At 59.3% G+C, this 114177-nt stretch carries 108 protein-coding genes, 13 pseudogenes, 1 riboswitch and 1 other annotated feature (1 of these 123 only partly in view); of the genes and pseudogenes, 96 read left to right on the top strand and 25 right to left on the bottom strand.

The genetic code is table 11. The features are described 5' to 3' along the window. Positions 1–422, bottom strand: partial view of a hypothetical protein gene (locus tag SD70_RS09175; protein ID WP_041047276.1) — the 5' portion only. 322 nt of this gene lie to the left of the window's left edge; 422 of the gene's 744 nt are visible here — the first part of the coding sequence; its start codon is at positions 420–422; the stop codon falls past the left edge of the window. Positions 423–822: 400 nt separating this feature from the next. On the opposite strand from SD70_RS09175, the gene SD70_RS40645 reads away from it, so the two are divergent. From SD70_RS40645 to gndA, 11 genes and pseudogenes are all read left to right on the top strand, one after another. Further along, positions 823–1440 (top strand): dihydroxy-acid dehydratase domain-containing protein, encoded by a 618-nt coding sequence (locus SD70_RS40645; protein ID WP_449267214.1) that lies wholly within the window; start codon positions 823–825, stop codon positions 1438–1440. Next, positions 1419–2507 carry a dihydroxy-acid dehydratase domain-containing protein gene (locus tag SD70_RS40640; protein WP_449267213.1) on the top strand — a complete coding sequence of 363 codons (1089 nt, stop codon included), beginning with the start codon at positions 1419–1421 and terminating at the stop codon, positions 2505–2507. The genes SD70_RS40645 and SD70_RS40640 overlap by 22 nt, the downstream gene beginning before the upstream one ends. A gap of 74 nt (positions 2508–2581) precedes the next feature. Beyond that, a complete protein-coding gene (locus SD70_RS09165) occupies positions 2582–2923 on the top strand; it encodes a DUF2512 family protein (RefSeq protein WP_041047275.1) in 342 nt (113 codons plus the stop codon). Positions 2924–3079: 156 nt separating this feature from the next. Then, a complete protein-coding gene (locus SD70_RS09160) occupies positions 3080–4000 on the top strand; it encodes a stalk domain-containing protein (RefSeq protein ID WP_052487204.1) in 921 nt (306 codons plus the stop codon). Positions 4001–4195: 195 nt separating this feature from the next. Then, positions 4196–4762 carry an FAD-dependent oxidoreductase gene (locus tag SD70_RS09155; RefSeq protein WP_041047274.1) on the top strand — a complete coding sequence of 189 codons (567 nt, stop codon included), beginning with the start codon at positions 4196–4198 and terminating at the stop codon, positions 4760–4762. Between the two features lie 206 nt (positions 4763–4968). After that, complete coding sequence (locus SD70_RS09150) at positions 4969–5565, top strand: hypothetical protein (protein WP_041047273.1); 597 nt, start codon at positions 4969–4971, stop codon at positions 5563–5565. 131 nt (positions 5566–5696) lie between these two features. Beyond that, complete coding sequence (locus SD70_RS09145; RefSeq protein WP_041047272.1) at positions 5697–6716, top strand: LacI family DNA-binding transcriptional regulator; 1020 nt, start codon at positions 5697–5699, stop codon at positions 6714–6716. A 39-nt stretch (positions 6717–6755) separates the two neighbouring features. Continuing rightward, entirely contained in the window at positions 6756–8033 is a 1278-nt protein-coding gene (locus SD70_RS09140) for a lactate racemase domain-containing protein (protein ID WP_041047271.1), read from the top strand. Beyond that, positions 8030–9559, top strand: a pseudogene (locus SD70_RS37820) (gluconokinase); the annotation flags it as partial. The gene SD70_RS09140 and the pseudogene SD70_RS37820, both read left to right, overlap by 4 nt. An 84-nt stretch (positions 9560–9643) precedes the next feature. Beyond that, a complete protein-coding gene (locus SD70_RS37815) occupies positions 9644–10411 on the top strand; it encodes an SDR family oxidoreductase (protein ID WP_269432453.1) in 768 nt (255 codons plus the stop codon). Positions 10412–10437: 26 nt separating this feature from the next. Further along, on the top strand, positions 10438–11850 hold the full coding sequence (gndA, locus tag SD70_RS09130; RefSeq protein ID WP_041047270.1) for an NADP-dependent phosphogluconate dehydrogenase: 1413 nt from the start codon (positions 10438–10440) through the stop codon (positions 11848–11850). 9 nt (positions 11851–11859) lie between these two features. Here the strand turns inward: gndA and SD70_RS09125 are convergent, their stop codons facing one another. Next, positions 11860–12186: a hypothetical protein gene (locus SD70_RS09125; RefSeq protein WP_041047269.1), complete on the bottom strand. Its 327-nt coding sequence runs from the start codon at positions 12184–12186 to the stop codon at positions 11860–11862. A 181-nt stretch (positions 12187–12367) separates the two neighbouring features. Here SD70_RS09125 and SD70_RS09120 point away from each other — a divergent pair, with 181 nt between their 5' ends. After that, a complete protein-coding gene (locus tag SD70_RS09120; RefSeq protein WP_041047268.1) occupies positions 12368–12892 on the top strand; it encodes a shikimate kinase in 525 nt (174 codons plus the stop codon). 10 nt (positions 12893–12902) lie between these two features. Here SD70_RS09120 and SD70_RS09115 read toward each other — a convergent pair whose 3' ends face one another. Continuing rightward, entirely contained in the window at positions 12903–13205 is a 303-nt protein-coding gene (locus SD70_RS09115; RefSeq protein WP_041047267.1) for a rhodanese-like domain-containing protein, read from the bottom strand. A gap of 306 nt (positions 13206–13511) precedes the next feature. On the opposite strand from SD70_RS09115, the gene crcB (SD70_RS09110) reads away from it, so the two are divergent. The 9 genes from crcB (SD70_RS09110) to SD70_RS09070 all read left to right on the top strand — a co-directional run bounded on the left by crcB (SD70_RS09110) (position 13512) and on the right by SD70_RS09070 (position 22156). After that, positions 13512–13922 (top strand): fluoride efflux transporter CrcB, encoded by a 411-nt coding sequence (gene crcB, locus SD70_RS09110; protein WP_231571125.1) that lies wholly within the window; start codon positions 13512–13514, stop codon positions 13920–13922. Then, entirely contained in the window at positions 13919–14278 is a 360-nt protein-coding gene (gene crcB, locus SD70_RS09105; protein ID WP_041047266.1) for a fluoride efflux transporter CrcB, read from the top strand. Before crcB (SD70_RS09110) ends, crcB (SD70_RS09105) begins: the two co-directional genes overlap by 4 nt. Before the next feature lie 15 nt (positions 14279–14293). Then, the gene (gene aroA, locus SD70_RS09100; RefSeq protein ID WP_041047265.1) at positions 14294–15589 is read left to right on the top strand and encodes a 3-phosphoshikimate 1-carboxyvinyltransferase; all 1296 of its coding nucleotides are present in this window, start codon (positions 14294–14296) and stop codon (positions 15587–15589) included. Between the two features lie 40 nt (positions 15590–15629). Then, complete coding sequence (locus SD70_RS09095; protein ID WP_197080967.1) at positions 15630–16448, top strand: C39 family peptidase; 819 nt, start codon at positions 15630–15632, stop codon at positions 16446–16448. 15 nt (positions 16449–16463) lie between these two features. Then, complete coding sequence (locus tag SD70_RS40635) at positions 16464–17009, top strand: CoA-binding protein (protein WP_449267212.1); 546 nt, start codon at positions 16464–16466, stop codon at positions 17007–17009. Between the two features lie 101 nt (positions 17010–17110). Further along, entirely contained in the window at positions 17111–17794 is a 684-nt protein-coding gene (locus tag SD70_RS09085; protein ID WP_052487203.1) for a hypothetical protein, read from the top strand. A 109-nt stretch (positions 17795–17903) separates the two neighbouring features. Next, the gene (locus SD70_RS09080) at positions 17904–19796 is read left to right on the top strand and encodes a glucose PTS transporter subunit IIA (RefSeq protein ID WP_041047264.1); all 1893 of its coding nucleotides are present in this window, start codon (positions 17904–17906) and stop codon (positions 19794–19796) included. Continuing rightward, positions 19789–21531, top strand: a complete 1743-nt coding sequence (gene ptsP, locus SD70_RS09075; protein WP_041047263.1) for a phosphoenolpyruvate--protein phosphotransferase — start codon at positions 19789–19791, stop codon at positions 21529–21531. The genes SD70_RS09080 and ptsP overlap by 8 nt, the downstream gene beginning before the upstream one ends. A gap of 64 nt (positions 21532–21595) precedes the next feature. Beyond that, positions 21596–21696: riboswitch (cyclic di-GMP riboswitch) on the top strand. Positions 21697–21784: 88 nt separating this feature from the next. Further along, positions 21785–22156 carry a hypothetical protein gene (locus SD70_RS09070; RefSeq protein WP_041047262.1) on the top strand — a complete coding sequence of 124 codons (372 nt, stop codon included), beginning with the start codon at positions 21785–21787 and terminating at the stop codon, positions 22154–22156. A gap of 114 nt (positions 22157–22270) precedes the next feature. Here the strand turns inward: SD70_RS09070 and SD70_RS09065 are convergent, their stop codons facing one another. Next, entirely contained in the window at positions 22271–22795 is a 525-nt protein-coding gene (locus SD70_RS09065; protein WP_041047261.1) for a type 1 glutamine amidotransferase domain-containing protein, read from the bottom strand. A gap of 283 nt (positions 22796–23078) precedes the next feature. On the opposite strand from SD70_RS09065, the gene SD70_RS09060 reads away from it, so the two are divergent. The 3 genes from SD70_RS09060 (at position 23079) to SD70_RS09050 (ending at position 25395) form a co-directional block, all read left to right on the top strand. Beyond that, a complete protein-coding gene (locus SD70_RS09060; protein ID WP_041047302.1) occupies positions 23079–23486 on the top strand; it encodes a hypothetical protein in 408 nt (135 codons plus the stop codon). 123 nt (positions 23487–23609) lie between these two features. Further along, on the top strand, positions 23610–24614 hold the full coding sequence (gene ccpA / locus SD70_RS09055) for a catabolite control protein A (RefSeq protein ID WP_041047260.1): 1005 nt from the start codon (positions 23610–23612) through the stop codon (positions 24612–24614). Positions 24615–24693: 79 nt separating this feature from the next. Continuing rightward, a complete protein-coding gene (locus tag SD70_RS09050; protein ID WP_041047259.1) occupies positions 24694–25395 on the top strand; it encodes a 5'-methylthioadenosine/adenosylhomocysteine nucleosidase in 702 nt (233 codons plus the stop codon). A 165-nt stretch (positions 25396–25560) separates the two neighbouring features. On the opposite strand, the gene SD70_RS09045 is transcribed toward SD70_RS09050, so the two are convergent. Together SD70_RS09045 and SD70_RS09040 are read right to left on the bottom strand one after the other, a co-directional pair. Continuing rightward, entirely contained in the window at positions 25561–26751 is a 1191-nt protein-coding gene (locus SD70_RS09045) for an acetoin utilization protein AcuC (protein ID WP_231571124.1), read from the bottom strand. Between the two features lie 45 nt (positions 26752–26796). Then, positions 26797–27435: a GNAT family N-acetyltransferase gene (locus tag SD70_RS09040; protein WP_041047258.1), complete on the bottom strand. Its 639-nt coding sequence runs from the start codon at positions 27433–27435 to the stop codon at positions 26797–26799. 271 nt (positions 27436–27706) lie between these two features. Between SD70_RS09040 and acsA the strand changes: the two genes are divergently transcribed. Continuing rightward, entirely contained in the window at positions 27707–29431 is a 1725-nt protein-coding gene (acsA, locus tag SD70_RS09035) for an acetate--CoA ligase (RefSeq protein ID WP_269432449.1), read from the top strand. A 110-nt stretch (positions 29432–29541) separates the two neighbouring features. Here acsA and SD70_RS40265 read toward each other — a convergent pair whose 3' ends face one another. Then, on the bottom strand, positions 29542–29772 hold the full coding sequence (locus SD70_RS40265; protein ID WP_394297947.1) for a fibronectin type III domain-containing protein: 231 nt from the start codon (positions 29770–29772) through the stop codon (positions 29542–29544). Between the two features lie 401 nt (positions 29773–30173). After that, positions 30174–32663 carry a transglycosylase domain-containing protein gene (locus SD70_RS09030; RefSeq protein ID WP_231571123.1) on the bottom strand — a complete coding sequence of 830 codons (2490 nt, stop codon included), beginning with the start codon at positions 32661–32663 and terminating at the stop codon, positions 30174–30176. A 116-nt stretch (positions 32664–32779) separates the two neighbouring features. Then, positions 32780–33069: a binding site (T-box leader), on the top strand. Between the two features lie 49 nt (positions 33070–33118). Here SD70_RS09030 and tyrS point away from each other — a divergent pair. Further along, entirely contained in the window at positions 33119–34378 is a 1260-nt protein-coding gene (gene tyrS, locus SD70_RS09025) for a tyrosine--tRNA ligase (RefSeq protein WP_041047257.1), read from the top strand. 83 nt (positions 34379–34461) lie between these two features. Here the strand turns inward: tyrS and rpsD are convergent, their stop codons facing one another. Beyond that, the gene (gene rpsD, locus SD70_RS09020) at positions 34462–35061 is read right to left on the bottom strand and encodes a 30S ribosomal protein S4 (protein ID WP_041047256.1); all 600 of its coding nucleotides are present in this window, start codon (positions 35059–35061) and stop codon (positions 34462–34464) included. Between the two features lie 345 nt (positions 35062–35406). Between rpsD and SD70_RS09015 the strand changes: the two genes are divergently transcribed. From SD70_RS09015 to SD70_RS34665, 4 genes are all read left to right on the top strand, one after another. Beyond that, positions 35407–36153, top strand: coding sequence for a hypothetical protein (locus SD70_RS09015; RefSeq protein ID WP_041047255.1), 747 nt, complete (start codon positions 35407–35409; stop codon positions 36151–36153). Positions 36154–36289: 136 nt separating this feature from the next. Beyond that, positions 36290–36976, top strand: a complete 687-nt coding sequence (locus tag SD70_RS09010) for a TVP38/TMEM64 family protein (RefSeq protein WP_041047254.1) — start codon at positions 36290–36292, stop codon at positions 36974–36976. A 76-nt stretch (positions 36977–37052) separates the two neighbouring features. Beyond that, the gene (locus SD70_RS09005) at positions 37053–37301 is read left to right on the top strand and encodes an HPr family phosphocarrier protein (protein WP_041047253.1); all 249 of its coding nucleotides are present in this window, start codon (positions 37053–37055) and stop codon (positions 37299–37301) included. A gap of 141 nt (positions 37302–37442) precedes the next feature. Beyond that, positions 37443–37724 (top strand): YlaN family protein, encoded by a 282-nt coding sequence (locus SD70_RS34665; protein ID WP_082053227.1) that lies wholly within the window; start codon positions 37443–37445, stop codon positions 37722–37724. 148 nt (positions 37725–37872) lie between these two features. Here SD70_RS34665 and SD70_RS37800 read toward each other — a convergent pair. Next, positions 37873–38415 (bottom strand): annotated as a pseudogene (locus SD70_RS37800) (M12 family metallopeptidase); the annotation flags it as partial. A gap of 288 nt (positions 38416–38703) precedes the next feature. After that, complete coding sequence (locus SD70_RS08995; protein ID WP_041047251.1) at positions 38704–39312, bottom strand: hypothetical protein; 609 nt, start codon at positions 39310–39312, stop codon at positions 38704–38706. A gap of 179 nt (positions 39313–39491) precedes the next feature. On the opposite strand from SD70_RS08995, the gene SD70_RS08990 reads away from it, so the two are divergent. Then, the gene (locus SD70_RS08990; protein WP_041047250.1) at positions 39492–40286 is read left to right on the top strand and encodes a M12 family metallopeptidase; all 795 of its coding nucleotides are present in this window, start codon (positions 39492–39494) and stop codon (positions 40284–40286) included. Positions 40287–40299: 13 nt separating this feature from the next. Here the strand turns inward: SD70_RS08990 and cax are convergent, their stop codons facing one another. Beyond that, positions 40300–41346, bottom strand: a complete 1047-nt coding sequence (cax, locus tag SD70_RS08985) for a calcium/proton exchanger (RefSeq protein WP_041047249.1) — start codon at positions 41344–41346, stop codon at positions 40300–40302. 171 nt (positions 41347–41517) lie between these two features. Between cax and SD70_RS08980 the strand changes: the two genes are divergently transcribed. Beyond that, positions 41518–41898 (top strand): Asp23/Gls24 family envelope stress response protein, encoded by a 381-nt coding sequence (locus tag SD70_RS08980; protein ID WP_041047248.1) that lies wholly within the window; start codon positions 41518–41520, stop codon positions 41896–41898. 132 nt (positions 41899–42030) lie between these two features. On the opposite strand, the gene ftsW is transcribed toward SD70_RS08980, so the two are convergent. Both ftsW and SD70_RS08970 read right to left on the bottom strand, forming a co-directional pair. Then, on the bottom strand, positions 42031–43197 hold the full coding sequence (ftsW, locus tag SD70_RS08975) for a putative lipid II flippase FtsW (RefSeq protein ID WP_041047247.1): 1167 nt from the start codon (positions 43195–43197) through the stop codon (positions 42031–42033). Positions 43198–43212: 15 nt separating this feature from the next. Next, a complete protein-coding gene (locus SD70_RS08970; RefSeq protein WP_041047246.1) occupies positions 43213–43560 on the bottom strand; it encodes a YugN family protein in 348 nt (115 codons plus the stop codon). A 189-nt stretch (positions 43561–43749) separates the two neighbouring features. Here SD70_RS08970 and SD70_RS08965 point away from each other — a divergent pair, with 189 nt between their 5' ends. Both SD70_RS08965 and SD70_RS08960 read left to right on the top strand, forming a co-directional pair. Beyond that, the gene (locus SD70_RS08965; protein WP_041047245.1) at positions 43750–44934 is read left to right on the top strand and encodes a M20 family metallopeptidase; all 1185 of its coding nucleotides are present in this window, start codon (positions 43750–43752) and stop codon (positions 44932–44934) included. Positions 44935–45087: 153 nt separating this feature from the next. Beyond that, the gene (locus SD70_RS08960; protein WP_041047299.1) at positions 45088–45522 is read left to right on the top strand and encodes a CBS domain-containing protein; all 435 of its coding nucleotides are present in this window, start codon (positions 45088–45090) and stop codon (positions 45520–45522) included. An 85-nt stretch (positions 45523–45607) separates the two neighbouring features. Here the strand turns inward: SD70_RS08960 and SD70_RS08955 are convergent, their stop codons facing one another. Further along, complete coding sequence (locus SD70_RS08955; protein WP_052487202.1) at positions 45608–46111, bottom strand: thermonuclease family protein; 504 nt, start codon at positions 46109–46111, stop codon at positions 45608–45610. A 370-nt stretch (positions 46112–46481) separates the two neighbouring features. On the opposite strand from SD70_RS08955, the pseudogene SD70_RS08950 reads away from it, so the two are divergent. The 3 genes and pseudogenes from SD70_RS08950 to SD70_RS08940 form a co-directional block, all read left to right on the top strand. Continuing rightward, a pseudogene (locus SD70_RS08950) lies at positions 46482–48084 on the top strand (DNA repair helicase XPB); the annotation flags it as partial. A gap of 176 nt (positions 48085–48260) precedes the next feature. Then, positions 48261–50108 (top strand): helicase-associated domain-containing protein, encoded by a 1848-nt coding sequence (locus SD70_RS08945; RefSeq protein WP_041047244.1) that lies wholly within the window; start codon positions 48261–48263, stop codon positions 50106–50108. A 646-nt stretch (positions 50109–50754) separates the two neighbouring features. Continuing rightward, positions 50755–51201, top strand: coding sequence for a YlbF family regulator (locus SD70_RS08940; RefSeq protein ID WP_041047243.1), 447 nt, complete (start codon positions 50755–50757; stop codon positions 51199–51201). 87 nt (positions 51202–51288) lie between these two features. On the opposite strand, the gene SD70_RS08935 is transcribed toward SD70_RS08940, so the two are convergent. Next, positions 51289–52311, bottom strand: a complete 1023-nt coding sequence (locus SD70_RS08935; RefSeq protein WP_041047242.1) for an asparaginase — start codon at positions 52309–52311, stop codon at positions 51289–51291. A 45-nt stretch (positions 52312–52356) separates the two neighbouring features. On the opposite strand from SD70_RS08935, the gene SD70_RS08930 reads away from it, so the two are divergent. From SD70_RS08930 to SD70_RS08905, 6 genes and pseudogenes are all read left to right on the top strand, one after another. Beyond that, positions 52357–52620, top strand: a complete 264-nt coding sequence (locus SD70_RS08930; RefSeq protein WP_041047241.1) for a YlbG family protein — start codon at positions 52357–52359, stop codon at positions 52618–52620. 287 nt (positions 52621–52907) lie between these two features. After that, the gene (locus SD70_RS08925) at positions 52908–53345 is read left to right on the top strand and encodes a hypothetical protein (RefSeq protein WP_041047240.1); all 438 of its coding nucleotides are present in this window, start codon (positions 52908–52910) and stop codon (positions 53343–53345) included. A gap of 148 nt (positions 53346–53493) precedes the next feature. After that, entirely contained in the window at positions 53494–54405 is a 912-nt protein-coding gene (locus SD70_RS08920) for a selenium metabolism-associated LysR family transcriptional regulator (protein ID WP_041047239.1), read from the top strand. A gap of 79 nt (positions 54406–54484) precedes the next feature. Continuing rightward, positions 54485–55342 (top strand): PHP domain-containing protein, encoded by an 858-nt coding sequence (locus SD70_RS08915; protein ID WP_041047238.1) that lies wholly within the window; start codon positions 54485–54487, stop codon positions 55340–55342. Continuing rightward, on the top strand, positions 55339–56229 hold the full coding sequence (gene galU, locus SD70_RS08910) for a UTP--glucose-1-phosphate uridylyltransferase GalU (RefSeq protein ID WP_041047237.1): 891 nt from the start codon (positions 55339–55341) through the stop codon (positions 56227–56229). The genes SD70_RS08915 and galU overlap by 4 nt, the downstream gene beginning before the upstream one ends. A gap of 16 nt (positions 56230–56245) precedes the next feature. Then, positions 56246–57555: pseudogene (locus SD70_RS08905) on the top strand (UDP-glucose dehydrogenase family protein). Positions 57556–58345: 790 nt separating this feature from the next. On the opposite strand, the gene SD70_RS08900 reads toward SD70_RS08905, so the two are convergent. After that, entirely contained in the window at positions 58346–60094 is a 1749-nt protein-coding gene (locus SD70_RS08900; RefSeq protein WP_041047236.1) for an Rqc2 family fibronectin-binding protein, read from the bottom strand. Between the two features lie 362 nt (positions 60095–60456). On the opposite strand from SD70_RS08900, the gene SD70_RS08895 reads away from it, so the two are divergent. The 20 genes and pseudogenes from SD70_RS08895 to spoVM all read left to right on the top strand — a co-directional run bounded on the left by SD70_RS08895 (position 60457) and on the right by spoVM (position 83195). Further along, entirely contained in the window at positions 60457–61491 is a 1035-nt protein-coding gene (locus SD70_RS08895; RefSeq protein ID WP_041047235.1) for a phosphotransferase, read from the top strand. A gap of 118 nt (positions 61492–61609) precedes the next feature. Beyond that, the gene (locus SD70_RS08890; protein ID WP_041047234.1) at positions 61610–64393 is read left to right on the top strand and encodes a calcium-translocating P-type ATPase, SERCA-type; all 2784 of its coding nucleotides are present in this window, start codon (positions 61610–61612) and stop codon (positions 64391–64393) included. A 282-nt stretch (positions 64394–64675) separates the two neighbouring features. Beyond that, a pseudogene (gene dapF, locus SD70_RS08885) lies at positions 64676–65535 on the top strand (diaminopimelate epimerase). After that, positions 65532–67427: a bifunctional homocysteine S-methyltransferase/methylenetetrahydrofolate reductase gene (locus tag SD70_RS08880; protein WP_041047233.1), complete on the top strand. Its 1896-nt coding sequence runs from the start codon at positions 65532–65534 to the stop codon at positions 67425–67427. Before dapF ends, SD70_RS08880 begins: the two are co-directional and overlap by 4 nt. A 31-nt stretch (positions 67428–67458) precedes the next feature. Then, the gene (locus SD70_RS08875; protein WP_041047232.1) at positions 67459–68340 is read left to right on the top strand and encodes a YicC/YloC family endoribonuclease; all 882 of its coding nucleotides are present in this window, start codon (positions 67459–67461) and stop codon (positions 68338–68340) included. A 31-nt stretch (positions 68341–68371) separates the two neighbouring features. Beyond that, positions 68372–68632, top strand: coding sequence for an extracellular matrix/biofilm regulator RemA (gene remA / locus SD70_RS08870; protein WP_036707683.1), 261 nt, complete (start codon positions 68372–68374; stop codon positions 68630–68632). Continuing rightward, the gene (gene gmk / locus SD70_RS08865) at positions 68622–69263 is read left to right on the top strand and encodes a guanylate kinase (protein ID WP_041047231.1); all 642 of its coding nucleotides are present in this window, start codon (positions 68622–68624) and stop codon (positions 69261–69263) included. The genes remA and gmk overlap by 11 nt, the downstream gene beginning before the upstream one ends. 4 nt (positions 69264–69267) lie before the next feature. Next, complete coding sequence (gene rpoZ / locus SD70_RS08860) at positions 69268–69495, top strand: DNA-directed RNA polymerase subunit omega (protein WP_041047230.1); 228 nt, start codon at positions 69268–69270, stop codon at positions 69493–69495. An 81-nt stretch (positions 69496–69576) separates the two neighbouring features. Then, a pseudogene (gene coaBC, locus SD70_RS08855) lies at positions 69577–70818 on the top strand (bifunctional phosphopantothenoylcysteine decarboxylase/phosphopantothenate--cysteine ligase CoaBC). Then, positions 70818–73325, top strand: coding sequence for a primosomal protein N' (gene priA / locus SD70_RS08850; protein ID WP_041047229.1), 2508 nt, complete (start codon positions 70818–70820; stop codon positions 73323–73325). Before coaBC ends, priA begins: the two are co-directional and overlap by 1 nt. Positions 73326–73370: 45 nt before the next feature. After that, positions 73371–73862 (top strand): peptide deformylase, encoded by a 492-nt coding sequence (def, locus tag SD70_RS08845; protein ID WP_041047228.1) that lies wholly within the window; start codon positions 73371–73373, stop codon positions 73860–73862. Between the two features lie 14 nt (positions 73863–73876). Next, on the top strand, positions 73877–74815 hold the full coding sequence (gene fmt, locus SD70_RS08840) for a methionyl-tRNA formyltransferase (protein ID WP_041047297.1): 939 nt from the start codon (positions 73877–73879) through the stop codon (positions 74813–74815). Positions 74816–75307: 492 nt separating this feature from the next. Beyond that, complete coding sequence (gene rsmB / locus SD70_RS08835; RefSeq protein WP_231571122.1) at positions 75308–76939, top strand: 16S rRNA (cytosine(967)-C(5))-methyltransferase RsmB; 1632 nt, start codon at positions 75308–75310, stop codon at positions 76937–76939. Between the two features lie 253 nt (positions 76940–77192). Then, positions 77193–78261 (top strand): annotated as a pseudogene (gene rlmN / locus SD70_RS08830) (23S rRNA (adenine(2503)-C(2))-methyltransferase RlmN). Positions 78262–78278: 17 nt separating this feature from the next. Then, complete coding sequence (locus tag SD70_RS39735) at positions 78279–78482, top strand: hypothetical protein (RefSeq protein ID WP_331436750.1); 204 nt, start codon at positions 78279–78281, stop codon at positions 78480–78482. Further along, a complete protein-coding gene (locus SD70_RS08825) occupies positions 78425–79030 on the top strand; it encodes a protein phosphatase 2C domain-containing protein (protein WP_331436749.1) in 606 nt (201 codons plus the stop codon). The genes SD70_RS39735 and SD70_RS08825 overlap by 58 nt, the downstream gene beginning before the upstream one ends. A gap of 56 nt (positions 79031–79086) precedes the next feature. Then, positions 79087–80694: pseudogene (gene pknB, locus SD70_RS34660) on the top strand (Stk1 family PASTA domain-containing Ser/Thr kinase); the annotation flags it as partial. A gap of 457 nt (positions 80695–81151) precedes the next feature. Further along, positions 81152–82066 (top strand): ribosome small subunit-dependent GTPase A, encoded by a 915-nt coding sequence (rsgA, locus tag SD70_RS08815; protein ID WP_041047227.1) that lies wholly within the window; start codon positions 81152–81154, stop codon positions 82064–82066. 3 nt (positions 82067–82069) lie between these two features. Next, on the top strand, positions 82070–82723 hold the full coding sequence (gene rpe, locus SD70_RS08810; RefSeq protein ID WP_041047226.1) for a ribulose-phosphate 3-epimerase: 654 nt from the start codon (positions 82070–82072) through the stop codon (positions 82721–82723). Between the two features lie 391 nt (positions 82724–83114). Continuing rightward, entirely contained in the window at positions 83115–83195 is an 81-nt protein-coding gene (spoVM, locus tag SD70_RS08805) for a stage V sporulation protein SpoVM (protein ID WP_014652194.1), read from the top strand. 176 nt (positions 83196–83371) lie between these two features. Here the strand turns inward: spoVM and rpmB are convergent, their stop codons facing one another. Next, positions 83372–83560, bottom strand: a complete 189-nt coding sequence (rpmB, locus tag SD70_RS08800; protein ID WP_041047225.1) for a 50S ribosomal protein L28 — start codon at positions 83558–83560, stop codon at positions 83372–83374. A 216-nt stretch (positions 83561–83776) separates the two neighbouring features. Between rpmB and SD70_RS08795 the strand changes: the two genes are divergently transcribed. From SD70_RS08795 to SD70_RS08765, 7 genes and pseudogenes are all read left to right on the top strand, one after another. Beyond that, the gene (locus tag SD70_RS08795) at positions 83777–84136 is read left to right on the top strand and encodes an Asp23/Gls24 family envelope stress response protein (protein ID WP_041047224.1); all 360 of its coding nucleotides are present in this window, start codon (positions 83777–83779) and stop codon (positions 84134–84136) included. Between the two features lie 35 nt (positions 84137–84171). Further along, positions 84172–85959: a DAK2 domain-containing protein gene (locus tag SD70_RS08790; RefSeq protein ID WP_041047223.1), complete on the top strand. Its 1788-nt coding sequence runs from the start codon at positions 84172–84174 to the stop codon at positions 85957–85959. A 20-nt stretch (positions 85960–85979) separates the two neighbouring features. Continuing rightward, on the top strand, positions 85980–86843 hold the full coding sequence (locus SD70_RS08785) for a DegV family protein (RefSeq protein WP_041047222.1): 864 nt from the start codon (positions 85980–85982) through the stop codon (positions 86841–86843). Positions 86844–86872: 29 nt separating this feature from the next. Beyond that, positions 86873–88925: pseudogene (recG, locus tag SD70_RS08780) on the top strand (ATP-dependent DNA helicase RecG). A gap of 96 nt (positions 88926–89021) precedes the next feature. Beyond that, positions 89022–89732 carry a stalk domain-containing protein gene (locus SD70_RS08775; RefSeq protein ID WP_041047221.1) on the top strand — a complete coding sequence of 237 codons (711 nt, stop codon included), beginning with the start codon at positions 89022–89024 and terminating at the stop codon, positions 89730–89732. A gap of 314 nt (positions 89733–90046) precedes the next feature. Further along, positions 90047–90337: a stage VI sporulation protein F gene (locus SD70_RS08770; RefSeq protein ID WP_041047220.1), complete on the top strand. Its 291-nt coding sequence runs from the start codon at positions 90047–90049 to the stop codon at positions 90335–90337. Between the two features lie 306 nt (positions 90338–90643). After that, the gene (locus SD70_RS08765; RefSeq protein ID WP_041047219.1) at positions 90644–90928 is read left to right on the top strand and encodes a hypothetical protein; all 285 of its coding nucleotides are present in this window, start codon (positions 90644–90646) and stop codon (positions 90926–90928) included. Between the two features lie 121 nt (positions 90929–91049). Here the strand turns inward: SD70_RS08765 and SD70_RS08760 are convergent, their stop codons facing one another. Together SD70_RS08760 and SD70_RS08755 are read right to left on the bottom strand one after the other, a co-directional pair. Further along, a complete protein-coding gene (locus SD70_RS08760; RefSeq protein WP_041047218.1) occupies positions 91050–91304 on the bottom strand; it encodes a hypothetical protein in 255 nt (84 codons plus the stop codon). A gap of 26 nt (positions 91305–91330) precedes the next feature. Further along, positions 91331–92201: pseudogene (locus tag SD70_RS08755) on the bottom strand (DUF1385 domain-containing protein). A gap of 262 nt (positions 92202–92463) precedes the next feature. Between SD70_RS08755 and SD70_RS37795 the strand changes: the two are divergent. The 5 genes from SD70_RS37795 (at position 92464) to efp (ending at position 95213) form a co-directional block, all read left to right on the top strand. Further along, positions 92464–92658, top strand: a complete 195-nt coding sequence (locus SD70_RS37795; protein WP_052487201.1) for a hypothetical protein — start codon at positions 92464–92466, stop codon at positions 92656–92658. Continuing rightward, on the top strand, positions 92625–92993 hold the full coding sequence (locus tag SD70_RS08750; RefSeq protein WP_052487200.1) for a YqhR family membrane protein: 369 nt from the start codon (positions 92625–92627) through the stop codon (positions 92991–92993). Before SD70_RS37795 ends, SD70_RS08750 begins: the two co-directional genes overlap by 34 nt. Positions 92994–93109: 116 nt before the next feature. After that, positions 93110–93556 carry a type II 3-dehydroquinate dehydratase gene (gene aroQ, locus SD70_RS08745; RefSeq protein ID WP_041047217.1) on the top strand — a complete coding sequence of 149 codons (447 nt, stop codon included), beginning with the start codon at positions 93110–93112 and terminating at the stop codon, positions 93554–93556. Positions 93557–93563: 7 nt separating this feature from the next. After that, a complete protein-coding gene (locus SD70_RS08740) occupies positions 93564–94637 on the top strand; it encodes a M24 family metallopeptidase (RefSeq protein WP_041047216.1) in 1074 nt (357 codons plus the stop codon). Positions 94638–94655: 18 nt separating this feature from the next. Next, a complete protein-coding gene (gene efp, locus SD70_RS08735) occupies positions 94656–95213 on the top strand; it encodes an elongation factor P (RefSeq protein WP_041047215.1) in 558 nt (185 codons plus the stop codon). Between the two features lie 396 nt (positions 95214–95609). On the opposite strand, the gene SD70_RS08730 is transcribed toward efp, so the two are convergent. Next, entirely contained in the window at positions 95610–96389 is a 780-nt protein-coding gene (locus SD70_RS08730; RefSeq protein ID WP_041047214.1) for an alpha/beta fold hydrolase, read from the bottom strand. 135 nt (positions 96390–96524) lie between these two features. Between SD70_RS08730 and SD70_RS08725 the strand changes: the two genes are divergently transcribed. Together SD70_RS08725 and SD70_RS33045 are read left to right on the top strand one after the other, a co-directional pair. After that, the gene (locus SD70_RS08725) at positions 96525–97781 is read left to right on the top strand and encodes an aspartate kinase (protein ID WP_041047213.1); all 1257 of its coding nucleotides are present in this window, start codon (positions 96525–96527) and stop codon (positions 97779–97781) included. 119 nt (positions 97782–97900) lie between these two features. Further along, positions 97901–98530 (top strand): copper amine oxidase N-terminal domain-containing protein, encoded by a 630-nt coding sequence (locus tag SD70_RS33045; protein ID WP_052487199.1) that lies wholly within the window; start codon positions 97901–97903, stop codon positions 98528–98530. A gap of 85 nt (positions 98531–98615) precedes the next feature. Here the strand turns inward: SD70_RS33045 and SD70_RS08715 are convergent, their stop codons facing one another. The 3 genes and pseudogenes from SD70_RS08715 to SD70_RS08705 all read right to left on the bottom strand — a co-directional run bounded on the left by SD70_RS08715 (position 98616) and on the right by SD70_RS08705 (position 100830). Continuing rightward, on the bottom strand, positions 98616–99080 hold the full coding sequence (locus SD70_RS08715; protein ID WP_041047212.1) for a DUF441 domain-containing protein: 465 nt from the start codon (positions 99078–99080) through the stop codon (positions 98616–98618). A gap of 109 nt (positions 99081–99189) precedes the next feature. Beyond that, positions 99190–99909 (bottom strand): 2-phosphosulfolactate phosphatase, encoded by a 720-nt coding sequence (locus SD70_RS08710; RefSeq protein WP_041047211.1) that lies wholly within the window; start codon positions 99907–99909, stop codon positions 99190–99192. A 70-nt stretch (positions 99910–99979) separates the two neighbouring features. Continuing rightward, a pseudogene (locus SD70_RS08705) lies at positions 99980–100830 on the bottom strand (phosphosulfolactate synthase). Between the two features lie 148 nt (positions 100831–100978). Between SD70_RS08705 and SD70_RS08700 the strand changes: the two are divergent. The 19 genes and pseudogenes from SD70_RS08700 to SD70_RS40260 form a co-directional block, all read left to right on the top strand. Further along, entirely contained in the window at positions 100979–101245 is a 267-nt protein-coding gene (locus SD70_RS08700; protein ID WP_041047210.1) for a YqhV family protein, read from the top strand. A gap of 139 nt (positions 101246–101384) precedes the next feature. Further along, positions 101385–102467 (top strand): stage III sporulation protein AA, encoded by a 1083-nt coding sequence (gene spoIIIAA, locus SD70_RS08695; protein ID WP_082053224.1) that lies wholly within the window; start codon positions 101385–101387, stop codon positions 102465–102467. Then, positions 102464–102979, top strand: a complete 516-nt coding sequence (spoIIIAB, locus tag SD70_RS08690; protein WP_041047209.1) for a stage III sporulation protein SpoIIIAB — start codon at positions 102464–102466, stop codon at positions 102977–102979. Before spoIIIAA ends, spoIIIAB begins: the two co-directional genes overlap by 4 nt. A gap of 14 nt (positions 102980–102993) precedes the next feature. After that, positions 102994–103197, top strand: a complete 204-nt coding sequence (spoIIIAC, locus tag SD70_RS08685; RefSeq protein WP_041047208.1) for a stage III sporulation protein AC — start codon at positions 102994–102996, stop codon at positions 103195–103197. Positions 103198–103205: 8 nt separating this feature from the next. Beyond that, positions 103206–103595: a stage III sporulation protein AD gene (spoIIIAD, locus tag SD70_RS08680; RefSeq protein WP_041047207.1), complete on the top strand. Its 390-nt coding sequence runs from the start codon at positions 103206–103208 to the stop codon at positions 103593–103595. 19 nt (positions 103596–103614) lie between these two features. After that, on the top strand, positions 103615–104832 hold the full coding sequence (spoIIIAE, locus tag SD70_RS08675) for a stage III sporulation protein AE (RefSeq protein WP_052487198.1): 1218 nt from the start codon (positions 103615–103617) through the stop codon (positions 104830–104832). Positions 104833–104882: 50 nt separating this feature from the next. Continuing rightward, positions 104883–105647: a stage III sporulation protein AF gene (gene spoIIIAF / locus SD70_RS08670; protein ID WP_052487197.1), complete on the top strand. Its 765-nt coding sequence runs from the start codon at positions 104883–104885 to the stop codon at positions 105645–105647. Between the two features lie 84 nt (positions 105648–105731). Continuing rightward, the gene (spoIIIAG, locus tag SD70_RS08665; protein ID WP_041047205.1) at positions 105732–106376 is read left to right on the top strand and encodes a stage III sporulation protein AG; all 645 of its coding nucleotides are present in this window, start codon (positions 105732–105734) and stop codon (positions 106374–106376) included. Positions 106377–106394: 18 nt separating this feature from the next. Further along, entirely contained in the window at positions 106395–107192 is a 798-nt protein-coding gene (locus tag SD70_RS08660) for a SpoIIIAH-like family protein (RefSeq protein WP_041047204.1), read from the top strand. Positions 107193–107367: 175 nt separating this feature from the next. Further along, the gene (gene accB / locus SD70_RS08655) at positions 107368–107865 is read left to right on the top strand and encodes an acetyl-CoA carboxylase biotin carboxyl carrier protein (protein ID WP_041047203.1); all 498 of its coding nucleotides are present in this window, start codon (positions 107368–107370) and stop codon (positions 107863–107865) included. A gap of 24 nt (positions 107866–107889) precedes the next feature. Further along, positions 107890–109248 (top strand): acetyl-CoA carboxylase biotin carboxylase subunit, encoded by a 1359-nt coding sequence (accC, locus tag SD70_RS08650; protein ID WP_041047202.1) that lies wholly within the window; start codon positions 107890–107892, stop codon positions 109246–109248. A gap of 88 nt (positions 109249–109336) precedes the next feature. Then, a complete protein-coding gene (locus SD70_RS08645) occupies positions 109337–109750 on the top strand; it encodes an Asp23/Gls24 family envelope stress response protein (RefSeq protein WP_041047201.1) in 414 nt (137 codons plus the stop codon). A gap of 95 nt (positions 109751–109845) precedes the next feature. Then, entirely contained in the window at positions 109846–110406 is a 561-nt protein-coding gene (amaP, locus tag SD70_RS08640; RefSeq protein WP_041047200.1) for an alkaline shock response membrane anchor protein AmaP, read from the top strand. A 12-nt stretch (positions 110407–110418) separates the two neighbouring features. Further along, a complete protein-coding gene (locus tag SD70_RS08635; protein ID WP_041047199.1) occupies positions 110419–110646 on the top strand; it encodes a DUF2273 domain-containing protein in 228 nt (75 codons plus the stop codon). A gap of 68 nt (positions 110647–110714) precedes the next feature. Further along, a complete protein-coding gene (gene nusB / locus SD70_RS08630) occupies positions 110715–111182 on the top strand; it encodes a transcription antitermination factor NusB (RefSeq protein WP_041047198.1) in 468 nt (155 codons plus the stop codon). Between the two features lie 23 nt (positions 111183–111205). After that, complete coding sequence (folD, locus tag SD70_RS08625; protein ID WP_041047197.1) at positions 111206–112078, top strand: bifunctional methylenetetrahydrofolate dehydrogenase/methenyltetrahydrofolate cyclohydrolase FolD; 873 nt, start codon at positions 111206–111208, stop codon at positions 112076–112078. Continuing rightward, positions 112075–113436 (top strand): exodeoxyribonuclease VII large subunit, encoded by a 1362-nt coding sequence (gene xseA / locus SD70_RS08620; RefSeq protein ID WP_041047196.1) that lies wholly within the window; start codon positions 112075–112077, stop codon positions 113434–113436. The genes folD and xseA overlap by 4 nt, the downstream gene beginning before the upstream one ends. Next, the gene (gene xseB, locus SD70_RS08615) at positions 113429–113689 is read left to right on the top strand and encodes an exodeoxyribonuclease VII small subunit (RefSeq protein WP_041047195.1); all 261 of its coding nucleotides are present in this window, start codon (positions 113429–113431) and stop codon (positions 113687–113689) included. The genes xseA and xseB overlap by 8 nt, the downstream gene beginning before the upstream one ends. A gap of 50 nt (positions 113690–113739) precedes the next feature. Next, positions 113740–113964: pseudogene (locus SD70_RS40260) on the top strand (polyprenyl synthetase family protein); the annotation flags it as partial. 112 nt (positions 113965–114076) lie between these two features. On the opposite strand, the pseudogene SD70_RS37785 reads toward SD70_RS40260, so the two are convergent. After that, positions 114077–114177 (bottom strand): annotated as a pseudogene (locus SD70_RS37785) (polyprenyl synthetase family protein); the annotation flags it as partial.

Genomic DNA, 114177 nt, shown 5'->3' with positions numbered 1-114177 from the left:
CCTACGGCGTTAGCGGTATTCGCAGCAACGTTGCCTACGGCGCCGGCAGTATTCGAAGCGGCATTGCCCGCAGCGTTAGCGGTATTTGCAACCGCGTTGGCGGCGACGCTTTTTACCGCTGTGTTGGCGCGGTTAGCGGGAGAGTCCGGGGAACTGGTAGCGCCCGTAGAAAATTCGCTGGAACCGATAGAGGATGCGTTGGAATAGTTGGAGTAACCCGAAATTCCGATCGTACCCGGCCCGAAGCTCGTGCTGCGCGTGCCGGGCAGCGAATGTCCGACGACGACCGAATGGCTCGTACCGACCGTACCGGCGGCAGTGCCGGCCGGCGCCGCTGTGCTGCCGCCCGTTTCCGCGAAGGCGGGGACGGCCAGCGCGGCGGACATGACCAGCGTGGATAGTCCGGCTGCAACCTTTTTCATTGTCGTATGACTCATCCTCTCCAATTGAATTTGGAAGGCGAAGTTCGCCTTGCCGTTAGCTTTCCCCGTGCGCCAGCCTCTATCAGCGCGTAATGTTGGCATCGGCGGAATGTTATTGGGCTTGCGCGGCCGGCTCTTTTACTTCATCGGTGAGTACAAGCCGCGCCTATGCTTGGGCTGATTCCGCTGCTACGTGTTAAGCGGGAGGGCGTACCCGCGAGCAATGCAGCGGCGTCTCACGGCCGGCTAAACGCCGATACGCGCGAGCGTCTCAAAAAGGACAGTGCAAACCGTTTATTCTTGGTTGTGCAAACGGCAAAGAAGTTGTACACTTTACAGTTAAGAGTGTTTTCGAATTTATTCTTGTTATCGCATCGTCAGACTTAAGGAGGGTATTTCAATGGAAAAATCACGTATGCGCAGCGATATGATCAAGAAAGGCTTCGACCGCGCCCCGCACCGCAGCTTGCTGCGCGCCGCCGGCATTAAGGACGAGGATTTCAATAAGCCGTTTATTGCCGTGTGCAACTCGTACGTCGACATTATCCCCGGCCACGTCCATTTGCAGGAATTCGGCAAGCTCGTGAAAGAAGCGATTCGCGAAGCGGGCGGCGTGCCTTTCGAATTCAATACGATCGGGGTCGACGACGGCATCGCCATGGGCCATATCGGCATGCGCTACTCGCTCCCGAGCCGCGAAATCATCGCCGATTCCGTCGAGACGATGGTAAACGCGCACTGGTTCGACGGCATGGTTTGCATCCCGAACTGCGACAAAATTACGCCGGGAATGATGATGGGCGCACTTCGCGTCAACATCCCGACGATCTTCGTCAGCGGCGGCCCGATGAAGGCGGGGAAAGACAGCCAAGGCGCTCGATCTCGCTGTCGTCCGTATTTGAAGGCGTCGGCGCCTTTCAAGCCGGCAAAATCGACGAAAAAGGCTTGCTTGAGCTTGAACAGTACGGCTGCCCGACATGCGGCTCGTGCTCCGGCATGTTCACAGCCAACTCGATGAACTGTTTGGCCGAGGGACTCGGCCTCGCTCTGCCGGGCAACGGTACCATTCTCGCCATTTGGGAAGAGCGCAAAGAGTTCGTCCGCCAGTCGGCGCGCCAACTCATGGAGCTCATCAAGCGGGACATCAAGCCGCGGGATATCGTCACCATCGAAGCGATCGACAACGCCTTCGCACTGGACATGGCTATGGGCGGCTCCACCAACACGGTGCTGCATACGCTTGCGCTTGCCCATGAAGCAGGCATCGACTACCCGATCGAGCGCATCAACGAAGTGGCGAAGCGCGTTCCGCATTTGGCCAAAATCGCACCGGCTTCGGAATATCACATTGAGGACGTCCATCACGCCGGAGGCGTCAGCGCGATCCTGAACGAGCTGTTCAAGAAGCCAGGCGCCCTGGACGGCGACCGCATTACGGTAACCGGCAAGACGCTGCGCGAAAACGTCGCAGGGCACGAGATCAAAAACACCGAAGTAATCCATCCGCTCTCGAACCCGCACAGCGAGCAGGGCGGCCTGGCGGTGCTGTTCGGCAATTTGGCGCCAAAGGGCAGCATCATCAAAGTGGCCGGCGTCGACAAGTCGGTAGGGAGCCGCTTTACCGGCCAAGCGATTTGTTTCGACTCTCAGGAAGATGCGCTGTCCGGTATCGCCGGCGGCAAGGTTAACGAAGGCCACGTCGTCGTCATCCGCTACGAAGGGCCGAAAGGGGGCCCCGGCATGCCGGAGATGCTCGCGCCGACGTCGCAAATCGTCGGCATGGGGCTTGGCGCCAAGGTGGCGCTCATTACCGACGGCCGTTTCTCGGGAGCGTCCCGCGGCATTTCCATCGGCCACGTCTCGCCGGAGGCGGCGGAAGGCGGCCCGATCGCCTTCATCGAAGACGGGGACACGATCGAGATCGATCTCGTGGAACGCACGATCAACCTGAAAGTCGACGAAAGCGTGCTGGCGGCGCGCAAAGCGAACTGGAAAGGCTTCGAGCCGAAAATTACGTCCGGCTATTTGGCCCGATACTCGAAGCTTGTCACTAACGCCTCTTCCGGCGGCGTGCTGAAAATATAATAGCGTAATAAGGATCCCTTCTGCCGCGCATAATACGATCAATTACGTAGTTGCTGCGGCAGGAGGGATTTACTATGTGGAGGAAGTTGTTTTGGAAAGCGCTGTGGAACGGGATCGTCACCGTTCCTTTGCTTCTCTGGTTCAGTCCGGAGACGTCGGTGACGGGAGCGCTGGTGGCGTCGCTCGCGCTAACGGTAGTCTCTTACATCGTTGGCGACCAGATGATATTGCGCTCGACGAATAACGTCATCGCCACCGTTTGCGACGCCCTGCTTGCCTTTTTCTTCGTTTGGGTGACGGCTTATTATGCGAAGTGGACGCTTTCGTTCACGGAGCTTTGCGTCATCGGCATCGGGGCGGGCGTCGTCGAATATTTCTACCATCGGTATTTGGCGTCGGAGCGAGCTGCGCATTAACTTCGCAAAACGACTTCCACACGAGCCGGGCTTCCTCGCACGCGATGAAGCCCGGCTTTTTGCTCTCAGGCTGATTCCGCTGCGTGAAACGCGCTCGCCCTATCGGACGGTGTAAGCCGTTTCCTCTTGCAGCTGCGGCAGGGAAATTGTTCCTTCATGTCGAATATGAACGAAAACGCCAACATGAAGGAGACGAACGAGAATATGCAACGTAAAAAATGGACGAAGGCGTTCGGGCTCACGGCCGCTTTCGGATTCGTATTCGCGTCGGGCGTTTATGCGCAGGACGCTATCCAGAAAGTGGAAGCGTACTTGCGGCCCGACTATCAAATCGTTCTCAACGGCAAGCCGGTCAATCTCCAGCATTCGACGCTTATTTACGACGGCAGCAGCTACTTGCCGCTGAAGGAGATCGGAACGCTGTTCGGCGCGACGGTCAACTGGAGGGGCGAGACGAATACGATTTACATCAACAGCCGCTTGAGTGACTTGCAGCCGGAGACGAGCGACAACGTGCAATATCCGGAAGTAACGATGATGGGCGCGTACGGCATGGTACTCGACTATTTGGGCGCCAAGACGTGGGTGCTGCAAATGTACGCGGGCAGCAGCGAGAAATATTACCGCCTTGACGATGTGAAACGAATGGGCGTGATGACGGACGGGCTAAGCAAAGTGCGCGACAAATATACGGGATGGCTCTTCGTCAGCGAAAAAGAGCTGAAGAAGACGTGGAAAGCGACCCCCAAAACGTCGTACGACCCGAGCTGGACGCATCCGTACATGTCGACGGAGTCCGATCCGAACAAGCTGGACGCGATGGAGAAGTACGTCAAGCTATGGAGCAATTTTCAAATCGGCAACCAGTATTACAGCGTCAGTCCGATCGTTATCGATCCGCTTCCGGACAAGACGGACGAATACCGCATGCTGGCTTCAGTAAACGGACATTATTATTTCTTTGAATTGAAGCTGACCAAATCTTCGCTGTTTGAAGACGACTACCTCGTGAGTACGGCAAACACCTACAATTTGGAAACCGGCAAGCAGGAGGATCCTTACTCGCCGCCGCGCTAGGGCGAAGCTGACAGGCTGCCCGGCAAAGGCGGAGCGGAGGACGGGAATGTAGGCCTTGAAGCGTAGCGTGCGCTTTTCTCGGACAGCCTGAAGCTTGCTAGCGATAATTTCCATTTGCCTTCAAAAAAGGCTATAATAGAATGCGAGAGCTGCCCATCGGTAAGCGGCTTACATTTCGGAAGGGAGTGCGTCCATATGTACGACGTAGCCATCATCGGCGCCGGCACAGCAGGTGCCAGCGCTGCCTTGTTCGCGGCAAAAGCGGGAAAGAAGACGGTCGTGATCGACAGCGACCAGAGCATGACGAAGCGCGCCTGGATTGAAAATCATTACGGAGTGGAGAAAATTTCCGGTCCCGATCTGATCGACATCGGCAAAAAGCAGGCGGCGAATTTCGGAGCGGAGCTTGTAGCGGGTAAAGTAACGGACGTGGCCAAAGCGGACGGAGGCTTCCGCGTCTCCACCGAGGACGGCCGTACGTTCGAAGCCGCTCACGTCATTTTGGCGACCGGGGCGCTTACCGCCCTTGCCGAGAGCATCGGCGTAGGCGTGAAGCCGGGCACCGAGCCGCGCATCAAAACGGTGGTCGAAGTCGACGCGCAAGGCCGCACAAACGTGCCCGGCATTTGGGCTGCAGGCACGGTGGCCGGTGTGAGCGTACATACGATCGTCACTGCCGGCGACGGCGCGAAAGTCGCGATCAACGTTATCAGCGAGCTGAACGGCGAACGGTACGTTGACCACGACGTGCTGAAGGCGTAACCAAGCTGAACCGAATGCTGCAAAATGCCTCTGCCGCAGCGCTTCGTGCGCGCCGGCAGGGGCATTATTTTCGCTGCCTTTGGTCTCCACGCCGCCGGAAAAAATATGTCAATAATCCAAGTTGCTAAAACATATAAATCATAATAAGATGAAAGTAAAGAGGATAAGTTGTCTGAACATTCGGTCAAATAATGGAGGGGATGGCCGTGGGGAAAAGTTACGAGGTGGAATACTGCAACTTAGAGCTGCGATTCGATCGCCGGCTAATCCGCAATTTGATCAAAGCGCTTATTCAAGAAGGCTATTCGCTCTATTGGAACGAGTCGGGGGAGCAGTTCGTCATCTCGATACGGAGCGGGCGGAAGCTGATCAAGCTGAGATTCGAACGGATCGGCGAGAAGTATAAAATCGTCGGCAACTACTCGTTCCGCGACGAGAAGCTGGCCGAAATGATGGAGAAGCTGATCGGCGACACGCGCGGCCACGCCATCGTGAAGCGGTTCCGCGACCGGCAAATCCTCATTGAAAATATAATGTTCGGTGAAATCATCCGGATGGTGGAAATTTCCGGCATCGAGCATAAGGTGTTGTTTCAGCGCGAGCCTGTTGTCACCGTCGAAGAGATGATCCAGGCGTTCCGTTCGAAGCGGCCTGAAGAGCGCATCCCCGTGCTTAGGCTGGAGCTCGATTACGAGCTGGCGACGCTGCACGAAGCTCTGCAGCGGGGCGATGCGGCAGCGGCGGAGGAAAGCAAGACGAAGCTCCAGGCTTTACGGCAAGAGATGCTGCAATTGGAGGTGTAACGTTGGAAAGATATCGCTGACCGGGACGGCAACGAAGCCGTCCTTTTTGTATGGGACGGATTGTTCACGTGTGCAAAGTGTGGTACGATGAACGTATATTCCACGGCGCTGAGCTATGTCCGAGGTGAGTCATGAGCGTTACAATCAAAGATATTGCGAAACTGGCCGGGGTGTCCCATACGACCGTGTCGCGCGCCATGAACGATAGCCCGCTCATCAACGATGAGACGAAGCTGCGCATCCGCGCGCTCGCCGAACAGCTCGGCTATACGCCGAACCTGTATGCGAAAAGCCTCGTTTCCGACCGTTCCCACCATGTCGGCCTGTTTTTCACAACGCTGTACACCGGGACGTCGGCGGGCTTTTTCCACGATGCGGTACGGGGCGTAAGCGAAGTGCTGCGCAGCGGCTATCAGCTCGTGGTAAAGGGCATCGACGATTGCCGGGCTGGCGGCTTTCACACGATTACGAGCAAAAGCTTCGACGGCATCATCGCCGTCAGCCAGTCCGAGGAAGACGACGATTTTCTCGCTTCCGTGCGGGAGAAAGGCATTCCGCTCGTCGTGCTGAACCGGCAGCTGGAGGAAGGGCAATGCCTCAACATCGTGTCCGACGAGGCGGAAGGCGTGCGCCAGGCGGTGGGCTATTTGCTGAAGCTCGGGCACGAGAACGTGGCTATGATCGCCGGCAAGCCGGGTTTCAAATCGGCTGTCGTGCGCCGCAGCGGCTACGAAGAGGCGCTCGCCGCAGCCGGCATCGACGTGCGCCGCGACTACGTGGCGGCCGGCGAATATACGGTGGAGAGCGGGCTGGCCGCAATGCGGCGGCTGCTAAGGCTGCGCGAGCGGCCGACGGCGGTGTTTTGCGCGAACGACCAAATGGCGCTCGGCGCCATGAAGGCGATCGCCGAGGCGGGGCTTCGCGCCCCTGAGGACATCGCGGTCGCCGGCTTCGACGACGACGTCTTTGCCGCTTACGTGACCCCGGCGCTGACGACCGTACGGCGCCCGATCGCGGAGATGAGCCGCATGGCGGCGCAGCGGCTGCTTCAGGAAATCGAGCAAGGGCGGCCTGCGCCGGAAACGGTATACGTTCGCACCGAGCTCGTCGTCAGGGAGTCGGCGGCACCGCCGCAGAAGCCCGGAATGTGATATGATGGGATACGACCGAGCAATAGGAGGCTAAAGCAGATGAGCGTATTGAGGCAATTGTTGGATCCGATTCCGCTGCCGCAAATGGTGCGCATCCGGCAGTCGTTCGATGCCGCCGAACTGGCTGAGCCGGAGGCGGAGCTGCGCAAGGAGCTGGCGAGGCCGGGCGGCATCGACCGCATCAAAGAGGGCCAGAGGGTGGCAATCGCCGTCGGCAGCAGGGGCATCGCGAACATCGACAAATTCACGAAGGTGACGGTCGAAGCCGTGAAGTCAGCCGGCGCGCACCCGTTCATCGTTCCGTGCATGGGCAGCCACGGCGGCGCGACGGCGGAAGGGCAAGCCGACGTTTTGAAGCATTTGGGGATAACGGAAGCGTCGGCGGGAGCGCCGATCCGCTCCTCGATGGAGGTCGTTCAAATCGACGAGCTGCCGAACGGACTGCCCGTTTATGTGGATAAAATCGCAGCCGAAGAAGCGGACGCCATCATTGTCATTAACCGTGTGAAGCCGCACACGGCGTTCCGCGGCCGGATCGAGAGCGGCATCATGAAGATGATCGCGATCGGTCTCGGCAAGCAGAAGGGTGCGGAGGCGTGCCATCAGCTCGGGTTCAAATACATGGCCGAGAACGTGCCGGAAATGGCCAACCGGATGCTGCGCAAGCTGCCGATCGTGTTCGGCATCGCGCTTGTCGAGAATGCGTACGACCGGACGTGCCGCATCGAGGTGCTGCCGGCGGAACAAATCGAGGCGCGGGAGGAGCAGCTTTTGATCGAAGCGAAGGCGCGGCTGCCGAAGCTGCTGTTCGATCAAATCGACGTACTTGTTATCGATTACATTGGGAAAAATATTAGCGGCGACGGCATGGATCCGAACGTCACGGGCCGTTACCCGACTCCTTACGCCTCCGGGGGGCCGGACGTATCGAAAATGGTCGTGCTGGACTTGACGCCGGAGACGAAGGGCAACGCTAACGGAGTCGGCACCGCCGATTTCACGACGCAGAAGCTTGCGGACAAGACGGACTGGCCGGCGACGTACGCCAACGGCCTTACATCGACGGTTTGCGCCCCGACAAAGCAGGCGACGACGCTGGAGAACGATTTATATGCGATAAAAGCAGCGGTCAAAACATGCAATATTTTGGATTATACCAAATGCCGGCTCGTGCGCATTCGGGATACGCTGCATCTCGGGGAGATCGAAATTTCCGTCAATATGCTTGAAGAAGCGCGCCGCAATCCTGATATTGAAATTTTAAGCGAAACGCCGTACGACTGGACGTTCGACGAGAAAGGGAATTTGCCGAAATGAACGAATCAAAGCTTGTGCTTGCCGTCGATATCGGCACTACCAGCACGAAGACACTTGCCGTAAGCCGAGACGGGCGCATCGTCGCCTCGCATTCGATCGAATACCCGCTTTACGCTCCAACCGCCGACAGGGCCGAACAAGATCCGGAGCAGCTGTTTGCTGCTGTCGTGGACGGCATTCGCTCGGTCCTCGGCAAGGCGGGCATCGGGGCCAGAGACGTACTTTGCGTATCGTTCAGCGCGGCGATGCACAGCCTGATCGCGGTCGACGCCGAGCTGAAGCCGCTGACGCCTTGCATCACGTGGGCCGATAACCGCAGCGCCGCTTACGTGGACGTGCTGAAGCGGGATTACGACGGGCACGGCATCTATTTGCGCACAGGGACGCCGCTCCATCCGATGTCGCCGCTGTTCAAGCTGATGTGGCTGCGCGATAACGAGCCGGACATTTTTGCGCGCACGGACAAGTTTCTCGGCATCAAGGAATACGTATTCGCGCACTGCTTCGGGCGCTGCGTCATCGACCATTCGATTGCGTCTGCGACCGGCATGTTCAATTTGCGCAACCTCGATTGGGACGAAGGCGCCTTGCGCGCGGCCGGCATCGACGCTTCCCGCCTGCCGGAGCCGGTGCCGACGACGTACCGGCTCACGGGGCTGCGGCCCGAGCTGGCTGCGCACATGGGGCTTGATGCCGACACGCCGTTCGTCGTCGGCGCTTCCGACGGCGTGCTCGCCAATCTCGGCGTCGGGGCGCACGAGCCCGGCGTTTACGCCGTCACGATCGGCACGAGCGGAGCCGTGCGCGGCGTCGTCCGTGAGCCGCAAACCGACGCCGCAGGCCGCCTGTTCTGCTATGCGCTGCAAGAAGGCTATTGGGTCGTCGGCGGCCCGATCAACAACGGCGGCATCATGTTCCGCTGGGCACGCGACGAGCTCGCTACGCTGGAAGCGGAGGAGGGACGGCGGCGCGGCATGGATCCGTACGACTATTTGACGGAGCTCGCCGCCGAAGTGCCGCCGGGCTCCGAGGGCCTTTTGTTCCTCGCGCTCATGGCCGGAGAGCGGGCCCCGTACTGGAACCCGAACGCGCGCGGCGTTTTCTTCGGCCTGTCGCTGCAGCACGGCAAAAAGCATATGCTGCGCGCAGTGCTGGAAGGCATTATGTACCGCATCCATTCCGTGGCCGAGGCGCTTGCGGACAACGGCGGTCCGGCGCGCGAAATCCGCGCTTCCGGCGGCTTTGCCCGCTCGCCGTTCCTGCTGCAAATGCTGTCCGACGTGCTTGGCACGCCCGTGACCGTACTGGCCACCGTCGAGGCGTCCGGCCTTGGCGCGGCGATGCTCGGTCTGCTTGCTATGGGTGAAGTCGGCCGTCTGAGCGAGCTGGAAGCGTGGATCACGACCGGGCACCGCTTCGAGCCGAACGCGGCGAAGCATGCCATCTACGAACAATTGACAGCCATTTACGGGAAAGTATATCATCAGTTAGAAGCGTCCTTCGCCGACATCGCCGCGTTCCAGCAAAGCAAGCGAAGCGTTGACCCGGCAAACGCGCCCGCAGCTGATGATAAGCGCCCGACCATCACTTCTACATGGGAGGAACTTATCATGAATTTATTCGATTTGTCCGGCAAAACCGCCGTCGTCATCGGCGGCAACTCGACGCTCGGCGGCACGATGGCGGTAGCGCTCGGCGGCCACGGGGCGAAAGTGGCCGTCGTCGGCCGCAATGAGGAGAAATCGCTCGCCGTGCAGCAGCGCATCGAGGAAGCCGGCGGCGAAGCCAAATGCTTCCAAGCCGACGCGACGAACGAATACGACTTGAAGCGCGTCCTGGTCGATGTGCTGACGTGGACGGGAAGCGTCGACATTTTGATGAACTGCCCTGGCAAAAACAGCACGACGCCCTTCTTCGAGATCACGATGGAAGAATGGGATTCGATCATGGACGTAAACTTGAAAAGCGTCGTATTAGCGTGTCAAATTTTTGGCAAACATATGGTCGAAGCGGGTCGCGGCGGCTCCATCATCAACATTTCGTCGGTATCGTCGGATCCGCCGCTGTCGAAGGTGTTCACCTACTCCGCGTCGAAAGCCGGCGTCAACAACGTCACGCAATTTTTGGCGCGCGAGTTCGCCCCGAGCCGGGTGCGCGTCAACGCCATTATCCCGGGCTTTTTCCCGGCTGAGCAGAACCGCAAAATTTTATCTCCCGAACGGACCGAGTCGATTATGCGCCACACCCCGATGGGGCGTTTCGGCAATGCCGAAGAGCTGCAGGGAGCGGCTGTTTTCCTCGCATCCGAACAGGCTTCCAGCTTTGTTACCGGCGCTATCCTGCGTGTTGACGGAGGATTCGGCGCCATGACCATATAACCTAAGCAGAAAGGAAGTATCCGCACATGTCCAAGCAACAAATCGGCGTCATCGGCCTGGCGGTCATGGGCAAAAACCTTGCCCTCAATATCGAAAGCAGAGGCTTCACCGTTTCGGTGTACAACCGTTCGCCGGAGAAGACGAAGGAGCTGATTGCCGAAGCACCGGGCAAAAAGCTCGTCGGTACATATAGCATCGAAGAATTCGTCGCCTCGCTCGAGACGCCGCGCCGCATTCTCATTATGGTGAAAGCGGGCGGTCCGACCGACGATACGATCAAGCAGCTCGTGCCGCATCTCGACAAGGGCGACATTTTGATCGACGGCGGCAACTCGTACTTCCCCGACACGCAGCGGCGTACGAAGGAGCTGGAGGCGCAAGGCATCCGGTTTATCGGCACAGGCGTGTCCGGCGGCGAAGAAGGCGCGCTGAAAGGCCCGTCCATTATGCCAGGCGGCCAAAAGAGCGCGTACGAGCTGGTGGAGCCGATTTTAACGGCCATTTCCGCCAAGGTGAACGGCGAGCCGTGCTGTACATACATCGGTCCGGACGGCGCCGGCCATTATGTGAAAATGGTGCACAACGGCATCGAGTACGGCGACATGCAGCTCATTTGCGAAGCTTATCAGCTGCTGAAAGACGTGACCCAGGCGGATACGAAGGAGCTGCACGACATTTTTGCGGAATGGAACCGCGGCGAGCTGGACAGCTACCTGATCGAAATTACGACCGACATTTTCACGAAAACGGATCCCGACACCGGCAAGCCGATGGTCGACGTCATTCTCGATGCGGCCGGCCAGAAGGGCACCGGCAAATGGACGAGCCAAAGCGCGCTCGACCTCGGCGTGCCGCTGTCGATCATTACGGAATCGGTATTCTCGCGCTTCCTGTCGGCGATGAAAGAAGAGCGGGTCGCCGCCAGCAAAGTGCTGAAGGGACCCGCTGCCAAACCGTATGACGGAGACCGCAAGGCGTTCATCGAGGCGGTGCGCAAAGCGCTGTACGCCAGCAAAATTTGCTCCTACGCGCAAGGCTTCGCGCAAATGAGAGCGGCGTCCGAAGAATACGGCTGGGATCTTCAGTATGGGGAAATCGCCAAAATTTTCCGCGGCGGCTGCATTATCCGCGCCCGTTTCCTGCAAAACATTACGGATGCCTACAAGCGCAATCCGGAGCTGAAAAACTTGCTGCTGGACGACTATTTCCGCGGCGTCGTGGAATCGTACCAGGATGCTTGGCGCGAAGTCGTAGCCGTAGCCGTTTCGCGCGGCATACCCGCTCCGGCGTTTGCTTCGGCGCTCGCTTACTTCGACAGCTACCGCACGGAACGGCTGCCGGCGAATTTGCTGCAGGCGCAGCGCGATTACTTCGGGGCGCACACGTTCCAGCGCGTCGATAAAGAAGGCACTTTCCACTTTCAGTGGATGGACAGTTAAAAGTAAAGGCTAAAGCCGCGCTTTGCGCACCGCCGACGGCGGCAAGTCGATAACGGCTTCGGCGGCTTCCAGCAGCCAGCTGCGGAGCCGGCCTTCTTCCTGATCAAACACATGCCGGCGGTGCACGAGCATCATCGCCACCTCGGCGAAATAATGATAGCTTCTTAGCAAACGTGGTTGGGGAAGATCCAGCAGAGCCGGATCTTCTTCAGCCACCTTTTTCTTGATTAGGTCGAGCAGCCATACGACGTCTTCCTTGCAAAGCGGATAATCCGGCCTGAACAGTTGCTCCAGCTTGTGCATGGTTTGCTGCGGAACGGGTACGGGGGTAGCCAATTCGTCATCTCTCCTTCGTTAATATCCACCTATCATCCATCCTTGCTGTTCGGTTTGGAAATTATTCACATCATCTTATGTTTTTTATGACGGCGGTATTCATCAAGGACAGGCTTATGCTATGATTTGATTTGACAAGTTACGCCAAGAGGACGGCGGGAGAGCCGTTGGAAAAAGGAGAATGTCCGCTTTGACGAAAAACAATATCGTGCTCGTCGGCTTTATGGGAACGGGCAAATCGACGGTCGGCGCTTTGACGGCCGAACGGCTCGGCTGGACGTTCGCCGATACGGATCGGTGGATTGAGGAGAAGACCGGAAAGACGATTCCGGAAATTTTTGCCGAACAGGGCGAGGCGGCGTTTCGGGAGTACGAAAGCGAAGCGTTGCACGAGCTGCTTGGCGGCAAGCACATGGTGCTGGCCACCGGGGGCGGCGCCGTGCTGGCGGGAGCGAACCGCGCCTGCATGTTGGCGGGCGGGCTCGTCGTTGCGCTGACGGCGCCGATGGCGACGATTATTGAGCGCGTCCGCGGCGACAGCAACCGGCCGTTGCTGCAGGGCGACGCCAGCGAACGGGTGCGGACGCTGCTGGAGAAGCGGCGCGGGGCGTACGATTTCGCGCATATGACGATCGATACGGCCGATCTGGAGCCGGCTGCCGTAGCGGCCCGCATCGTGGCAGCCCTTCAGGCCGGCAGTCTGTAAGCCGCGTCGGTTACAGCTGATCCCAGGCCAGCATGCCGCCTGTCATATTGCGCAACCCCGGAATGTTCAGGGACGAGAGATATTGATAGGCCCGCTGGCTGCGGTTGCCGCTGCGGCAGACGAGGATAATTTCGCCGCTGCGGGCAATTTCGCCGTGGCGCTCCGGCAGCTCCCCGAGCGGAATGTTGACCGCGCCGGGAATGCGGCCCTGGAGGACTTCCTCCGGCTCGCGGACGTCGATAATGTTCAGCTTCTCGCCGGCGCCGAGGCGCCGCTTCACTTCTTCCGGCGAAATCGTTTCAAGATCGTTCATGGTGGGAACCGCCTTTCACAGTATCGTTTTGAGGATGATCGCACTTCTATCGCACATCGTACCCGAGAAGGCGGCAAGAAGCAAGCGGCCTAGAGCCGAAGGGGAAGGAGAGCAAAAGGGTGGAGCACAAACAGGACAAGGACACAGCGGCGAAGGATAGCGTCCTGTACGTACAGGAAGCTGTAACCGGCAGCCGCGGCGCTGCGCAGCGCGAAGTCGCTAAGCCGAACTCTGCCCGGCTGGTGCAGGGCGGCGGCATCGCGGGCTTACTGTTGCAGGCGCCGGGATGGGCAGCGGGGGCGCCGCATGAAAAGATCTGCAATCGATATGCTCATCGTCGGTGCCGGCGGCATTGTCGGCGCTTTAGCCCGGTACGGGCTGTCGCTTGTCTTCAATCCCGCCGATCCGGCCGCTTTTCCGTGGGGAACGCTGGCTTGCAACTTGGCCGGCAGCTTTGCGCTCGGCTCGCTTGCGTCGGCTGCGGAAGGGCGTTTGCCGGATTGGCTGAAGCTGGGCCTGTCGACAGGAGTTATAGGCTCTTTTACGACGTTCTCGACGTTAAGCGTCGAGCTTCTCCATTTACTTCAGCACGGCCGTTTGGCTGCCGCTCTGGGGTATGGGCTCGCCAGCGCCGCAGGCGGTCTGCTGTCGGTCCGCGCGGGAATGGCCTTAACCGAACGGCGGCGGTATTTTGCCGTAAAAGGGGGACGTCCGTGAGCGGCGCGGTTTGTTTGCTGCTGGTAGCTGCTGGCGGGTTCGCCGGAGCGATCGTCCGCTACCGGTTGTCGCAGGCGATTGCCAAGAGGTTTCCATCCCCGCTTCCATATGGTACACTGACGATAAATGCGACCGGTTCGCTGCTGCTCGGCATTATAGCCGGGGGCCATGCGCCGCAGTGGCTCGCGCTGCTGCTCGGCACCGGCTTTATGGGCGCCTATACGACGTTCTCGACGTTCAAGCTGGAGAGCGTGCGGCTGGGACGGCAGCGGACATGGGGTTATTTTGCGCTTTATATGGTTTCCAGCTACGGGCTCGGCCTTATTGCGGCCGCGTTCGGCTTGTACATATTTTAGGAGGTTGCTATCATCGTGCGTGCAATAGTCCGTCCGACACCGAACTTGCAGGGCGACATTCAAGCCCTGTCCTCGAAAAATTATACGACCCGCTATTTGCTTATCGGCGCGCTGGCCGACGGGACAAGCACTGTCTATTATCCGGCTCACAGCGAAGACAGCGATGCGATGAGGCGCTGCATTCGCGATCTCGGCGCCGTAATCGATGAAGACGACGAGAAAATGACGATTCAAGGCTTCGGGCGCCACCCGCGGCATGTCCACGAGCTGAACGTCGGCAACGCCGGGGCGGTGCTGCGCTTTCTGATGTCGGTCGCGGCGTTTTGTCCGGAGCTGACGTTCGTCAATGCGTATCCGGATTCGCTCGGCAAACGTCCGCACGACGACCTGATCGCCGCCCTCGAGCAAATGAACGTCCGGGTCGAGCACCGCGCCGGCAAGCTGCCGATCACGATTTACGGCGGCGCTCCGAAAGGCGGGCGAATCGAAGTGTCCGGCAGCGTCTCTTCCCAATTCTTGAGCTCGCTTCTGTTCATGACGCCGCTGCTCGATGAAGACAGCGAAATCGTAGTGCTGCACGATCTCAAATCGAAAGTGATCGTCGGGCAAACGCTTGAAGTCATCGAACAGGCCGGCGTGAAGATCGAGGCGGCTGCAGATTTGATGCATTTCCGCGTGCCCGGCAAGCAGCGGTACGAAGCGAAAAAATATGTCGTGCAGGGAGATTACCCCGGCTCGGCAGCAATATTGGCCGCCGCAGCCGTCACGAATTCGGACGTCAAAGTGCGCCGCCTCGAGGAAACGAGCCGCCAGGGCGAACGGGCCGTCGTCGATGTGCTGAAAGCGATGGGCGTGGGTTTGACGCATCAGGGCGGCGTCGTGCACGTGCTAGGCAACGGGCGGCTGAAGGCGGGCGAATTCGACGGCGACCATTTCACCGATGCGGTGCTGGCGATGGTGGCAGCGGCCGTGTTCGCCGAAGGCACATCCCGGTTTTACAACGTCGAGAACTTGCGCTACAAAGAGTGCGACCGCATCACCGATTTTTTGCACGAACTGCGCAAAGCCGGCGCCGATGTCGAGGAGCGGCAAAGCGAAATTATCGTCCACGGTCGTCCGGAAGGCGTCGAAGGCGGGGTCGAGATCGATTCCCACATCGATCATCGCGTCATTATGGCGCTCGCCGTTGTCGGGCTGCGTTCGAAGCAAGGGCTCACGATTCGCGACGCGCACCATGTGGCCAAGTCGTATCCGAACTACTTCGATCATCTCCGCGCGCTCGGAGCTCATGTGGAGCTCGAGCGCGACTAAACGACGGCGCAACGTACATAGTTTAAGCGGGTGAGCGGGCATGCTGATTTTATGGAAAGGGATGAAGGTGACGTTCGCGTTCCTCTCGTTGGCGGCTTTGACGCTGACGAGCGGACTTTTCACCGTGCTGCTTTACGACCGTTTTACGGGCAGCGGCCGCACCGAGTCTGTCGTGGCGACAGCCCTGGCCGCTTCGCCGCCAGCCGCCGCCACGCGGCCGATACCGGCGCAAGCGGCCGCGCCGCCGCCGGAGCAGCCGAAACCGTCCGCGAAGCTCGACGCCCCCGTCATCAAGCAGTACCCGGAGCTTCCTTCCGGCTGCGAGGTGACGAGTCTGGCGATGCTGCTCCAATATGCCGGCATTAGCAAGACGAAGCTGGAGCTGGCGGACGAGATGAAGAAGGACGAGACGCCGATCCGCTTTGACGGCAAAGGCGGCATCGCTTATTGGGGCAATCCGCATACCGGATTTGTCGGCGACGTCACAGGCAAATCGCGCGGCTTCGGCATTTATCACGAGGCGCTGCTGCCGCTCTTGCAGACGTATATTCCCGGCGCCGTCGACCTTACCGGCAAGCCGTTCGAGCTATTGCAAAAGCAAGTGGAGCAAGGCTTCCCGGTAATCGTATGGAACACGATCGACTATGCGATGCCGGCGAAATGGGTGGAATGGGATTCCCCCGCCGGGCGGGTGAAGACGACGTTCGCGGAGCACGCCGTCCTGCTTGTCGGCTACGACGAGCAGAACGTGTACGTCAACGATCCGATTTTGGGCGAGAAAGGCACCGCCATTGACAAAGCCCAATTTCTTGCAACATGGGAAGCGATGGGCAAGCAGGCGCTCTCGTATCACAAATAAAGGAGGCAGTCGAAGATGGCTTTCGAGAATCCTAGCCGCGAACGCATCAAACAAATATTGGAAGGGGCGGGCAATATCGCCGTCGTCGGCTTGTCCGACAATCCGGAGCGGACGTCGCACATGGTCGCGCAAGCGATGCAGCAGCGCGGCTACCGGATCATTCCGGTCAACCCGAACGCGGACACGATCCTCGGCGAGAAAAGCTACGCTTCTATATCCGACATTCCGGAGCCGGTCGACATCGTCAACGTGTTTCGCCGCAGCGAGCATACGCCCGAAGTGGCGGAAGAAGCGGTGCGCATCGGTGCAAGGTGCTGTGGCTGCAGCTCGGCATTGCGAACGACGATGCTGCGGAAATTGCTCGCTCCGGCGGGCTGGAGGTCATTATGGACCGCTGCATCAAAGTTGAGGACGCCGTTACCCGTCCGAATCGAGGCTGACCGTATCTGCAAGCTCTCGCAATACGGTAGCATCGGCACCCAAAATCGCCCATCATCTTGCTTTTTCGGCATGATGATGGGCGATTTTTTTTCTTATTTTTCATATGATTCAGGCTCATAAAAATCGAAAAGCGGTTCACAATAATAAAGGCTTCAGGAAGATACGGAAAAGGTTACCTTCGTGAAGACCCAATCTACCCATGATCAGAAGGGAGCTTATCCATGTACAGTCAGCAATTCCAAAGCAACGTTGGTTCCCAGTATCAAGGAATCCAGCGGCAGTACCAACCGGTCGGTGCCGTGCAATCGTTCTATGGGGCAAACCAAAGCCAGCAGCAGCAGTACGGCAATTACCCTTCCGCGGAGACGTACCACACCGCAAACTACCGCGGCAATCAAATGGGCCATGACGCTTCTCTGCGCGGCGACTCGTTTTCTCCGGCGCAACATCAAGGATTCGGCGCTCAAGGCCTGAGCCAAGCGAACTACGGCAGCCCCTCTTTCGGCATTCGCGGCAACCAGCAAGCTTGGTCCGGCCACAACAACGTTTCCAGCCAATTCGGCTTCGGCAATCCGTACGGAAGCTTCCAGGCGCAAGGCGCTACAGCTTCGTACGGCGGCCAAACTTCCTTCGGCCAAGGCGGCTATGCCCAAAACGCCAATCCGTCGGCGGAATCTTACCACACCGCGAACTACCGCGGCAATCAAATGGGCCATGACGCCAGCCTGCGCGGCGATTCCTTCTCTCCGGCGCAGCATCAGCAAGGCAGCTTTGGCATGCAGCAATCCGGCTTCGGCCAAGGAGCGCACTACGGCAGCGCCTCTTACGGCATTCGCGGCAACGAGCAAGCTTGGTCCGGCCACAACAACGTTAGCCAGCAGTTTGGCTACAACAATCCGTTCTAACATCGGTCCTAACCGAGGGCTGCCGCACAGGCAGCCTTTTTCCTTTTTCTTTTTGACAAAATGCTCCTCAGCTTATACCATCGTAAGTAACGGAGGAGGCCTGTTTATTTTGAACTGGATGGGGAATCTACAGCAGCTCGGGCGCTCTTTGATGATCCCGACGATTGCGCTGCCGGTGGCCGCCATCTTGCTAAGTCTCGGCGATTTGCCGTGGCAGGCGATACACGCCGGTCCGTTCGGCGATGTGCTGCAGCTGGCGGGCATGAGCATTTTCAATTACTTGCCCGTCATCTTTGCCGTCGGCGTCGCGCTCGGCATGTCGGACAACGCCGGCATCTCCGCCATGTCGGCGCTGATCGGCTATGTGCTGTTTACCGGCATCACTCAGCACCATCTCGGCACATCGTTTCAGCTCGGCGTATCCGGGGGCATTTTGATCGGACTCATTGCTGCATTTTTATATTCGCGGCTGAAAGAAGTGCAGCTTCCCGAATATATTCAATTTTTCGGCGGACCGCGCATCGTTCCGCTTTGCATGGGCGTCGCCGCGATCGGCGTTTCGTATATGTTTGTGCTGCTCGGACCGGCGCTGCAGTCGGCGATGTATGCCATCAGCACATTTTTGCTCGGACTTGGCGGCTTCGGCGCGATCATTTACGGGATTTTGTACCGCTTGCTCGTCCCGACAGGCCTGCATCATATTTTAAACAATTTTTTCTGGTTCCAGCTCGGCGCATACCGGGCGCCGGACGGGCGCATGGCGTTCGGCGATTTGCCGCGCTTCTTCGCGGGCGACCCTACGGCCGGCATCTATATGGCCGGCTTATATCCGATCATGATGTTCGCGCTGCCGGCCATCGCGTTTGCGATTATCCAGGAGGCGCGGGAAGATTTGAAGCCCAGCATCAGGGCTACGTTTTTGACGGCAGCGCTCGCTTCGTTTTTGACGGGCGTGTCGGAGCCGATCGAGTTCGCGTTTTTGTTCGTTGCGCCTTATTTGTTCGTTATACACGCGCTGCTGTCGGGACTCGCGATGGGGATTGCGTATTGGCTCGACATCCATCACGGCTTTTCCTATTCGGCCGGCTTTATCGACTATGTCATCAACGAGCATTTGGCCCATAACGGCTTGCTCTTGCTGCCGATCGGCCTTATGTTCGGATTGTTGTACTACGGGCTGTTCCGCTGGGCGATCCGCCGTTTCCGCATACCGACGCCGGGCCGCGAGGAAGGATCGCCGCTGGAAGAATGGGCCGGCGACATTCCGTACCGGGCTCCGCTCATTTTACAGGCGCTCGGCGGCAAAAATAACGTGAAAAAAGTCGAGGCCTGCATTACAAGGCTGCGCCTGACGCTGCTGAACGATCGCCTTATGGACATTACGGCTTTGCGCCACCTTGGCGCAGCCGGCGTCATCCGGCTCGGCGGCGGCAACGTGCAGGTCGTGTTCGGCACGTATTCGGAGCTGATCCGCGAGGAAATGATGAAGGCGCTCGTCAAGGACGTGACGCATGTCGCTTTCAGCTCGCCGGTGCAAGGCCGCATGATTCCGATCGAGGAAGTGCCGGACCAGATTTTCGCCAAAAAGATCGTCGGCGGAGGCGTCGCGTTTTACCCGGAACGCGGCGAAATCGTGGCCCCGGTGGCGGGACGGATTATGCACGTCTATCCGACGCACCATGCGCTCGGCATCGAAACCGAGCAAGGCCTCGAGGTGCTGCTGCATGTCGGCATCGACACGTCGCAGCTGCCGGGCAAGCCGTTCACCGCCGTCGTGAAGGAGGGCGACTGGGTCGAACCCGGCCAGCTGCTGATCCGTTTCAACTATGCGAAAGTGAAAAAGCATGCCGCTTCGCTGGCGACGCCGATGGTTATTACGAACTCGGCCAAAGTGCGATCCTGGAGCTATGCGCCGTTCAAAGCGGTGAAACGGGGCCAGGCGTCCGTCATGTCGGTAGTGCTCAAACCAGAAGAAGCGGCGAGGGGGAAAACGCGTGATTAGAGGAATAGGGGCGTCTCCCGGAATTGCGATCGGCAAAGCGTTCGTCGTCCCGGCGTGGGAATGGGATTTCCCCGACAAGGCGATTGACGTCACCGATCTCGCTTACGAGTTCGAACGGTTATACGAGGGAATCCGCTACTCCAAAAGCGAGCTGGAAAGCATCAAGCAGGAATTCAAGGAAGCGGTCGGGCAGGAAGAGTCGGCGATTTTCGACGCGCATTTGGCGATTCTCGAAGACCCCGTTTTCATGAATGAAATTCAAGGCATTATCGAGCATCAATACAAAGCGGCGGAAGTGGCGGTCAAGGAAGTGATCGATAAATTCGTCGGGATGTTCGATCTGATCGACGACGATTACATGAAAGACCGCGCGGCGGACATCCGCGACGTCGGCAACCGGCTGCTGAAGCATTTGCTGGGCGATATGGAGGAGGAGGCGACGCCGCCGGCGGACCATCCGTACATTCTCGTGGCCAAGGAGCTTTCGCCGTCGCAGCTGGCGCAGCTTGATCCGTCGCGCGTGCTGGGCATGGCTACAATGGTCGGCGGCAAAACGTCGCATACCGCCATAATGGCCCGGGCGATGTCGCTGCCGCTCGTGCTCGGACTTGAAGGCAAGCTGCTGAAGCCTATACAGACGGGCGACCTGCTTATTGTGGACGGCATGGAAGGGACGGTATACGTTAATCCGAACGAGCAGACAGTCGCCGTGTACCGCGAGCGGGCGGCGCAGTGGCAAAAGCAGAAAGAGCGCCTGCAGGAAATCGCCGACGTCGCGCCGATGACGGTCGACCGCAAATTCATTCGTCTTTTGGCCAACATCAACGTCGAGAAGGAGCTGGATCAGGCGCTGCGCAACGGAGCCGGCGGCGTCGGGCTGTTCAGAACCGAGTACTTGTACATGGATCGGGATACGCCGCCTAGCGAAGACGAACAATTCGAGGTGTACCGCAAAGCGGCCGAGAAGCTGGCCGGAAAGCCGCTCGTCATTCGCACGCTCGATATCGGGGGCGACAAGAGGCTTGATTTTATGACGCTGGCCAAAGAGGACAACCCGTTCCTCGGTTACCGGGCTATACGCATCAGCCTTGACCGGCCGGACTTTTTCAAGGAGCAGCTGCGCGCCGTGCTGCGGGCGAGCCATTATGGCAACGTGAAGCTCATGTATCCTATGATTTCGTCCGTAGAGGAAGTGCGGGCAGCCAACGAGCTGCTGGAGCAAGCGAAGCGGGAGCTGGCGGCGCAGGGCACGCCGTATAACGCGCAGCTGGAAGTCGGCGTTACGATCGAAGTGCCTGCCGCTGCGCTCATTGCCGACGCCCTGGCCAAGGAAGTGTCGTTCTTCTCGATCGGCACGAACGATCTGATTCAGTATACGCTCGCCGTCGATCGGATGAACGAAACGATAGCTGGCTTGTACGAGCCGTATCATCCGGCGGTTCTGCGCCTCCTCAGCATGACGGTCGAGGCTGCGAAGCGCGCCGATATTCCGGTTGCGGTGTGCGGCGAGATGGCGGGAGACGTCAAGGCGCTGCCGATATGGCTCGGGCTCGGCATCGAGGAGCTGAGCATTTCCGCGCATTCGATGCTGCAGGTGAAAGACCGGCTGCTGCACAGCGACCAAGCGGAGAGCCATAAGCTGCTGCACGAATTGCTGTCGCTGCCGTCGGCGCAGCAAATTCATGAGCGGCTTGCGTTCGAGGAGCGGCGTTACGCGCTGCAAGCAAATAATTGACGCAAATCACCTTGTCAAAAAGGGTTTTTGTGGTAAACTAGACTTAGTTCGTAAGATATACCTAAATCGATAAGGGCATACCCGTGCGAAAGCCGGGGACGCAAAGCCACAGGCCTAAAGCGGCGGCATGTACGGTGCCGCAGCCAGGGTGGCTGGGTTGCCGAAAGTGGGTCAGTGCATTTCCGTTCCGACGGGGATTAACTGCTCATTTCGGGGAGCAGTTTTTTATTTACACTCTGGAGGAGGAAATGCAATGCCCACGCTATTCGTACCGACTTTGCCGCAACTGGCAGACGACATCATTCGCAAGCTGACCCCCTATTCGGTGCCGCAGGAGCAGTGGAAGCTGACGGCAGCTGCGCATTCGGAGACGCTCCTCTGGCTCAGGTTGGAGCAGCGCGGCGAAGGCCCGCAAGTGTTGCTCGGCATCCCGTCCGCCATCGCCGATATGATCCTCGAAGGGCTGGGCGAGAATGCGATTCGCGAAGCGTGGAACGAGCCGGAAGCCCGTTTGCTCGATATCGAGCAGCTAAGCCAAAGCTTGCCTGCCGGCGATCGCAAGCTGCTCATCGCTCCCGTGCCGTCCGCGCATTTCGGGGACATCCGCGTAACGGTGCTATACTGAGCGTTTTGTAAAAATAGCCCTCAAGGCTTCGGCGATGGCCTGCCTTGAGGGCTATTTTGCAGGGAAACGGGCCCGTCCATTGGACAGGGCCCGTTTCCTTTCCCAACTTGCCGCTTAACGGGCTGCCAGCGCGTCGCAGAACGCTTTGCCGTACGGCGGCAAATCCGGCGGCCGGCGCGCCGAAATCAGATTGCCGTCGACGACGACGGCTTCGTCGAGCCAAATGGCGCCAGCGTTCTCCATATCGTCGCGGATGCCGGGAGTGGACGTCACGCGGCGGCCTTGCAATATTTTGGCCGAGACGAGCACCCAGCCCGCATGGCAAATTTGGCCGATCGGCTTGCCCGCTTCGTTCATGCTTTGCACAAGCTGCAGCACTTTCGGGTAGCGGCGCAGCTTGTCCGGGGCCCAGCCGCCGGGGACGAGCAACCCGTCGTAATCCGCCGCATCCGCCTCGTCGAACGAGACGTCGCTTTTCGCCGGCACGCCGTACTTGCCGACATACGTCGCTCCTTTTTGCGCGCCTGCGACGATAACCTCCGCGCCTTCCTCGCGCACCCGGTAGATCGGGTACCACAGCTCCAAATCTTCGAATTCCTCATCGACCAAGCTGAGCACGCGTTTTCCTGCCAATCTCATATCAGCCGCCTCCGTTCCTTGCAGTATGAAAACTCCATCCTTCATTGTACCATACTTGCAGCGTTTCGGTTGTGCGCGTACAGTCAGCATGGCCGGCACGCAGGATAATGCCCGCTTACGAAAGGATGATGCGGAGCGGAGGGGGAATGAATCGGGGAGACGGTTTGGCAAAAACTTACTGCACGCGGGAAGCAGGAGAATCCCCGCCGGAACTCGAATATTTCGGGTACATGGAGCCAGGCCGGCGGGCCATCGGTTCTTGTTTTCCGGGGGAGAGGATTTTGTGCAAAAACTTTGTAAATGCGGCACTGAGATGACCCTTCGCCTGCGCACCGTCATTTACCAAAACAAAGTGGACATCGAAAATGTGCCTGTCTATTCGTGCGATTCCTGCCAGCGCAGCGAGGTGCTGCCGAGCGTGAAGCCGGAGCTGACCGTGCTGATCGGCCGGCTCGGAAGCGAGCCGGGCAAGCAGCAGCTGCTGTTCGACGAACTGTCCGAAATCGCGTATTTGATGCGCAAAGTGTCGGAGAAAGAGCACCAGGCGCAAAGCGTGGAACGCATCGTCCAGGAACGGATCAACGAGCTGCTCGATATGATGCTGATTGCCAAATCGGTCGGCGACGAGCGTTGGAGCGAAGAAATTCGCGCCCGGCTGGCGCAAATTTCGCAGCATTCCATATCGGCGTAAAGCGAATTTTCGGTTTCCATGAAAATTCCAATTGGTTTTCATTGCAAGAAGGCGCATTTTGTCGTATCATTATCGTAAATGTACTAGCACGCTGACTATTTGTGATAATTGGAGAGAGCGACCGTGACCGTTACGATTTATGATGTGGCAAGAGAAGCCGGCGTTTCGATGGCGACCGTATCCCGCGTCGTCAACAACAATCCGAATGTGAAACCGCAAACGCGGAAAAAAGTGTTCGAGGCGATTGAACGCCTCGGCTACCGCCCGAATGCGGTTGCCCGCGGGCTGGCCAGCAAGAAGACGACGACAGTGGGCGTCGTCATTCCCGATATATCGAACCCGATTTTCGCCGAAGTGGCGCGCGGGATCGAGGACATTGCCAACATGTACCATTACAACATCATTTTGTGCAATGCGGACAAGCGTAAGGAGAAAGAAATTCGCGTCATCAACACGCTGCTGGAAAAGCAGGTCGACGGTCTGCTGTTCATGGGCGGCATCGTGACGGACGAGCATTTGCAAGCGTTCAAGACATCGTCCGTGCCGGTCGTGCTGTGCGCGACGGCAGACGAGAAGAAGACGATGCCTTCGGTCGACATCGACCATGAAGGCGCGGCGTTTGATGCTGTAAGCGAGCTGCTGCGCGAAGGACACCGCGACATCGCCATGATCAGCGGCACGCTGCAGGACCCTGCGAACGGATATGCCCGCTATCAAGGGTATAAGCGCGCGTTGGAGACGGCCGGCATTGCGGTGCGCGAAGAGCTGGTGCGCGTCGGCAATTACCGGTACGAATCCGGCATGGAAGCAGCGGGCTATTTTCTGGGGCTGGCGAAGCGGCCGACGGCGATATTTTCCGCGACCGACGAGATGGCGATCGGCGCGATCCACGCCATTCAGGACGCCGGTCTGAAAGTTCCGGACGATGTGTCCGTCATGAGCATCGACAATATCCGGATGGCGTCCATGGTACGCCCGCAGCTGACGACGGTAGCGCAGCCGATGTACGACATCGGCGCCGTTTCGATGCGGCTCTTGACGAAGCTGATGAACAAAGATTCGGTGGAACAATCGCAGGTCGTGCTGCCGCACGAAATTATTCACCGCAAGTCGACGCGCAGCGTTTAACCGAAATTGGATCATCGCCGCTTTGCTTTCGGGCAAAGCGGCTTTCGTATGCAGATCAGACCAGGAAGGAAGAAAACGGATGGCGTATCGCACAATCGGCTTGATCGGAGCGATGAATGAAGAGATCGAGCTGCTCATCAAGCATATGGAAGATGTGAAGGAGACGGAGATAGCCGGCATCGTTTACCGGCAAGGCCGGTTTTGCGGCCGCGACGTCGTCGTATGCCGCTCCGGCGTCGGGAAAGTGAACGCTGCGGTGTGCACGCAAATTTTGCTCGACCGGTTCGCCGCAGATGCCGTCATTTTCACCGGAGTGGCGGGCGCGCTCGATCCGGCGCTGAACATCGGCGATATCGTCGTCTCCACGGAGTGCATGCAGCACGATATGGACGTAACGGCGCTCGGCTTCGCGCGGGGCGTTATCCCGTACGAGAAAACGTCCGTATTTGCGGCGGACGCCGCACTGCTCGATCTGGCTTGGGCATCCAGCGAGAAGCTGTTTCCCGGCCGGACAAAGCGGGGCCGCGTGCTCTCCGGCGATCAGTTTATCGCCAGCCGCAGTACGGTGCGCCAGCTTCACGACGAGCTGCAGGGGGCGTGCACGGAGATGGAAGGCGCCGCGGTGGCGCAAGTATGCGCGATGAACGGCGTGCCGTACGTCGTCATCCGGTCGATGTCCGACAAGGCGGACGGCTCCGCACACGTCAATTTTGCGGAGTTTACGGTGATGGCGGCGGAGAACTCGTACCGCATCGTCGAGGATATGGTGAAGCGGCTGTAAACAGGCAGCTATGAAAAAAGCACGGATTGCGCCCCGAAAAGGGCAGATCCGTGCTTTTTTCAAAATATAAAAATTTATATCGCTGCGCTTCATAACCGCGCTTATTTTTCTTCGGGAAACGCAATAGTCCGAAAGACGGCGTAAGCCGCTTCCTCATGCAGCTGTTTATGTTAAATACATCATGGCGATTTGCTTCGTCTGGCGGTTTTTCTCGGTAATGATGTCTCGGCGGGGAATCGGGGGCCAGCTGTGGACGGGATCGAGCCACGTCGCCGGCAGCGGCACCGGACTTTCCGGCTGCCACGCCTCGATCCAAGACGCAGGGAGCGGCAACTCAGGATCCCGCTTCAGCTCGCTCAGCAGCGGATGATCGGACATCGTCAGCCACAGCAAGCTCCACGCTCGCGGTACGACGCGCCAAATGTCATAGCCGCCTCCGCCGAGCGCGATCCAGCGGCCGCCGCAATGTTCTAGCGCCGTCTTCCTGAGCAGCGCCGGTATGTCGCGGTACACGCGCATCGAGCATTGGAGGTGCGCAAGCGGGTCGTATGCATGCGCGTCGCAGCCGTGCTGAGAGACGATGACGTCAGGCCGGAAGCGGCGGACGGCGGCGGCGAGCACGTCCGAGAAGCTCTCCAGCCACGAGTCGTCTTCCGTATACGGCTCTAGCGGCACGTTCACGGACGTGCCGAAGGCGTCGCCTTCGCCGCGCTCGGAGACGTCCCCGGTGCCCGGAAACAAATATTTGCCGGTTTCGTGAATCGACAGCGTGCACACGTGCGGATCCGCGTAGTAGCTCCACTGGACTCCGTCGCCGTGATGCACGTCGGTATCGACGTAGAGCACCCGGACGCCGTACTTTTCGCGGATATGGGCGATAGCCGCCGAGGCGTCGTTATAAACGCAGAAGCCGGCTCCTTTGCTGCGCAGCGCGTGATGCAGCCCGCCGCCGAGGTGCAAAGCGTGCGGTGCAGCGCCCGACATAACCTGCTCGGCAGCGACGATCGATCCGCCGACCACGTAAGAGGTCACCTCGTGCATGCCGGGGAAGAACGGCGTATCCTCCGTATCGAGGCCGAAGCGGGGCGCTTCGCGCTGCCAGTGCGCGTCGGGCGCCGGATCGCTCAGCCGCTCCACCGCTTCCACATAAGCGGGGCTGTGCACGCGCAACAGCTCGGCTGCGGTAGCGAGACGCGGGGCGACGATCGCCTCTGCCGGCAGCGCCCCGATGCGGCGCAGCAAATCGAAGGTGAGCAGCAGCCGCTTCTGGTTGAACGGATGCGTATCGTTGAACCGGTAACGGGTTTCATGCTCGTTGTAAACAAAGACGGGAACGGTTTTCATCACATCTTTCATCGCATCGGACTCCTTACGCGGAACCGGGTTCCGTCATTCAGTCGGTCAATACATGAATCGTTGCTGGAAGCGAATGCGGTCGAACTGCTCGACGGACGACAGCGGCACCCGCTTGCCGATGCGCACCATCAGGCAGTTCGCCGGGTGGGAGCAAATTTCCGGGTCGTCGGTGGCGAACCATACCATATCGACCGATTTCATCAGCTTTTCCATCATCGCCCGGTATTCCCAGACGGACAGACCGCTTTTCTCCAAATCCCAATGCCAGTAATATTCCGTCGCGAACGTGATGACGTTCTCCAGCTGTTCATCTTCATAGGCGAGGCGGAGCATCGCCTTGCCGAGACCGATCGAGCGGAAGTCGTCAGCCACCTCGACCGCGCCGCACTCGACCAGATCGGGCATATTTCCTTCCGACCACCGTTCGATAGGGTCGGGATAGTGGAAGGTTACATAGCCGATAATGACGTCACCGTCGCGAGCGATAATGATGCGGCCCTCCGGCAGCCCGGCAATCTCGATGAGCGCCTCGAGCTGCTCCTTCGGCTTGCGAAACATGTCCAGCGTGCGATGCATAACGAGCGATCTCAGCCGATCCGGCTCGACCGGACCTTCGACGACGATTCCGGCGGAAAACGCCTCGGGCCTCAGCGTGAGGCTGTGATATTTTTTCCAATGCTCCATGACGGCAACGTTCCTCCTTAAGGACACGATTTGCCTCGCGATCGATAACAGGCGGCGCATGTGCGGCGTACTCCATCTGCGCGGATGTGCTGCGCAAAGTTACTTACTTCACTTATAGCAAATTTTCCGCACGGAGGAAAGAGCGCTGGTTTCTGCAGTGTAAAATTTGGTTTTACAGGCTGAAAATCCGTAGGCGAATGCGGAGGGGGTATGTTATAATAAATTTGATGAAATTGTGAAAGCGTTTTATTCCGAAATGGAGGTTTTTGGAGTGAGCCAATTGAAAGGTGAAGTTATCGATGTTGTAGCTGCACATCCGAACATGAACAATTACGAGGAGACTCGCGCCGGCTTCCGCTGGGAAGACGTCGAGGCCAGCTTCTCTTGGGCAACGAGCGGCAAAGTGAACATGGCCTACGAGGCGATCGACCGTCATGCGGCATCGTCCCGCGCAGGCAAAATCGCGCTTCACTACAGCGACCCGCAGCGGGAAGCGTCCTATACATTCGCGGATATGAAGCGGGAATCGGATAAGTTCGGCAACGTGCTGAGGGGGCTCGGCGTAGGCAAAGGCGACCGCGTCTTCATCTTCATGCCGCGCACGCCGGAGCTGTATTTCGCCCTTCTCGGGGCGATCAAGATCGGCGCCGTCGTCGGCCCGCTGTTCGAAGCGTTCATGGAAACCGCGGTCAAGGACCGGCTCGAGGACAGCTCGGCCGTGGCGATCGTGACGACGCCGGCGCTGCTGCCGCGCGTACCGGCTTCCGACCTGCCGAACCTGAAACATATTATTCTCGTCGGCGACAATATCGAGCTGCAGCCGGGACAAGTCGATTTCCACAAAGAGATGGCGGCAGCTTCCGATCAGCTTGACATGGAATGGGTGGACCGCGAGGACGGACTCATTCTTCATTACACGTCTGGCTCCACTGGCAAGCCGAAAGGCGTTTTCCATGTGCACAACGCGATGATCCAGCATTACTACACGGGCCGCGTCGTGCTCGACCTGCAGGAAGACGACGTCTACTGGTGCACGGCTGACCCGGGCTGGGTAACGGGTACGTCGTACGGCATTTTCGCGCCGTGGCTCAACGGAGCGACGAACGTCATTCGCGGCGGCCGTTTCAGCCCGCAGGATTGGTACAATACGATTCAGAAATATAAAGTAACCGTATGGTACAGCGCTCCTACCGCGTTCCGGATGCTGATGGGCGCGGGCGACGATGTCGTGAAGCAGTTCGACCTGTCGTCGCTGCGGCATGTGCTGAGCGTCGGCGAACCGCTCAATCCGGAAGTGGTGCGCTGGGGACTGAAAGTGTACGGCCAGCGCATTCATGATACGTGGTGGATGACCGAGACTGGCGCCCAGCTCATCTGCAATTACCCGGCCATGCCGATCAAGCCGGGCTCCATGGGCCGCCCGCTGCCTGGCGTAGAGGCGGCAATCATCGACGACGCCGGCAATGTGCTGCCGCCGTATCGGATGGGCAACCTTGCGGTGAAGACGCCGTGGCCGTCGCTCATGCGCAAAATTTGGAACAACCCGGCCAAGTTCGAAGAGTATTTCCGCATTCCGGGCTGGTACATTTCCGGCGACTCCGCTTATATGGACGAGGACGGCTACTTCTGGTTCCAAGGCCGTATCGACGACGTCATCAACACGTCCGGCGAGCGCGTCGGACCGTTCGAGGTCGAGAGCAAGCTCGTCGAGCACCCGGCCGTAGCGGAAGCGGGCGTCATCGGCAAGCCGGATCCGATGCGGGGCGAAATCATCAAGGCGTTCATCTCGCTGCGCGAAGGCTACTCGCCGTCGGAGGAGCTGAAAGCCGACATCGCCAAATTCGTGAAGGAAGGGCTGTCCGCCCACGCCGCACCGCGCGAAATCGAGTTCAAGGATAAGCTGCCGAAAACGCGCAGCGGCAAAATTATGCGCCGCGTCCTGAAAGCGTGGGAACTCAACTTGCCGACCGGCGACTTGTCCACCATCGAGGACTAATTCTCCCTTATCGCAATCAACAAAAGAGGCCCTCGCCCGAGCGATGCGAAACAGCATCCGGGCGAGGGCCTTTCGATTGTGGCGATAGCGGCTTGGCTTAGCTTGGCGGCTTACTGCGGCGTCTTATACTCCACCGCAGCCGTCGGCTTCGACTCGCCCGCTTCATTGTAGGCGGCTACTTTGTAATAGCCGTCATAGGAGAGGGCAAAGTAGCGGAATTCCGTCGATTTGGCCGGCGTCGTGCCGAGCTTCTTATAAGTTCCGTTCGGCGCATCGCTGTAATAGACGTTGTAGCCGAGTACGCGGTCGCTGGCGCCCGCGGCCTTCCAGCTCAGCGTCATGCCGGTATTGGCGGTAGCCTTCAGCGTCAAATCCGCCGGTGTGCTCGGCGGTGACTTGGCCGGCGGGCCGGGTGGGACGCCGCCCGAGGTGCCGTTGCCGGATTCGGTTCCCGGCAGGCCTTGACCCGGCGGCAGCAAAAGTGGGTCGACAGCGCCTTCGGGAGATACCGGATTGCTGGCCGGCGATTCTTTGCCGGCCACGTCCACCGCTTTGACGGCATAAATGACCGTCATCCCGGCCGGCGGCGTATCGGTAAGCTTCAAATCTTGGCCGGACAGCGCTACTTTGCCGGGCACGAGCCGCAGCGGCCCATGGTTGTCGGAACGGTATAACCTGTAGCCGACCACGTCCGCGCTCGGGCTCGCCTGGAACGAGATCGTATTGCCTTCGGCCGTTTTGCTCAGCACTGCACCCGTCGGAGCAGCGGGGTCCTTGCCGTCGTCGGTGCGCGGATCCATTTCGGACGGAGCGTCCGAATCGTAATCGAGCGGCTTGTAGCTGTCGAGCGGCTTGCGCCGGTCCTCCGGCACTTTTTGCAAAATTTGCTCCAGTCTTCGAGCAGCTGATTGATCGGCTTCGCGCGCTTGATAACCGTGCGGTCCTGCGTCATGTCGTCTGGCGTTGCCGGCTGCGCCAAATAGTTGCGGCCGTTGTACGGTATGATTTTGGCGTTCACCATGACGTCGTCCTGCTCGGTCGGCACGAAATCTTTATTGAAAATGTCGGTGACGGTATGGCCCGTTTTCGTCGTCAGCTCGCTCGGCAGCTTGCCGGACAAGTTGGATACGGTAGCGGTGACGATGCCGTCCGGCTTCTCGAAGCTTTTCGTCTTGAACAGGTCGTTCCGCTTTTCCACGGCGGCGTTCATCGCGAGCGCCCAGACGTTTTTGGCGTGCGAAGTAGAGCCGTTCGCTTTGGTCAGCTTGTTGACCGGCTGGTCGTAGCCGACCCAGACGCCGAGCGTGATGTCGGGCGTGAAGCCTTCGAACCAGGCGTCGGTATCGTCCTGCGTCGAGCCGGTTTTGCCGACGATCGGGATTTTGCCGTAATAGGCGAATTTGCTTTTCAGATCCGTCGCCGTTCCTTCTGTAATGACCGTCCGCATCATATCCGTCATCAAGTAGGCCGTTTGCTCGGAAAAAACGGTGCTCGGCTGCTGCTTGTGCTCGTAGACGATTTTGCCGTTCGGGTCGGTAATTTTGCGGATCATATACGCTTCGTTGAAGACGCCCTTGTTGGCGATCGCCGCATACGCGTTCGTCAGCTCCTTGACGGACGTACCGTATTTGAGTCCGCCGATGACGCCGGTTTGCGCCTGATAGTCTTCTTTTTGGATCGACGTGATGCCCAGCTTCTTGGCGAAATCCCACGCCTGATTAATGCCGACGACGTCCAGATACAGCTTGATGGCCGGTATGTTGTACGACTGGTTGAGCGCCGTTCGGGCCGTAATGAGCCCGTGATAGTCGGAATCCCAGTTGGCCGGGATATGGTAGCCGCCGGACGCCTTGGTGCCGTCCTTCAGAATGATCGGCACGTCGTCGATGACGCTGGCGGGCTGAATCGCGCCTTTCTCGATGGCCGGCAAATAGGCGGCGATCGGCTTCATCGTCGACCCCGGCTGGCGCAGCGCTTGCGTAGCGTGATTCAACTGCTCCTTGGAAAAGTCGCGTCCTTCGATCATGCCGAGAATGGCGCTCGTGCGGCTGTCCAGCATGATCGCGCCGACCTGCTCGGTTTTTTTCGGATCTTTCGGATCGTCGGGCACGAAGTTTTTCGGATTTTCGGCGATGTCGCGCATCGCGTCGTAAATCGTTTTGTCGATCGTCGTGTACACGTGGTAGCCGCCGTGCAGCAGCTGGTCGTGCATAGCGTTGTACGCTTCCTTGTACGCGGCCGGCTGCTTTTGCGGGTCGAGTCCGGGCTTTTGTTGCTGCAGCAAAATGTCGGTCGCCTGCCGCTCGGCCTCGATCATCAAATAAGGATATGTATTGTACGCTTTTTGCTTCGGCTTGGCGAGCGACCCTTTCAGGTCGAAGGCGAGCGCTTCCTGGTACTGCGCGTCGGTAATTTTGCCTTCCTCCAGCATCCGCTTCAGCACGAGCCGCTGCCGCGTCACCGCGCGGTTGAAGCCGGCCTGGTCAAACTCCCCTTTGCTGTTGAAAGCGGTATAGTTGCTCGGCTGCTGCGGCAAACCGGCCAAATACGCCGCTTGGGCAACGTTCAGCTTGCTCAGATCGTCGATGTCGAACAGCCCTTTGGCCGCGGCTTTGATGCCGTACAGGTTGTAGCCCGTCGAGCCGTTGCCGTAAGGGATTTTGTTCAAATAGGCGAGCAAAATTTCCTGCTTGGACATGAGCCGCTCCATCCGCATCGCGAGAAAAATTTCTTTCGCCTTGCGGCCGTCTTCGCGGCCCAGCGTCAGGAACACGCGTCTGGCCAGCTGCTGGGTAATCGTCGAGCCGCCCGTCTGCACGTCCTCGTGCAGCAATTTCTGCACGACGGCGCGCATCGTCGCTTTCAGATCGATGCCGTTGTGAGTGTAAAAATCGTTGTCTTCGATGGCCAAAACAGCGTCCAGCAGCACTTGCGGAATGTCTCCCAGCTTCGCCAGGCGCCGGTCTTCGTCGGTGCGAAGCTGGCCGATGACGCTGTCGTCGGCGAAATGGACGAAGCCGGTAACGGAATTGTCCTGAATCATTTCCATCATCGAATCGCGGGAGCGTACCGGATCGTCCTTGACGAGCGCGGTGACGTAGCCGAATGCGGCGCCGCCGCCGACGATGCCGCCCAGGATGAGGAAAATAAACAGCCATTTGACGGTGGCGACAGCGATTCCGGCCGTCGTTCGCACCCATTTTTTGCGGAAAAACGCAATAAATTTACGCATCAGTTCGAAAATCCTCCTTAAGAACAACCGTTTCCATTATACCACAATCGGCAATATGTGGACATCGCATTGCACCGGCTGTTGACTTTTGCCCGCCGCTTCGGTAATATATACGGAGCAATGCGACGATGGAGATTTAGTAGCGCGCTCTGTGCGGCATTCAGAGAACCGGTGGCAGGTGCGAACCGGCTGCGGCAGGCGAGGCGAAATACGCTCCGGAGCAGGGGAAGGGAACGGCCGCATGCGAGGGCGCAGGCACCCGCATGGCCTCGGTTCAGTAGCTTCCGCACGGCTCGCCTCCGTTATCGGGCTCCGAGCGAAAACGTTCGCCGTCCCTCTACTACATTCGGGCCGCAGCGTTTTAATTAGGGTGGTACCGCGAGAACAAAGCCTTCTCGTCCCTTGGGGACGCGAGGGCTTTTTTTCAGTTTATGAGTCGAAGGAGTGCAGAGAAAATGAACATTTTGCAAGATTTGGAGTGGCGCGGGCTGATCAAGCAAACGACAGACCGCGAAGAGCTGGAGAAGCAGCTGGCGGAAGGGCGCGTGACGCTCTATTGCGGCTTCGACCCGACGGCGGACAGCCTTCATATCGGCAGTCTGCTGCCGATCTTGTGCCTCAGACGCTTCCAAAAAGCCGGCCATCGGCCGATTGCGCTTGTCGGCGGGGGCACCGGTCTGATCGGCGATCCGAGCGGCAAAGCGAACGAGCGCACGCTCAATTCGCCCGACGTTGTCGCGGGGTGGACGGAGAGCTTGCGCCGGCAGCTGTCGCGTTTTCTCGATTTCGGCGGCGAGCCGGGTGCGGCGCTGATGGCCAACAACTACGACTGGCTCAGCAAGCTCGACGTCATCGGCTTTTTGCGCGACATCGGGAAAAACTTCACCGTCAACTACATGCTGGCCAAAGATTCGGTCGACTCGCGCATCGAGCGGGGCATTTCGTTCACCGAGTTCAGCTACATGATTTTGCAAGCGTACGATTTTCTCCAGCTAAACGAGCTGCACGACTGCACGCTGCAGGTCGGCGGCAGCGACCAATGGGGCAACATCACGGCAGGCCTCGAGCTCATCGGCAAAACGACGCAAAAGCGCGCCTTCGGCCTGACGCTACCGCTCGTGACGAAAAGCGACGGCCAGAAATTCGGCAAGTCCGAGTCGGGGGCGATTTGGCTCGATGCGGCGAAAACGTCGCCGTACCAGTTTTACCAGTTCTGGGTCAACACCGACGATAACGACGTTATCCGCTTCCTGAAATATTTTACGTTTCTGCAGCCGGACGAGATCGAGCGGCTCGAAGCGGAGCTGCAGGCTGCTCCGGAAAAACGCGAGGCGCAGCGCGTGCTTGCCCGCGAAGTCACCGAGCTCGTCCACGGCCGCGAGGCGCTGGACAGCGCAATCAACATTACGAAGGCGCTGTTTGACGGCAATGTGAAGGAGCTGACGGCAGCGGAGCTGGAAGAAGCGTTTCAGGACGCGCCGGCCAAGACGCTGCCGGACGAGCCGATCGGGCTCGTCGATCTTGTGCTGCAGGCGGGTGCGGCGTCCTCGAAGCGGGAAGCGCGCGAGCACGTGGAAAAAGGGGCCGTCTCCGTCAACGGCGACAAGGTAACGGCGCTGGAGGCGACATTGACGGCGGAAGACCGCATCGGCGGCAAATACGTCGTGCTGCGCCGCGGCAAAAAAAATTACTACCTGATTCGCTTTAAATCGTAATTTAGGCAAGCGCAAAAAGGGCTGTCCCTCCGTCATCGGCGATGACTTGCGGGACAGCCCTATTTTTCAATTCATTAAAGCGATTAACGGCTGTAGAACTCGACGATTTGTCTTTCGTCGATGTCTTGGGCCAGCTCGCCGCGCTCCGGCAGACGAACGTAGCGGCCTTCCATCGCTTGCTCGTTGAACTCGAGGTAAGTCGGGATGTGGTGGCGGTTCGCAAGCGCTTCTTTAATGGAAGCCATATTGCGGCTTCTCTCGCGCAGGCCGATCACGTCGCCGGTCGATACGAGATAAGAAGCGATGTCCACTTTTTTGCCGTTCACCGTCACGTGCCCGTGGGACACGAGCTGGCGGGCGCCGGCGCGGGTGTTGGCTAAGCCGAGGCGGAACACCAGGTTGTCGAGACGGCTCTCGAGCAGGAACATGAAGTTCTCGCCCGCTTTACCCGGCATATGAGCGGCTTTCTCGAACAGGTTGCGGAATTGCTTCTCGCCAAGACCGTACATGTGGCGAAGCTTTTGTTTTTCTTGCAGCTGTACGCCGTAGCCGCTCAGCTTTTTGCGCTGGCCGGGACCGTGCTGGCCCGGAGGGAACGGACGCTTGAGTTCTTTGCCGGAGCCGCTCAAAGAAATGCCGAGACGGCGGCTTAATTTAAATTTAGGGCCTGTATAACGTGCCATGTGCGAAACGCACTCCTTTGACATTGTTTTTGTCGCACTGATGCTGGCAAAAGGCAAGGTGGCCGAGGCCGCTCATGAGCGAATAACGGATTGGAGGCCGCTAAACGCGAAACGGGAAAATGTTTCAGCCGCTGTCCCGTCAGGAGCTGCATCGAAGAGGGTGAACACACGCAAAACCTTCACCGTATCTTAGCTGTACTCGACTATTCATTTTATTAAACTATGCTAGGCATGTCAAGTAGAATCTCCGCATTGGAGCCGTATTCCGCGCGGATGGAATCCCGCCAAGGTGGAAACGCTACAGCGCATACAGTCCCTAACTGCCGAAGAAAGGATGGGATCCGGATGATATGCGGCTTTAAAGCGGTTTGGGCGGCAATCGGCGCAATCTCGTTGCTCGCGGCCGGAACGGCAGGCTGCGCTCGGAACGATGCGGATCAGCTCGCGGCAAGCGCCGTTCAGACCATTAGGCAGGCCGAAAGCATTCATTTTCAAGAACAGTCGCAAACTGCAGTGGACGGTTTCCCTTTGCCGCAGCTGCCGCGGGTCGAAGGGAGCATGGCCGGAGGCAAAGTGACCGCCTTGGCCGCCCGCTCAGGCACAATGGCGGAACGGAATACGCCGGATGCCGCCGACGTTCCGCCGCTGCGATGGAATTTGCCGCTTTGGCTGGAGCACTACGACAAGCTGAAAGGGCAGGCGCGGCTGGATCGTGCGCAGTCGGACAGTTCCAGCCGCGCCGTCAGTGTGAAGCTGAACCCGGACGAAGTGCGGCAACTGGTCGCAAGCGAGCTGCTGACGCAGAAGGGCGACATTCAGCGGCAGCTCGCAGCCGCGCTCCAGGCGCCGCCGCGGGGCGTATCGGGAGCAAAAGCCGGGCAGCTGCGCAGCGAGCTGCAGGGCGCAGCAGCAGAGCAGTCGGCTCGCCTCGACGAGATGTTGGGATCGCTTCAGGCCGAAGGCGAAATGACGTTCTGGCTTGACAAAAACAACCGGCCGCTGCGATTGTCGCTAGGGACAAATCTCCGTTACCGCAGCGGCGGTCAAAACCGAACGGAAACCGGACAAACCGTTTATACTTTTGGCGAATAGCATCATAAGCGGTCTATGCCGGCCGCACATCAAGTCCGCCCTTTAATATTTCGCTTGGGGTCGTTTCCGTTGTATGCTACAATACGGCATGGCGGGCGTTGTTCCTCCATCAGGACGAATAGTAACGGGGGAAGTTATGAAACGATGGACTTGGTGGAAAGCGGCGGCGGCTATTGCGCTTTGCGTATTGGCCGTTATTGCCCTTTACCGTCTTTTTTTTACGAGGCAGGGCGTGCATATTACCCATATGAGCATGCAGCAGCTGTCAAGCTATTTGCAATCGTTCGGTGCGGCCGGCAACGTGATCGGCGCGCTGCTCGTGTACGTTCAGACGGCTGTGCCGTTCGTACCGTTTGTCGTCGTAGCGGGAGTCAACGTTATTTTGTATCCGTCGCCGTGGGGATTTGTCGTTAACTACGTGATGGCTTGCCTGGGGGCGGTCAGCGCTTTTTTGTTTGCCAGGTACTTTGGGCATGACAAAGTGATGCGGCGGTTGAACCAATCTCCGCAGGCGATGCAATTCAACAAACAAATGGAGAAGAACGGATTTCTGTACGTGCTCGTCGGGCGGCTCATTCCGGTCATTCCGTCCTCGCTCGTCAACCTGGGCGCGGGCGTGACGAAGGTGAGCTTCAGAGCGTTTCTGTTCGGCACGCTGCTCGGCAAGCTGCCGATGGTGTTTTTGGAATCGCAAATTACGAATTACTTGCTCCATTTCAAACGTTACCGCGTTCAGCTGTTGATCCTGCTGCTCGTTTTCGCATTGCTGATGGCTGCGGGCAACGTGTTCCGCAAGCGGCTCAGCGGCCGCAAAGAACCGTAAACTTAGTATTGCACTTCCAAAAAGAAATCGGTATCATGTTGGTATAGGCAGTTCCATATATAGGAGGAATGTACATATGACGAATGCCAACAACGCAGCGATTGTGGAAATTTCCCAAACCGCCAATAAATTTCGCTCCTCGATCGTCCTACAGTACGATAATAAGTATATCGATGTCAAAAGCATTCTCGGCCTGTTCACGACGCTGACCAGCAGCGGCAGCTACAATTTGCATGTGCACGGTCCGGATGCCGACGAAGCGAAGACGGCCATGTCTCAAGTGTTCGAGAAGCACGGGCTCGCCGTTAACGTCGTTAGCGAATAACGAAGTGACAAGTTGAACAGATTTTACGGCTAGAAGCGCCCCCGTTTTCAGCGAAACGGCGGGCGTTCTCTTGTAACTTGGCCTGTTTTCGTCTAATATTAGATCAAGAATGCTTGGATCAGGCGTGAGGGGGAAGTGCTGATGTCATCATCCGATCTGCTGTTGACCTTGAATCAAAAAGCGCTTCAGCTGTTGCAAGAGGACGCCGACAAGATCGAGAAGCTGATCGAAGTCCAGATGGAGAACCTCACCACGCGGAAATGCCCGCTGTATGAGGAAGTGCTCGATACCCAGATGTACGGGTTGTCGCGCGAGATCGATTTCGCGGTGCGGGCTGGACTCGTGACCGATTCGGTCGGCAAACAAATTTTAAGCAAGCTTGAGCGCAATTTGGCGCAGCTGTACGAGGCGCTCGGACGATAAAAATGACCTCCTGTTTGCGGGAGGCCATTTTTTTTTGTTCACGAGGTTGCATACAGCTTCTGCACCGCGGCGATATTGCCCGGCGACGGTGCTTCCCGCTGGCCTGACGGCAGCAAGGGCGGGTGGACCGCGACAAGGGTCGTGCACCGTTTTGTCCGAAAGCTTGCGGACCGCAATGCATGATCGAATTGGGATCGTAGGAGGGAGCCGCCAGCTCCTCAGGGTCTTGGACAATATCGAACAGCGGCACCAGGCCGGGAATGACGGCCGCATCATTGATCGTAATCGTTGTAGCCCTTGCCGGCTTCGTCTGATCGTGGGTCAAGCCGATCGCATGAAGCATTTCGTGAAACAATATTCCTTTCTCATAATCGGCAGGGAACCGAACGAACTGTTCTCCGCCGATCATTCCTACCGACGAACTGTAGCCGTCTTCCGCCAGCTCATAGATGATAAAATGGTCCTCCATGATTCTTTGCTTGAACGTTACGGCGTTGCCGAGAAGCTGCGTCAATTCCGTCATGGCGCCGACCAGCCCGTCCTTCAAGTCTTGGGTGATCGACGAATCGAACATGTAATAAACGACTTTGTCCGGCCACGGGCGCTTGAAATGTACAGTGCGCTTGTCGTCAGGGTCGGGCTGCTTGCCATAGGTGGCGCACTCGGCAATGTAGTCGTTATACGCCGCCATTTGCTCCTCGCTGGAAAGCACGATATCGCCCTCGAGAAGCGCCTGTCCCCGGTACGGCCAGTAGCTGATCGCTACGGGCACTCCGGCGATGCAAACGTGCCCCTGTTGAAAGGTCGGCCCCGGTGTTTTGTTCAAATCCGCAAACATGGCTTCCGAATAAACTTCCGCATAGTATTGGTCCATCAGTGGAGACATCTCGGCTCCCTCCCGCGTCCTCATATCGTCGCTACATACAGAGAGAAGCCTTGCCGGCTTCTCCCCTGTCCGCGGCTTCCCTTCAAAGGCTCGTCACACTTTCACAAAGTTGCCGTTCCGATACAGCAGGTTGACGACAAAATTGCCGTCTCCGAACACGGCTTTATACGTTTGGCTGAATACTCTGGTCAGGACGACTCCGTCCTGATACGAATTTTGCAGGAATACCAGCACTTGCGTGAGCGGAGTAAACGTGGCGTCCTGCCCGCCGAGCACGCTGGCGGCATTGATCGGGGCCGCTTTGAAGAAGCCGTTATTGACGGTGACATCTTGGGCCAGCCCAAAGGTCAGCACTTTGTTGGTCGAGTTATAAATGCCGTACGAGCTTTTCGGAATCGTCAAAGATGTGTCAAGATGAAAGACGTTGTTCACAAAATCGTAGACGTTACCGTCGGCCGCTTCTTCGACGGACAGCTTTTGAATAACGGCCCCGTTTTGAACTTCGCTGGTGGAGGCGTATACGGAGTATTCCTCCGTCCAGGAAACGGTGTTGTTCTCAAACGGATCGAATGTTACCCATGCCACATTGTTGTTGGACGAAGAGGATGCGGTTTGCTTGACCAGTACAACCTTCTGGTTAATGGAGTTGATCAGATTCGCATCTTCCTTCTCAAACGCGATGTTCAGGCTGTAAGACGTCATTGCTTAATTCCTCCCCAGGTTTGTTTTAGGGGTTATCCCCTAACCGAGACCTAGTGTATTGACGGTTATGGCAACATATTCCAATATAAAATTTAAAAAGAAGAAACGGAATAATATGGAATTTATCGGCGTAATTATCGCGTGTTGTTAAAAAATGGAATAGTGGAGGGCTAGTCGACATGAACGAAGAAGAACTGCATGCACTGGATTTGTACGAACGGGGAACATGGCGAGGAGCGAGCTTGTCGTACGCCGGAGGACCGGCCTTCGCGGTAAACTGCGTGGAGTATGACGGGGTGCTTGTTTTCGAGGGCGACATGATTTTGGCTTCGTCCCGGGGCGAGCCGGCAGCCCCGACCGCAGAAATTGGCGTGGAGGCGATTTTTACGCTTCAGGCAGGCGCCAAATGGCCAAACGGGATCGTGCCCTACAAAATCGACGGCAGCGTGACGGAAACGATGAAGGCGGCTATCGAAATAGCGATCAACGGCATGAATTTATCGCTGAATAAAGGCGGGAAGCAGTATGTGAATTTGCAGGCGGCGGGAGCAAGCGATCACGACTACGTTCTTTTTGTGAAGGGGACCGGATATTCGTCGTTTGTAGGCAAACAAGGCGGCGCTCAAGAAATCAACGTTCCCGACAACTCGCCGAAGCCCGGGAAAATTATGCATGAAATTTGCCATGCGCTTGGCATGTTTCATGAGCATACGCGGCCGGACCGCGATACGTATGTAACCTACCACCCCGAAAATGTAAGAGACGATTCGCTCAAGCCCAACTTCGAAAAAGTGACCGATCCCAACGTCATTAAGCCGGCGGCCTACGATTACGGCTCGATCATGCATTATTCCAAAGTCGCCTTCGCCAAAACGGGCACAGAAACGCTTGTGCCCGTGCAGGATAAGCCTATCGGCCAAAGAGACGGTCTGTCGCCGATCGATATCGAAGGAATCATCGATTTTTACTCGTAAGGCCGTCTTCGCGTCATACCAGGAAAAACGCGATGCCGAGAATGCAATAGACGACGAGCAGCAGGACGCCTTCGTACCAGTTCGTCTGGCCGTCCTGCGAAATCGACTTGCAGATCAGTACGGCGACGGCGATGGCGGCCAGCTCGTAGAAGCTGAACACAAGATCCATCGTGCGGCCGAACAGCCAGCTGACGACGACTAGAACGGGCGAGACGAACAGGGCGATTTGCAGCGACGAGCCGATGGCGATTTCGACGGCGGCACCGATTTTGTTTTTGGTGGCGAGCATGACGGCGGCGCTGTGCTCGGCGGCGTTGCCGATAATGGCAATGAGGAAAGCGCCGACGAACAGCTCCGACAGCCCGAACTCAGCCGTAAACGATTCGACGGTGCCGACCAGCCACTCGCTCACGAAAGCGGTCATGATGGTTGCGACGATCAGAAACAGGATGGCGAGCTTCATCGACCACGCCGGTTCGCCGCCGTGCTCGACGACTTCGTCCGACAGCATGTTGCGGTGCGTAACCATCGAAAAGAGCAGCCACAGCAAATAAGCGACGATCAAAATGCCCGCTACGAGCAAGCTGAGCGTGCTCGTTTCCTTGATCGTGAAGCTGCGCGCAAACACCGCCGGAATGATGAGGGCGATGACCGCCAAAAACATGAGCGAGGCGTTGTGCCCGGCCATTTTGACGTTAAAGTTTTGCTCCTTGAATTTCAGCCCCCCGGCCAAGACGCTGATGCCGAGCACGAGCAGCAGATTGCCGATGATCGAACCGGTCAAGCTCGCCTTCACCATATCGAACAAACCGTCTTTGACGAGGAAAATAGCGATGATGAGCTCAGCCGCGTTGCCGAACGTAGCGTTAAGAAAGCCTCCGATCCGTTCGCCGGCATGGTGGGCGACGCTCTCCGTAGCGCGGCCGAGAAAGCCGGCGACGAAAATGATGGCGACGGCGGAAACGGCAAATTGCAGCGTCATGTTGGCATGTCCGTAATGCAGGGCTCCGCTGGCGGCAAAGCTGACAATTAAGGCGATGTAGAACGCATACTTTTTCAAGCTGAACCCTCCGACCCGAATCTCTTCCTCCTGTACTATACAAATTTTTCCCTTTAAAGTAAACCTCGCGCTAGCGGCGGCCGTAACGGCGGGTTAGCGATGGGAACGGTTGCGAAGCCGCGGCCGTTTTGTTTACAATAGAGGTGATTATGATGGGTGGGGGGATCCAAAATGTCGGAACAATCGCAATCCGGGCTCATTCGCATTTCTGACGACGTCGTCTCGACAATCGCCGGTCTCGCCGCACTGGAGACGCCGGGAATCGCCGCCATGTCGGGAGGCATCTCCGAAGGTCTCGCCAAGCGGCTGAGCGGCAAAAACGCGCAGAAAGGCGTATCCGTCGAAGTCGGCCAGCTGGAAGCGGCCATCGATTTGCGCGTCATCGTTCAGTACGGCAGCAAAATTCAGGACGTATGCCGCGATTTGCAGGACAACGTCCGGGATGCGGTCGAGAACATGACCGGCCTGCGCGTCGTGGAAGTGAACGTCAAGGTCGAAGGCGTCGCGTTCAAAGAAGAGGAGCAGTCCGAGGATCCGCACCGCGTCAAGTAACTCGCGCCCGTTTCGCAGCCAAGGATAAACGGCTTGCGCCGTCCTTAGGACGCGCGCGTTTACCTTAGCGGAATCAGCCCATGTATAGGCACAGCTCATACTTTCTGACGGAGAAAAAAACCTAGCGCAGCCTTATGCGGGCACGCTAGGTTTTTTCGTTGCTTTCGTTTGTTTGCTTTCGGTCAAGCTTTGCTCGCGGGAAATGCCGAGCAAAATGCCGATGCTGATCAAGGTGGCCATGAGGGATGAGCCGCCGTAGCTAATAAGCGGCAGCGTCACGCCCGTCATCGGAATGCTGGAAGTTACCCCTCCCAAATTGACGAGCGCCTGCAGCGCAATCATCCCCATAATGCCTATGCCGGTCAGCGTCCCGAACAAATCGGGACAGCGAAGGGCGACGATGATGCCGCGCCAAATGAACAGCAAGTAGACGAGCAGAAACAGGGTGGCGCCGATAAATCCGAACTCTTCGCCGATGATGGCAAAGATGAAGTCGTTATACGCTTTGGGCAAATATTGCAACTTCTGGATGCCTTGGCCGAAGCCCGCTCCCGTAATGCCGCCGTGGCCGAAAGCGTAAAGGGATTGCACGATTTGATAGCAATCGCCCATGCGGCATTCTTGCGACCAGGGATTGAGGAACGAGGTGACGCGCGCCCACTTGTAGCGCAGCGAGTCGTCGAAGCCGTTTCGCATAATGTAGACGGCGAGGCCGAGCGTCACCACCGCCGCTCCGGAGAAGGCGAGCAGAAACAGATGCTTCAAATTCGCCCCGCCGGCGAGAATGACGAGCATCGCCCCGCAGAGCAAAATGACGCAGGAGCCGAAGTCCGGCTGCAGCAAAATGAGCGTGATGACCAGCAGCAGTACGATCAGCGCCGGCAGGAGGCCAGTCTTGAAATCGCGAAACTTGTCCTCTTTTTTGCCGATCAAGTTGGCGAGATACAGGACGATCCCGATCTTGGCGAATTCGGTCGGTTGCAAGTTGAACGGGCCGAGCTTAATCCAGCTTTTCGCCCCGTACTGGCTGCTGCCGATGACGAGCACGGCGAGCAGCAGCCCGACGATGACCGCGAATATCGGCAGCACGAGCTTGCGCAGCTTCGTGTAATGGACGTTCATCGCCAAAATCATGCCGACGGTGCCTGCCCCTGCGGCAATTGCCTGCGTATTCAAATAATGGAGCGGCGTGCTGATATAGTAGCTGGCGCTAAACACCATCGCCAGTCCGAAGCAGACGAGCAGGAACGTCAAAAACAGCAGCAGGAAGTCGGGCGTTCCGCGCCGCGGCGAGCTCACCGGCGACCCCTCGCTTTAGTCCGAAAGCTGCTCTTGCAGCTGCGCCAGCTTCTGCTTCGCCGTTTTCAGAATAGGCTCCGGAATCGGGCTCTCGTAATCAAGGCCGTGCGGGAACGTAGCCCGTCCGATATAGGAGTCTTCCAGGCGGACGACGGCATACGGAGATTCCAGCTTGCCGGATTCTACGCGGATGTTGAAGCGCAAGTAGTACTCGGCGCCGGCCGCTTTGTCTTCGATTTTATAATCGTAAGTGGCCCGGGTATATTCCCATTGCCAGCGCACGAAGCCGAGTTTTTGAGTTGTCTCTTCAAGGTGGGCGAAGTCCGTTGTCTTGCCTTTTAAACCGTTCGTTTCGATAATCAATGGTCACGCCTCGCTTTTGCTTGATTTTTCAATTCTTCATCCATGATAGTATGTTTCCCCGCTCTCTGCAAGTCGCGTCAAGACCGCAATTTCGACCATTTGATGGCGCTTCGGCCAGGTGAAACGGAACCCATTTTCTGCTAAGATGGAGGAAATAAGCGGCGAAAGCCCGCCCTGAGGAGGTACGGCATGGACGGCTTGGAAGAGCGTTTGGACGAGTTATTCCCCGACATCGTCGGGTGGCGGCGCTATTTGCACCGCAATCCGGAACTGTCGTTTCATGAGGAGCGCACGGCGGCATTTGTCGCCGAGAAGCTGGAAGCATGGGGCATCGAAGTGCGCCGCGGCGTCGGCGGGCACGGCCTGGTCGGCACGCTGCGCGGCGGCAAGCCGGGACGAACGGCGGCGCTTCGCGCCGATATGGACGCGCTGCCGATACAAGACGAGAAGTCGTGCGACTATAGGTCGACGGTGCCGGGCGTTATGCACGCCTGCGGCCATGATGCCCATACGGCTACGCTGCTGGGGGTGGCAAAGGCACTGGCGGAGAAACGCGACCGGCTGCAAGGAAATATCGTCTTTCTGTTTCAGCACGCCGAGGAAATGAATCCGGGCGGTGCCAAGTCGATGATCGAAGCAGGCGCGCTGGAAGGCGTCGATGCCGCATACGGCGTCCATCTGTGGACGCCGTTCCCGGCCGGGCACGTTTATTGCCGGCCCGGCCCTTTGATGGCCGCCCCGGACGAATTCGTGCTGGACATTATCGGCAAAGGCGGGCACGGCGGGCTGCCGCATCAGACTGTCGACAGCATCGTCATCGGCGCGGAGCTGGTCGGCGCGCTGCAAACCGTCGTCTCGCGCAACATCGACCCGATCGAGCCGTGCGTCGTATCGGTCGGTTCCTTTCATGCCGGGACGAGCTTCAACGTTATCGCCGAGACGTGCGCGATGAAAGGGACCGTGCGCTCCTTCGACGCCGGGGTCAGGATGGAAGCGAAGCGCCGGATCGAGGAGCTTGTTCGGCATACGTGCGAGATGCACGGCGCGTCGTACCGGCTCGAGTACAAGCTCGGCTACCCGCCTGTCGTCAATCATGCCGCCGATTACGACCGTTTCCGCCGCATCGGGGAAGCGCTGTTCGGCCGCGAACGGGTGCACGAATCGCCGCCGATTATGGCCGGCGAAGATTTTGCCTATTATTTGCAAAAGGTGCCGGGCTGCTTCATGTTCGTCGGCGCAGGCAACGCGGCGGAAGGCATCGTTCATCCGCACCATCATCCGCGCTTTGACATCGACGAGCAGGCAATGCGCACTGCGGCTAGCTTGCTCGCGGCGATGGCGCTCGATGCTGCCGGAGCCGCGGAAGCCGTCTAAGCAGGAAGTGGCTCCGATTCCCTGTAGCACCTGCCGCATTCGGGGGCGTCTTGCGGGATACGCTAACGGGTGTACGGATTCGCCGCGCGCCGCGGAGCCGTGCGCTCTTACGGTGCGCCGCGGGATTCGCAACAACCGAAGGAGGGCTTCCGCATGAAAACGGTCAAGGACATCATGAGCACGAACTGTGCGACGGTCACTACGAAAGATAACGTCTACGAGATTGCGGTCAAGATGAAGCAATTCGATACCGGGTTTATTCCTGTCGTCGAGGACAACAAGCTGATCGGGGTCGTGACGGACCGCGACATCGTCATCCGCGGCATCGCGGAAAAAAGGGAAGGATCAGCGACGGTAGAGCAAGTCATGTCGAAAGCCATCCAGTGCGTCGAGCCGAGCGCCAGCGTGCAGGATGCGGCCAAAATGATGGCGCAAAAGCAAATTCGCCGTCTGCCGGTATGCGAGAACGGCCAATTTATCGGCGTCGTCTCGCTCGGCGACCTCGCCGTTTTCGAGAAATCGGACGAAGCGGCCGGCCAAGCGCTCAGCGATATTTCGGTCAACAAAAATCCGGCCGGCATCGGCTGAACACGCGAAGAGATCGGAACGCATAGCAAAAACCCGCCCCCGCCCAACAACGAGCTTCGTTCGGGCGGGGACGGGTTTTTGTTTGTTATTTGCCGCTTGCCTTGCTCCCGGATCGGCTGTCAGCCTCGGAAGGAGGTTTGCCGAACGCGGCTTCGTAGTTTTTCCACAGCCCTTTTTCTTGGCTGCGCGCCTGTTCCTGGTCTTTTTTAAACAAGTCGACGTACTTGACGTTGGGGGGGAAGGTGGCCATTCTGGCGTAGCCTTCCTGCACGAGCGTGCGGTTGAACATTTCGCCCTCGAGCCAGACGTAAGCGAGCAAGCGATCGTACCGGTCTTTGCGGTCGACGTCCCATTCGAGCTCTACCGTTTTGCCCTGAAGCTTTTTTTTCGTGAAGTCGCTCGCTTCTTTTCCGTAGTACATAACCGGGGTGTTCGGCTTCTTCGTTTCGGGCGTATCGATCCCGATCAGCCGCACTTTTTCTTTATGTCCGTTCAGCGTTACTTCCAGAGTGTCGCCATCGACGACCCGCTCCACTTTAGCGGTATCGCGCCCCGCCTTGCTTGCGGCGGGCCGGCCGCAGCCGGACAAAGCGAGCAGGAGGCTGCGGAAACGATGAGCCCCATTTTGACGAATCGATGCTTAGTCGGGGGAAACATGGTGCGCTCCTTCCTTGCGCCATTAGAAAATATTTCGCTTCGCCCTATCTTGGGCAAATTCCGTGCGAGAAACAGGGGGGCATCCGGGCGGGCGGCCTTGGCCGGTTTTTCTTACCGATTCAGAATGTTTAAGTTCGTTTTAGCGAATCGAAGAGCATTCTGCAGCATGAAAAGCTTCCGCTCAAATACGGCCGCTCCCCATCGAATAGGCCGCGATAGAAGCTTTTCTTGTTCCGTCTTCCAAGGTAGCACGGACGGCACGTTTATTTCAACCGGTTTCCTTTCATACTAAATGTGACATCATGCCCGGGCAGGAGGCGAATGATTTGCATTACGATCCGGCACGCCCCTTAGTCGTGCGGAAAGATATGACGGTGCTGCTGGAAGCGAACCATGCCGATTACGAACAGGCTCGGGCTTGTTTGGCGGCATTCGCCGAGCTGGTCAAAAGTCCCGAACATCTCCATACGTACCGGATGACGCCGTTATCGCTCTGGAACGCGGCAGCAGTCGGCATGACGAGCGACGAGATCGTACGCGCGCTGGAGCGTTACGCCAAATTTCCTTTGCCCGCCGGCGTGGCCGCAAGCATTCGGCGCTACGTCGGTCGTTACGGCTTGCTGCGGCTAGAACGGCTCGGCGAAGACTTGCTCCTCGTCAGCGACGATACGGTCGTGCTGGGGACTATTGCCGACTGCGCGCCGCTGCAGCGGCATATCGTCGAAACGAGAGGGCCGCGCGCGCTTCAGGTGCGCCGCGAGTCGCGCGGGGAACTGAAGCGCGAGCTCATCAAGCTCGGGCTGCCGGTCAACGACATTGCCGGCTACCACCCGGGCGAACCGCTGCGCATTAAGCTCCGGGACCGTTTCGGCCGGACGGACGCAGTTTGCTCTGCGCGATTACCAGGAGGCAGCGGTGGAAGCGTTCTACCGAGGCGGTTCGCAGCTTGGCGGCAGCGGCGTGCTCGTCCTGCCGTGCGGCGCGGGCAAGACGGTCGTCGGCATCGCGGCGATGGCCCGGCTTGGCTGCGCTACGCTCGTGCTGACCTCGAACGTGACGTCGGTGCGCCAGTGGAAGCGCGAACTGCTGGACAAAACGGAGCTGACGGCGGAGCAAGTCGGCGAATATACCGGCGAAGCGAAAGAAGTGAAGCCGGTCACGATCGCCACGTACCAAATATTAACGTATCGCAAAGGGAAGGAAGAGCCGTTTGCGCACATTGAGCTGTTCAATCGCCGCGACTGGGGGCTAATCGTCTATGACGAAGTGCACCTGTTGCCAGCCCCGGTGTTCCGGGTGACGGCGGACATCCAGGCGACGCGGCGGCTCGGTCTTACGGCGACGCTTGTCCGCGAGGACGGCAGGGAGGAAGACGTATTTTCCTTGATCGGGCCAAAACGCTTCGAGCTGCCTTGGAAGCAGCTCGAGCATAGCGGCTGGATCGCCAGCGTCACGTGCACCGAAGTGCTTGCGCCGCTGCCTGCGGTGCGGCGGACCGCTTACGCCGCCGCCGAGGCGCGGCGGCAGTTCCGGCTGGCCGGCGAAAATCCCGCTAAGCTGGATGTGGTGCAGCTGCTGCTGAAGCGACACGAGAGCGAACCGACGCTCGTTATCGGCCAATATTTGGAGCAGCTGCGCGTGCTGATCGTATCGAAAGTGGCCAACTTCGCCGTCGATTTGCCGGATGCGAGCGTCGCCATCCAGGTGTCCGGGAGCTTCGGTTCGCGGCAGGAAGAGGCGCAGCGGCTCGGCCGTCTGCTGCGTCCGAAGCAAGGCGGGGGCAGCGCCCATTTTTATTCGATCGTCAGCCGCGATACGAAGGAGCAGGAGTTTACGATGAAGCGCCAGCTGTTTTTGGTTGAGCAGGGCTATGCGTACCGAATCGTCGAGGCGGATGCGCTGTATGGCGATACGTGGGCAGCTAAACCGCCGGAACGGGCGGACGGCACTGCCCGGACGCCAATCGTCGAGGCGGAAGCGTTGGATGGCGATACGCGGGCGGCTATATCGTCGGAACGGGCGGATGGTGCTGTCCGGACCAAATCTCAGCTCGCGCCGTTAGGAGCCGGAGGGAAATCTCCATGATGGTGAGAGAAGCTCTGCGCAAGCTGCCGCCGCGCGCCCAGCAGCAGTTGGAGCGGCACCCTCTGCTGCGGAAAATGCGCGGCGATGCGCCCCTCGCCTCGCTCGAGCGGCTGTATGCAACTCAAGAAGGTGTGCGGGCATTATTGGGGAAGTTGAGCGGGCCGGAACGGATCACGATTATGGCGGTTGTGAGCCATTTTGCGAATATGCCGTTTGACGAGGCAGCGCTCGTCAAGCGGGCAGGCGGTGAAGCGCCGGGCTTGTCGCTGCGAATCGGACTGGCTGGGTTGTGCGCCGCAGGCATCATCGTCCCCGTGCGCAAAGCGTGGGGCGAGCGGTTGTACACGCTGCCTTACGACGCACTCGGCGCTTGGCAATCCGTACTGTTCGGCGAGCTCGAGGCAGACATCCCTGGTGAGTCGGTCGAACTCACGACGTCTTGTTACGGCTGTTTGGACGACGATTTGTTTGCGCTTTTGACGTACGCCGCCAAACAAGAGCTTGCGTTAACGAAGGCCGGGGCCATTCATAAGCGCCACATGCAGGCACTGCGGGGCTTGCTCCAGACGGCCGGTTCCGAGCCGCTGCAGCGGCTCGGACTAGCGTACGATCATAGCGACGTATACGACGCCGGCACCGCGATCATGCTCGATGCGGCGCTCCGGCTCGCGCTGCTGGCGCCGGACGGCGGCGCGCTGCGGCTCGCGCCGGAGCGGCTGCGCGCTTGGCTGCGCCTGCCGCGCTCCCGGCGCCTCGCCGCTTTGCGCGCGGCGCTGCTGTCGCGGCTGTGGCCGGGCGATGCCCTCGGCCAGCACGCCGCTGCTGCCGCGCTGCATGCGCCGCGCGGCGCATGGCTGGCGCTGCCGCGGCTCGCCGCCTGGCTCGCTAGCGGCGCCGGCACCGACGCGCCGCTCGCCGAGCGTACGGCGCTATCGTGGCTCGAACCGCTCGCTGCGCTCGGCTGGCTCGAGCTCGGCCGGTCCGTCCCGACCGGCCAGTTGGCGTTTCGCGTCCCCGCCGAGGACGCCGCCGCGGCGTCCGGATGCTTTTACGTGCAGCCCGATTTCGAGATCGTCGTGCCGCCGGACGTACCCGCTGCCGTCCGCTGGGAGCTTGGGTGCTGCGCTGAGCACGCGGCTACGGATCAGGTTTATACGTACCGTATTACGAAAGAAAGCATACAGTTCGGGTGCGAGAATGGCTGGACAGCCGATGCAATCGAGACGTTTATGGAAACGTACGGCATGTATGAGCTGCCTGACAATGTCAGGCAAGCGATTCGCCATTGGGCCGCCTCTTCTGGCCGGGGCTCGTTGGCGCGCCCTCCGTCTCCGCGTTGCGAGAGCGGAGAGACCGCCAGCCGGCGGGCATACGAATACCCGGGAGTGCTGGAGATGGATACCGAGATCGGGCCGTTTAATCAGCGGGGAACGGGCGCATACACCGAATGTGATGCGATTCCGGACACTTTTGCGCCCGACGCCGCCGAGGTCGGCAAAGGTTTGCTGCAGACGTCGGATCCGCTGTTTGGCTGCGAGCTGGAGCCCGAGCTGCCGGAAGTCAGCGACGCTTTGCCGGATTTGCGTCGCATCCCTGACGCGTGGTGGAAAGATTACCGGGGGTATCATGCCTCGACGCGCAAGCAGCTGATCCGCACGGCGATCGAATGGCAGAGCCTTTTGCGGCTGCGGACGGGCGGTCAAGAACGAACCGTCGCCCCGCAGCGGCTGCTTGAGGAGCGGGACGGCTGGTGCTTCATCGGGCTCGAGCAAGGCAGCGAAATCCGCATCCGCGGCGACGCCTGGGACGATATGAAGCTCATCGTGCCGGGCGTCAACGACTAGCGGCGTGTGACGCTGCTTGAATTAGCTGGAATCAGCCGCCGCTATGCAGCGTCGCAACGCTCGCCGGGATTCGCGCTAGGGCACCTTAAAATGGGTGATGGCGAGTGCATTGGAAGTTGGTTCGAAAAAAGCTCCATAGTTCGCAATAACCAGAAGAAAATGGTAAAATCAGGTAGGGTTCCGTTTTGCGAGCAGTGATTGTTTTCCGAGCTGAGCGTCTTAGAATAGGTTTTGCTTAGCCACAGGACTTGATTTGTGCGGACTTTCGATTGCTTACGGTTAGCGGAAATTTGTTCCGCTATTGGCCAATTTCCCGGATATTTCCCGGAATTAGCGGAATAGGAGTACGCTATTTCCACATTTTTGGGTGAAAACTCTCTTGTTTTGAACGAATAGCGGAACTACGTTCCGTTAAGCACTGACCGTTTCTTCTCTACCGGTCAATAACGGAACAATGTTCCTTTAACCTGCAACGAATCGCCGCTGTCTTGACGCCAGGGCGTCAAGACGGAGCACGGCGCCGAGCCAAAGGTGCAACGAATCGCCGCTGTCTTGACGCAGGCAGCCAAAAACAGCAGAAAACCGCGGCAAAATGTGATATGATAGAGGAGATTCAACAGGACAAGCGAAAAGGATGGTACGATATATGAGCATTATGGAAGTGCAGACGCTCGACATGGCCGCCATTCTTATGCAAGCCTACGAAGTGGGAGATCTCATCAATCGTTCGCAAGAAGCGGCAGATTTTCTATATTGGAAGCAAGTTATGGAGCAAGATCCCGAGGCGCAGCGGCTTATCCGCGAGCTGGAAAAGATGAAGGAGCTGTTCGAGGAAACGCAGCGGTTCGGCCATTACCACCCGAACTACCACGAAGCGCTGGACAAAGTGCGCGCCGTCGAACGGAAGCTGGACGGCATTCCTTCCGTCGCCCGCTACAAGGAAGCGGAGGACCGGCTCGACGAGCTGCTGTATTCCGTTTCCGAAACGATCGCCAAATCGGTATCGGAATCGATCAAAGTGCCGAGCAACAAGCTGGAGCCTATCGGGCACGGCTGTTCCTCGGGAGGCAGCTGCAGCGGCAAATGCGGCTGATAGACCGGCGGTCGCGACCCAAACATCTTCCATGCAGCAAAACAAGCCGCCGCGGACGTTCCGCAGCGGCTTGACGCGCAGGCAAGATTACCCCGCGGCAGGTCTCAGCTGAAACTCAGGCACGATAGCTCCAACCTCCGTGCCTTGCCAGTTGTGCTGAAGCGGACGATGAAACTTGGCTAAAGCGGCCAGTTCCGTATCCGACAGCAAGCCCAGCTGGCGCAGCGCTTCCGTCGCCGCCGGATACAGGGCCCGCTGGGCGCCGTCTTCGATTTTGACGGCAATGCCCCAGCCGCGCTCCGGCACAGCGATGGCAAAGACGCCTTCGGCACCCATTTTGCCGATCAGGCGCCCGCTTGTCGCCCGTACGAGCTGAGTGTCGTAACGGTCGTCTCCGGCGAGGTAGTCCGGATGATGCACAATAGCCCGCATGAGGCGTTCGCACGCAATGCGCCGAGCTTCCGGCTGTCCGTCCGGGCGGCCGAAGCGGGCGTAGGCTGCAGCGAGAGCAGCGAGCGGCATGCCGAACACCGGCACGCCGCAGCCGTCGACGCCGATCGCGATATCCGACTCGGGGACGCCGCTCATCTCGCTGACGGCGGCAAGCATGCGCCGCTGTACCGGATGCTCCGGCGCCAAGTAGCCGGCGATATCGGCCCCCAGCATCAGCGCCAGCGCGAGCATGCCGGAATGTTTGCCGGAACAGTTGTTGTGCAGGTTCGTCGGCTGTTCGCCGCGGCGGCGCATCGCTTGCGCCGTCTGGCGATGGAACGGGTAATGGGCGCCGCATTGCAGGTGCTCGCCGCTGAGCCCCATTTTGCTTAATAGCGTTTGTGCCGTCTGCACGTGTGTTTCCTCCCCGTTATGGGAGGCGCACAGCAGCGCCAGCTCGGGATCGGTCATGGCGAACGCGTCGGCGGCGCCGGATTCGAGAACGGGCAGCGCCTGCAGCGGTTTGGCTGAAGAGCGGGCAAACGTAACATGCGCGGGGTCGCCGGCATAGTAGAGCAGACGGCCGTTCGCATCGGCGACGGCAACATGGCCGCGATGTACGCATTCGGTCAAAGGCCCGCGGGTAACGGCAACTAGCCGTTCGGCTTCGGGTACCATCGAAATCAACTCCAGCTACAGAATGACAGCGAAAGAAGGGGACTCATGTTTACGGATCGAAGCGGACTTATCGTCTGGGTTAACGACGTGAAAGCGGCTCGCAACTTGGACAAATACGGCAGTCTTCACTACATATCGAAGAAGATGCAGTACGCCGTCATGTACGTGAATACGGACAGAGTGGAAGAAATCGTGCGCAACTTGTCGCGACTGCCGTATGTGAAAAAGGTGGAGCGATCTCACCGCAACGAAATCAAGACCGAATATAACAGTAATATGCCGGACAAAACAAGATTTTACACCCTGTAATCGGCAGTTGGCAAATACGGAGTCGTTCGACCGGATTCCACAAATTCGGACAAAAATTTCTTCAGATTTATTTTACAATTCCTTCCTCTTGCTGCATCGCTGCAGCGCAAGATGCGTGATCTGCTGACGAGGCTCCTGTACGAGTCTCGTCTTTTTTTCGCCATTTTTGCTTCGTTTTTAATCATTTTTTTATTGGCATCTTTTTCGACATTTAGTAAAATAAAGAGTACAGAATCCAGGAAAATAGGCTGAACGACCCATTCGGCGAATGAGAGGGGTTGACTGCTATGCGAGACAAGGCGACCGAACGCTGGGGCACGTACGAACCGTTCCATATCGTGCTCGGCGACAAAAGGGTGGCCGACGTCGTCATCACCCATCATGCGCGCATGCGTTGGGCTGACCGGGTCGAAAAAGACAAAACGGGGTACGAGGACATTAGCGCATTTATATGGGAGAAGCTGAAGAGTGGCGGCATCGCCCCTTATTATCGCAATGAGGAAGATGTGTATCTCATTGACGACGATCTCGTCATGGTCGCCGAATTCTCCGGGCTGGAAGGCGAAATCGACCTCGTCGGCAACCCGCTCCATAAAATGATCGTCGTCACGTTTCTCGGGCGCATGTCCGAGAACGTCGAGCTGCGCGATCTGAAGACGTATTACTCTTGGCTGCGGCATTCGCGCCGCATGACACTTATGAAAAACAGCCGCAAGCGCAAATAACGACGGACTAACGAGTATGCGGGCGATCCTGCCGCATGCTTTTTTTTGCGCGAATGAAGACAAATGCCCGTATGGACGGGGGAAAGCCGTTTCCTCTTGCCGAGGAATGTTTGGTATAATGAGGGAAACGCGAAGACGGAGGACGCCTGTGGCGATTAATTTTCACCAGTTGCACATTTTTTACACCGTTGCCGACAAGGGGAGCTTCTCGCACGCCGCGGCGGCGCTTCACATGACGCAACCCGCGGTGACGATGCAAGTGCAGTCGCTCGAAGATTATTTGGGCGTCAAGCTGTTTCACCGCTCGACGAAAAAAATCGAGCTGTCGGAGGCGGGAAGGGCGCTGCTGCCGTATGCAAGGCGCTGCATCGAGCTCGTCCGCGAGACGGAAGCGGCCATGTCGCGGTTTACGACGATGATCGAGGGCAGAATGCAGCTCGGGGCGAGCCTTACGGTCGGCGAGTACGTGCTGCCGCGGCTGCTCGGTCCGTTCAACAAAGAATATCCGAACATTTCCGTATCGATGAAAGTGATGAATACGACCCAGATTTTGGAGGAAATATTGAATCACCAGCTGACGTTCGGACTGGTCGAGGCGCAAGTGAACCATCCCGACGTTCATACCGAACCGGTGCTGAGCGACGAGCTGAAGCTGATCGTGCCGGCCGGCCACCCGCTGGCGGAACGCGATACGGCGGCATTCGAGGACGTGCTGCTGTATCCGTTCATTTTGCGGGAAAAAGGCTCCGGCACGCGGCGCGTCATGGAGGAAGAACTGGAGAGGTGCGGCTTTGACACCGGGCGGATGCGCATCGTCATGGAGCTGGGCAGCACCGGGGCGGTCAAATCGGCGGTCGAAAGCGGGCTCGGCATCACGATTTTGTCGCAATCCTCGGTCAAGCATGAAGTCGCGCTCGGTCTTGTGAAGGTGCTGAACATCGAAGAAGTCGCCTTCCGCCGCAGTTTTTACTCGATCTACTTGGCGACGACGCTGCTGCCTATTTCCGCGGTGACGTTTTTAACGTTTTTGCGGGAGCGGGATTTGAGCCAGTGGCTGTAGCAGGGAAAAAATTTTACAGAGCCCGAACGGAAATATTATGCTGTATTAACACCATTCTATTATGCTAAGGAGACAACGGATGAACGACTCATTCGCCGATTTGCATACGCATACGACCGCCTCGGACGGAACCCAGCCGCCGGCGGACAACGTGAGGCTGGCCGCCGAAGCGGGGCTGGCGGCGGTTGCGATCACCGACCATGATACCGTATCGGGCGTAGCCGAGGCGGTTGCCGCCGGGGCAAAGTACGGCGTGCAAGTAGTGGCCGGGGTAGAAATCAGCACCGTCGCCGGCGGCCAAGATATCCACGTTCTCGGCTACGGGCTGAATATCGAAGATGAAATGTTCCTCTCGCGCCTGGAGGAGCTGAGGGAGACGCGGGAGCGCCGCAACGAGCTGATTTTGGCGAAGCTGGCCGAGCTCGGCATGCCGCTCACGATGACGGAGGTAAAAGCCGAGACGGCCACTTTGAAGCGAGGCGACGACACGATCGGTCGGCCGCATATCGCAGCGGCGATGCAGCGCCGCGGCTACGTTGCGACGGTAAGCGAGGCGTTCGACCGCTTTCTGGCGAAAGGCGCCGCCGCTTATGCGAGCGTGCCGCGCATCGCGCCGGAAACGGCGATCGCCTGGATCCGCGAGGCGGGCGGAGCGCCGGTGCTCGCGCATCCAGGCTTGTACGACGACGACGAACTGGTGGAACGTCTCGCCGGACAAGGCCTTGCCGGCATCGAAGCGTTCCATGCTGACCATAGTCCGGACGAAGAGCGCAAATATGCCGAGCTTGCCGGGCGCTGCGGGCTGCTCGTGACGGCCGGCTCCGATTTTCACGGCTTTCGCGACGGCGTCCCGTTTCATGCGCCGCTTGGCTCAAAAAGGGTTTCAGCCGCAATCATTCAGCAATTGATGGAGCGACGAGGGAGAGACAGCCAATGACGAAGTCAACAGTACGCAAGGCAATCATTCCTGCCGCGGGCCTCGGCACGCGCTTTTTGCCGGCGACGAAGGCGCAGCCGAAAGAGATGCTGCCGATAGTGGACAAGCCGGCCATTCAATACATCGTGGAAGAAGCGATCGAATCGGGGATCGAAGACATTCTGATCGTGACCGGACGCAACAAACGAGCGATAGAGGACCATTTCGACAAATCGTTCGAGCTGGAAAAAATGTTGGAGGAGAAAGGCAGCCTGAAGCTGCTGGAAACGGTGCGGAACGTCTCCGAGCTGGCCGACGTCCACTATATCAGGCAGAAGGAGCCGCTTGGACTCGGCCATGCGATATTGTGCGCCCGCAAGTTTATCGGCGACGAGCCTTTCGCGGTGCTGCTCGGCGACGACATAATCCGCTCGCAGCCGCCGTGCTTGCGCCGTATGATCGATATTTACGACCGTGCCCGCGCGTCCGTGATCGGGGTACTGGAAGTGCCCTGGGAAGAGGTTGACAAGTACGGCATCGTCTCGCCGCGGGCCGCTGCCCAAGACGGGTATTTGGCGATCGACGATTTGGTGGAGAAGCCGGGCCGCGACCAGGCGCCTTCCAACATGGCGGTCATTGGCCGCTACATTATCGAACCCGAAGTGTTCGACATTTTGGAGTCGCTGCCTCCGGGGCGGGGCGGAGAAATTCAGCTGACCGACGCGCTCCGCATTTTGAACGGCAAGCGCCCGATGGTCGCGTATCCGATCGAAGGCAAGCGCTACGATACGGGTGACAAGCTGGGCTACATTGAAGCGACGATTGAGCTTGCGCTGCAGCGGGACGACTTGCAGGAAAGCTTGACGGCTTACTTGACGGAGCTGGCGGCAAAACTGAGCAAAAGGTAAACCGGAAGCGGAGGGGATGGCGGTGGCGGAAAAAGTGGCGGTCGTCGGAACCGGGTATGTCGGACTTGTAACCGGGGCCTGTCTGGCTGAGATCGGCAATCGGGTCGTCTGCATCGACAACGATGCGGATAAAATGGCGAAGCTGCAGCGCGGCGACGTTCCGATTTACGAGCCGGGACTTACCGATATGGTGCTGAGCAACTTGGCGAATGGCAGGCTATCGTTCACCTCCGATCTTCACGCGGGCGTTCGTTCGTCGGACATCGTCCTGATTGCGGTAGGCACGCCTCCGCTGGAAGGCGGCGATGTCGACATGAGCCAGGTGCGCGCCGTATTTGCGCAATCGCGCCGGCCATCGGCGACTACAAGCTCATCGTCATCAAGAGCACGGTGCCTGTCGGCACACACGCTTCCGCTGCCGAATGGCTGCAGGAGCGCGGCGTTTCTGCGGCGGCTTTCGATATCGTGTCAGTGCCGGAATTTTTGCGGGAAGGCTCGGCCATTGGCGATACGTTCCATATGGACCGGCTGGTGATCGGCGCCGCCAGCCGCGCGGCCGCCGAGCGAATCGCGGCGCTGCACAAGCCGTTCGGCGCCCGGCACACGCTGTTCGCCGACAATGCCAGCGCCGAGCTGATCAAATATGCTTCGAACGCTTTTTTGGCCGCCAAAATTTCGTTCATCAACGAGATGGCGCACGTTTGCGAGAAAGTAGGGGCCGATATTCAGCTCGTCGCGCAAGGTATGGGGCTCGACCGGCGGATCGGCCCTCATTTTCTGAACGCCGGCATCGGCTACGGAGGTTCCTGCTTTCCGAAAGATACGAAGGCACAGCTGAAAATCGCCGAAAAAGTCGACTATGATTTCAAAATTTTGCGCGCCGTCATCGAAGTCAATGTCCAGCAGCGGCGGCGTTTCGCCGGGAAAGTGAAGCAGGCGCTCGGCGGTTCGGTGCGCGGCGCGACGCTCGCCGTTATGGGGCTCGCCTTTAAGCCGAATACGGACGATTTGCGCGATGCGCCGGCGCTCGATATTATCGCCATGCTGCAGGAAGAAGGAGCGCGTATCCGCGCTTACGACCCGGCAGCCGTTAGCCGTGCGCAATCGCTGCTGCCGGGAGCCGAGCTGACGGACGATCCGTATGCGGCGGTAGCGGGTGCGGACGCCATGATCGTCACGACCGAATGGGACCACATTCGACGCCTTGACTTGACGAAGGTGAAGACGCTGCTCAAGGCGCCGCTCGTCGTCGACGGCCGCAACGTGTTCGATCCCGGTCTCATGCGCGATCTCGGATTCACATACGTATCCGTCGGCAGGTCGTAACCGGGCAGCCGCAGCAACGACGCGGGTTCTTAAGGCGAAACGGCTGTTTGCGGCAGTCAGATAGAGGGATCAATCATTCGGCAGCCTTGCAGGTTTTCTTCTGCAGCAAAAATGTTTGGAAATATTCGAAGGGGCCGCTCGGGCGGCTCTTTTTGCCGTCCCGGCGTTTAAGTCGTTCTGAACGGCGATAAAAACTTTCCAGCTTTACCGAAAATACTGCAGAGCGCTTGGCTAGCCGGCAATGAGCAGCGCAGGTTGGGGAGAAGCAGACTAACAGGCCGCCTTTGTCCCTGTGAAGGCAAGCTACGGTGAGGGAAAGAAGGTGGAATGGTTCCAGTATTGTTCCGGCAGGCGTTTTGTTAACGAACAGGTTCTCTGTGGAGCGTCTTGGGGGTCACGATTTGGCACCGTTTTGACCGAACGATCGTACAAAGACCGATGATTCCTTAAGTAACGACGAAAATTCGAAAGAAACGACCTTTGGGGCGCCAACGGCTGTTTTTTTCGTTTTGGCTTAAAATTAGCGCCCGGAAAGTCACTCTTTTGCGAATATGGGCTTTACTAAATCATGCAGCAACGCTTGTACGGGAGCACGCATTCAATTCGGGGGAGACTCCCGCAACTTATTGCCGTTCGCCTTGGTCTTCCGGCCATGAGCAATGCAGGTTGGCGGTGCAGCAAACCCAGTGCCTTTGAAAAATTGAACGGCTCATCCATCTTGCAACGGATGAGCCGTTCAAGCCTCAACAGTCAACAACGGCTGCTGCTTCGTATAGCCGCCGATAGCTTCTTACGTTGCTTTGCCGGCATCAGCCAATTGGCGCACCAGACGTTCGTCCGGAGTGACGTACAGCGTTTTCTGCCGTTCGTAGATGACGAAGCCCGGTTTGGCGCCGCTCGGCTTGTGCACGTAGCGAACGAGCGTGTAGTCGACCGGCACTTGGCTCGATTCGCGCGCTTGGCTGAAGTAGGCGGCTAGCAGCGCGGCCTCGTGCAGCGTCGGCTCGCCGAACCCGCTGCCGCGAATGACGACGTGCGAACCGGGAATGTCTTTCGTATGGAGCCACGTATCCGACGGCGCGGCGAGGCGGTTCGTCAAATATTCGTTCTGCGTATTGTTTTTGCCGACGTAAATGTCGACGCCTTCGCTTGAACGGAAGCGGGAGAGCGCAGGCTTGTCGGGCTTTTTTTTGCGCCCGCGCTGCTTGCGTCCGCGGTCCTTCAAATAGCCCTGCTCGACGAGCTCGTCGCGGATTTCCTCGATGTCGCCGAGCGAAGCGGCGCCAAGCTGCTGCAGCAGCGTGTTGAGATAGCGGATTTCGTCCGCCGTTTCGGCCATTTGCTGCTGGACGACGGCGACGCTGTTTTTCATTTTCGTATATTTTTTAAAGTAGCGCTGCGCGTTCTCGGACGGCGTCAGAAGCGGGTCGAGCGCGATGCGGACGGGCCGCTGCTCTTCGTCGTAAAAGTTGACGACTTCGATCTCCGCGTCGCCTTTGGAAACGGTATGCAGATGGGCGTTAAGAAGCTCGCCGAGAATGCGGAAGCGGTCGGCGTCTTGGCCTTCCGCCAGCGTCGCTTCCAGCTTCTCGAGCTTTTTGACGTTTTTGCCCAGCTCGTTGACGAGAAACTTGTGCAGGTCGCTCGTCCTTTGCTTGACCGTATCGCGCTCCGCCTTTTCGCCGTAAAACGCTTCGAGGCAGTCGCTGATCGTGCCGTATGCCGTCACTTCTCCGTCCAAGTGCGTAAGCGGAACGACGGAGAACGCCATTCGCCCGCTGCCGGCGTCCAGTACGACGTTGGGCTCATAGCGGTGCTCCTTTACGCCGTTCAGCAGCGCAGAGAATGCGGTCCATAGCGGTTCCTCCGCGCTTGCCGCCGTTTGCTGCGCCCGATATACGGTCTCCTTGGCGATCAGCGGCGAAATGCCGCTGAAGAGCCGCACAAGCTTCGCCTCGGGAGACTCGCCGCCTTCCGCGGATTCGCTCCACAGCTTTACGAATTGCGAGGGCGACAGCTCGAGCGGATTCGTTTTGTTCTGGGCGGGCGGTGCGACGTAGGCGGTTCCCGGCATGACGATGCGGTAAGAGGAAATGGCCGGGGTGACGTGGTGAATGCCGTCCAGAATCGTACCGGTTGCGGGATCGGCAAGAACGAGATTGCTGTGCCGGCCCATAATTTCCATTATGAGCGTTTTATCGCTGACGTCGCCGAGCTCGTCGCGCTGCTTGACGCGGATGTGGACGATGCGCTCCAGCCCGATCTGCTCGATCGCTTCAATGATGGCGCCCTCGCAATGTTTGCGCAGCAGCATGCAGAACATCGGCGCTTCCTGCGGGTTGACGAACGTGCGCCCGGTCACATGAAGGCGCGGATAAGTCGGGTTCGCCGACAACAGCAGCCGTTCGTTCCGGCCTTGGGCGCGCAGCTGCATGACGATATCGTGATCCGAGGGCTGATGCACTTTCACGATGCGGCCGCCGACGAAAGCTTGCAGCTCGTGCACGATAGCATGAATGACTATGCCGTCTAAAGCCAATGATGACAACTCCGTTCTTGGTGGGACTGCTAACTATAATGCCATATTTTCAGGCAAAACGTAAGGGCGAAAACGGTTAGTAGCTATTTCAGGCCGCCCGAGAAAGGCGGAGCGGAGGATGGGAATGTAGGCGTATGAGCGAAGCGTGCGCCTTTGAACTCGTGTTCCAACCTTATGTTTCAACTCCTTGGAACATGGGTGTGGGCGATGCCGGACACCCACAATCCGCAGCGCAGCCCCGCTTTCTCGGGCAGCCGTTTGTTCCGTCTAGCGCCAATCGTGGAAACGATGCCTGACCGTGTAGCCGCTGCATTTCGATAAGTGCATAATGGAGATAGCTGGAAACGGAAAGGGTGTGCAGCATGGAAGAAAAATTCCATATCGAAGACAGCCGGCTTTTGACCAAGCTCAACGAAGCATACGGCATTAACATCAATAGCATCGACTTTATCCCGATGGGCGACTCGGCTTATTCGTACATTGTGCACGGCGGGGGCGGACAACGGTTTTACGCGAAGCTGTTCGATCTTCACAACGACCGGCAGCGGAAAAGCGCGCAGCGGCTGAGCCGATACTTGCCTTTAACCTGGCATCTGTATCATCGGAAACTATTTCAAAATCTCGCGTATCCGATCAAAACCCGGCACGGCGAATGGTATGCAACGTTTCATGAGGTTACGGTCGCACTGTTTAACTATATCGAAGGGGAGACGCTGGCTGACGCCTACCCTTTCTCGGACGATATTCTTAGGAGCATTGCCAAAACAACGGCAGCGATTCGCCGGACTACGCCTTATCTGGATCCCGCGTTGCTCGCGAAGGAAAGCTACGATATTTCTTTTCAATCCGACCTGGAGAGCTGCCTGTCGCTGCTTGAAAGCGCACAACGGTTCGACAACGAGAGCAAACAGTCTTTGCGGGAACTGGTGCTTCCGAAGAAGGAGCTTATTTTGAAGCTGCTGAAGCTCGTTCGTGAACTTCGCGGCAAAGCCGTATCGAGTCCCGCGGACATGGTGCTGTGCCACGGCGATCTGTGGGGCGGGAACATCATTCTCCGCGATAGCGAAATGTATGTCATCGACTGGGAAGCGGCGATTATCGCGCCGCCGGAGTTCGATTTATTCGGTTATATAGGAGCCGGCTTCGACGTTTTCTTGTCCGAATACGAGAACAAAGTCGGGCAACGCGTGACGATCGATTTTGACTTGATACGGTTTTACTGCTATCGTCGCCATCTTCGAAATTTAACCGACTGGCTTATGAACATTCTTTATCGCAACAAAGCAAAGGCGCAAGACGATAACGACCTGGAAATGATTGCATATCACTGCATGAACCGTTGGGACGGCATCGAACCGAACGTCGACATGGCCAAGGCTATAGCGAACAAACGCTGACCGGACCTCGGATTTTTCCTCCCTGCGCTGCGGACGGGCCGGTGGGATATTTTGCGGCTTGTCTGAATACATATAGCTTGAGAAGCAGGTTCACGATGACAGTGGGAGGGAAAGTCCGATGAGTCAGAAGACGTGGTATCAGATGACGGCGGAGGAAGCGCTCGACGCGCAACAGGTCGATCCGCGCTCCGGGCTTCCGTGGGAAGAGGCCCGCAGCCGCCAAGAGAGAAGCGGCCGCAACGAATTGTCCGAGGGAAAGAAAGTCTCTCCCGTTACGCTTTTTCTAGGCCAGTTCAAAGATTTCATGGTGCTCGTGCTGATGGGGGCCACGCTCATCTCCGGGCTGCTCGGCGAATATTTGGACGCCATCACGATCGTCGCGATCATTTTCATGAACGGCATTCTCGGCTTTATTCAAGAGTTCCGGGCCGAGCGCAGCCTGCGCGCGCTGAAGGAGCTGTCGGCGCCGAGCGCCAAAGTGCTGCGCGAAGGGGAGCTGCATCAGATCGTTGCCAGAGAGCTTGTCCCCGGCGACGTCGTCTTGCTGGAAAGCGGCGACCGCATTCCCGCCGATCTGCGCTTTATTGAAGCGAACGGCGTCTACGTCGAGGAATCGGCTTTGACGGGCGAGTCCGTGCCGGTGGCCAAGCATGTCGGCGCTTTGCCGGAAGGCGACGTGCCGCTCGGCGATCAGCGCAATCTCGGCTTCATGGGAACGATGGTGACGCAGGGGACGGCGCGCGGCGTCATTGTCCGCACCGGGATGGAAACGGAAATGGGGAAAATCGCCGACCTCATCCAGAACACGGATGCGATGCAGACTCCGCTGCAGCATCGCTTGGAGCAGCTCGGCAAAATTTTGATCGGCATCGCCATCGGCCTTACGATTATGGTCGTCGTTGCCGGGATTATGCACGGACAGCCGCCTTATGCGATGTTCCTGGCCGGCGTGTCGCTCGCTGTGGCCGCCATTCCCGAAGGGCTGCCGGCCATCGTCACGATCGCGCTTGCGCTCGGCGTGCAGCGGATGATCAAGCGCCGGGCGATCGTGCGCAAGCTGCCGTCCGTCGAAACGCTCGGCTGCGCCTCCGTCATTTGTTCGGACAAGACGGGGACGCTGACGCAAAATAAAATGACCGTCACCCACTTGTGGTCAAGCGGGCAAGTGCTGGAAGTGACGGGGGACGGCTACTCGCCGTACGGGACGATACATAAAGGCGGCGTGCAGCTCGACGTGCGCAAAGATCCGATGCTGTCGAGGCTGATGCAAGTGTCGGTGCTGTGCAACAACGCCAAGCTGCGCGAGGAAGAGGCCGAAAGCCGCAAGAAAAAAGGCAAGGAAGCGGCGGAGAAAGTGTGGAGCATCAGCGGCGATCCGACGGAGGGCGCGCTCGTCGTCCTTGGCGCCAAAGCCGGCTTTACGACGGAGGCGCTGCAAGATACGTATAAGCGGACGCACGAGTTTCCGTTCGACTCGGATCGCAAGCGGATGTCCGTCATCGTCTCGCACGCCGCAGGCCGCATGGTATGCACGAAGGGAGCGCCGGACGTGCTGCTGCAGCACTGCGCTTATGTGATGTGGGAAGGCAAAGTGATCCCGTTCACGGCGACGCTGAAGGCGAAAGTGATGGCGGCGAATGAAGGGATGGCCAAGGCGGCGTTGCGCGTCCTCGGCTTCGCATACCGCGATCTGAGGGCCGCCGACCGCAGCGACGGCTACGAGGATGTCGAGCAGCAGCTCGTTTTTGTAGGTCTCGCGGGGATGATCGACCCGCCGCGCCGGGAAGTGCGCGAGGCGATTTCCAAATGCCGCAAAGCCGGAATCAAGACGGTGATGATTACCGGCGACCACCAGACGACGGCGGAGGCTATCGCCAAAGAGCTCGGCATGCTGCCGTCCGGCGGGATCGTCGTGAACGGACAGCAGCTGGCGCTTATGGACGACGGCGAGCTGGAGAGCCGCGTCGACGATATTTACGTGTACGCGCGCGTGTCGCCGGAGCATAAGCTGCGCATCGTTAAGGCGCTGCAGCGGCAGGGCCACGTCGTGGCGATGACCGGCGACGGAGTCAACGACGCGCCGGCGATCAAAGCGGCGGACATCGGCATTGCGATGGGCATCTCCGGCACGGACGTGTCGAAGGAGGCGTCGGCGCTCATTCTGAGCGACGACAACTTCGCCACCATCGTCGCCGCCATCGAGGAAGGGCGCGGCATTTACGAAAACATCCGGAAGTTTATCCGCTATTTATTGGCTTCCAACGTCGGCGAAATATTGACGATGTTTTTCGCTATGATGGCGGGATTGCCTTTGCCGCTCCTGCCGATTCAGATTTTGTGGGTCAACCTCGTGACCGACGGATTGCCGGCCATGGCGCTCGGCGTCGATCAGGCGGAGAAAGATTTGATGACGCAAAAGCCGCGCCCGGCGAAAGAGAACATCTTCGCCCGCCGTCTCGGCTGGAAAATCGTCTCGCGGGGAGTGCTGATCGGCTTGTGCACGCTGGCTGCGTTCTGGATCGCGCTCGTGAACGATCCGCAAAATCCGGACAATCTGGCGCACGCGCAGAGCGTCGCCTTCGCCACGCTCGTCATGGCGCAGCTCATTCACGTATTCGACTGCCGCAGCTCGCGTTCGATTTTCCACCGCAACCCGCTGCAAAACTTGTATTTGGTGCTGGCCGTGCTTTCGTCGCTGGCGCTTATGCTTGCTGTTATGTACGTGCCGCAGCTGCAGCCGATTTTCAAAACGGTGCCGCTCGGCTGGAAAGATTGGATTATGGTGCTGATCGCCGCCGGCATTCCGACGTTCTTCATGGGCTTCGGCAGCGTCATGAGCCGGCCGCGCAAGCCGGAGCTGAAGTTCGGCACGGGAGCGAAAGCGAAGCCGAGTATGCGCTAAACGATAGCGTAGAGCCGCCTGCGGGCGGCTTTTCTTTATTTTTTATCGATAAAACGGTTTAAAAATACGGCTTATGCAAGACTAGGCATCTCATCCGTTTTGCGATATGATAGGGGCTAATAGAAAACTGCCGATCAGATGCAGCTTGGCGGGTTTCCGGCATTCCGCACCCGTCCAAAGCGCTGAAGAGGCGGCTCAGCGTCATGACGGCCGAATAGGCCGTGTACGCGCGTAGAACGCTGTTCCTGTTGCCAGGAATTAGCTGCCGGGAGAGAGAAAGCTATGAATTTCGTAAAATTGCACGGGCTGGGCAACGATTTCATCGTCGTGCGCGCCGAGCGGCTGCCTGACGATGCGGCGGCGCTCGCGGTGAAGCTATGCGGCCGCAACTTCGGGATCGGCGCCGACGGGCTCGTGTTCGTGCTTCCTTCCGCCAAGGCGGACTTTATGATGCGGATTATGAACGCCGACGGCTCCGAGGCCGAGCAATGCGGCAACGCCATTCGCTGCGTCGCCAAATACGTTTACGATCGGGGCTTGGTGGATACAAATAGAACAACGCTGACGATCGAGACGATCGGCGCCGGCGTGCAGCAGCTGCAAGTGAGCGCTGCGGACGGCAAAGTAACGGCTGTTCGCGTCGATATGGGCAAGCCGGTTCTGGACGGGCTGAAAGTGCCGACAACGGTCGACGCTTCGCCTGTGCTCAATTACCCGGTTGCAGCGGACGGACGCGAGTTCCGGTTCACGGCGGTCTCGATGGGCAACCCGCACTGCGTCATTTTCGTCGAGGATGCGGCGGCGTTCGATTTGCATGCATGGGGGCCGAAGCTGGAGACGCATTCGCTGTTCCCGCGCAAAACGAACGTCGAATTCGTCACGGTAAAAGCCCGGGATTACGCCGACATGCGCGTCTGGGAGCGGGGGCGGGGCCGACGCTGGCGTGCGGCACAGGGGCTTGCGCGACGCTGGTGGCGGGCGTGCTGAACGGCTTGATGGACCGCACGGCCACCGTCTCGCTCAAAGGCGGCGATTTGCTCATCGAATGGTGCGAGGCCGATGGCCACGTTTACATGACAGGCCCGGCGGAAGAAGTGTTCGAAGGCACGGTTACACTCGGTCAGGGGGTGGCCGGCCGATGACAAAACCGGATTTGCGCTCGGCGCTCGCTCAAGGCCGGCTCGTCGGCGACGGGGCGATGGGAACGTACTTGTACCAGATGGGTTTTCCCGTCGGCATTTCTTATGAAGAGCTGAATCTGCTGCAGCCCGACGTTATTCGCGGCGTGCATCGCCGCTACGTGGAAGCGGGAGCGCGGCTGATCGAGACGAACACGTTCTCCGCCAACCGCGAGAAGCTGTCGAAGTACGGGCTGGAAGGGGAAGTGGAAGCGATCAACCGCGCCGGCGTGAAGCTGGCGCGGGAAGCGGCGGGAGACGAGGCGTACGTCGTCGGCGCGATCGGTTCGATCCGCGCCGGCAAACGTAAAAACGTGCGCACTTCGCGAGTCGTTGAGGCGCTGCAGGAGCAAATCGCCGTACTGCTCGAAAGCGGAGTGGACGGCGTGCTGCTGGAGACGTTTTACGATCTGGAGGAGCTGATGCTCGCGCTGAAGCTGGTGCGCCGCGCCGGCGGCTTGCCGGTCATTTGCCAATTCGCCACGGACGGCACCGGCGCGACGCAGGACGGCGTGCCGCTGCACGAAGCTTTCGCGCGGCTGCAGGAAGCCGGTGCGGACGTGGTCGGCTTCAACTGCCGCAGCGGCCCGAACGGCATTTTGCGGGCGATGGAAAAGCTGGCGGTGCCGGACGGACTGTTTACGTCGGTGTTTCCGAATGCGGGCATGCCGGATTATGTGGACGGCAAGTACTCGTTCACCGCAGGTCCCGACTATTTCGGCGCCAGCGCGCGGCGCTTTGCGGACCTCGGCGTGCGCCTGATCGGCGGCTGCTGCGGCACGACGCCGGAGCACATCGCCGCGGTCGCTGCGGCGCTCCGCGGCTACGAGCCGGGCGGCGCGGGGCAGCAGCTTGCGCCGCAGCCGGCGGAAGCGGCCGCCGTGACCGTGCGGCCGCTCGCAGCCGCTCCCGCGGCCGGCACGGCGCGGCCGCAGGAGCCGTCGCTGCTCGACCTGGTCAAGCAGCGGCATACCGTTATCGTCGAGCTGGACCCGCCGCGCGACCTCAGCATCGACAAATTCATGGCAGGCGCCGCCGCCTTGAAAGAAGCGAAGGCGGACGCGCTGACGCTCGCCGACAACTCGATGGCGGTCACGCGCATGAGCAATTTGGCGCTGGGCTACCTCGTGCGCGAGCAAGTAGGGCTGCGGCCGCTCATTCATATCGCCTGCCGCGACCGCAATCTGATCGGCACCCAATCGCATATGATGGGGCTGCATGCGCTGGGCATCGACCATGTGCTGGCCGTTACCGGCGATCCGGCCAAGTTCGGCGACCTTCCGGGCTCGAGCTCTGTTTACGATTTGACGTCGTTTGAAATTATCCGCATGATCAAGCAGCTGAACGACGGCATCGCCTTCTCCGGCAAGCCGCTCAAGCAGCGCGCCCAGTTCGTCGTCGGCGCCGCGTTCAATCCGAACGTCAAGCATCTCGACAAGGCCATTCAGCGGCTGGAGCGCAAAATCGAGGCCGGCGCCGATTACATTATGACGCAGCCGGTCTACGACCCGGCGCTGATCGAGCGGATCGCCGAATCGACCAGCCACTTGGACGTCCCGGTGTTCATCGGCATTATGCCGCTCGCCAGCGGGCGCAATGCCGAGTATCTTCATAACGAGGTGCCCGGCATTCAGCTCTCGGACGAAGTTCGCGCCCGCATGGCCGGCCTGGAAGGGACGGAAGGGCGGCGGGTCGGTGTAGACATCGCCAAGGAGCTGCTGGACACGGCGATGCGGCATTTTCGCGGCATTTACTTGATCACCCCGTTCCTCGCCTACGAGATGAGCGTGGAGCTGGCCTTATACGTCAGGGAAAAGGCGAGCCGGGATTTCCACTTGTCCCCTCTTGCAAAATGAATTACAATAGGTAAATGGATGTGAAGCTCACATGATTCGGAGCATGACCGGGTACGGACAAGCGCAAGGGGAGCTTCCGGGTACCATCGTTCTGATCGACGTCAAATCGGTGAATCACCGCTTCCTGGAGACGGTCGTGCGGCTGCCTCGCGAGCTGCAAAGCTTGGAGGAGCCACTGCGCAAAACGGTTCAGCAAGCCGCCCGGCGCGGCCGTTTCGACGTGTTTGTCACGGTGGAGCGAAGCGCCGAAGGCGAAAGCGGCGTCGATATCGACTGGCCGCTCGTGCACGCATATGCCGGCGCCGCCCGCGAGCTTCGCGGCAAGCTGGGGCTCCAGGACGAGCTGACGCTGCAGCATCTGCTTCAATTGCCCGACGTCGTCCGGCTGCGAAACAGCGCGGCCGGCGACGAGGAAACGAGGCAGGTGCTGGTCGACGTGCTTGGGTCGGCGCTTGCCGCTTTGACGCGCATGCGGGAAGATGAGGGCATTCATTTGTGCGCGGATCTGTCGTCCCGGCTCGACGCCTTGGAAGCCGAGCGGCAAAAGGTGGCGAAGCTTGCGCCGGAAGCGGTGCACAGTTACGCCGCCAAGCTGAAGGAACGCATCCGCGAGCTGCTGCGGGGCGAGACAGGCATCGACGAACAGCGTATGGCCGGAGAAATCGCCCTTATGGCCGACCGGTCCAACGTGGACGAAGAGCTGACCCGGCTCGACAGCCACATTCGCCAGTTCCGCAAGCTGCTGCAATCGGCTGAAGCCGTCGGCAGAAAGCTCGATTTTCTCATTCAGGAAATGAACCGTGAAGTGAACACGATCGGCTCCAAATCGGCGCATACGGACATTACCGCATGCGTCATTGAGATGAAGGCCGAGCTCGAGAAAATGCGGGAACAAGTGCAAAACATCGAATAACTTGACTGGTTTCATGAGGAGGAGCTTTCAGGTGGCAATTAAACTCATTAACATTGGTTTTGGCAACATCGTGTCGGCCAACCGCATCATTTCCATCGTGAGTCCGGAATCGGCCCCGATCAAACGGATCATTCAGGAAGCGCGGGACCGGCACATGCTGATCGACGCCACCTACGGGCGCAGAACCCGGGCCGTAATCATTACGGATAGCGACCACGTCATCCTCTCGGCCGTACAGCCGGAAACCGTGGCGCATCGACTCTCGAGCAAGGACGATGATCATGACGAGTAATAAAGTCGCTGCCGGCGTTCGCACCAAAGGCATTCTGGTCGTCATTTCCGGCCCTTCCGGGGTCGGCAAAGGGACTGTCTGCTCGATGCTGCGGCAAACGGCGCCGGAGCTTGTATATTCCGTTTCCGCTACGACCCGCTCGCCCCGCGCCGGGGAGACGGAGGGTGTAAACTATTTTTTCAAGACTCGCGAGCAGTTCCAGCAGTTGATCGATAACGAAGAGATGCTGGAATGGGCCGAATACGTCGGCAACTTTTACGGCACTCCGCGCAAGTTCGTCGAAGAGACGTTGGAGTCCGGGAAGGACGTCATCCTCGAAATCGAGGTGCAGGGCGCGCTCAAGGTCAAGCAAAAATTCCCGGAAGGCATTTTCATCTTTCTGATGCCGCCGAGCCTAAGCGAGCTGCAAAAACGGCTCGTGACGCGCGGCACCGATTCCGAAGAGCTCATCAAGAGCCGCCTTTCCGTCGCCCGGGACGAAATCAAGCTGCTTGAGCATTATAATTATGCGGTAGTGAACGACCGGGTGGAGAGCGCCTGCGACAAAATCAGGGCGATCATTACGGCCGAGCATTGCCGCCGGGAACGGCTGTTTCCGAACATATCCGACTGGATTGCCGAGGTGAACTGACAACATGCTCTATCCTTCCATCGATAAATTGCTGGAGAAAGTGGACAGCAAGTATTCGCTCGTCGTCGCTGCGGCCAAGCGCGCCAGATCGCTGCGCGACGGTGCCAAGACGGAGCTGAAGCAAATCAAATCGCATAAGCAGGTAGGCGTCGCGCTCGAAGAAATGTACGGGGATCTTATTTCGTACGAGAAGCTGGAACCGGCGAGCGATAGCGGCAAGCAAGACGAGTAACAACCCTAGCGGTTGTTATTTTTTTCTATTCGGCATTTCGCCCGGACTGAGCAGGCCGATAAAAGAAAGGGGAGATATACGATGTCGTACTTGCAGGGAAAACGGATCGTGCTCGGCGTTTGCGGCGGCATCGCCGCTTATAAGGCGGCGGCGCTGTGCAGCAAGCTGACGCAGGCGGGGGCGGATGTGCGGGTCATTATGACGAAGTCGGCCACGCAGTTCGTTGCGCCGCTTACGTTCCAGACACTGTCGCGAAACCCGGTGCACGTCGATACGTTCGCGGAAAAAGACGCCTCGGTCGTCGCTCACATCGACCTCGCGGATCACGCCGATCTGTTCGTGATCGCTCCGGCGACGGCGAATTTGATCGGCAAGCTGGCGCTCGGACTCGGCGACGATATGCTGAGCACGACGCTGCTGGCGACGACCGCGCCGATCTTCGTCGCGCCGGCCATGAACGTACATATGTATGAGAATGCAGCTACCCAGCAAAACATGGCAACGCTGCGGAACCGGGGCGTGCGCTTCATCGAGCCCGGCGTCGGGCAGCTGGCGTGCGGTTACGTCGGCCGCGGGCGGCTGGAGGAGCCGGAGGCGATCATGGCTTACCTGGAAGCCTATGCCGCCGCTTCGCGGACGCTAGCCGGCCTGAACGTTCTTGTCACCGCCGGGGGCACTGTCGAACGCATCGATCCGGTCCGGTTTTTGACCAACGACTCCTCGGGGAGGATGGGCTTTGCCATCGCCGAAGCCGCGCAGCGCATGGGCGCGAACGTTACGCTGGTAGCCGGACGCGTGGGCGGCCCGCTTCCGGGCGGTGTCCGCGTCGTGCACGTCGGTTCCGCGCTGGACATGCTGGAGGCGGTGCTGGCGGAATATGAGCAAAGCGACATCGTGATCAAGGCGGCTGCTGTCGCCGACTACCGCCCGGCGGTGCAAGCGGAGCAAAAAATCAAAAAGACGGGCGAATCGCTCACGCTGGAGCTCGTGCGCAATCCGGACATTTTGCAGACGCTCGGCGAGCGCAAGACGCATCAGGTGCTGGTCGGGTTTGCGGCGGAGACGGAGCGTTTGGACGAACACGCCCAAGACAAGCTGCAGCGCAAAAATGCGACCTCGTCGTCGCCAACGACGTCTCGAAGCCCGGTTCGGGCTCGGCACGGAGACGAACGAGGTGCGCATTTCGATAAGAACGGCCTCGTGGCGGCGCTGCCCCTGCTTCATAAAAGCGAAGTGGCGGAGCACGTGCTGCGGCTTGCCGCCGGGCGGCTGCCGGAGGGCGGCCGGGCGGGCCGAAGCGGCGCAGGGGCGGAGAGAGACTGATGTATGCGAAAGTGATCGTCGACATTCCAGCGCGGCCGACGGACCGTCCGTTCGATTACGACGTGCCGCCGGAGCTGGCGGACTGCGTCGAGATCGGATCGCGCGTCGAGGTGCCGTTCGGTCCGCGCGTGCTGCACGGGTTTGTGGTCGGGCTCGCGGAACAGCCGCCGGAAGGGCTCGATCCCGGCAAGATGCGGGCGTTGCGCCGCGTCCTCGACCTCACGCCGCCGCTCACGCCTGAGCTGGTGCGGCTTGCCGCCTGGATGAGCGCGAAATATTTGTGCCCTGCCACCGCTGCGCTGCAGGTCATGGTACCGGCTGCGCTGAAAGCGAAATACGACCGCGTCGTCGTCCTGCGCGAAGACGTCTGGGCGCAGCGGCAGGCGAAGCAGGAGCAGGAGACGCTCGTGCCCGACCCGCTGCGGCTGGAGCTGGCCGAGTGGCTGCGCCGCAAAGGCGGCGCTACGGCCGAAGCGCTGCTTGAAAAGTTTCCCGGCAGCGCGCCGCAGCTGAAATCGATGCTGGACGAAGGCGTGCTGGAAGAAGTGCAGCGGGTGCAGGACCGAATGGCGGTGAAAACGGCGCTGACCGTATTCCCGCTCCTGCCCGAAGCGGAGCTGCGCGCCGCTATGGACGCCGTGCCGGCCCGGGCGCAAAAGCAGAAGGACGTGCTGGCGTTCCTGCTGGAAAACGGGCTCGAGCCGATCCGGCTGAGCGAGCTGACGCAGCGGCTTGACATTACGCCATCGGTTGTAAAAAGCGCAGCCGGCAAAGGCTGGATCGAACTGCGCGAAGTCGAAGTGCAGCGCGATCCTTACGCGAATCGCAGCTACAAGCGCACGGCGCCGCTGCCGCTCACCGCCGAGCAGCAGGCGGTATATGATACCATTAGCGGAGCGCTGGACGCCGGCCGTCACGAGGTGTTTTTGCTGCAAGGGGTAACCGGCAGCGGCAAAACCGAAGTATATTTGCAGACGATCAAGCGCTGCCTCGAACTAGACAAGGAAGCGATCGTGCTCGTACCGGAAATATCGCTGACGCCGCAAATGGTCGAGCGCTTCAAAGGCCGCTTCGGCGACGATGTCGCCGTGCTTCACAGCCGCTTGTCGCACGGCGAACGGTACGACGAATGGCGGCGCATCGCAAGGCGCGAGGTGCGCGTAGTTATCGGCGCCCGTTCGGCCGTTTTTGCCCCGTTCACGAAGCTTGGACTTATAATTATCGATGAAGAGCATGAGTCTTCGTACAAGCAGGAAGAAAGCCCGAAATATCACGCCCGCGACGTCGCCATCCGGCGCGCCGGGGAAGCGGGAGCGGCGGTTGTGCTCGGCTCGGCGACGCCGTCGCTGGAAAGCGTGTTCGCCGCGCTCCCGGACGGCGGTTCGCGCTTCAAGCTGCTCGAAATGCGGACGCGAGCCCTCGGCCGGCCGCTGCCGCCGGTGCGTGTCGTCGATATGCGGGCCGAGCTGAAGGGCGGCAACCGCTCGATGTTCAGCGTACCGCTGCATAAAGCGATTGCGGAACGGTTACACAAGAAAGAGCAGATCGTGCTGCTGCTCAACAGGCGCGGCTATGCGACGTTCGTCATGTGCCGCACGTGCGGCTACGTATCCGGCTGCCCACATTGCGACATCGCGCTGACGTACCATCAAAGCTCGCGCACGCTGCGCTGCCATTACTGCGGCTACGCCGAGCGGGAGCGGACGGCATGCCCGGACTGCGGAAGCGAGCATATCCGCCATTTCGGCACCGGCACGCAGCGCGTCGAGGAGGAGCTCGTCAAGCTGTTTCCCGGCATTCGCGTCATCCGCATGGACGTCGATACGACAACGGAAAAAGGCGCGCACGAAAAATGGCTGACGATGTTCGGCAATAAGCAGGCCGACGTGCTGCTCGGCACGCAGATGGTGGCGAAAGGGCTCGATTTCCCCGACGTGACGCTGGTTGGGGTGATCGCAGCCGATACGGTGCTCAATTTGCCCGATTTTCGCTCTGCGGAACGGACGTTCCAGCTGCTTACGCAAGTCGCCGGCCGGGCCGGGCGGCATGTGCTGCCGGGCGAAGTGATCGTGCAGACGTACACGCCCGAGCATTACAGCATCGCCGCCGCCGCAGGCCACGATTACGAGGCGTTCCTCGCCACGGAACTGGAGCATCGCCGGGCGAACGGCTATCCGCCCTATTCGCGGCTCATTAACATCACGCTCTCGCACGAGGAAGTGCCGAAGCTGCTCAGGCTGTCCGAGGCGCTGGCGCTCAAGCTGAAAGAGCTGGCGGCCGAAGCGCGGAATCGCGGGGAAGGCGGCGCCGCTTTTGAAGTGCTCGGACCGGTAGCGTCCCCGATCGCGCGGATCAAAGATAGATATCGGTTCCGCTGCATGGTAAAATATCGGGGAGACAGTGCGGCGAGCCGCATTGTCCGGCAGGCGGTCGACGCGTTCGCGGAACACGTCGCCAAGGAAAAGCTGCAAATCAGTGTCGATGTCGACCCGCAGCTGCTGATGTAGCTATCGGCGGCGATTCCATCATAGGTTAAGGCAGGTGTTCGCCATATGGCGATTCGGATGATCGTGAAAGACCCGGATCCGGTGCTGCGCGAAAAAGCGGTTCCGGTGCGGAATTTTAACGCCAATCTTCATAAACTGCTCGACGATATGGCCGAGACGATGTACGACGCGGAGGGGGTCGGTCTGGCCGCGCCGCAGGTCGGCATTTTGAAAAGAGTTATCGTCATGGATTGCGGCGAGGAGCATGGCGGGCTCATCGAGCTCGTCAATCCGCAAATCGTGGCGACCAGCGGCGAGCAGCTCGGAACGGAAGGGTGCCTCAGCATCCCGAATTTGCAAGGCGAGGTGCTCCGTCCGCTGCACGTTACCGTCAAAGGGCAGGACAGAAGCGGCAAAGAAGTGGTCATTAAAGGGACGGAGCTGCTGGCGCGCTGCATCATGCACGAGGTAGACCACTTGAACGGCGTCCTGTTCACCGATATTGCCAAGTCCGTGTACCGGACGGATGAAGGCGGAAGCAGCGTGAAGGCCGAGTGAGCAAAATCGTTTTCATGGGGACGCCGGAGTTCGCCGTCCCTTCGCTGCGCGTTCTGCTTGAGGAAGGGCACGAGGTGGCGGCCGTCGTCACCCAGCCGGACCGGCCGAAAGGCCGCAAGCGCGTGCTGACGCCGCCGCCGGTCAAAGAAGAGGCGCTGCGCCGCGGCATTCCGGTGTGGCAGCCGGAAAAGCTGCGCAAGTCCGATACGGTGCAGGCGATCCGGGATGTGCAGCCCGATCTGATCGTGACGGCGGCGTACGGCCAAATATTGCCGAAAGCGGTGCTGGAAGCGCCGCGTCTCGGCTGCATCAACATCCACGCCTCGCTGCTGCCGAAATACCGGGGCGGCGCGCCGATTCACTACGCGGTCATGAACGGCGACGCCGTTACCGGCGTAACGATCATGTATATGGCCGAAGGGCTCGACACGGGCGATATGATCGCCAAAGTCGAGGTGCCGATCGAAGACGAAGATACGACCGGCACGATGTTCGGCAAGCTCAGCGTTGCCGGAGCCGAGCTGCTGCGCCGCACGCTGCCGGCTTTGCTCGCCGGAGAAGCGCAGGCGGTGCCGCAGAACGACGCCGATGCCGTCTATTCGCCGAACATTAGGCGCGAGCAGGAGCTTGTCGACTGGAGCCGGGACGCGCGCGCGATTTGGAACCAGATCCGCGGCCTCAATCCGTTCCCGGGCGCCTATACGCTGTGGAACGGCGAGGTGCTGAAGCTGTGGGCGAGCGAAAAGCCTGCCGCAGCCGGCGCCGGTTCGGCTGCGGCCGGCGGAGCGGCGCCGGGCACCGTGCTGCGCGTCACGGAGCGCGGCGTCGAAGTGCAAACGGGCGGCGGCAGCTTGTGGCTGACGGAGCTGCAGCCGGCAGGCAAAAAGGCGATGTCGGCAGCCGATTTCCGCAACGGCGGCGGCATGGCGGCGGGGACGGTTTTGGGGACATAGTGCGATGCAAGGGAAGCACGCATAGGCGGACGGCAGCATTGCCTGGAGGCAAGCGGGCCGCTGCGCCTCGGCGCGGCTTCCTTGTTTGCGTTGCAGGGGCCATAAATGGGAATCCTGTACATAGCGTGCTGTAGTCGCCGCGTAAGTGAGTTGCTGCTAAGCAATGCATCTGCTGCAGTATGTAATGCTTATGCAGGCGGAATACGAGCATCAACGGAGAGTGGATTTTGTACAGCGGGCACAATTCGCTTTCCGGACAAAGGCGTTTTCGTTGGATTTTGTCCAGGCTTTCGTTGCGCTCATATCGGTTTGACGGTAAATGCGGAAGCGTCCGTTGGACAATTTCCATTGACGGGCTTGAAGTCCGCCATATTCCGGAAATATGATGGATCAAATGCAGTGAAAAGCAAGCAACAGCCGATGTATTGACGAAGCTAGAAATGCTGCGCTGCCGCACTGTTGAGACGATGACAGCACAAAAAGAGGGATGGCATGACAGAGAAGGGAAAACCTACATATCAAGCGGGAAAGGGCGAGGGCATGTCTGCGCGGCGAGAACGGGAAGACCGAGCAAGCGGCCGGCCGGATGGGGGAGCGACAAGGGGCGAGCGCGAGCGGTTGTCCGGAGCGCAACAAGGAGGAGGCCGCGGGCTCCCGGCCGAGGGAAAGCGCGGCGGCGAGCAGCACATCGGTGGCCGTCACGGGCGGTCCGCAGGAGTCCCGCCAAGCGGCAATCGCCGGCGGGTGCCTGCTGCACCGCAGTCCGCGGCGGGTCGACGCGGCGCGCAGGCGACGGCAAGGTCGGCGGCGCTCGACGTGCTGACGCGTGTTGAGGAGCAGGGCGCGTACAGCAACCTGCTGCTGGGTCAGACGCTGCAAAAAAGCGGGCTGGCGCGGCCGGATGCGGCGCTGGCGACAGAGCTCGTGTACGGCACGATCCAGCGGCTGAACACGATCGACTACTTTCTCGCCAAGTTTGTGAAGGGCGGGCTTGGCAAACTCGAGCCCTGGGTGCGCAATTTGCTGCGGCTCAGCTATTACCAGCTCGCCTACCTCGAACGGGTGCCGGATCACGCCGTCGTGAACGAGGCGGTCAACCTGGCGAAGCGCCGCGGCCACGCCGGCATCGCCGGCATGGTGAACGGCACGCTGCGCTCGGTCATCCGCGAGCGGGCCAGCCTCGCAGTCCCGGACGGGCTGCCGCCCGCGGAGGCTCTCGCGCTCCGCGAGTCGCATCCTGCATGGCTCGTCCGCCGCTGGATCGACCGGTTCGGCCTCGCGGCGGCCGAACGGATATGCGCCGCTAACAATGCGGCGCCGCACGTGAGCGTGCGCGCGAACGCGCTGCGCGGGTCGCGCGAGGAGCTGCTGCGCGAGCTGCAGCAGCAAGGCGTGGACGCCGCGCCGAGCGCGCTCGCCCCGCAGGGGCTCGTGCTGCGCGGCGCCGGCTCGGTGGCGAGCTTGCCGCAGTTCGCCGCCGGCAAGCTCTCGATTCAGGACGAGAGCTCGATGCTGGTCGCTGAGCTGCTCGATCCCCGGCCCGGCATGACGGTGCTGGACTGCTGCGCCGCACCCGGCGGCAAGACGACGCACATCGCCGAGAAGATGCGGGACGATGGCGTCGTTTGGGCAAGCGACGTGCACGAGCATAAGCAAAAGCTGATTGGCGACCAGGCCGCGCGTCTCGGGCTGCGCTGCATTCGCGCGCTGACGGCGGACGCGCGGGAGCTTGCCGGCCGCTTCCCGCCGGCGTCGTTCGACCGCATTTTGCTTGACGCGCCGTGCACCGGCTTCGGCGTCATTCGCCGCAAGCCGGATTTGAAATGGGCGAAAGAGCCCGGCGATATTGCCGCCATCAATGCGATACAGCGCGACATTCTGGAGCGGGTTCACGGGCTTCTTAAGCCGGGCGGCATTCTCGTCTACAGCACGTGTACGATCGAGCGCGAGGAAAACGAAGACACTGTCGGGCGTTTTCTCAGCGAACACCCGGAGTTCTCACTCGACACTGACATCGACGTGATCTTGCCGGATGATTTACGACCGTTCACGGGCATGCTGACGATCCTGCCTTACCAGTTCGGCTCCGACGGCTTCTTCATCGCCAGAATGCGCAAAAATTGAAGGAGAGCGAAGCGGAGCATGTGAAATGGAACCGGAGAGACGACTTTTCAAGCGGCGTTCTTACCGCAAGGTAGAATAAGAGAACGCGCTTGAACGGAGGCCGGAGGTTCCAATTCCGATGCGGAGCAGAGCCCTGGCCGTCATAATAAGGTTTTGCGAACCCCCGCCATGGCAGCGCCCGGAGCGAAGCGGGCGGGCTGCGCCATTTTGTGGTACAATAGATTGAATGCTGAACAGACAGGTTGTGAGAACGATGGCACGACAAGAGCTCAACCAACAAAAACCTTTCGTTTACGACTATACGCTCGAGGAATGGCAAGACTGGGTGCAATCGGTCGGAGAGGCGAAGTTTCGCGCCGGCCAAATTTTCGACTGGCTGTACGTCAAGCGCGTCGCTTCGTTCGAAGAGATGACGAACTTGTCCAAGCCGCTTCGGGACAAGCTCGCCGAGCAATTCGAGTTCGTCACGCTGACCGAGATCGCCAAGCAGCAATCGCAGGACGGCACGGTCAAATTTTTGTTCGAGCTGGCCGACAAAAATGCGATCGAAACCGTCATCATGAAGCACAGCTACGGCAACTCCGTATGCGTGACGACACAGGTCGGCTGCCGCGTCGGCTGCACGTTTTGCGCCTCGACGCTCGGCGGTCTGAAGCGCGACCTGAAGCCGGGCGAAATTATCGCCCAGGTCGTGAAGGCGCAGCGCATGCTCGACGATTCCGGGGAGCGCGTCTCCAGCATCGTCATTATGGGCATCGGCGAGCCGTTCGAGAACTACGAGGCGACGATGAAATTTTTGCGCGTCATGACGCATCCGAAAGGGCTGAACATCGGACAGCGCCACATTACCGTCTCGACGAGCGGCATCGTCCCGAACATTACCGCTCGCCGAAGAAAACTTGCAGGTGAACCTGGCGATCTCGATCCACGCCCCGAACGACGCGCTGCGCTCGAAGCTGATGCCGGTCAACCGCCGGTTTCCGTTCGCGGACCTTATCGCCGCCTGCAAGTTTTACATCGAGAAGACGGGCCGCCGCATCACGTTCGAGTATGCGCTCATGGGCGGCGTCAACGACCAGCCGGAGCACGCCGAGGAGCTGGCGCAGGTGCTGAGCGAAATGCCGCTGTCGCACGTCAACCTCATTCCGGTCAATTTCGTGGCGGAGCGCAATTTTGTCCGTTCGACGCGGAATGACATTTTCAATTTCCAGCGCATTTTGCAAAACCACAAAGTGAACGCTACGATCCGCCGCGAGCAGGGCAGCGACATCGCCGCCGCGTGCGGACAGCTGCGGGCCAAACATCTGGAGCTCAACAAGTAGCGAGGTGATCTGTCGTTATGTATATGGTCAGCCGAACCGATATCGGCAACATCCGATTAGTGAATGAAGACCGGGCCTTTGTCCGGCACGAGCCGGACGGCTGGTCCGTCGCCGTCATCGCCGACGGCATGGGCGCCATCAAGCCGGCGACATCGCCAGCCAGATGGCGGTGGACGCGATCCAGCGGGAGCTCGGGCAGCTCGCGCCGTCGATGTCGGTAGAGCAGTGTATGGACGCTTTGAACCGCGCGATCGAAATCGCCAACGAAAGCATTTATGAGTTCGCTCTGGGCAGGGAAAATTATCATGGCATGGGAACGACCCTCGTGACCGTCATCGCCGGCAAGGAGCAGGCGATCGTCGGCCATATCGGCGACAGCCGCGCGTATTTGATCGACGGCGCTTCCATCGTCCAATTGACCGAGGATCATTCGCTCGTCAACGAGCTGGTCAAGAACGGCCATATTACGGCCGAAGAAGCGCTCCACCACCCCAGGCGCAACGTCATCATCCGGGCGCTCGGCACCGATCCGACCGTCAAAGCCGACCTCACCGTCGTTTCCTGGAAGTCGGGAGACATGCTGCTGCTTTGCAGCGACGGACTGCACGATCTTGTCGACGACGAAACCATTCATGAAATCGTGCGCGGCGAGCAGGATCTCGACCGGCTCACGATGCGGCTCATCCATAGCGCGCTCGATGCCGGAGGCGACGACAACATTACGGTCATCGTGATCAGAAATGATGCGGAAGGAGGGGAACGCGGTTGATCGGCAAAAAGCTCGGAGGACGCTACGAAATTCTGGAACGTATCGGCGGCGGCGGTATGGCCTTGGTATATATGGGACTTGATCATTTATTGCATCGTAAAGTGGCCGTCAAAGTGCTGCGCCAGCAGTACGTTCACGACGAAGAGTTCATCCGCCGTTTCCGCCGCGAGGCGCAAGCCGCCGCATCGCTATCCCACCCGAACGTCGTCAGCATTTACGATGTCGGGCAAGAGGGCGAGACGCATTACATCGTCATGGAGTACGTCGAAGGCACGACGCTCAACGACCTTATCAAGGAGCGCGCGCCGCTGCAAGTCGAAGAGGCGGTGCGATACGCCTCGCAAATATGCGATGCGCTGGAGCACGCCCATCACAACGAAATTATTCACCGCGACATTAAGCCGCACAACATCCTGATCGGCAAAAACGGCCGCGTCAAAGTTACCGATTTCGGCATCGCGCGCGCCGCGACGTCGTCGACCATTACGCAGACCGGCTCCGTCGTCGGTTCCGTGCACTATTTTTCGCCGGAGCATGCCAAGGGCACGTCTACCGGAGAGAAGTCGGACTTGTATTCGCTCGGCATCGTTTTATACCAGATGCTGACCGGCCGGCTGCCGTTTCATGGCGAGAGCCCGATCAGCGTCGCGCTGAAGCATTTGCAGGAAGACGTGGAGGAGCCGCGCAAAGTGAATCCGCTTATTCCGCAAAGCGTTGAAAATGTCATTTTGAAGGCGATGCGGAAAAAGCCGGAGGAGCGGTACCAGTCCGCCTCGCAAATGCTCGCCGACCTCGAGACGTGCCTCAGTCCGGAACGCCGCAACGAGCCGAAAATCGAGTTTTGGTCGGACGACGACGGCATCGATGACGAGAGCACGCGGGTCATTCCGGCGATACGGCCGAACCAGTACGCGGCGGAACGCCAAGATCGCGCCGACCGGCCGGAGCCCGCAGCCGAAGAGCGCGCCGCTTGGCAGGACGAAGAGCCGGCCGAACGCAGGAAGCGCCGCTGGATCAAGCCGACCGTCTGGATCGTCGTGCTGCTGCTCATTCTTGCCGGCATGTGGTATGCGGTCGGTTGGGTGAAGTCGGTTCTTGTCGTGCCGGACATCACCGTTCCGCCCGTCGCAGGCCAGCCGATCGTGCAGGCAAAAGAGACGCTTCGTTCGGCCGGGCTCGAACCGACGGTTATCGACGAGGCGAGCGAGACGGTGCCGAAAGATACCGTGATCCGTCAAGATCCGGAAGGCAATATGAAGACGAAGACGAAAACGGTAAAGCTGTACGTCAGCACGGGGGCGCCGAAGCAAAAAATGCCTGGCCTCACCGGCATGAGCATCAAAGACGCGCGCGACAGGCTGCAAGCGCTCGGCCTTGATCCCGACAAGCAGATCGCAACGGATCAGCAATTCTCGGATACGGCGGCTGTCGACACGATCATTTCGCAAGACCCGGGCGTCGACCAGCCGATCGATCCGAAGACGGCAACGGTGCGGCTATCCGTCAGCAAAGGCAAGGAGACGGTCAAGATGCCGAACCTCGTTGGCAAGACGCTGGCGGAAGCGAAAAAGATGCTCGCCGACAACAGGCTGCAGCTTGCGGATGACGGTGTCAGCTACGAAACCAGCTATACGGTTGCAAAGGATCGGGTTATGAAGCAGTGGCCTTATGATCCCGACGTGGACGTGAAGCCGAATTCGCAGATCAAGCTGGTCGTGTCCAAAGGGCTGCCGGACGACGCCGGCCAATTGACCGTGCCGGTTACGCTCGTACCGACGGCCGACGGCAAGGCGTCCACGTTCAAAATTACAGTCAGCGACGCCACCGGCGACAACATCGACTACAAAACCGTCCAGACGTCCAAACAGACGACTGTCGACGTGAAGGTAACCGTATCGCCGGATAAGCGAGCTACGATCCAGGTGAAAGAAAACGATACGCTCGTCAACATTCAGACGGTAACATATCAAGATTACTTGAACCGCACCAAAGCGGGCGGGAGCGGCGGCCAGCCGGCGCCGGCGGGACGAAGCCCGGGGGGACGACGACGCCGGGCGGAGCGACGCCGAACGGCCCGGCTACGCCGGCATCCGGTTCGGCGAACACGGGAGGCCGTCTGTAATGCCAAAAGGCTTGATCGTCAAAGCCTTAAGCGGCTTCTACTACGTGCTGGAAGACGGGCAGGAGGCGGCGGGAGAACAGCCCGTGCAATGCCGGGCGCGCGGCATTTTCAAGAAAAAAGGCATTACTCCGCTCGTCGGCGACCGGGTTTCGTTCGAGCGGACCGGGAACGGGGAAGGCACGGTGGATGAAATCGCACCGCGCACGACGGAGCTCATTCGCCCGCCGATCGCCAATATGGAGCTGGCGCTGCTCGCGTTCTCGGTCGTTGAACCCGATTTGAACGTGCAGCTGCTCGACAAGTTTCTTGTGCATATCGAGCATGCCGGGCTGACACCCGTAATCTGTTTGACGAAGCGCGATTTGCTCAAGGAAGCGGACGACGACGTACTTGCGGCCGAGGTAGAGCAGGCTGCGGCGTTGTACCGCAGCATCGGGTACGAGGTGCTCATCACCAGCTCGAAGTGGCGCGAAGGGATCGAGCAGGTGGCGGCCCGCATCGCCGGCGGTCTCACTGTTATCGCCGGGCAGTCCGGGGTCGGTAAATCGTCGCTGCTGAACGCCCTTATTCCAGGTCTGGAGCTGGAAACGAACGCAATCAGCCACAAGCTCGGACGCGGCAAGCATACGACACGCCACGTCGAGCTTCTGCCGCTGCCGGCCGGAGGCTGGGTAGCGGACACGCCGGGCTTCAGCCAGCTCGATTTCGCCGAGATCGAGGCGGAAAGCCTCGGCGCCTGCTTCCGCGAGTTCGGAGAGCTTGCAGAGCGCTGCAAGTTCCGCGGCTGCCTGCATGTGCACGAGCCGGATTGCCGAGTGCGGGAAGCTGCAGGGACCGGCGACATTGCCGAGTCGCGGTACGAGCATTATGTGCAGTTTTTGCAAATGATTCGGGAGAGGCCAAGGAGGTATTGAACGATGCTGCGCATTGCGCCATCGATTTTATCAGCCGATTTCGCGCGGCTGGCGGACGAAATCGCCGATGTGGAACAGGGCGGGGCCGACTGGATTCATGTCGATGTGATGGATGGCCGCTTCGTGCCGAACATTACGCTCGGCCCGCTCGTTGTGGAGGCGATCAGGCCGCACACGAAGCTTCCGCTCGACGTGCATTTGATGATCGAGGAGCCGGACCGGTACGTGCCGGCGTTCGCCAAGGCGGGCGCGGACCTCATTTCCGTTCACGTCGAAGCATGCCGCCATCTGCACCGGACGCTGCATCTGATCAAGGAGCAGGGCGTCAAAGCCGGCGTCGTGCTCAACCCGGCAACGCCGCTCGTTCTGATCGAGCATGTGCTGGACGAAGCGCTCGATCTCGTGCTGCTGATGACGGTGAATCCGGGATTCGGCGGACAAAAGTTCATCCCCGCCGTGCTGCCGAAAATTCGCAGCTTGCGGCAAATGGCCGAGGCGCGCGGGCTGGCTGGCCTGCACATCGAGGTGGACGGGGGCATCAATGAGGAAACGGCGCCGCTTGTTGTGGAAGCGGGGGCCGATGTGCTCGTGGCCGGCAACGCGATATTTGCCGAACCCGAACGAGCCGAGGCGATTAGCCGGCTGCGTGTCCGATAAGGATGCGCAGCTTTTGCATAATAAGGCTCCGCTGCGGGTTGGAAATCAACCTCCGGCCTTCGTTAAAGCCGCGTTCCATTTATCCCTGTGAGCGGATGGAACGCGGCTTTAAATGTCGCCTCCCCGGTTCATTTCACCCTTCGCTCCGCTCGCAGTTATGCCGGGGCGCGGTCATATACGGTGCCACTGCGGCATATAGATGGTTACGAGAGCCAGACTTATTTTGACATGCCATAAACCTTCTTGTTCGCGACTGGCGAGTCGCGGCGAAAGCGCGGGAAGAGGCGCCGACGGCGGCGCACGTTCCCAAGCACATTTTCGCTGGGCGGGAATATATTGTCAGTAACGAATAAGAGTTTGCTTCAGGCGAACTTTGGAGGAGGGGTAAAGGATGAAATTTTACACGATCAAACTCCCGAAGTTTTTGGGCGGTTTCGTCAAAGCGGTACTTAACACGTTCAGCAAAAACTAAGCGCGCCGTCGCCGCCGTCGCCCATACGTTGAGCCCCGGGCGCGAACCGCGGACCGTAGTACCATACCTTTTCACACTAGATGACGCTTGCCGCGGCACAGCTTCGGCAACGCAAAAAAAAGCACCGTATACCGGTGCTTTTTGTCTACATCCGAACGTATGGCGGCGCCTGACGGTTAGACGCGGGCGATTTTGCCGGATTTCAGAGCGCGGGCGCTCACATAGACGCGCTTCGGCTTGCCGTCAACCATAATGCGAACTTTCTGCACGTTGACGCCCCAAGTACGGCGGTTTTTGTTGTTAGCGTGGGAAACGTGATTTCCGGTGCCACGGGATTTGCCGGTAATGAAACATTTGCGGGACATGACTCCACCTCCTCCAAGTATTGCTGCAAACCTGTCACTGGCAGGACGGTTTTTTTCTTTCAGCAAAGACACACTTAATTATATTAGCACACCCAAAATGACGGAGTCAACGCAATGCTGCTCTTTTTGCCGTTTATTTCTTTTGTCGATTAGTGTACAATGTTCTATATCCATCTACATAACAGAGGGAGCTCCCTTATTGAAGGAGAGGTTAGCATGTCGATCGAACTGACGCAGGAACTCGGGAAAATTATCGTCACGGGAGATGTCGTGGCGACGCTAGCCGGCTCTGCCGCACTCGAATGCTACGGCCTCGTGGGCATGGCTTCCCGCAAGCAGCTGAAGGACGGCATCGCCGAGCTGCTCGGCCGCGACAATTTGGGCCGCGGTGTCGAAGTGCGCCGCGACGGCGATAACGTCGAGATCGATCTTTACATTATTGTCAGCTACGGCACGAAAATTTCCGAAGTTGCGCACAACGTGCAAAACCGGGTGAAATACGTTTTGAACGATGTCGTCGGCCTGAAGGTCGATGCGGTGAACATATTCGTGCAAGGGGTTCGCGTCGCGCGTTGACACTATCGTCTGTCCCCAGGAAGGAGAATATCAGCTTGAGTAAGCGCTTCAGTTCTTTGAATGGCCACGACTTTACGGAGCTCGTGCTCGCGGGCGCCAATTCGCTTGGCAACCATGCGGAGAACGTTAACGCCTTGAACGTGTTTCCGGTCCCCGACGGGGATACCGGTACGAATATGAATTTGACGCTCATGTCCGGCGTCGAAGAGCTGCGCCGGCGTCCGTCCGCCCATCTCGGCAAAGCCGCAGAAGCGCTGTCGAAAGGACTGCTGATGGGCGCGCGCGGCAATTCCGGCGTCATTTTGTCGCAGCTGTTCCGCGGCTTCGCCAAGTATGTGCATGAACTGGAAAGCGCCAACGCGCAACAGTTCGCCGCGGCGCTGCAAAACGGCGTCGACACGGCGTACAAGGCTGTCGTCAAACCGGTTGAGGGCACGATTCTTACCGTTTCCCGCGAGGCTGCCAAGCACGGCGTACAGTTCGCGCGCCGGGCCGGCGACATTCTGGAACTGATGGAGGAAGTGCTGCAGCACGGCAAAGAGACGCTAGCCCGGACGCCCGACATGTTGCCGGTGCTGAAGCAGGTCGGCGTCGTCGATGCCGGCGGGCGTGGGCTCATCTATATTTACGAAGGCTTCGTCGCCGCTATGCGCGGGGATTCCACGCCTCTCGGCATCCCCCATGTCGCTCCGGCGGAGGAAACGATTTCGGCACAGGAAGCCGCTTTCGCCGCCCGCAGCCTGGCCGCGGAAGCGCACGGCGATACCGGGCATGGGCCGAAGCGCGCGCAAACGCTAATGAGCGCCGATGTGATCGAGCACGGGTATTGCACGGAATTCATGCTGCACGTCGTACCGGGCAAAATGCCGGGCCTTGTTTTCGACGAAACCAAATTCCGGCGGGAGCTGGGGGAATACGGCGATTCGCTGCTCGTCGTCGCCGATGACGAGCTTGTGAAAGTGCACATTCACGCCGAGCTGCCGGGCAGCGTGATGAACCATGCGATGAAATACGGCGATTTAAGCCGGATTAAGATCGAAAATATGCGGGATCAGCATGCCCATATCGTGATGGAAGAGACGGCCGAGAACGCCGAAGAAGCGGCGTACGGACCGGCTGTCGGCGGCGAAGCGCAGGCTGTTCAGAATGTCGCCGCGCCGCGCAAGCCGTTCGGGTTCGTGGCAGTGGCGATGGGCGAAGGCATCACCGACATTTTGACGAGCGTCGGCGTCGACGTCGTCTTGTCCGGAGGCCAGACGATGAATCCAAGCACGGAGGATATCGTCAAAGCCGCCGCCGGCATTCATGCGGACACCGTATTCGTGCTGCCAAACAATTCGAACATCGTCATGGCGGCGCAGCAAGCCGCTCATCTGTTGGAAGACAAACAGCTTGTCGTCATTCCGTCCAAAACGATTCCGCAAGGGCTTGCCGCCGTGCTCGCATTCCAGGAAACGGCCGATGCCGAGCACAACGCCGCCGCCATGAACGCGGCGCTGGGCCGCGTCGTATCGGGACAAGTCACTTACGCGGTGCGCGATACGACGATCGACGGCATCGAGATTAAAGAAGGCGAATATATCGGCATCCGCGACGGAGAGATCGTCGCGTCCGAACCGTCGCTGCTGGACGCCGCCAAAAAGCTGCTCGATGCGATGCTGGACGAAAACAGCGAAATCGTTACGATACTGTCCGGCGCCGACGCCAACCCCGAAGAGACGGAGCAGCTCGCCGCTTACATCGCCGAGCTGGCGCCTGCAGTGGAAGTGGAGATTCATCCTGGCGGCCAGCCGCTGTATGCTTATATTTTTTCGGTAGAATGAGCAAAGGGGACCCGGCGCGTATGAGCAAAGTGCGGATCGTAACCGACAGCACGGCGGATATTCCGCAGCAGGTGCGGGAAGAGCTCGGCATCCGGATGGTGCCGCTGAAAATTCATTTTGGCGACGAGACGTATTTGGACGCGGTGACGCTGCAATCGGAGCAGTTTTACGAGAAGCTGACCGCTTCCGCGGTTATGCCGACGACGTCGCAGCCGTCGCCGCTTGAATTTCTGGAAACGTACAAACAAATCGTGGAAGAAGAAGGTCCGGATGTGCGCATCGTATCCGTGCATCTGTCTTCGGCATTAAGCGGCACGTACCAATCGGCCGTGCTGGCCAAGTCGATGCTGGAGGAAGAAGCGGACGTGACGGTGGTCGATTCGAAATCGGCGTCGTACGGCATCGGCGCACTGGCCGTAGCCGCCGCGGAAGCGGCGCGCGCAGGCGCGGATGCGGAAGCCGTCATCAGCTTGATGCGGGCGATGCGGGACGATTTCCACATTTATTTTTTGGTCGATACGCTGGAATATTTGAAGCGCGGCGGCCGCATCGGCAAAGCGGCGGCCGTGCTCGGCGCGCTGCTCAACATCAAGCCGATCCTCTCCATCGACAAGGATGGCGAAGTGGCGGCAGTGGAGCGGGTACGCGGCCAGAAGAAGGCGATGGCTCGCATCGTGGAGATGCTGGAAGCCGATCTGGGCGGCAAGACGATTCAATTGAGCCTGGCGCATGCGAATCATTTGGAGGCGGCCGAGGAGCTGCAGCGCTTGATTGAAGAGAAGCTTGCGGTCGCTTCGGTCAATTACGTGACGCTCGGTCCGGTCATCGGGGCGCATGTCGGCCCTGGCGTCATCGCGGCGTTCGCGTGCCCGGCTCGCGGATAGAGAGCGCACCGCGCGCGGTTGGAGGCGTTATGAGAGATTTGCACGACATTCCGGTCAGCGAAGTGCGCGGCGTAGGGGCGCAGAAGGCGGAAGAGCTTGCCGCCTTCGGCATCCGCTCGGCGGGCGACCTGATTGAATATTATCCGTTCCGGTACGAGGATTACTCCATCCGCGATTTGACGCAAGTGAAGGATGGCGACAAAATAACGGTTCAAGGCACGCTGGCCAGCGATCCCGCCCTCCAAATGTACGGCCGTTCGAAATCGAGAATGGTGTGCAAAGTGGTCGTGGATCGCTTTTTCATCACGGCCGTTTGGTTCAACCAGCGCTTTCTCAAAGACAAGCTGGCTTCCGGGCAGGAGCTCGTGCTGACTGGCAAATGGGATCAGAAGCGGCTGCAGCTTACGGTGTCGGAGACGGAATTTCCGGGCAAAAGAAACGCCAATGCAGGCACGCTGCAGCCCGTCTATTCGGTCGGCGGGGCGATTACGCAAAAGTGGATGCGCAAAGCGGTAGGACAGGCGCTCACCCAGTTCGGGGCGCTCGTGCGCGAGGTGCTCCCGTCCACGCTGCTGCGCAAATACGACTTGATGCCGCGCCGCGAAGCGATTATGGCGATCCACCACCCTGACGGCACGGAAGCCGGCGAACGGGCGCGGCGGCGCATCGTGTACGAGGAGCTGTTCCTGTTTCAGCTGAAGCTGCAAGCGTTCCGCGCCGTGAACCGGTCGCGCGCGGACGGCCTGGCGCAAAGCGTCGACCGGCCGAAAGTGCGCGAGTTCGTGCGCGGCTTGCCGTTTGCCTTGACGGAATCGCAGAAACAGGTCGTATCGGAAATATTGCACGACCTGGAGCAGCCGTTCGCCATGAACCGGCTGCTGCAAGGCGATGTCGGCGCCGGCAAGACGGTCGTTGCCGCCACGGCTCTTTACGCTACGGTGACGTCAGGCAACCAGGGTGCGCTCATGGTGCCGACGGAAATTTTGGCCGAACAGCACAAGCGGTCGCTTGACCGGCTGTTCGAGCGCTATGGCGTGACGACGGCACTGCTTACCGGCTCGCTCACGGATAGGCAGCGGCGCGATGACGATCGCCTCGCTGCAGATGGGCCTCGTCGACATCGTTGTCGGCACGCATGCGCTCATTCAGGAAGACGTCTTTTTTCGCCGGCTGGGCCTGGTCGTCACCGACGAGCAGCACCGGTTCGGCGTGCAGCAGCGCAGCATTTTGCGGCGCAAAGGGATGAACCCCGACGTGCTGACGATGACGGCGACCCCGATTCCGCGCACGCTGGCGATAACCGCTTTCGGCGACATGGACGTCTCGACGCTGCGCGAGCTGCCCAAAGGCCGCAAGCCGATCCAGACGTATTGGGTGCGCCATTCTATGCTGGAGCGGGTGCTTGGCTTCATCGCCCGCGAAGCGGAGGCGGGGCGGCAGTCGTACGTCATTTGCCCGCTGATCGAAGAGTCGGAGAAGCTCGACGTGCAAAATGCGATCGATGTGCACGCGCAGCTTCAGCACCATTTTGCTTCGCTAAAGGTAGGACTTCTGCACGGCAGAATGAGTGCCGCCGAGAAAGACGCCGTCATGCGCGCGTTCAAAGAAGGCGAGCTGCACGTGCTCGTCTCGACGACGGTCATCGAAGTCGGGGTCGACGTGCCGAATGCGACGCTCATGGTCGTCTACGACGCCGACCGGTTCGGGCTGTCGCAGCTGCACCAGCTGCGCGGCCGCGTCGGACGCGGCGAGCATCAATCGTATTGCGTACTGATCGCCGATCCGAAGAACGATGTCGGGAAAGAGCGGATGAAGGCGATGACGGAGACAAACGACGGCTTCGAAATCGCCAGGCGCGATCTCGAGCTGCGCGGGCCCGGCGATTTTTTCGGGACGAAACAAAGCGGCATGCCGGAATTCCGCGTCGCCGACCTGACGCACGATTTCGAGACGCTGGAGCAGGCACGCGACGACGCGGCAGCGCTCGTGGCGAACGCACACTTCTGGACGGCCGCCGAATACGTGCCGCTTCGGGCGATGCTGGAGCGGGAACAAGTGCTCGCAGGGGATCCGCTCGACTAAAGCGCATGAACAATCCCATGCCTCGATCGAAGCGAATCGAACCGTTCGCAGCTTTCCTCCGTTATGTTGGATGAGAACTGTTAAGGAGGAGAGAGTATGATTCGCAAATCGATCGGGCGCATCGCCGGCGCTGCCCTCGCCGTCTGGATGGGGGCGCTTGCTGCTTGCGGCGCTGCGTCCGCCGAGACGATCGTCAAATCCGACATGAAAATCAAGCTGAACGGCTCTCCGCTCAGCTACGATCAAGCGTATTTGATCGATAACAGCTTGTTTGTGCCGTACCGGGCGTTCGCGGAAACGATCGGAGCCGAGGTGGGCTGGGACGGAGATACCGAAACCGTCACCGTGAAAAAGGATGACAGCACCATCAAGCTGAAGATCGGCTCGCTATCGGCTACCGTCAACGGGAAGACGACGGCGATGGCTGCGCCGGCACAGCTGATCGACAGCAGTACGTTCGTGCCCGTTCGCTTCTTATCGGAAAATTTCGGCATTCAGGTCGGCTACGACGATGCCACTCGCACCGTATCGCTTACATCCGGGGGAGAAGCGAAGCACGCCTATACGATCGAAATTTCGGAGTTCAAATTCGGTCCCGCCGAGCTGACCGTCGAGGCAGGCTCCACCGTCACGTTCAAAAATCTCGACAACGTGAAGCATAACGCGGTCGCGACGGACGGTTCGTTCCAAACGCCGCTGCTCGGCGAGAACGAGACGGCCAGCATAACGCTGCTGGCCCCCGGCGAATACGACTACTACTGCGAGCCGCACAAATCGTTCATGAAGGGCAAAATTATTGTCAAATAAACAGGCCGCCCGAGAAAGGCGTAGCGGAGGATGGGAATGCGGGCCTTGGAGCGGAGCGTGCGCTTTTGAACTCGTGTTCCCACTTCAGGTTCTAATTCATAGGAACACGAGTTCAAGGAAGCCGGAGACCCACATTTTTAGGTCCGCAGCGCAGCCCTACTCTCTCGGGGAGCCTGAAGAGGATCGCAGAGCTTCGCTTCGCGCACGCTTGTCCACAAGCGCTTACCCGTGCATGGGTCAAGCGCTTTTTTGCCGTGCAGCGGGCAATTCGTCGTCACTCCGCTCATACGATAGAAAGAGCGGAGGTGGTGACGATGAATTACGAGCAATATGGCATCGATCGGCGCCTGGTCGAGCGGCTGAAAAAGAAGGCAAAGCAGCGTCCGGCGCGGGAACGCGTCAAACGGCTGGCGGAAGGAGTGACGCGGGAGGACTTGCAAAACAAAACGACGGTGCGCAGGCTGATCGGCCGCGTGTCGCATACGCTCGGCGAACCGATACCTCCCGACCAGGTGGAACTGATGACGAATTTCATCGTCAGCCAGCAAATCGACCCGAACAATACGCTGCATTTGCTTAAACTGTACACCATGTTCCGCCGCTGATGCTGAATAGGTTGACGGAAGACCTGCACGCCGTCAGGCGGACGCTTAAGCAGCACGGAATACGTGTGTCTGTAGACGGGAACAGCGGAAACGCCCTCCATTGCCGCCTCTTGTAAAGCACTACAAGAGCACGATCCGGCTCACGCGCGACATCGGACGGGTGCAAATCAGCCTGCTCCGGCGGGGTGTATCGGCGATTTGTTCCATATGCTTAGCGCGAAATCGAAGCGTCCGATTCGTTGTCACCATGGTCAAGCAGCCCCTCATACAATTGTAGTGAAGGTCGAGACGAGGGGACTGGTAAAGATGGAGGCATGCAGCACATGGACGTATCGCAACGTGACGCAGGGCGTCTTCCAGACGCTCCAGGCGGTTGGGCGGCGGCAAGGGTTCGCGATTCCGGGAGCGCCTTCGGGCAGCTTCGCCATCAGGGTGGCGGGCATGCAGGTCGGATTTCGGTACGGCTGGGATGCTCGGAGCGGAACGCTGATGCTTACTTGCGTATCGAAGCCGATGCTTCTCGGCTGCGCGACGATCAAAAGCTTCGCGGACAGAATCGTTGGCGAGGCCGGCGGGAAAGTCGCCGGATAATGTCGGGCTTCGCAAAAAAATCGCTCCGCAACGCCGTGACGGCGGCTGCGGAGCGATTTTTCACGTTGTCAGAAACGCGCTCGTCCTTATGGACGGCGTAAGGCGTTTATCCTAGCGGCGCTCAGTGGTAGCGCGGCGGCTCGTCGTAGCCGTCCCGCTTCGATCCGTTGATGACGCGAAACCGCGAGTTGCGCCGCTTGCGGTCGTCCTTGCGGTACATTGTCACTTTGCGCCAGGAGGAAGGCGGATATTTGTACAGCAGGAAAATGGTGCCGAGCACAACGATCGGGATAAAGAAGTAAGTAAAGTTAACGAGCAGCCCGATCGCGATGAGCGCAAACACGATATAGGATCCGACGGAAAACCGGTTTCTCATGGCTCTGCCTCCTTCCTTTCGACTCCTTATTTCGCTTTGAGGCCGTCGGCTTCCCGCATCCGGTTGAACGAAGCGATCGATACTTCCACTTGCGAATTGTCGGGTTCCTTCGTTGTCAGCTTTTGCAGCCATAGCCCGGGATATCCGAGAAAGCGCAGCACTGGTACTTCGCGCAGCGAATTCGTAAAGCGCAGCACTTCGTACGAGACGCCGATGACGACCGGCAGCAGCACGAGCCGCTGCACGATGCGCTGGAGAAGCGAGTCGTACGGGAAAAACGAGTAGATGACGACGCCGACGATGACGGTGAAAACGATGAAGCTGGAGCCGCACCGGTAGTGGAGCGTGCTGAATTTTTGCACGTTCTCGACGGTCAGCTCGACGCCGGCTTCGTAGGCGGAAATCACTTTATGCTCGGCGCCGTGGTATTGAAACAGCCGCTTGATCATAGGCGTCAGCGAGATTGCGTAAATGTAGCCGATAAGCAAAATGATTTTGATAAGCCCTTCCAGCAGCGTATGCCCGACACGGCTCTGGAACAAGTGGGAAAACAGCACCTGCTCGATAAAGACCGGCACCAGGGTGAAGACGAACTTGCCGAACAGGAACGACAGGACGCCGACGAAGGCGACGCCGAGCAGCATCGACAGGCTGAAGCCGGTTTTCGCCTCGCTCGCTTCGCCGTCGTTTTCCCCTTCGGCGTATTTCTCTGCGGAAAAGTTGAGATGCTGGGCGCCTTTGGCGCTCGCTTCGATAATGCCTACGATGCCGCGTCACGAACGGGATTTTTTTGAGCGACTTTACCCAGCCCGCTTCCTGCTTCGGCACTTCCAGAAACTCGATCGATTGGTCTTTGCGGCGAACGGCCGTCACATGAACGCTGCGGCCGGCGAACATGACGCCTTCAATGACGGCTTGGCCGCCGTATACAGCTGTAGGTTGAGACAAGGTGGACACCTCTTCTGGTCGTATGATGGAATGAGCGGAATGAATGCTTCAGGATGCTTCTATTGTAGCGAATTCCGGCCCCGATTGCTACCGCCGCGGTTACGGGAATGGCATCCTGCGCATACTAATCGCTGCCATCGCCGCCGATCTTTTGCCGCTGCGGCGGACCGTGGCTGCAAATTATTCGTAGGCAAGGAGCGGAAATCGAATTATGGTCGATACATTCGTGAAACACCGCAGCGCAGAGGAAGGCGCAGAGCCGACGAACCCGCTGCGGTTCGGGGCATACATCGGGTTGTTTGCCGGGATCATTTGGGGGGCGGTCCGCATCTTCGAGTATTATTTCAGGTTGACCGATGTGGTGCCCGGTTTTTGGTCGAATATTTTTTCAAGCACGATTTTTTGACAACGGTGTGGGGCGGCGTTGTCGGCTGGATGTTTTTTACGCTGTTTTCGGCCGCCGCTGGCATATTGTACGCAGCGATACTGCGCAAAGTGAAGGGGCCGTGGCCGGGGTTGCTGTACGGGGTGCTGTGGTGGGTTTTTCTTTACCTGCTGTTCGGGCCAGTGGCCGGAATGCTGCCTCCGGTGCAGAAGCTCGGCTGGACCACGCTTATCACCGATTTGTGCTTGTTCGTGTTGTGGGGACTTTTTATCGGATATTCGATTGCCGTCGAGTTTACGAAAGAAGAGAAGAGAGATCAGGATCCGGACGGGTTGTTGGGTAAAGTCCTCAAGTGACGGAGGGGGCGGCTCTTTGAGAAAGGCGAGCGGAGCGGGCTATACACAGGGAAGCAACTTATGGTAAAATGGGCTTCGGTAAAAGCGCGGGTAGCGCACGGGTAGGGGGAAATCCGGTGAACAAGGTGCTCGTATTGAACGGCCCGAACTTGAATATGCTCGGCATTCGCGAGCCCGGCGTCTATGGGAGCGACTCGCTGCGCACGATCGAGCAGCGCCTGTTGGCGCTTGCTGCGGAGCTTGGCCTTGAACTGGAGTTTTTCCAGTCGAACCACGAGGGCGCTCTGATCGACCGCATCCATCAGGCGTACGGAACGGCGCACGGCATCGTTATCAATCCGGGCGCGTTCACCCATTATTCGTATGCGATCCGCGATGCGCTCGCAGCTGTACAGCTGCCTGCGGTGGAAGTGCATTTATCGAACATTCATAAGCGTGAAGAGTTTCGCCATCACTCGGTGACGGCGCCCGTCGTCGTCGGCCAGATCGCCGGATTCGGCGGGTTCGGCTATGAGCTCGGCCTGCGGGCGCTGCACCGCCATTTCACCGAAAAGAACGGGTGATATCACGATGCATCAACAGCGATTGGAAAAGCTGCGCCAGCGAATAATCGAGCTGCAGATCGACGCGCTGCTCGTGGCGAGCGGCGTAAACCGGACATATTTGACCGGGTTCGCCGGATCGTCCGGCTACGTGCTTGTCACGCAGCAAAGAGCGATGCTGCTTACGGACTTCCGCTATGTGACGCAAGCGCATCAGCAAGCGCCGGACTACGAAATTATCGAGCATGCGGCGAAGCCGGCTGCCACGATACTCGAGCTGCTCCAGGCGGCGGGCGTAACGAAGCTCGGTTTCGAGCAGCAGCACGTCTCCTTCGGCGCCTATCAAAACTATGTCGCAGCGCTGCCGGGCATAACGCTCGTACCGACGGACGGCGTCGTCGAGAAGCTGCGCATGTACAAGGACGAAGGCGAGCTGCGCATTATGCGGGAAGCGGCTGAGCTTGCGGACCGCACGTTCAGCTACATTTTGACGAAGCTGAAGCCCGGCGTTACGGAGCTGGACATCGCGCTGGAAATCGAAATGTTTATCCGCCAAAACGGCGGCACTTCCACCTCGTTCGACACGATCGTAGCTTCCGGCGAACGGTCCGCCCTGCCGCACGGCAGAGCGAGCGAGCGGGTGCTGCAGAAGGACGAATTTGTCAAACTCGACTTCGGCGCGTATTATAAAGGTTATTGCTCCGACATTACGCGCACCGTCGTGCTCGGCAAGCCGACCGCAAAGCACCGCGACATCTACGACAAGGTGCTTGAAGCGCAGCTCGCTTGCCTGGACGGCCTGAAGCCCGGCATGACCGGGCGCGAAGGCGATGCGCTGGCCCGCGATATTATTGAGAAGTACGGCTACGGCGACAACTTCGGACACGGCACCGGGCACAGCCTCGGGATGGAGATTCACGAAGCGCCGCGGCTGTCCAGGCTGGACGAAACGGTGCTCGAGCCCGGTATGACGATGACGGTCGAACCCGGCATCTACTTGCCCGGATTCGGCGGCGTGCGCATCGAAGACGATATCGTCTTCACGGACAGCGGCATCCGCATCTTAACCCAATCAACCAAGCAACTTATCATACTCGACTAACCGTCAGGAGGAACTCCAGTGATTTCCGTCAACGATTTCAAGACAGGCTTAACGATCGAAGTGGATGGCGACTTGTTTACCGTCATCGATTTCCAGCACGTCAAACCGGGCAAAGGCGCCGCCTTCGTCCGTTCCAAGCTCAAAAACTTGCGCAACGGCAACATCGTCGAGCGCACGTTCCGCGCCGGCGAGAACGTATCGCGCGCGCAAATCGAGCACCGCGAAATGCAGTTCCTGTACAACACAGGCAACGAATATACGTTCATGGACAACCAGACGTACGACCAGATTACGCTTGACAAGAAGCAGCTGGAATGGGAAATCAACTTCCTGAAAGAAAACATGATGATCAAAATCGCCCAGTATCAAGGCGAAATTCTCGGCATCCAGCTGCCGAACTCGGTCGAGCTGAAAGTCGTGGAAACCGAGCCGGGCATCAAAGGCAACACGGCAACCGGCGCGACGAAAAACGCCAAGCTGGAAACCGGCCTGAACGTGCAGGTGCCGCTCTTCATCAACGAAGGCGACGTGCTGCTGATCGGCACCAACGAAGGCAACTACATTTCCCGCGCGTAACGGCTGTAGCTCGCAGCACAAAAACTCCGCATCGATATCCGATATCGAGCGGAGTTTTTATTTTGGGAAGTTGATCGAGCCTGACCGTCAACTGTCACTTTTTTGCATGCAGGTATCCTTGAGCTGCAAAACGTGCATCCCAAAGTGATGAAGACAGTGAGAAAGCATGTGCGAGATGCAAAAAAGTGCAGTCAAATTCGACGAAATGGCTTCGTTTTAGCATTTGAACCTGAAATTGACGTACAAAATACATGTGATTTCAACTTTTTCGTTGATTTTCTTCAATAAGCTGTACTTTTTACATCTCGCCATTCGTGGACTATTTCTCGTACTATATTTTTTTTAGAAATGACGGTTGTTCCCAGCGTGAGAGCATGGGGTGGGACACTCGTGTTTTTAGAGTATCCTTTCCGCCCAGCTCCGCACCGCGGCGTTCCACTGCTCCGGCTGCTCGACGTTCGACGCGTGCCCCGCGCCGTCGATGCGGCTCAGCGCAGCGCCCGGAATGGCGGCGGCGGTCGCTTCGGAGAGGGAGAACGGGATGATCGTATCGCCGTCCGAGCCGATGACGAGCGTCGGGACGCGGATGCCGGCAAGCTGCCCGCTCGAATCGGGACGGTCCGCCATCGCCAGCACGCAAGCGGCGAGACCTTCCGGCTTTTGCGCCAGCATCGTGCGCTGCAGCCGCTGCCGCAGCTCGTCCGGGGCATCGGGCGACAGCAGCTTCGGCGTCATCGCCGTTTCGGCGGCGGAGGCGCCTTGCTCGCGGATCGCCTCGGCCATGTTGACGCGGCCGGCTTTCCCTTCCTCGGTGTCGGGCTCCGCTTTCGTGTTGGACAAAATGATCCCGCGCACAAGCTCGGGATGGCGGCGCAGCAGCGCAAACAGAACATAGCCGCCCATCGAGAAGCCGGCGACGATCGCCTGTTGAATGCCGAGGCGCGCAAGCAGCGCCGCGACGTCATCGGCCATTTCCTCCATACTCGTCCGCTCGGTCGCCTCCGATTGGCCGCACCCGCGCAGATCCGGAGCTATGACGCGAAACCGGTCGGCCAAACCGTCCAGTTGGTCTTCCCACATCGAACTATCGAGCGGGAATCCGTGCAGCAGCACGAGCGGCTCCCCTTGTCCCCGTTCGCGGTAATGAAGCTTGATTGCACTATTATTCGAATCCATCCGCCTGCCTCCTCAAATCGCTAGTTTTTTCCTATCTTTTCATTGTAGACTTGTTTTTTTGTTCCCACAAGTTCGGGCGGTTATGCTATAATGTTTTCTTGATTGTGAATGTGAGCGATTGGGAGTGAAGCAGCTTTGGCGCTTATCGTAATGAAATTCGGCGGCAGCTCGGTCGGCGACGCGGAGCGGATGAAACGGGTCGCAAGACGGATAGCGGAACGCAAACAAGAGGGGAACCGGATCGTCGTCGTCGTATCCGCCATGGGCGACACGACCGACGATCTGATCGATCTGTCGAAGCAAATATGCGAAGGGACGCCGGCGGCGCGCGAAATGGACATGCTGCTCACGACCGGCGAGCAAGTGTCGGTGGCGCTGCTGTCGATGGCGATCCAAAGCCTCGGCGTGCCGGCCGTGTCGTATACGGGCTGGCAGGCGGGCATGTATACCGAAGCGGTGCACGGCAAGGCGCGCATTACCGAGATCAAGCCGGAGCGCGTGCTGCGTTCGGCCGAGGAAGGCAAGGTCGTCATTGTCGCCGGTTTCCAAGGCATGACAAGTGAAGGCGAAATTACGACGCTCGGCCGCGGCGGCTCGGATACGACGGCGGTGGCGCTGGCGGCGGCGATTAAAGCCGACTTGTGCGAAATCTACACCGACGTCGACGGCGTATATTCCACAGACCCGCGGGTCGTAAAGGTAGCGCGCAAGCTGAAGGAAATCTCGTACGACGAAATGCTGGAGCTGGCCAACCTCGGGGCGGCCGTCCTTCACCCGCGCGCGGTCGAATACGCGAAAAACTACAACGTCGCGCTTGTCGTGCGGTCCAGCTTTACGAATAACGAAGGCACCCATGTGAAGGAGGAAGCGGTTATGGAACAAGGAATTGTCGTGCGCGGCATCGCTTACGATAAAAACGTCGCAAGAATCAGCATTCTCGGAGTGCCGGAAAAGCCGGGCCAACTGGCGAAGGTGTTCACGGCGCTGGCGAAGGAGCAGATCGACGTCGACATCATCGTGCAGAGCGGCGTTATTGCCGGTGCGGCCGATTTCTCGTTCACGACGGCATTGACCGATCTCGACAAGGCGCTGGCTGTCATCGAAAGCATCCAGCCGGACATCGGTTACCGCGAAGCGACGCACGAGACGAACGTGGTCAAAGTATCGATCGTCGGCGCCGGAATGGTCAGCACTCCGGGAGTAGCGGCGAAAATGTTCGAGACGATCTCCGCCCTCGGCGTATCGATCTCGCTCGTCAGCACGTCCGAAATCAAAATGTCCTGCGTCATCAAACTGGACCATCTGAACGACGTCTTGCGCGCCCTACACACCGCGTTCGCTCTCGACACGACGAAGCAAGCGTTCGTCGGCGGTCCGCAAGAGCGGAGATAACCAAAGCAACGGCGTTAGTCCCTGCTGGCAGCTTCACGGCGGCCGGCAGGGATTTTTGCTATGTTCAGGAGATTCATATATTTGGTAGAATACAGGCATATGGACAGGAGGGGACACTTGTGAAAAAGATTGCGATAGCCGGCATGGCCGGAATTGCTTTGACGGCCTTCGGCGCAGGCGTGTACGCGGCTTCCGACATTCGGCTGCTCGTTCACGGCAAACAGGTGAACGCCGACGTACGGATCATTGACGGGTCTAGCTACGTTCCTTTGCGCGCCGTCTCGGAAGCGCTCGGGATGGACGTGAACTGGGACAATGCGACCCGCACGATCAGCATCAAAAAAACGAAGACGTACAAAGTCAATTCCGTCATATGGTCCGGAGACGCACGGATGAAAATATCCGCAGTCACATTGGACACGGCGTTCCAAAACGAGAAAACCGATCATCCCATACACGCTCTCATTTTCGATGTGAGCATCGATTCGGCAGCTTCGCGGTTGAAATGGAATCCGACACAGGGGAAAATCAGAATCAACCAGCAGCAAACTGTCGACATCAGCAAGCCTGTCAACTATTCGGACGATCTGGACGGCGCAGTTGTCTACGATAAAGTGAAAAAGGGAAACATCGTCGTCGAAGTAAGCGGCGATCTGGACGAAATCAAAACCGTCGAATTCGTGATAGACGGCTCTACGGACGGGCATACATACAACAATATCCAGCAGATTCCGATCGAACTCAAGTAACGCGAAAAAATGCCTTTGCAAGTGCTCTACGGGCACTTTCAGGGGCATTTTCGCAAGCAGTCACACGCCGCTCAAGCTATTGCCGTCACTTGAGCTTGTCCGCCACAAGCGTGAACACCTTGAGCAAAAACGCCGTAATTCCCGCCGCCATAAGCGGGCCGACCGGAATGCCGCGCATAAATACAATCCCGAAAATCGACCCGATCACGAGTCCGACGATGAGCTGCGGGTCGATTTTTAACAGCTCCAGCCCTTTGCCGTTCATATACGTGGCGGCGGCGCCGCCGATCAGCGCGATAATGCCGGGCCACGTCGTAAATACGCTTAGCACGTCCTTCGCGTTAATGCGCTCGCTGGCGAAAGGCACGAGCACGCCCATCGTCAAAAACAGCAGCCCGAGCTCCAGACCGCGCCGCTCGATCGACGGCAAGTAGCGGTCCAGACTGATCAGCTTGACGATGAGAAGCACGCACGCTGCCGTCGTAATGATGTGCGACCGGCCGAGCAGTCCGATCAAGATTAAAATTACGAGCAGCACATTGCCGTTCATGCGATAACCCCTTGTCCCCCGACTTCGTCCCTACATCGTATGAACGGGAGACAAGGATTAGAACGGCCCGTATGCTCGAGCCGTTCCGATATACAAATTAGGCTGCGAGCTAGCGGGCCGCCAGCGCCAACGGCACGAGCACGCCGTCCTGCAATACGGGGGCGAGGTCGAACGCGTTCCGCTGCGAGCAGAACAGCACGTCATCCTTAAAGCCGAGCCTGGCGAGCCGTTTGCCGCTCGCCGTCGCCAGCAGCGCCGAAGCGATGTCCCCTTGCTCGTGGCGGTAACCGGCGAGCAGCGCCAGACCGAGGTCGTTCAGCCCCGCTTCGGTGAACGTGAGCAGCTCCTCCGCGATCATCCCCGCGCACAACCCGTCTTCCCAGGAAAACACGTCTTGCGTCCCCGCGCACAAAATCGTCACGTCGCGCTGCAGCCCGAAGGCGGCGGCGGCACAGGCGCGGCCGTTCAGGAACGAGCCAGCCAGCACGCGGCTCGCCCGCTGCGACTTTTGAATGGCGCGCGTCCCGTTCGTCGTCGTCATAATAATGCGCCTGCCGCGCACCGCATTAAGCTCGTATTCGATCGGCGAGTTGCCGAGGTCGAAGCCGGGAATTTTTTTGCAGAACCGTTCGCCTCCGAGCAGGTCGCCCGGGCGCTGCTCTTGCTTCGCCTGCTGCACCGTCTCGACGGGGACGACGCCGCTGGCGCCGTGCGCGAGCGCGGTCGTCAACGTGCTTGTGGCGCGCAGCGCATCAATAACGATGACGGTCCTGTGCTGCAAATCGTCCGTCGTCGCCTCCGCGACGGTGCCGATTACATCCACTTGCATTCGTTTCCCCTCCTTTCAGCCTGGCTCCGCCGCAGCCATTGGACTGCGGTCGGCTGCCGACAGGCGACATCTACTTAGGCTTCGCGCCGCTTGCCGGACGGTCCGGTTCTGCGTCCGCAGGCGGCATATGTCCGAATGCGAACGTATCCGAACGCAAACCGCGCCGCAGCGCTTCAAGCGCCACAATGTCGCCGGCCGGGATGTTGCCGAGATTGACTTCCGGTCCGAGCAGCTGCAGCAGATGCACTTGCTGGTGCTTTTGCGGCGCTTCCCACAGCAGCACGTCGCGGCTCGGAATAGCCCCCAGCACAAGCTCAAGCTCATCGTCCTTGCATTTCCCGTTTTCGTCGTAAATGCCGACTCCGGCGCCCGACTCCCGGCCTTCGATGGTGACAAGCTCGGCGCCCATGAGCAGATCGAGCCGCACGGTCTCAATCAGCTCCTCGAGCTCTATTTTCGAGCCCCAGCCTTTTTTGCCGTATTCGGTAAACACGGAGAGGCCCTCCCGGACGCTCTCCGGATCAGCTCGCTGCGCAGTCCGCGCTCCAATTCAATCGTGCCGTCGGACACCTCCAGGCCGGTAAAGCCAAGAGCAAGCACCGTATCGAAGTACGCGTCGATTTCTTGCTGCGCAATGGCTACCTCCAGGAATGTGCCGCCGGGATAAATGCTGATGCCGTTTGCTTTCGCCATGTCGATCTTTTTGCGCAGCAGCGCAGCGGGATAGAGGGGAGACGTGCCGAACCCGATTTTGATCATATCGATGTGGGGGCCTGCCGTTTGCAGCAAGTCTTCGAAAGCGTGGAGGCCGAGCCCCTTGTCAATCACCATCGTTTTCCCCGCCGTTCTCGGCTTCGCCTGTCTGCGTCCGGTCGGGTCGGTCAGCGCCGCGACCCAGGTCGGAAAGGAGGTTACTTCCATGCCGTCAATCTCCTCACTGTCACAAGATGGGGTTCACGGGTTCATCATATGCATCCGCAAATAGGGAGGTGCCCATCATGCCTAAAAAGAGACGAGCCCGCATACAGTGGTACAAACCTTTATTTTCGCATGAAAAGGAGAGAAATCCATGATCAACAAGATCGTCATGAGCATGGCGACGCTGCGCATGATGTCAGGCAGCATCGAAATTATCGCGGCGCTGCTCATGCTCCGTTTCAATCAAGTCGAGAAAGCGCTGCTCGTCAACTCGGGACTTGCGCTCGTCGGTCCCCTCGTGCTGCTGACAACGACGACGATCGGTCTTGTAGGCATCGCCGAGAAACTATCATTCGGCAAAATGATATGGGTGCTGGCTGGCGTCAGCTGCATCTTTATCGGCATTCTCAAAAAATAAGAAACCGGCATATTTCGTTAATAGCGTCATAGGATAGGATATCTGATCTTATTCCATATGTCGCAGTCCGGCCTGCGCAGGCGGAGAGGGACGGGCCCCGGCTCCCGCGGCCGCGGTGCGGACGGGAAGGAGGCCTGGGATGCCGGAAGCGATACTCTCCTATATGCCGGATTCGCTGCAGCGGATCTTGCGTCCCGTCTGGCCTGCGTTGGCGGAGCAGCTGGAAGAAATCCGGGTGCGCGAAAATCGCCCGCTCGAGCTGCGCCTCTCCGGCGGCAGCCGGTTCGTCGCTCCCGGCGGCGTTTTGACAGGCCGGCCGAATGAGGCGTACATGCCGACGCGCAGCGACTGCGCGGCGGTGCTGGAGCTGCTGACGAACCATTCGGCTTATTCGTATGAGGAGGAACTGCGGCTCGGCTACATTACGATTCCCGGCGGCCACCGCGTCGGCCTAGCCGGCAGGGCGGTGCTCGAGGGCGGGCGCGTCCGGCTGCAGCGCGACGTCGGCTCGTACAATTTTCGCATCGCCCGGCAAGTCGTCGGCGTCGCCAAGCCGTTCGTGCCGAGCCTACTCGATATCGGCGCCGCGACGCTTCACCACACGCTGATCGTGTCGCCGCCGCAGCACGGAAAGACGACGTTCGCCCGCGACCTGGCCCGTATTGTCAGCGCGGGTGAGTGGCCGCCGGGAGCTTGGGGGAATGGCCCCGCGGCAAGCCGGCCGGGACTCAAAGTCGGCGTCGTCGATGAGCGCTCCGAGCTGGCCGCATGCGTGCAAGGCGCGCCGCGCTTCGATCTCGGCCCCCGTACCGACGTGCTGGACGGCTGCCCGAAGGCGGAAGGGATGATGATGCTGATCCGCTCCATGTCGCCTGAAGTGCTCGTCGCCGACGAGCTCGGGCGGCCCGAGGACGCCGCAGCTGTGCGCGAGGCGATCCACGCCGGCATCCGCGTCGCGGCTACGGCGCACGGTAACGATCTCGACGATGTGCGGCGGCGGCCGGCGCTGCGCGAGCTGCTTGGCGAGGGGGCGTTTCGCCGCATCGTCACGCTGCGGCGAAAGCCGGGGGAGCCGCTGCAAGGCGCCGTCTGGGACGAGCAAGGCAGGCGGCTGTTCGCGACATCCGGCTGGGCCGGCGGCCTTTCCGCCGGAGCCGGATATCGGCCTGCCGCCGCAACGGCGCAGAACGGCGATGAGCGAAAGGGGGCGAGTGCGAGGTGAAGCTGCTTGGCGCCGCTCTGGTGCTGCTCGCCGCCACGCTGTTCGGCTTTTTTCAGGCGCTGCAGTTTGCCCGCCGGCCGCGCCAAATCCGCGAGCTGATCTCGGCGCTGCAGCGGCTTGAGACGGAGATCGTCTATGGCTCCACGCCGCTGCCGGAAGCTTTGCGGCGGCTTTCCGCCGCCGCGGCGGAGCCGGTCGGCCCGCTGCTCGGAGGCGTGGCCGCAGCGCTCGCGCAGCGCCCGCAAACGCCGCTCGGCGAGCTGTGGCGGGAGGAGGCGGAGCGCGTCTGGAAGCGGTCGGCGATGAAGGAGCCCGAATTCGAGGCGTTCACCCGCCTCGGGCTGGCGCTAGGCCTCTCGGACCGCACCGACCAGGCCAAGCATTTGAAGCTCGCCGCCGCCCAGCTGAAGGCGGAGGAACAAACCGCGCGCGAAGAGCAGAAGCGGTACGAGACGATGTGGCGCAGTTTGGGCGTTCTGGTCGGAGCTCTCATCGTCATTTTGATGTATTAAGTGGGGTGCCCTAGATGAACGTGGATGTGAACGCCATTTTCCAGATTGCCGGCATCGGCATCATCATCGCAATGATCCATACGGTGCTCAAGCAGATGGGAAAGGAAGACATGGCCCACTGGGTGACGGTCATCGGCTTCGTCGTCGTACTGTTCATGGTGGTCAGCATGCTCGACAATTTGTTCAAGGAAATCAAAACGATCTTTCTGTTCCAGTAGGTGACGCCGTGGAAATGATCCAAATTGTCGGAGTAGGGCTGCTCGCCACCGTCCTCGTGCTCATCGTCAAGGAGCAGAAGCCGATGTTCGCTTTCCTGCTCGCAACGTTCACCGGCATCGTCATATTCCTGTTCTTAATCGGCAAAATTTCAGCCGTCATTCATATGCTGGAGGATTTAGCCGTCAAGTCGAACATCAACCTGGTTTTTCTCAAGACGATACTCAAAATTATCGGCATCGCCTACATTGCCGAGTTCGGCGCGCAAGTCGTGCGCGACGCAGGGCAAGAGTCGATCGCCGCCAAAATCGAGCTCGCCGGCAAAATTCTCATCATGGTGATGGCGATTCCGATCATCACCGTCATTATACAAACGGTGATCAAGCTGCTGCCTGTCTAGGCGCTAGAGCCGGGAAGCTATGGGAGGTGCCGCGCACTTGAGTCGAACCCGAATGCCGGCTGCGCTCGTGCTGCTCGCGCTGACGCTATGGCTTGCGTTCTTCGCAGCCCCTTTGCCTGGGCTTGCGGCCGAACCCGGCGCTGCGGCGGGCGACGCGATCGTGCGCGAGCAGGCGAGCCAGCTCGACACGACGCAGATCGAGAACTATTGGAACAAGCTGATGAAGCAGTACGGCGGCTACTTCCCGGAAATCAGGGTGCCAAGCTTGATGGAGTTGCTGGCCGGCGGCCAAAGGCTGCAGCTTGACCATATACTGAAAGGTTTGCTGCGCTACCTGTTCCACGAAATTATCGTCAGCGGCAAGCTGCTCGGTTCGATTATGGTGCTGACCGTGTTCAGCATTTTGCTGGAGACGCTGCAAAGCTCGTTCGAGCGCAACACGGTAAGCAAAATCGCTTACGCTATTTCGTTCATGGTGCTCGTCATTATCGCGGTCAATTCGTTCAGCGTGGCGATCGGGTATGCCAAGACGGCGATCGCCGACATGATTCAGTTCATGCTCGCCATCGTGCCGCTGCTGCTCACGCTGCTGGCGTCGACCGGCGGGGTGGCTTCGGTCACGATTTTGCACCCGATGATCGTGTTTATGGTGCATACGGTCGGCACGGCCATTTATTTGATCGTATTTCCGCTGCTCTTTTTTTCGGCGGTGCTGCATATGGTTAGTTCTATAACGGACAAGTACAAGGTGACGCAGCTTGCCGATTTGCTGCGAAACGTCAGCATCGGCGCACTCGGAGCGTTCGTGACGGTGTTCCTCGGCGTCATCTCGGTGCAAAGCACGTCGGGGGCGATCGCCGACGGGGTGGCGGTGCGCACGGCGAAATACGTCACGAGCACGTTCGTGCCGGTGGTAGGGCGCATGTTTTCGGACGCTTCGGAGACGGTAATCGGCGCCTCGATGCTCGTCAAGAACGCCGTCGGCTTGGTCGGGGTTGTCATCATTTTGCTGCTGTGCGCGTTCCCGGCGCTCAAGATCATTACGCTCGCGCTCATCTACAACGTTTCCGGCGCGATGCTGCAGCCGCTCGGCAACTCGCCGATGATCAAGTGCCTGCAGACGATCGGCAAAAGCCTCATCGCCGTGTTCGCCGCGCTCGCCGTTGTCGGCTTGATGTTCTTCCTGGCGATCACGATGATGATCACGGCCGGCAACATGACGCTGTTGGCGCGATAAGCGGCCTTACTCGGGAAGGGGCTATATTCATTAGGGGGGAGGGGAAGCGGATGCTGGGCATGAGCGTCTGGCTGAAAACGGTCATTACTGTCATTATGCTCGCGACTTTCGTCGATCTGCTGCTGCCGAACTCCGCGATGCAGCGCTATGTCCGCACCGTCATGAGCTTGTTCGTGCTGCTGACGCTGCTGTCCCCGCTCATCCAGTTATTTCAGCGCAGTTGGCAGCCGGAGAAGCTGTTCGCGCTAGTCGGAGATCAGGAAGCGCGCATGGCTGCCGCCGCTCAAGCGGGCGGGGCGATGCCATCGCTGGAGGCGATCCAGCGCCAAGCGGAGCAGCTGAAAGCTGTGAACGCGCAGCAGGAAAAACGGCTCGTCGAAACGCAGCTGGCGGCGCAAATCAAGGATCGCCTGCAAGGCGAGACGGAGCTGCCGATTACGGCCGTACAAGTTACGACCGGCACGGACAAGCGCGACAAGCCTTATATCGAGAACGTCCGGGTCACGCTTGGCCCGCCGCAGCCGCCGGCCGCCGCAGTCGGAGATAGCGCCAAACCGGATGCATCTTCCGGCGGGACGGCAGGACAGATTGGCAAGCCGTTAGCTATCGAAATCAAACCGGTCGACCCGGTGCGAATCCGCATCGGCAGCGGCTCGGATGATCATACATCGGCAGCCGCCGCCCCCGCGGGGGGCGTGCTGCCCGCGCCGTACCGCCAGGACCAGACTGCCGTCTCCCGAGTTCTCGTCAAAGAGTACCAGCTCTCGCCGGATCGGGTCCACGTGCTCTACTCCGGCGACGCGCACGCTTCTTAGCGGAACCGATGGCGAATAAGCCGACAATGCCGAGCGCGGAGCGGAGCCCCGAGGCACTTACCCTAAGTGAGGTGACTAGAAGCAATGGGAAAATTCATGAATTGGTTGGAGCAGCGGTTCGGAGGCGGACCGAACGGATCGAAACGGTCGCGGCCTTTCCTCTGGCTTCTGATCATCGCCCTGATCGGCGCAGCGATCATGATCCTCAGCTCCTTCGTCAACGTGACGAAGCTCGAGCCGATCAGCCAAGGAGGCGCCGGGCCGCCGCCTGCGCAGCCGAGCCAGCCGGCCTTCGGTTCGGGCGCCAAAGACGCATCCAGGTTTCGCGAGTACGAGCAGGCGTACGAATCGCAGCTGCAAGACATTTTGCGCAAAATTGTAGGCGTCGGCGACGTCGAAGTGCTCGTCACGATCGAGTCGACCGAAGAGGTGGACGTCGAGAAAAACGTGAAAAACACGCAGCAGGTCACGAACGAGAAAGACCAAAACGGCGCGAACCGCAACATCACCGAAGTGACGAGCAGCGGCGAAGTGGTGCTGTACCAAGTGTCCGGCGCCCAGCAGCCGCTCGTGACGAAATATATTAAGCCGAAAATTCGCGGGGTGCTCGTCGTCGCCAAAGGCGCGGAGAACGCCGTCGTGAAGAAGATGATCGCCGAGGCGGTCGAACGCGGGCTGGACGTACCGGCGCACCGCATCTCCATCCTGCCGAGGAAACAATCCCAATAACCTAAGGAGGTAGTAACAATGAACGCAAAAAGACAAACGATTTGGTTAGTATCGATGCTGAGCCTGATGGTGGTATTGTCCGCCTACTACTTGTTCACGGAAGACACTTCGAAGGTCGACGTGACGACGGCGAGCGGCAGCGATAAAAGCGTCGGCACGCCGGTAGCGATCGATTTGAAAGATCCAAACGGCGCCAAAGTGGACAGCAAAGACACCGCCAAAGTGGAAGTGAAGCCGGATCCGAACCAGCAGACGGCGCAAGCGAACGGCAAAGCGGCCGATGGGAAGACGACGGCCCCGGATGCGAAAGCGACGGCGCCTGACGCCAAAGCGACCGGTTCCAAAGCACCCGACGCCAAAGCGACCGATAAAACGGCGAGCGGCCAAAAGACGGCGCAAACGGGCAACGCCGACAAAGCGAAAACGGATGCGCAAGTGCTCGACACGATGACGAGCGCGGCGCTTAGCGGCAGCAACTACTTCGCCGACCAGCAGCTGAAGCGCGACGAAGAGGTTTCCAAGCAGACGGAACAGCTCATGAGCATTACGTCCAGCTCCAAAGAGTCCACGCAAAACCTGGAGAAAGCGTACAACGACCTGCAAAAGCTGCAGGACATGAATACGAAAATGCAAAATCTGGAGTCGCAGCTGACGAAGCAATATCCGAATGCGGTTGTGACAAAAGACGGAGAGAAATATAAAGTGGCGGTGCAGGCGGAGAAGCTGACCGCTGCGCAAGCGGTGGCGATCGTCGATCTGACGATGCAAGAAATGAGCATCGGTCAAGATAAAGTGGTTGTGCAGTACTTGCCTTAAGCGACGAACGCCCGGGAGCCCGGCCGAACGCGAGGGCGTCAAGCGGCATGCGAACTTGCAGCAGAGCCGTTTCGCCGCCTTCGCGCCAAACGGGCTCTTTCCATTTCCTTCGTTTGTGGGTTATAATACTACCGTTGTGTCCGACTTCACAAATATTGAAGGAGTGAAGCCTTTAGTGTTCAAGCTAAGCGAAATCAAAGAATTGATGAAATTGATGGACCAAACGTCCTTGCACGAATTGGAGATCGAAAATGAAGGCTCGCACCTGCTGATCCGAAAGCCGGGCAAGACGGAGTCCGTCATCGTGGCGCCCGCTGCCCAGCACACCTTTACGCCTGTTGTCAGCGCCCCGGCGCCGTTTGCTCCGGCCGCTGCAGCCGGGGGGCCCGCCGCAGCAGCCGACCAAGCCGCTTCCGGAGAAGAAGATGCCGGCTTACATAAAATCGTATCGCCGATGGTCGGGACGTTCTATGCAGCGCCGTCCCCGGGCGCCGCACCGTTCGTCACCCGCGGCTCGAAAGTAAGCGACAAGACGACCGTCTGCATTATCGAAGCGATGAAGCTGATGAACCAGATTGAGGCCGAAGTGAACGGCGAAATCGTCGACATTCTCGTGGAGAACGGACAGCTCGTCGAATACGGGCAGCCCTTGTTCCTGGTCAAGCCTCATTAAGCGTCAGCCTCAGGAGGGAACCTAATGAAGTTTCACAAAATTTTGGTGGCGAACCGCGGGGAAATCGCCGTCCGCATCATTCGCGCTTGCCGCGAGCTCGGCATTGAAACGGTCGCCGTCTACTCCGAAGCCGACCGCGATGCTCTGCACGTCCGCCTCGCCGACGAGGCGTACTGCATCGGTCCGACGATTTCGAAGGAAAGCTACTTGAACTTTACGAACATTATGAGCGTGGCCCTGCTCACCGAAACGGACGCGATCCATCCCGGCTACGGCTTTTTGTCGGAGAATGCGGACTTCGCTGAAATATGCGAGCAGTGCGGCGTTACGTTTATCGGCCCGTCCGCGGACGCCATCACGAAGATGGGGGACAAGTCGGTCGCCAAGCAGACGATGAAAGCGGCCAAGGTGCCTGTTATTCCCGGCTCCGACGGCCTTGTGGAAACGGTGGAGGACGCCGTCGCCATCGCCCGCGACATCGGCTATCCGGTCATCATCAAGGCGACGGCCGGCGGCGGCGGCAAAGGCATCCGCATCGCCGAAGACGAAGAGACGCTCATCGCCCAAATCACCGTCGCGCAGCAGGAAGCGCAAGCGAACTTCGGCAACTCCGGCGTTTATTTGGAGAAATACTTGACGGGCATGAAGCACGTCGAGATCCAGATCATCGCCGACAAGCACGGCAACGTCGTGCACCTTGGCGAGCGCGATTGCTCCGTGCAGCGCCGCCGCCAGAAGCTCGTGGAAGAAGCGCCGTGCCCGATCTTGACGCCGGAAACGCGCCGCCAGATGGGCGAAGCCGCCGTGCGTGCGGCGAAAGCGGTCGATTACGCAGGCGCGGGGACGCTGGAGTTTTTGCTCGGACCGGACGGCAAGTTTTATTTTATGGAAATGAATACGCGCATTCAGGTCGAGCACCCGGTGACGGAAATGATTACCGGCATCGACCTGATCAAAGAGATGATTCGCATCGGCGAAGGCGAACCGCTGTCGTTCACGCAGGACGATGTGCAGATCGACGGCTGGTCGATCGAGTGCCGCATTAACGCCGAGGATCCGAACCGCAATTTCATGCCGTCGCCGGGACAAGTGAAATTTTATTTGCCGCCGGGCGGTTACGGCGTGCGGGTGGACAGCGCCGTTTATCCGGGCTATACGATTTCGCCGCACTACGACTCGATGGTTGCGAAGCTGATCGTTTGGGCGCCTACGCGGGGCGAAGCCGTCGCCCGGATGAAACGCGCGCTCGAAGAATTCGCTATCGAAGGCGTGCACACGACGATTCCGTTCCATTTGAAGCTGCTCGATCATCGTACCTTTTTGGCGGGCACCCACGATATCAAGTTTCTGGAAGAGCACGACGTAAACGATCCGAACTCTTAGAACTTGAAGGGTTTGTCATATTTTTGCCGAAATGGTATAGTTATTAAATAAGTACGAGCGTTTCAAACCAATCAGGAGGTGCGCTAGCATGAGCACAATCGCTCCCGATTACGAGAAGACGGATATGGGCACGATTCAGATTGCGCCGGAAGTCATTGCGGTCATCGCGGGGCTTGCGGCGATCGAGGTGGAAGGCGTAGCCGGCATGAGCGGCGGTTTCGCAGGCGGCATTGCCGAGCTTCTCGGCCGCAAAAATTTGGCCAAAGGCGTGAAGGTCGATGTCGGCCAGCGCGAAGCGGCGATCGACGTGTCCATCGTCATTGAGTACGGGACTCGAATTCCCGAAGTTGCCGGCGACATCCAAAAGAACGTGAAGCAAGCGATCGAATCGATGACGGGGCTCGATGTAGTCGAGGTGAACGTCCATATCCACGACGTTATGTTCAAAAGCCCGGAGAAGCCGGCTGCCGAAGAAGAGCCTGCAGTACAACGAGTAAAATAAACGGCATGTCGAAACCCCTGACAGTCAGGGGGTTTTCAATGTCGCTCCCTGCGCGAGAGCGCGGATTGAAACAATCACGGAAGGGGACAAGCTTCGTGGTCAAAATTTTGGACAGGCTCCTGCTATTCGTCTTCACTCTAATTACCCTGATCTCCTCCGCGGTCGTGCTTGTGGCTACGTTTTCCTGGATTCCGGAACAGCAGGCGCTGGCGGCGGTACGCCAGCTGTATCACGACCTGCCGACAGCATATACGGCTATCGTCGTTGGACTTCTAGTGCTCGTCATCAGCATCCGCTTCCTGGTCGTTACGCTGCGCCGAGGCCGCGCGCAAGCGCCGTCCATCGATCAGCGGACCGATTACGGCGACATTCGCATCTCGCTCGATACGGTGGAAAATCTTTCGCTGAAAGCGGCAAGCCGCAGCCGGGGCGTCAAAGACGTGAAGTCCCGCGTCCGCGTCAGCCCGTCCGGAATTGAAATCGTCATTCGCGCGCTCGTCGACGGCGAAACGTCGATTCCCGAATTGACCGAAGATATGCAGCGCACCGTTAAGGAGCTGGTGGAAGAAATTACAGGAATTCCTGTCGCTTCCGTGACGGTCTTCGTCGCCAATATCGTGCAGTCCGCGCCGACGTTCAAGAGCCGTGTGGAATAGAGGTGAAGCTCCGTGTGGAATGAGCTGTGGGAGCATCATCGGGGCAAAACCGTCGGCACCGCCGCAGGCATCGTTTGCGGCTTCATTTATTTGTTTTTCGGCTTCTGGGACATGCTCATATTTGCTTTTATTTCCTTCGTAGGGTATTATATCGGCAAGAAGGTAGACAACCGGGAAGAACTGTTTCCCTTGCAGGAGCTATGGCGCCAGCTATCGGACAAATGGAGATTGTTCCGCTGAAATCCTTGGGTCTTCCATGGATTTTTTTGTTGCCCGGTGAGGCGTGAAGCCAGAGGAGGAAGTCAGGCATGAGGCGCAGAGTAGCGCGGGAGATTGCGATTCAAAGCTTGTACCAGATTGAAATGAACGAAGTGACCGCGAAGGAAGCGGTCGCTATGGCCGTGCACGAAGCGGAGCACGACAACGAGGCACAGCTCGCGACCCGAGGCGACAAAGTGTCGCCGGCGTACGTGCAGGAGCTCGTGGAGGGAACGAGGAGGAACGTTGCCGCGATCGACGAAATGCTGTCCGATTATTTGAAAGGCTGGCAGATGGACCGTCTGTCCCGGGTCGACCGCGAGGTGCTGCGGCTGGCGGCTTACGAGATGGTGTACCGCGACGACGTGCCGCCGAAAGTCGCGCTGAACGAAGCGATCGAGCTGGCCAAACATTTTGGCACCGAAGAATCGGGCAAGTTCGTCAACGGCGTGCTCGGCAAAATGATCAAGGAACTGGACGGACTGAAAGGAAAATACGCGCGGCAGCTAGAGCCGTAACAAAGGTGGAAGGGGAATCGGCCATGACCGCACAAATCATTAACGGCAAACAAATCGTCGCCGAATATCGCGACAATATTCGGCGCGAGGTCGAGGCGCTGACAGCCGCCGGCACGCGGCCGGGGCTTGCCGTCGTCATCGTCGGCGAAGATCCGGCGTCGCAAATTTATGTCAACAACAAGGCGAAAGCTTGCGAGCAAGTCGGCATCTACTCGGAGGTGCACCGGTTGCCGGAGGCGACGACGCAAGACGAGCTTGTGGCTCTCATCGAGTCGCTTAACCGCAATGCTGCCGTGCACGGCATTCTCGTCCAATCCCCGCTCCCGGGCCATATCAATGAAGAAGAAGTGGTGGACGCGATTATGCCGGATAAGGACGTCGACTGCTTTCACCCGGTCAACGTCGGCAATTTGGCGATCGGCAAGCCGGGCATGCTGCCGTGCACGCCGGCCGGCGTCATCGAGGTGCTGAAATACATCGGCGCCGACATTGCCGGCAAACATGCCGTTGTCGTAGGCCGCAGCAACATCGTCGGCAAGCCGATGGCCTTGCTGCTGCTGCGCGAGCATGCGACGGTAACGATATGCCATTCGCGCACGCCGGATCTCGCTGCCGTCACGCGCCAGGCGGACATTCTCGTCGCCGCCGTCGGGCGGGCGAACTTGATCCGCGCCGAGCACGTGAAGCCGGGCGCGGTCGTGATTGACGTCGGCATGAACCGCCCGGAAGGCGGGAAACTGTGCGGCGACGTCGATTTTGAGGCGGTGAAGGAGGTGGCCGGGGCCATTACTCCGGTTCCGGGCACCGTCGGCCCGATGACGATCACGATGCTGCTGCGCAACACGCTGCACGCCGCCCGCCGGGCGGCCGGCGCCCAGGCGGCGGTGGGCGGATGAACCAGCAGCGTCAAGTCCTCTCGATTAAAGAGCTGAACCGCTACATCAAGCTGAAGCTCGAGGGTGACGATACGCTGCAGGACGTCTGGGTGCGCGGCGAAATATCCAATTTCACGCACCACGCCAGCGGCCATATGTATTTCACCTTGAAAGACGCGGACAGCCGGCTGAAGTGCATCATGTTCGCATCGCATAATCAGAAGCTCGGGTTTATCCCGCGCGAAGGCACGAAAGTGATCGCCCGCGGCAACATATCCGTATACGAGCGGGACGGGCAGTACCAGTTTTACGCTACGCATATGCAGCCGGACGGCATCGGCAATCTGTATTTGGCGTTCGAGCAGCTGAAAAAAAAGCTCGAAAGCGAAGGGCTGTTTGCGAAAGAACGCAAACGGCCGATTCCGCGCTTCCCGGCGGCGATCGGCGTCATTACCTCGCCGACCGGTGCTGCCATCCGCGATATTATCATTACGCTGCGGCGCCGCTATCCGATCGTGCCGATTTTGCTATATCCCGCGCTCGTGCAAGGAACGGGGGCGGCGCCGTCGGTCGTAAGAGGCATCGAGCTCATGAACGCGCTCGCCGAAGTCGACGTACTGATCGTCGGCCGCGGCGGCGGTTCGCTTGAAGAGCTGTGGGCGTTCAACGAAGAAATCGTGGCGCGGGCCATCGCCGCATCGCGCATTCCGGTCATCTCCGCCGTAGGCCACGAAACCGATTTCACCATCGCCGATTTCGTCGCCGATCTTCGCGCGCCGACGCCGACCGCCGCCGCCGAACTCGCGGTGCCGCACCATTTGGAGCTGAAGCAGCAGCTGTACTATTTGTCGCAGCGGCTCAGCCAAGGGCTGCTCGGGCAGCTGCAGCGGCGTCGCGACCGGTTGGAGCGGCTGCGCCGTTCGCCGTATTTGCAGTATCCGCGCCGCCAGCTGCTCATGCAGCCCGCCGAGCGGCTGGACCGGCTGCGCGACCGGCTGCGCCACGCCGTGCGGGAGCGTACGGCAGCTGCACGCCAGGCGAGCCTTCGGCTCGAGCGCCGGCTGTCGGCGTTCAACCCGCGCGAGCAAATCGTCTTTGCCCGCCGCCGCACCGATAGCACCCAGCGCCGCCTGGCGGTCGCGATGCAATCGCTCGTGCGCGGCAAGCGGCGCGACGTAGGGTCGCTCGTGCGACAGCTCGACGCACTCAGCCCGCTTAAAGTGATGCAGCGCGGCTACAGTCTCGTCTACGACGAGAAGGAAAAGAAGCTGATCAATTCCGTAGTGAACGTCCAGATTGGGGATGTCATTAAAGTGCGGCTTCGGGACGGACGTTTGCAAGCACATGTATGGGGCATGGAGGAGAAAAAGGATGAATAGCGAACAACCGACGGCGATCAGCTTCGAGCAAGCGATCGAAAAGCTGGAGGCGATCGTGGCGAAGCTGGAGAGCGGAGACGTTCCGCTCGAGCAAGCGATCGAGCTGTACCAGGAAGGAATGAAGCTGTCTCTGCTGTGCGGGCAAAAGCTGGAGCAAGTGGAACGCAGCATCGAAATGCTCGTCGAAGGGGAATGCGGAGTCACGAAGAAACCGTTCCAGACGGCCGCAGAAGACAAAGGTGAACCGAATTGACCAGCTTGTCCTTATCGATTGAACAATACATCAAAGAGCAAGCCTTGCTTGTGGAGCAAGCGCTGAAAGCATCGCTGCCCGCCGACTGGGATATCCCGGTCCCGCTGCGCGAGTCGATGCAATACTCGCTTATGGCCGGAGGGAAGCGGCTGCGCCCGGTGCTCGTGCTGGCTGCGGCCGAAGCGCTCGGAGCGGCGCGTGACGCTGCGCTGCCCGTTGCTTGCGCCATAGAAATGATCCACACGTACTCGCTCATCCATGACGATTTGCCGGCTTGTCCGCCGACCATGCCGCGCGCGCCGGCGTACACCGCCAGTTCCTCCGCGATAGCCAAAGCCCGCTCGGCCGAAACTCCGTGCTTTCGAGCCGCCTGCGCCACGCTGTAAAAGGCCCCGCCGATATGGCCGCCGGCCCGCAGCGAGAAGACGATCAGATCGCTCGTTTTGCGGGTATGGATGTATTCCAGCTCCTCGAGCTTAGTAATGCCC

Source organism: Gordoniibacillus kamchatkensis, from assembly GCF_000829455.1.
Lineage (GTDB): Bacteria > Bacillota > Bacilli > Paenibacillales > NBRC-103111 > Gordoniibacillus > Gordoniibacillus kamchatkensis.
Note: the sequence above shows the minus strand (reverse complement) of the source record. Positions and strands in the feature narration are given on the sequence as shown.

Bases quoted from the DNA above. Each gene is read 5' to 3' on its own strand.
- SD70_RS40645 (WP_449267214.1), top strand. From the start codon at position 823: ATGGAAAAATCACGTATGCGCAGCGATATGATCAAGAAAGGCTTCGAC.
- SD70_RS40640 (WP_449267213.1), top strand. From the start codon at position 1,419: ATGTTCACAGCCAACTCGATGAACTGTTTGGCCGAGGGACTCGGCCTC.
- SD70_RS09165 (WP_041047275.1), top strand. From the start codon at position 2,582: ATGTGGAGGAAGTTGTTTTGGAAAGCGCTGTGGAACGGGATCGTCACC.
- SD70_RS09160 (WP_052487204.1), top strand. From the start codon at position 3,080: ATGTCGAATATGAACGAAAACGCCAACATGAAGGAGACGAACGAGAAT.
- SD70_RS09155 (WP_041047274.1), top strand. From the start codon at position 4,196: ATGTACGACGTAGCCATCATCGGCGCCGGCACAGCAGGTGCCAGCGCT.
- SD70_RS09145 (WP_041047272.1), top strand. From the start codon at position 5,697: ATGAGCGTTACAATCAAAGATATTGCGAAACTGGCCGGGGTGTCCCAT.
- SD70_RS09140 (WP_041047271.1), top strand. From the start codon at position 6,756: ATGAGCGTATTGAGGCAATTGTTGGATCCGATTCCGCTGCCGCAAATG.
- SD70_RS37815 (WP_269432453.1), top strand. From the start codon at position 9,644: ATGAATTTATTCGATTTGTCCGGCAAAACCGCCGTCGTCATCGGCGGC.
- gndA (WP_041047270.1), top strand. From the start codon at position 10,438: ATGTCCAAGCAACAAATCGGCGTCATCGGCCTGGCGGTCATGGGCAAA.
- SD70_RS09120 (WP_041047268.1), top strand. From the start codon at position 12,368: ATGTCCGCTTTGACGAAAAACAATATCGTGCTCGTCGGCTTTATGGGA.
- SD70_RS09115 (WP_041047267.1), bottom strand. From the start codon at position 13,205: ATGAACGATCTTGAAACGATTTCGCCGGAAGAAGTGAAGCGGCGCCTC.
- crcB (WP_231571125.1), top strand. From the start codon at position 13,512: ATGAAAAGATCTGCAATCGATATGCTCATCGTCGGTGCCGGCGGCATT.
- SD70_RS09095 (WP_197080967.1), top strand. From the start codon at position 15,630: ATGCTGATTTTATGGAAAGGGATGAAGGTGACGTTCGCGTTCCTCTCG.
- SD70_RS40635 (WP_449267212.1), top strand. From the start codon at position 16,464: ATGGCTTTCGAGAATCCTAGCCGCGAACGCATCAAACAAATATTGGAA.
- SD70_RS09085 (WP_052487203.1), top strand. From the start codon at position 17,111: ATGTACAGTCAGCAATTCCAAAGCAACGTTGGTTCCCAGTATCAAGGA.
- SD70_RS09070 (WP_041047262.1), top strand. From the start codon at position 21,785: ATGCCCACGCTATTCGTACCGACTTTGCCGCAACTGGCAGACGACATC.
- SD70_RS09065 (WP_041047261.1), bottom strand. From the start codon at position 22,795: ATGAGATTGGCAGGAAAACGCGTGCTCAGCTTGGTCGATGAGGAATTC.
- SD70_RS09050 (WP_041047259.1), top strand. From the start codon at position 24,694: ATGGCGTATCGCACAATCGGCTTGATCGGAGCGATGAATGAAGAGATC.
- SD70_RS09045 (WP_231571124.1), bottom strand. From the start codon at position 26,751: ATGAAAGATGTGATGAAAACCGTTCCCGTCTTTGTTTACAACGAGCAT.
- SD70_RS09040 (WP_041047258.1), bottom strand. From the start codon at position 27,435: ATGGAGCATTGGAAAAAATATCACAGCCTCACGCTGAGGCCCGAGGCG.
- SD70_RS40265 (WP_394297947.1), bottom strand. From the start codon at position 29,772: ATGACGCTGAGCTGGAAGGCCGCGGGCGCCAGCGACCGCGTACTCGGC.
- SD70_RS09030 (WP_231571123.1), bottom strand. From the start codon at position 32,663: ATGCGTAAATTTATTGCGTTTTTCCGCAAAAAATGGGTGCGAACGACG.
- tyrS (WP_041047257.1), top strand. From the start codon at position 33,119: ATGAACATTTTGCAAGATTTGGAGTGGCGCGGGCTGATCAAGCAAACG.
- rpsD (WP_041047256.1), bottom strand. From the start codon at position 35,061: ATGGCACGTTATACAGGCCCTAAATTTAAATTAAGCCGCCGTCTCGGC.
- SD70_RS09015 (WP_041047255.1), top strand. From the start codon at position 35,407: ATGATATGCGGCTTTAAAGCGGTTTGGGCGGCAATCGGCGCAATCTCG.
- SD70_RS09010 (WP_041047254.1), top strand. From the start codon at position 36,290: ATGAAACGATGGACTTGGTGGAAAGCGGCGGCGGCTATTGCGCTTTGC.
- SD70_RS09005 (WP_041047253.1), top strand. From the start codon at position 37,053: ATGACGAATGCCAACAACGCAGCGATTGTGGAAATTTCCCAAACCGCC.
- SD70_RS34665 (WP_082053227.1), top strand. From the start codon at position 37,443: ATGTCATCATCCGATCTGCTGTTGACCTTGAATCAAAAAGCGCTTCAG.
- SD70_RS08995 (WP_041047251.1), bottom strand. From the start codon at position 39,312: ATGACGTCTTACAGCCTGAACATCGCGTTTGAGAAGGAAGATGCGAAT.
- SD70_RS08990 (WP_041047250.1), top strand. From the start codon at position 39,492: ATGAACGAAGAAGAACTGCATGCACTGGATTTGTACGAACGGGGAACA.
- SD70_RS08980 (WP_041047248.1), top strand. From the start codon at position 41,518: ATGTCGGAACAATCGCAATCCGGGCTCATTCGCATTTCTGACGACGTC.
- SD70_RS08965 (WP_041047245.1), top strand. From the start codon at position 43,750: ATGGACGGCTTGGAAGAGCGTTTGGACGAGTTATTCCCCGACATCGTC.
- SD70_RS08960 (WP_041047299.1), top strand. From the start codon at position 45,088: ATGAAAACGGTCAAGGACATCATGAGCACGAACTGTGCGACGGTCACT.
- SD70_RS08945 (WP_041047244.1), top strand. From the start codon at position 48,261: ATGATGGTGAGAGAAGCTCTGCGCAAGCTGCCGCCGCGCGCCCAGCAG.
- SD70_RS08940 (WP_041047243.1), top strand. From the start codon at position 50,755: ATGAGCATTATGGAAGTGCAGACGCTCGACATGGCCGCCATTCTTATG.
- SD70_RS08935 (WP_041047242.1), bottom strand. From the start codon at position 52,311: ATGGTACCCGAAGCCGAACGGCTAGTTGCCGTTACCCGCGGGCCTTTG.
- SD70_RS08930 (WP_041047241.1), top strand. From the start codon at position 52,357: ATGTTTACGGATCGAAGCGGACTTATCGTCTGGGTTAACGACGTGAAA.
- SD70_RS08925 (WP_041047240.1), top strand. From the start codon at position 52,908: ATGCGAGACAAGGCGACCGAACGCTGGGGCACGTACGAACCGTTCCAT.
- SD70_RS08915 (WP_041047238.1), top strand. From the start codon at position 54,485: ATGAACGACTCATTCGCCGATTTGCATACGCATACGACCGCCTCGGAC.
- galU (WP_041047237.1), top strand. From the start codon at position 55,339: ATGACGAAGTCAACAGTACGCAAGGCAATCATTCCTGCCGCGGGCCTC.
- SD70_RS08895 (WP_041047235.1), top strand. From the start codon at position 60,457: ATGGAAGAAAAATTCCATATCGAAGACAGCCGGCTTTTGACCAAGCTC.
- SD70_RS08890 (WP_041047234.1), top strand. From the start codon at position 61,610: ATGAGTCAGAAGACGTGGTATCAGATGACGGCGGAGGAAGCGCTCGAC.
- SD70_RS08880 (WP_041047233.1), top strand. From the start codon at position 65,532: ATGACAAAACCGGATTTGCGCTCGGCGCTCGCTCAAGGCCGGCTCGTC.
- SD70_RS08875 (WP_041047232.1), top strand. From the start codon at position 67,459: ATGATTCGGAGCATGACCGGGTACGGACAAGCGCAAGGGGAGCTTCCG.
- gmk (WP_041047231.1), top strand. From the start codon at position 68,622: ATGACGAGTAATAAAGTCGCTGCCGGCGTTCGCACCAAAGGCATTCTG.
- rpoZ (WP_041047230.1), top strand. From the start codon at position 69,268: ATGCTCTATCCTTCCATCGATAAATTGCTGGAGAAAGTGGACAGCAAG.
- priA (WP_041047229.1), top strand. From the start codon at position 70,818: ATGTATGCGAAAGTGATCGTCGACATTCCAGCGCGGCCGACGGACCGT.
- def (WP_041047228.1), top strand. From the start codon at position 73,371: ATGGCGATTCGGATGATCGTGAAAGACCCGGATCCGGTGCTGCGCGAA.
- fmt (WP_041047297.1), top strand. From the start codon at position 73,877: ATGGGGACGCCGGAGTTCGCCGTCCCTTCGCTGCGCGTTCTGCTTGAG.
- rsmB (WP_231571122.1), top strand. From the start codon at position 75,308: ATGACAGAGAAGGGAAAACCTACATATCAAGCGGGAAAGGGCGAGGGC.
- SD70_RS39735 (WP_331436750.1), top strand. From the start codon at position 78,279: ATGTATATGGTCAGCCGAACCGATATCGGCAACATCCGATTAGTGAAT.
- SD70_RS08825 (WP_331436749.1), top strand. From the start codon at position 78,425: ATGGCGGTGGACGCGATCCAGCGGGAGCTCGGGCAGCTCGCGCCGTCG.
- rsgA (WP_041047227.1), top strand. From the start codon at position 81,152: ATGCCAAAAGGCTTGATCGTCAAAGCCTTAAGCGGCTTCTACTACGTG.
- rpe (WP_041047226.1), top strand. From the start codon at position 82,070: ATGCTGCGCATTGCGCCATCGATTTTATCAGCCGATTTCGCGCGGCTG.
- spoVM (WP_014652194.1), top strand. From the start codon at position 83,115: ATGAAATTTTACACGATCAAACTCCCGAAGTTTTTGGGCGGTTTCGTC.
- rpmB (WP_041047225.1), bottom strand. From the start codon at position 83,560: ATGTCCCGCAAATGTTTCATTACCGGCAAATCCCGTGGCACCGGAAAT.
- SD70_RS08795 (WP_041047224.1), top strand. From the start codon at position 83,777: ATGTCGATCGAACTGACGCAGGAACTCGGGAAAATTATCGTCACGGGA.
- SD70_RS08785 (WP_041047222.1), top strand. From the start codon at position 85,980: ATGAGCAAAGTGCGGATCGTAACCGACAGCACGGCGGATATTCCGCAG.
- SD70_RS08775 (WP_041047221.1), top strand. From the start codon at position 89,022: ATGATTCGCAAATCGATCGGGCGCATCGCCGGCGCTGCCCTCGCCGTC.
- SD70_RS08770 (WP_041047220.1), top strand. From the start codon at position 90,047: ATGAATTACGAGCAATATGGCATCGATCGGCGCCTGGTCGAGCGGCTG.
- SD70_RS08765 (WP_041047219.1), top strand. From the start codon at position 90,644: ATGGAGGCATGCAGCACATGGACGTATCGCAACGTGACGCAGGGCGTC.
- SD70_RS08760 (WP_041047218.1), bottom strand. From the start codon at position 91,304: ATGAGAAACCGGTTTTCCGTCGGATCCTATATCGTGTTTGCGCTCATC.
- SD70_RS37795 (WP_052487201.1), top strand. From the start codon at position 92,464: ATGGTCGATACATTCGTGAAACACCGCAGCGCAGAGGAAGGCGCAGAG.
- SD70_RS08740 (WP_041047216.1), top strand. From the start codon at position 93,564: ATGCATCAACAGCGATTGGAAAAGCTGCGCCAGCGAATAATCGAGCTG.
- SD70_RS08730 (WP_041047214.1), bottom strand. From the start codon at position 96,389: ATGGATTCGAATAATAGTGCAATCAAGCTTCATTACCGCGAACGGGGA.
- SD70_RS08715 (WP_041047212.1), bottom strand. From the start codon at position 99,080: ATGAACGGCAATGTGCTGCTCGTAATTTTAATCTTGATCGGACTGCTC.
- SD70_RS08710 (WP_041047211.1), bottom strand. From the start codon at position 99,909: ATGCAAGTGGATGTAATCGGCACCGTCGCGGAGGCGACGACGGACGAT.
- SD70_RS08700 (WP_041047210.1), top strand. From the start codon at position 100,979: ATGATCAACAAGATCGTCATGAGCATGGCGACGCTGCGCATGATGTCA.
- spoIIIAA (WP_082053224.1), top strand. From the start codon at position 101,385: ATGCCGGAAGCGATACTCTCCTATATGCCGGATTCGCTGCAGCGGATC.
- spoIIIAC (WP_041047208.1), top strand. From the start codon at position 102,994: ATGAACGTGGATGTGAACGCCATTTTCCAGATTGCCGGCATCGGCATC.
- spoIIIAE (WP_052487198.1), top strand. From the start codon at position 103,615: ATGGGAGGTGCCGCGCACTTGAGTCGAACCCGAATGCCGGCTGCGCTC.
- spoIIIAF (WP_052487197.1), top strand. From the start codon at position 104,883: ATGCTGGGCATGAGCGTCTGGCTGAAAACGGTCATTACTGTCATTATG.
- spoIIIAG (WP_041047205.1), top strand. From the start codon at position 105,732: ATGGGAAAATTCATGAATTGGTTGGAGCAGCGGTTCGGAGGCGGACCG.
- SD70_RS08660 (WP_041047204.1), top strand. From the start codon at position 106,395: ATGAACGCAAAAAGACAAACGATTTGGTTAGTATCGATGCTGAGCCTG.
- accC (WP_041047202.1), top strand. From the start codon at position 107,890: ATGAAGTTTCACAAAATTTTGGTGGCGAACCGCGGGGAAATCGCCGTC.
- SD70_RS08645 (WP_041047201.1), top strand. From the start codon at position 109,337: ATGAGCACAATCGCTCCCGATTACGAGAAGACGGATATGGGCACGATT.
- nusB (WP_041047198.1), top strand. From the start codon at position 110,715: ATGAGGCGCAGAGTAGCGCGGGAGATTGCGATTCAAAGCTTGTACCAG.
- folD (WP_041047197.1), top strand. From the start codon at position 111,206: ATGACCGCACAAATCATTAACGGCAAACAAATCGTCGCCGAATATCGC.
- xseA (WP_041047196.1), top strand. From the start codon at position 112,075: ATGAACCAGCAGCGTCAAGTCCTCTCGATTAAAGAGCTGAACCGCTAC.
- xseB (WP_041047195.1), top strand. From the start codon at position 113,429: ATGAATAGCGAACAACCGACGGCGATCAGCTTCGAGCAAGCGATCGAA.